Origin of the sequence: Pseudalkalibacillus sp. R45 (assembly GCF_052246725.1) — a bacterium.
Taxonomy (GTDB): Bacteria; Bacillota; Bacilli; order Bacillales; family Fictibacillaceae; genus Pseudalkalibacillus.
On the sequence record NZ_JBQQCL010000011.1, the window covers coordinates 1 to 115,343 of the forward strand.

General features: G+C 43.3%; 107 protein-coding genes, 1 pseudogene and 1 riboswitch (1 of these 109 running past the window's edge). Of the genes and pseudogenes, 37 read left to right on the top strand and 71 right to left on the bottom strand.

Going from position 1 to position 115,343, the window contains the following annotated elements; genetic code table 11:
- Positions 1–266 precede the first annotated feature (266 nt).
- From rpmE to ACTWQL_RS17115, 7 genes are all read right to left on the bottom strand, one after another.
- Positions 267–467: a 50S ribosomal protein L31 gene (rpmE, locus tag ACTWQL_RS17085; RefSeq protein ID WP_221567318.1), complete on the bottom strand. Its 201-nt coding sequence runs from the start codon at positions 465–467 to the stop codon at positions 267–269.
- 93 nt (positions 468–560) lie between these two features.
- A complete protein-coding gene (rho, locus tag ACTWQL_RS17090; protein ID WP_443143641.1) occupies positions 561–1,841 on the bottom strand; it encodes a transcription termination factor Rho in 1,281 nt (426 codons plus the stop codon).
- A gap of 392 nt (positions 1,842–2,233) precedes the next feature.
- Positions 2,234–3,202 (bottom strand): class II fructose-bisphosphatase, encoded by a 969-nt coding sequence (glpX, locus tag ACTWQL_RS17095; RefSeq protein ID WP_443143642.1) that lies wholly within the window; start codon positions 3,200–3,202, stop codon positions 2,234–2,236.
- 491 nt (positions 3,203–3,693) lie between these two features.
- Positions 3,694–4,980, bottom strand: a complete 1,287-nt coding sequence (locus ACTWQL_RS17100) for a UDP-N-acetylglucosamine 1-carboxyvinyltransferase (protein ID WP_443143643.1) — start codon at positions 4,978–4,980, stop codon at positions 3,694–3,696.
- A 128-nt stretch (positions 4,981–5,108) separates the two neighbouring features.
- Positions 5,109–5,759: a fructose-6-phosphate aldolase gene (fsa, locus tag ACTWQL_RS17105; RefSeq protein ID WP_443143644.1), complete on the bottom strand. Its 651-nt coding sequence runs from the start codon at positions 5,757–5,759 to the stop codon at positions 5,109–5,111.
- Positions 5,760–6,058: 299 nt separating this feature from the next.
- The gene (fba, locus tag ACTWQL_RS17110; protein ID WP_443143645.1) at positions 6,059–6,922 is read right to left on the bottom strand and encodes a class II fructose-1,6-bisphosphate aldolase; all 864 of its coding nucleotides are present in this window, start codon (positions 6,920–6,922) and stop codon (positions 6,059–6,061) included.
- Positions 6,923–7,431: 509 nt separating this feature from the next.
- Positions 7,432–7,800: a response regulator gene (locus ACTWQL_RS17115; protein ID WP_261131107.1), complete on the bottom strand. Its 369-nt coding sequence runs from the start codon at positions 7,798–7,800 to the stop codon at positions 7,432–7,434.
- Positions 7,801–8,193: 393 nt separating this feature from the next.
- Between ACTWQL_RS17115 and ACTWQL_RS17120 the strand changes: the two genes are divergently transcribed.
- Positions 8,194–8,709, top strand: coding sequence for a DUF2529 family protein (locus ACTWQL_RS17120; RefSeq protein ID WP_443143646.1), 516 nt, complete (start codon positions 8,194–8,196; stop codon positions 8,707–8,709).
- Positions 8,710–9,421: 712 nt separating this feature from the next.
- On the opposite strand, the gene ACTWQL_RS17125 is transcribed toward ACTWQL_RS17120, so the two are convergent.
- The 3 genes from ACTWQL_RS17125 to icmF all read right to left on the bottom strand — a co-directional run bounded on the left by ACTWQL_RS17125 (position 9,422) and on the right by icmF (position 15,576).
- Complete coding sequence (locus ACTWQL_RS17125; RefSeq protein ID WP_443143647.1) at positions 9,422–11,026, bottom strand: CTP synthase; 1,605 nt, start codon at positions 11,024–11,026, stop codon at positions 9,422–9,424.
- Positions 11,027–11,367: 341 nt separating this feature from the next.
- Complete coding sequence (gene rpoE, locus ACTWQL_RS17130) at positions 11,368–11,880, bottom strand: DNA-directed RNA polymerase subunit delta (RefSeq protein WP_443143648.1); 513 nt, start codon at positions 11,878–11,880, stop codon at positions 11,368–11,370.
- Between the two features lie 435 nt (positions 11,881–12,315).
- Positions 12,316–15,576, bottom strand: a complete 3,261-nt coding sequence (icmF, locus tag ACTWQL_RS17135) for a fused isobutyryl-CoA mutase/GTPase IcmF (RefSeq protein WP_443143649.1) — start codon at positions 15,574–15,576, stop codon at positions 12,316–12,318.
- Positions 15,577–15,891: 315 nt separating this feature from the next.
- On the opposite strand from icmF, the gene ACTWQL_RS17140 reads away from it, so the two are divergent.
- Positions 15,892–16,053, top strand: a complete 162-nt coding sequence (locus tag ACTWQL_RS17140; protein WP_443143650.1) for a hypothetical protein — start codon at positions 15,892–15,894, stop codon at positions 16,051–16,053.
- Between the two features lie 158 nt (positions 16,054–16,211).
- Here ACTWQL_RS17140 and ACTWQL_RS17145 read toward each other — a convergent pair whose 3' ends face one another.
- From ACTWQL_RS17145 to ACTWQL_RS17170, 6 genes are all read right to left on the bottom strand, one after another.
- Positions 16,212–16,853 carry a TetR/AcrR family transcriptional regulator gene (locus ACTWQL_RS17145; protein ID WP_443143651.1) on the bottom strand — a complete coding sequence of 214 codons (642 nt, stop codon included), beginning with the start codon at positions 16,851–16,853 and terminating at the stop codon, positions 16,212–16,214.
- A 65-nt stretch (positions 16,854–16,918) separates the two neighbouring features.
- Positions 16,919–17,863: a methylmalonyl Co-A mutase-associated GTPase MeaB gene (meaB, locus tag ACTWQL_RS17150; RefSeq protein ID WP_443143652.1), complete on the bottom strand. Its 945-nt coding sequence runs from the start codon at positions 17,861–17,863 to the stop codon at positions 16,919–16,921.
- A 31-nt stretch (positions 17,864–17,894) separates the two neighbouring features.
- Positions 17,895–19,037, bottom strand: coding sequence for an acyl-CoA dehydrogenase (locus tag ACTWQL_RS17155; RefSeq protein WP_443143653.1), 1,143 nt, complete (start codon positions 19,035–19,037; stop codon positions 17,895–17,897).
- A 442-nt stretch (positions 19,038–19,479) separates the two neighbouring features.
- Positions 19,480–20,622 carry an acyl-CoA dehydrogenase gene (locus tag ACTWQL_RS17160; RefSeq protein WP_443143654.1) on the bottom strand — a complete coding sequence of 381 codons (1,143 nt, stop codon included), beginning with the start codon at positions 20,620–20,622 and terminating at the stop codon, positions 19,480–19,482.
- Between the two features lie 27 nt (positions 20,623–20,649).
- Positions 20,650–21,501, bottom strand: coding sequence for a 3-hydroxybutyryl-CoA dehydrogenase (locus ACTWQL_RS17165; RefSeq protein WP_443143655.1), 852 nt, complete (start codon positions 21,499–21,501; stop codon positions 20,650–20,652).
- Between the two features lie 16 nt (positions 21,502–21,517).
- Positions 21,518–22,705 (bottom strand): acetyl-CoA C-acetyltransferase, encoded by a 1,188-nt coding sequence (locus ACTWQL_RS17170; RefSeq protein WP_443143656.1) that lies wholly within the window; start codon positions 22,703–22,705, stop codon positions 21,518–21,520.
- Positions 22,706–22,933: 228 nt separating this feature from the next.
- Here ACTWQL_RS17170 and ACTWQL_RS17175 point away from each other — a divergent pair, with 228 nt between their 5' ends.
- On the top strand, positions 22,934–23,059 hold the full coding sequence (locus ACTWQL_RS17175; protein WP_443143657.1) for a hypothetical protein: 126 nt from the start codon (positions 22,934–22,936) through the stop codon (positions 23,057–23,059).
- Positions 23,060–23,190: 131 nt separating this feature from the next.
- Here ACTWQL_RS17175 and ACTWQL_RS17180 read toward each other — a convergent pair whose 3' ends face one another.
- On the bottom strand, positions 23,191–25,329 hold the full coding sequence (locus tag ACTWQL_RS17180) for a (Fe-S)-binding protein (protein ID WP_443143658.1): 2,139 nt from the start codon (positions 25,327–25,329) through the stop codon (positions 23,191–23,193).
- Positions 25,330–26,013: 684 nt separating this feature from the next.
- On the opposite strand from ACTWQL_RS17180, the gene cls reads away from it, so the two are divergent.
- A complete protein-coding gene (cls, locus tag ACTWQL_RS17185) occupies positions 26,014–27,204 on the top strand; it encodes a cardiolipin synthase (protein WP_443143659.1) in 1,191 nt (396 codons plus the stop codon).
- Positions 27,205–27,564: 360 nt separating this feature from the next.
- Positions 27,565–28,293, top strand: coding sequence for a ZIP family metal transporter (locus ACTWQL_RS17190; protein ID WP_443143660.1), 729 nt, complete (start codon positions 27,565–27,567; stop codon positions 28,291–28,293).
- On the opposite strand, the gene ACTWQL_RS17195 is transcribed toward ACTWQL_RS17190, so the two are convergent.
- The 8 genes from ACTWQL_RS17195 to speE all read right to left on the bottom strand — a co-directional run bounded on the left by ACTWQL_RS17195 (position 28,294) and on the right by speE (position 36,786).
- Positions 28,294–28,764, bottom strand: coding sequence for an RDD family protein (locus ACTWQL_RS17195; protein ID WP_443143661.1), 471 nt, complete (start codon positions 28,762–28,764; stop codon positions 28,294–28,296).
- 66 nt (positions 28,765–28,830) lie between these two features.
- A complete protein-coding gene (locus ACTWQL_RS17200; RefSeq protein WP_443143662.1) occupies positions 28,831–29,595 on the bottom strand; it encodes an alpha/beta fold hydrolase in 765 nt (254 codons plus the stop codon).
- A gap of 88 nt (positions 29,596–29,683) precedes the next feature.
- The gene (locus tag ACTWQL_RS17205) at positions 29,684–29,857 is read right to left on the bottom strand and encodes a XapX domain-containing protein (protein ID WP_261131135.1); all 174 of its coding nucleotides are present in this window, start codon (positions 29,855–29,857) and stop codon (positions 29,684–29,686) included.
- 267 nt (positions 29,858–30,124) lie between these two features.
- Entirely contained in the window at positions 30,125–31,795 is a 1,671-nt protein-coding gene (gene argS, locus ACTWQL_RS17210) for an arginine--tRNA ligase (RefSeq protein WP_443143663.1), read from the bottom strand.
- Positions 31,792–32,226 (bottom strand): DUF1934 domain-containing protein, encoded by a 435-nt coding sequence (locus ACTWQL_RS17215; protein WP_443143664.1) that lies wholly within the window; start codon positions 32,224–32,226, stop codon positions 31,792–31,794. The genes argS and ACTWQL_RS17215 overlap by 4 nt, the downstream gene beginning before the upstream one ends.
- A gap of 205 nt (positions 32,227–32,431) precedes the next feature.
- Positions 32,432–34,600 carry a PAS domain S-box protein gene (locus ACTWQL_RS17220; protein WP_443143665.1) on the bottom strand — a complete coding sequence of 723 codons (2,169 nt, stop codon included), beginning with the start codon at positions 34,598–34,600 and terminating at the stop codon, positions 32,432–32,434.
- A 476-nt stretch (positions 34,601–35,076) separates the two neighbouring features.
- Entirely contained in the window at positions 35,077–35,949 is an 873-nt protein-coding gene (gene speB / locus ACTWQL_RS17225; RefSeq protein WP_443143666.1) for an agmatinase, read from the bottom strand.
- 9 nt (positions 35,950–35,958) lie between these two features.
- On the bottom strand, positions 35,959–36,786 hold the full coding sequence (gene speE, locus ACTWQL_RS17230; RefSeq protein WP_443143667.1) for a polyamine aminopropyltransferase: 828 nt from the start codon (positions 36,784–36,786) through the stop codon (positions 35,959–35,961).
- A 409-nt stretch (positions 36,787–37,195) separates the two neighbouring features.
- Between speE and ACTWQL_RS17235 the strand changes: the two genes are divergently transcribed.
- Positions 37,196–39,265: a transglycosylase domain-containing protein gene (locus ACTWQL_RS17235; protein WP_443143668.1), complete on the top strand. Its 2,070-nt coding sequence runs from the start codon at positions 37,196–37,198 to the stop codon at positions 39,263–39,265.
- A gap of 456 nt (positions 39,266–39,721) precedes the next feature.
- The gene (locus ACTWQL_RS17240) at positions 39,722–39,868 is read left to right on the top strand and encodes a hypothetical protein (RefSeq protein WP_443143669.1); all 147 of its coding nucleotides are present in this window, start codon (positions 39,722–39,724) and stop codon (positions 39,866–39,868) included.
- Here ACTWQL_RS17240 and ACTWQL_RS17245 read toward each other — a convergent pair.
- A complete protein-coding gene (locus ACTWQL_RS17245) occupies positions 39,865–40,407 on the bottom strand; it encodes a YwhD family protein (RefSeq protein WP_443143670.1) in 543 nt (180 codons plus the stop codon). The two genes, ACTWQL_RS17240 and ACTWQL_RS17245, sit on opposite strands and share 4 nt — an antisense overlap.
- 189 nt (positions 40,408–40,596) lie before the next feature.
- On the opposite strand from ACTWQL_RS17245, the gene ACTWQL_RS17250 reads away from it, so the two are divergent.
- Positions 40,597–41,907: an NCS2 family permease gene (locus ACTWQL_RS17250; protein ID WP_443143671.1), complete on the top strand. Its 1,311-nt coding sequence runs from the start codon at positions 40,597–40,599 to the stop codon at positions 41,905–41,907.
- A 234-nt stretch (positions 41,908–42,141) separates the two neighbouring features.
- Positions 42,142–42,987: a glycerophosphodiester phosphodiesterase gene (locus tag ACTWQL_RS17255; protein ID WP_443143672.1), complete on the top strand. Its 846-nt coding sequence runs from the start codon at positions 42,142–42,144 to the stop codon at positions 42,985–42,987.
- 297 nt (positions 42,988–43,284) lie between these two features.
- Here the strand turns inward: ACTWQL_RS17255 and ACTWQL_RS17260 are convergent, their stop codons facing one another.
- The 6 genes from ACTWQL_RS17260 to ACTWQL_RS17285 form a co-directional block, all read right to left on the bottom strand.
- Positions 43,285–43,680 (bottom strand): DnaJ family domain-containing protein, encoded by a 396-nt coding sequence (locus tag ACTWQL_RS17260; protein ID WP_443143673.1) that lies wholly within the window; start codon positions 43,678–43,680, stop codon positions 43,285–43,287.
- A 167-nt stretch (positions 43,681–43,847) separates the two neighbouring features.
- A complete protein-coding gene (locus ACTWQL_RS17265; RefSeq protein ID WP_443143674.1) occupies positions 43,848–44,897 on the bottom strand; it encodes a ribonucleotide-diphosphate reductase subunit beta in 1,050 nt (349 codons plus the stop codon).
- The gene (locus ACTWQL_RS17270; protein WP_443143675.1) at positions 44,887–47,124 is read right to left on the bottom strand and encodes a ribonucleoside-diphosphate reductase subunit alpha; all 2,238 of its coding nucleotides are present in this window, start codon (positions 47,122–47,124) and stop codon (positions 44,887–44,889) included. The genes ACTWQL_RS17265 and ACTWQL_RS17270 overlap by 11 nt, the downstream gene beginning before the upstream one ends.
- 245 nt (positions 47,125–47,369) lie before the next feature.
- A riboswitch (cobalamin riboswitch) is annotated at positions 47,370–47,571 on the bottom strand.
- Between the two features lie 77 nt (positions 47,572–47,648).
- Entirely contained in the window at positions 47,649–47,870 is a 222-nt protein-coding gene (locus ACTWQL_RS17275) for a hypothetical protein (RefSeq protein ID WP_443143676.1), read from the bottom strand.
- 188 nt (positions 47,871–48,058) lie between these two features.
- Complete coding sequence (locus tag ACTWQL_RS17280; protein ID WP_443143677.1) at positions 48,059–48,568, bottom strand: YwgA family protein; 510 nt, start codon at positions 48,566–48,568, stop codon at positions 48,059–48,061.
- A 13-nt stretch (positions 48,569–48,581) separates the two neighbouring features.
- Positions 48,582–49,874 (bottom strand): HD domain-containing protein, encoded by a 1,293-nt coding sequence (locus ACTWQL_RS17285; RefSeq protein WP_443143751.1) that lies wholly within the window; start codon positions 49,872–49,874, stop codon positions 48,582–48,584.
- A 259-nt stretch (positions 49,875–50,133) separates the two neighbouring features.
- On the opposite strand from ACTWQL_RS17285, the gene ACTWQL_RS17290 reads away from it, so the two are divergent.
- Positions 50,134–50,334 carry a hypothetical protein gene (locus ACTWQL_RS17290; protein WP_443143678.1) on the top strand — a complete coding sequence of 67 codons (201 nt, stop codon included), beginning with the start codon at positions 50,134–50,136 and terminating at the stop codon, positions 50,332–50,334.
- Here the strand turns inward: ACTWQL_RS17290 and ACTWQL_RS17295 are convergent.
- The 4 genes from ACTWQL_RS17295 to ACTWQL_RS17310 form a co-directional block, all read right to left on the bottom strand.
- A complete protein-coding gene (locus ACTWQL_RS17295; protein ID WP_443143679.1) occupies positions 50,318–51,424 on the bottom strand; it encodes a GerAB/ArcD/ProY family transporter in 1,107 nt (368 codons plus the stop codon). The genes ACTWQL_RS17290 and ACTWQL_RS17295 overlap by 17 nt on opposite strands.
- Before the next feature lie 31 nt (positions 51,425–51,455).
- Positions 51,456–52,646 (bottom strand): Ger(x)C family spore germination protein, encoded by a 1,191-nt coding sequence (locus ACTWQL_RS17300; protein WP_443143680.1) that lies wholly within the window; start codon positions 52,644–52,646, stop codon positions 51,456–51,458.
- A gap of 29 nt (positions 52,647–52,675) precedes the next feature.
- Entirely contained in the window at positions 52,676–54,229 is a 1,554-nt protein-coding gene (locus ACTWQL_RS17305; protein ID WP_443143681.1) for a spore germination protein, read from the bottom strand.
- A 441-nt stretch (positions 54,230–54,670) separates the two neighbouring features.
- Positions 54,671–55,915, bottom strand: a complete 1,245-nt coding sequence (locus ACTWQL_RS17310) for a dicarboxylate/amino acid:cation symporter (protein WP_443143682.1) — start codon at positions 55,913–55,915, stop codon at positions 54,671–54,673.
- Positions 55,916–56,278: 363 nt separating this feature from the next.
- Here ACTWQL_RS17310 and ACTWQL_RS17315 point away from each other — a divergent pair, with 363 nt between their 5' ends.
- Positions 56,279–57,112, top strand: a complete 834-nt coding sequence (locus ACTWQL_RS17315; RefSeq protein WP_443143752.1) for a lipoate--protein ligase family protein — start codon at positions 56,279–56,281, stop codon at positions 57,110–57,112.
- Between the two features lie 79 nt (positions 57,113–57,191).
- Here ACTWQL_RS17315 and pta read toward each other — a convergent pair whose 3' ends face one another.
- A complete protein-coding gene (pta, locus tag ACTWQL_RS17320; protein ID WP_443143683.1) occupies positions 57,192–58,169 on the bottom strand; it encodes a phosphate acetyltransferase in 978 nt (325 codons plus the stop codon).
- 316 nt (positions 58,170–58,485) lie between these two features.
- Here pta and hemQ point away from each other — a divergent pair, with 316 nt between their 5' ends.
- The 3 genes from hemQ (at position 58,486) to gerQ (ending at position 60,435) form a co-directional block, all read left to right on the top strand.
- A complete protein-coding gene (gene hemQ / locus ACTWQL_RS17325) occupies positions 58,486–59,232 on the top strand; it encodes a hydrogen peroxide-dependent heme synthase (protein WP_443143753.1) in 747 nt (248 codons plus the stop codon).
- Positions 59,233–59,468: 236 nt separating this feature from the next.
- The gene (locus ACTWQL_RS17330) at positions 59,469–59,900 is read left to right on the top strand and encodes a cell wall hydrolase (RefSeq protein ID WP_443143684.1); all 432 of its coding nucleotides are present in this window, start codon (positions 59,469–59,471) and stop codon (positions 59,898–59,900) included.
- 73 nt (positions 59,901–59,973) lie between these two features.
- Complete coding sequence (gene gerQ / locus ACTWQL_RS17335; protein ID WP_443143685.1) at positions 59,974–60,435, top strand: spore coat protein GerQ; 462 nt, start codon at positions 59,974–59,976, stop codon at positions 60,433–60,435.
- Positions 60,436–60,875: 440 nt separating this feature from the next.
- Here gerQ and ACTWQL_RS17340 read toward each other — a convergent pair whose 3' ends face one another.
- From ACTWQL_RS17340 to ACTWQL_RS17360, 5 genes are all read right to left on the bottom strand, one after another.
- Positions 60,876–61,247 carry a DUF423 domain-containing protein gene (locus tag ACTWQL_RS17340; protein WP_443143686.1) on the bottom strand — a complete coding sequence of 124 codons (372 nt, stop codon included), beginning with the start codon at positions 61,245–61,247 and terminating at the stop codon, positions 60,876–60,878.
- A 94-nt stretch (positions 61,248–61,341) separates the two neighbouring features.
- Positions 61,342–61,623, bottom strand: coding sequence for a helix-turn-helix domain-containing protein (locus ACTWQL_RS17345; RefSeq protein WP_443143687.1), 282 nt, complete (start codon positions 61,621–61,623; stop codon positions 61,342–61,344).
- Positions 61,568–61,780 (bottom strand): YvrJ family protein, encoded by a 213-nt coding sequence (locus ACTWQL_RS17350; RefSeq protein WP_443143688.1) that lies wholly within the window; start codon positions 61,778–61,780, stop codon positions 61,568–61,570. The genes ACTWQL_RS17345 and ACTWQL_RS17350 overlap by 56 nt, the downstream gene beginning before the upstream one ends.
- Positions 61,773–62,297 (bottom strand): sigma-70 family RNA polymerase sigma factor, encoded by a 525-nt coding sequence (locus tag ACTWQL_RS17355; protein WP_443143689.1) that lies wholly within the window; start codon positions 62,295–62,297, stop codon positions 61,773–61,775. The genes ACTWQL_RS17350 and ACTWQL_RS17355 overlap by 8 nt, the downstream gene beginning before the upstream one ends.
- A gap of 257 nt (positions 62,298–62,554) precedes the next feature.
- Entirely contained in the window at positions 62,555–63,745 is a 1,191-nt protein-coding gene (locus ACTWQL_RS17360) for an MFS transporter (protein ID WP_443143690.1), read from the bottom strand.
- A 413-nt stretch (positions 63,746–64,158) separates the two neighbouring features.
- On the opposite strand from ACTWQL_RS17360, the gene ACTWQL_RS17365 reads away from it, so the two are divergent.
- On the top strand, positions 64,159–64,356 hold the full coding sequence (locus ACTWQL_RS17365; RefSeq protein WP_443143691.1) for a hypothetical protein: 198 nt from the start codon (positions 64,159–64,161) through the stop codon (positions 64,354–64,356).
- A gap of 48 nt (positions 64,357–64,404) precedes the next feature.
- Positions 64,405–66,048, top strand: a complete 1,644-nt coding sequence (locus tag ACTWQL_RS17370; RefSeq protein WP_443143692.1) for a glycoside hydrolase family 13 protein — start codon at positions 64,405–64,407, stop codon at positions 66,046–66,048.
- A 342-nt stretch (positions 66,049–66,390) separates the two neighbouring features.
- On the opposite strand, the gene ACTWQL_RS17375 is transcribed toward ACTWQL_RS17370, so the two are convergent.
- From ACTWQL_RS17375 to ACTWQL_RS17385, 3 genes are all read right to left on the bottom strand, one after another.
- On the bottom strand, positions 66,391–66,669 hold the full coding sequence (locus ACTWQL_RS17375; RefSeq protein WP_443143693.1) for a YwdI family protein: 279 nt from the start codon (positions 66,667–66,669) through the stop codon (positions 66,391–66,393).
- Between the two features lie 98 nt (positions 66,670–66,767).
- Positions 66,768–66,983, bottom strand: a complete 216-nt coding sequence (locus tag ACTWQL_RS17380; RefSeq protein WP_443143694.1) for a hypothetical protein — start codon at positions 66,981–66,983, stop codon at positions 66,768–66,770.
- A 589-nt stretch (positions 66,984–67,572) separates the two neighbouring features.
- Positions 67,573–67,938, bottom strand: coding sequence for a DUF1499 domain-containing protein (locus ACTWQL_RS17385; protein WP_443143695.1), 366 nt, complete (start codon positions 67,936–67,938; stop codon positions 67,573–67,575).
- A gap of 192 nt (positions 67,939–68,130) precedes the next feature.
- Between ACTWQL_RS17385 and ACTWQL_RS17390 the strand changes: the two genes are divergently transcribed.
- Positions 68,131–68,481: a general stress protein gene (locus ACTWQL_RS17390; protein ID WP_443143696.1), complete on the top strand. Its 351-nt coding sequence runs from the start codon at positions 68,131–68,133 to the stop codon at positions 68,479–68,481.
- A gap of 248 nt (positions 68,482–68,729) precedes the next feature.
- Positions 68,730–68,933 (top strand): hypothetical protein, encoded by a 204-nt coding sequence (locus tag ACTWQL_RS17395; protein WP_443143697.1) that lies wholly within the window; start codon positions 68,730–68,732, stop codon positions 68,931–68,933.
- Here ACTWQL_RS17395 and ACTWQL_RS17400 read toward each other — a convergent pair.
- From ACTWQL_RS17400 to ACTWQL_RS17435, 8 genes are all read right to left on the bottom strand, one after another.
- Positions 68,880–69,335, bottom strand: coding sequence for a chemotaxis protein CheX (locus tag ACTWQL_RS17400; RefSeq protein WP_443143698.1), 456 nt, complete (start codon positions 69,333–69,335; stop codon positions 68,880–68,882). The two genes, ACTWQL_RS17395 and ACTWQL_RS17400, sit on opposite strands and share 54 nt — an antisense overlap.
- Before the next feature lie 203 nt (positions 69,336–69,538).
- Entirely contained in the window at positions 69,539–70,180 is a 642-nt protein-coding gene (locus ACTWQL_RS17405) for a DsbA family oxidoreductase (protein WP_443143699.1), read from the bottom strand.
- Between the two features lie 164 nt (positions 70,181–70,344).
- Positions 70,345–70,974 (bottom strand): NAD(P)H:quinone oxidoreductase, encoded by a 630-nt coding sequence (wrbA, locus tag ACTWQL_RS17410; RefSeq protein ID WP_443143700.1) that lies wholly within the window; start codon positions 70,972–70,974, stop codon positions 70,345–70,347.
- Between the two features lie 149 nt (positions 70,975–71,123).
- On the bottom strand, positions 71,124–71,555 hold the full coding sequence (locus ACTWQL_RS17415) for a MarR family winged helix-turn-helix transcriptional regulator (protein ID WP_443143701.1): 432 nt from the start codon (positions 71,553–71,555) through the stop codon (positions 71,124–71,126).
- 212 nt (positions 71,556–71,767) lie between these two features.
- Complete coding sequence (locus ACTWQL_RS17420) at positions 71,768–73,702, bottom strand: TRAP transporter permease (protein WP_443143754.1); 1,935 nt, start codon at positions 73,700–73,702, stop codon at positions 71,768–71,770.
- Positions 73,703–73,751: 49 nt separating this feature from the next.
- Positions 73,752–74,270 (bottom strand): DUF1850 domain-containing protein, encoded by a 519-nt coding sequence (locus ACTWQL_RS17425; protein ID WP_443143702.1) that lies wholly within the window; start codon positions 74,268–74,270, stop codon positions 73,752–73,754.
- Positions 74,271–74,401: 131 nt separating this feature from the next.
- Entirely contained in the window at positions 74,402–75,367 is a 966-nt protein-coding gene (locus ACTWQL_RS17430; protein WP_443143703.1) for a TAXI family TRAP transporter solute-binding subunit, read from the bottom strand.
- Positions 75,368–75,452: 85 nt separating this feature from the next.
- Positions 75,453–75,848 (bottom strand): SLAP domain-containing protein, encoded by a 396-nt coding sequence (locus tag ACTWQL_RS17435; protein ID WP_443143704.1) that lies wholly within the window; start codon positions 75,846–75,848, stop codon positions 75,453–75,455.
- 306 nt (positions 75,849–76,154) lie between these two features.
- Here ACTWQL_RS17435 and ACTWQL_RS17440 point away from each other — a divergent pair, with 306 nt between their 5' ends.
- The gene (locus tag ACTWQL_RS17440; RefSeq protein ID WP_443143705.1) at positions 76,155–76,355 is read left to right on the top strand and encodes a hypothetical protein; all 201 of its coding nucleotides are present in this window, start codon (positions 76,155–76,157) and stop codon (positions 76,353–76,355) included.
- 126 nt (positions 76,356–76,481) lie between these two features.
- Here the strand turns inward: ACTWQL_RS17440 and ACTWQL_RS17445 are convergent, their stop codons facing one another.
- Positions 76,482–78,833 carry an FdhF/YdeP family oxidoreductase gene (locus ACTWQL_RS17445; protein ID WP_443143706.1) on the bottom strand — a complete coding sequence of 784 codons (2,352 nt, stop codon included), beginning with the start codon at positions 78,831–78,833 and terminating at the stop codon, positions 76,482–76,484.
- A gap of 224 nt (positions 78,834–79,057) precedes the next feature.
- Between ACTWQL_RS17445 and ACTWQL_RS17450 the strand changes: the two genes are divergently transcribed.
- The gene (locus tag ACTWQL_RS17450) at positions 79,058–80,533 is read left to right on the top strand and encodes an amidase family protein (protein ID WP_443143707.1); all 1,476 of its coding nucleotides are present in this window, start codon (positions 79,058–79,060) and stop codon (positions 80,531–80,533) included.
- A gap of 42 nt (positions 80,534–80,575) precedes the next feature.
- On the opposite strand, the gene ACTWQL_RS17455 is transcribed toward ACTWQL_RS17450, so the two are convergent.
- From ACTWQL_RS17455 to ACTWQL_RS17485, 7 genes are all read right to left on the bottom strand, one after another.
- Complete coding sequence (locus tag ACTWQL_RS17455; protein ID WP_443143708.1) at positions 80,576–81,274, bottom strand: MOSC domain-containing protein; 699 nt, start codon at positions 81,272–81,274, stop codon at positions 80,576–80,578.
- 107 nt (positions 81,275–81,381) lie between these two features.
- Positions 81,382–81,993, bottom strand: coding sequence for a YczE/YyaS/YitT family protein (locus ACTWQL_RS17460; protein WP_443143709.1), 612 nt, complete (start codon positions 81,991–81,993; stop codon positions 81,382–81,384).
- Positions 81,994–82,055: 62 nt separating this feature from the next.
- A complete protein-coding gene (locus ACTWQL_RS17465) occupies positions 82,056–82,562 on the bottom strand; it encodes a DUF6886 family protein (protein ID WP_443143710.1) in 507 nt (168 codons plus the stop codon).
- The gene (locus ACTWQL_RS17470; protein ID WP_443143711.1) at positions 82,559–83,428 is read right to left on the bottom strand and encodes a histidine phosphatase family protein; all 870 of its coding nucleotides are present in this window, start codon (positions 83,426–83,428) and stop codon (positions 82,559–82,561) included. The genes ACTWQL_RS17465 and ACTWQL_RS17470 overlap by 4 nt, the downstream gene beginning before the upstream one ends.
- 354 nt (positions 83,429–83,782) lie before the next feature.
- Positions 83,783–84,856, bottom strand: a complete 1,074-nt coding sequence (locus ACTWQL_RS17475) for a GGDEF domain-containing protein (protein ID WP_443143712.1) — start codon at positions 84,854–84,856, stop codon at positions 83,783–83,785.
- Positions 84,857–85,040: 184 nt separating this feature from the next.
- Positions 85,041–85,583 carry a DUF420 domain-containing protein gene (locus tag ACTWQL_RS17480; RefSeq protein WP_443143713.1) on the bottom strand — a complete coding sequence of 181 codons (543 nt, stop codon included), beginning with the start codon at positions 85,581–85,583 and terminating at the stop codon, positions 85,041–85,043.
- Between the two features lie 114 nt (positions 85,584–85,697).
- Positions 85,698–86,717, bottom strand: a complete 1,020-nt coding sequence (locus ACTWQL_RS17485) for an FUSC family protein (protein WP_443143714.1) — start codon at positions 86,715–86,717, stop codon at positions 85,698–85,700.
- Positions 86,718–86,915: 198 nt separating this feature from the next.
- Here ACTWQL_RS17485 and ACTWQL_RS17490 point away from each other — a divergent pair, with 198 nt between their 5' ends.
- The 4 genes from ACTWQL_RS17490 to ACTWQL_RS17505 all read left to right on the top strand — a co-directional run bounded on the left by ACTWQL_RS17490 (position 86,916) and on the right by ACTWQL_RS17505 (position 91,366).
- On the top strand, positions 86,916–88,055 hold the full coding sequence (locus ACTWQL_RS17490; RefSeq protein ID WP_443143715.1) for a hypothetical protein: 1,140 nt from the start codon (positions 86,916–86,918) through the stop codon (positions 88,053–88,055).
- Positions 88,056–88,191: 136 nt separating this feature from the next.
- A complete protein-coding gene (locus tag ACTWQL_RS17495) occupies positions 88,192–89,346 on the top strand; it encodes a S1C family serine protease (protein ID WP_443143716.1) in 1,155 nt (384 codons plus the stop codon).
- Between the two features lie 545 nt (positions 89,347–89,891).
- Entirely contained in the window at positions 89,892–90,440 is a 549-nt protein-coding gene (locus ACTWQL_RS17500) for a 5' nucleotidase, NT5C type (protein WP_443143717.1), read from the top strand.
- The gene (locus tag ACTWQL_RS17505; protein ID WP_443143718.1) at positions 90,437–91,366 is read left to right on the top strand and encodes an NAD(P)/FAD-dependent oxidoreductase; all 930 of its coding nucleotides are present in this window, start codon (positions 90,437–90,439) and stop codon (positions 91,364–91,366) included. The genes ACTWQL_RS17500 and ACTWQL_RS17505 overlap by 4 nt, the downstream gene beginning before the upstream one ends.
- Before the next feature lie 118 nt (positions 91,367–91,484).
- Here the strand turns inward: ACTWQL_RS17505 and ACTWQL_RS17510 are convergent, their stop codons facing one another.
- Positions 91,485–92,324: a DUF4037 domain-containing protein gene (locus ACTWQL_RS17510; RefSeq protein ID WP_443143719.1), complete on the bottom strand. Its 840-nt coding sequence runs from the start codon at positions 92,322–92,324 to the stop codon at positions 91,485–91,487.
- 400 nt (positions 92,325–92,724) lie between these two features.
- Here ACTWQL_RS17510 and ACTWQL_RS17515 point away from each other — a divergent pair, with 400 nt between their 5' ends.
- Entirely contained in the window at positions 92,725–93,918 is a 1,194-nt protein-coding gene (locus tag ACTWQL_RS17515) for a mechanosensitive ion channel family protein (RefSeq protein WP_443143720.1), read from the top strand.
- 121 nt (positions 93,919–94,039) lie between these two features.
- Here the strand turns inward: ACTWQL_RS17515 and ACTWQL_RS17520 are convergent, their stop codons facing one another.
- Positions 94,040–94,258, bottom strand: a complete 219-nt coding sequence (locus ACTWQL_RS17520; RefSeq protein ID WP_443143721.1) for a DUF2188 domain-containing protein — start codon at positions 94,256–94,258, stop codon at positions 94,040–94,042.
- A gap of 119 nt (positions 94,259–94,377) precedes the next feature.
- Between ACTWQL_RS17520 and ACTWQL_RS17525 the strand changes: the two genes are divergently transcribed.
- Positions 94,378–94,500: a YuzL family protein gene (locus ACTWQL_RS17525; RefSeq protein WP_261131241.1), complete on the top strand. Its 123-nt coding sequence runs from the start codon at positions 94,378–94,380 to the stop codon at positions 94,498–94,500.
- A 31-nt stretch (positions 94,501–94,531) separates the two neighbouring features.
- On the opposite strand, the gene ACTWQL_RS17530 is transcribed toward ACTWQL_RS17525, so the two are convergent.
- From ACTWQL_RS17530 to ACTWQL_RS17540, 3 genes are all read right to left on the bottom strand, one after another.
- Positions 94,532–94,720 (bottom strand): DUF5370 family protein, encoded by a 189-nt coding sequence (locus tag ACTWQL_RS17530; RefSeq protein ID WP_443143722.1) that lies wholly within the window; start codon positions 94,718–94,720, stop codon positions 94,532–94,534.
- Between the two features lie 39 nt (positions 94,721–94,759).
- Positions 94,760–95,446: a uracil-DNA glycosylase gene (locus tag ACTWQL_RS17535; RefSeq protein WP_443143723.1), complete on the bottom strand. Its 687-nt coding sequence runs from the start codon at positions 95,444–95,446 to the stop codon at positions 94,760–94,762.
- 335 nt (positions 95,447–95,781) lie between these two features.
- Positions 95,782–96,399, bottom strand: coding sequence for a flavin reductase family protein (locus tag ACTWQL_RS17540; protein WP_443143724.1), 618 nt, complete (start codon positions 96,397–96,399; stop codon positions 95,782–95,784).
- 57 nt (positions 96,400–96,456) lie between these two features.
- On the opposite strand from ACTWQL_RS17540, the gene ACTWQL_RS17545 reads away from it, so the two are divergent.
- From ACTWQL_RS17545 to ACTWQL_RS17570, 6 genes and pseudogenes are all read left to right on the top strand, one after another.
- Positions 96,457–97,707: a GNAT family N-acetyltransferase gene (locus ACTWQL_RS17545; RefSeq protein WP_443143725.1), complete on the top strand. Its 1,251-nt coding sequence runs from the start codon at positions 96,457–96,459 to the stop codon at positions 97,705–97,707.
- Between the two features lie 99 nt (positions 97,708–97,806).
- A pseudogene (locus tag ACTWQL_RS17550) lies at positions 97,807–99,020 on the top strand (aminopeptidase).
- Between the two features lie 27 nt (positions 99,021–99,047).
- The gene (locus ACTWQL_RS17555) at positions 99,048–99,608 is read left to right on the top strand and encodes a GNAT family N-acetyltransferase (protein ID WP_443143726.1); all 561 of its coding nucleotides are present in this window, start codon (positions 99,048–99,050) and stop codon (positions 99,606–99,608) included.
- A gap of 188 nt (positions 99,609–99,796) precedes the next feature.
- A complete protein-coding gene (locus ACTWQL_RS17560) occupies positions 99,797–100,144 on the top strand; it encodes a YojF family protein (protein ID WP_443143727.1) in 348 nt (115 codons plus the stop codon).
- Between the two features lie 15 nt (positions 100,145–100,159).
- Positions 100,160–100,822: a bacillithiol biosynthesis deacetylase BshB2 gene (gene bshB2, locus ACTWQL_RS17565; RefSeq protein ID WP_443143728.1), complete on the top strand. Its 663-nt coding sequence runs from the start codon at positions 100,160–100,162 to the stop codon at positions 100,820–100,822.
- Between the two features lie 331 nt (positions 100,823–101,153).
- On the top strand, positions 101,154–101,294 hold the full coding sequence (locus ACTWQL_RS17570) for a hypothetical protein (protein ID WP_443143729.1): 141 nt from the start codon (positions 101,154–101,156) through the stop codon (positions 101,292–101,294).
- A gap of 63 nt (positions 101,295–101,357) precedes the next feature.
- Here ACTWQL_RS17570 and ACTWQL_RS17575 read toward each other — a convergent pair whose 3' ends face one another.
- Both ACTWQL_RS17575 and ACTWQL_RS17580 read right to left on the bottom strand, forming a co-directional pair.
- Positions 101,358–102,836 carry a potassium/proton antiporter gene (locus tag ACTWQL_RS17575; RefSeq protein WP_443143730.1) on the bottom strand — a complete coding sequence of 493 codons (1,479 nt, stop codon included), beginning with the start codon at positions 102,834–102,836 and terminating at the stop codon, positions 101,358–101,360.
- A 105-nt stretch (positions 102,837–102,941) separates the two neighbouring features.
- Positions 102,942–103,406, bottom strand: coding sequence for an Rrf2 family transcriptional regulator (locus tag ACTWQL_RS17580; RefSeq protein WP_443143731.1), 465 nt, complete (start codon positions 103,404–103,406; stop codon positions 102,942–102,944).
- A 277-nt stretch (positions 103,407–103,683) separates the two neighbouring features.
- Between ACTWQL_RS17580 and hmpA the strand changes: the two genes are divergently transcribed.
- Positions 103,684–104,898 (top strand): NO-inducible flavohemoprotein, encoded by a 1,215-nt coding sequence (gene hmpA, locus ACTWQL_RS17585; protein ID WP_443143732.1) that lies wholly within the window; start codon positions 103,684–103,686, stop codon positions 104,896–104,898.
- Positions 104,899–104,947: 49 nt separating this feature from the next.
- Here the strand turns inward: hmpA and msrB are convergent, their stop codons facing one another.
- A complete protein-coding gene (gene msrB, locus ACTWQL_RS17590) occupies positions 104,948–105,913 on the bottom strand; it encodes a peptide-methionine (R)-S-oxide reductase MsrB (protein WP_443143733.1) in 966 nt (321 codons plus the stop codon).
- A 548-nt stretch (positions 105,914–106,461) separates the two neighbouring features.
- Between msrB and ACTWQL_RS17595 the strand changes: the two genes are divergently transcribed.
- Genes ACTWQL_RS17595 through ACTWQL_RS17610 form a run of 4 tightly spaced genes read left to right on the top strand, consistent with a single transcriptional unit; the run spans position 106,462 to position 109,324 of the window.
- Positions 106,462–107,073 carry a TetR/AcrR family transcriptional regulator gene (locus ACTWQL_RS17595; protein WP_443143734.1) on the top strand — a complete coding sequence of 204 codons (612 nt, stop codon included), beginning with the start codon at positions 106,462–106,464 and terminating at the stop codon, positions 107,071–107,073.
- Positions 107,066–107,917 carry an ABC transporter ATP-binding protein gene (locus tag ACTWQL_RS17600; protein ID WP_443143735.1) on the top strand — a complete coding sequence of 284 codons (852 nt, stop codon included), beginning with the start codon at positions 107,066–107,068 and terminating at the stop codon, positions 107,915–107,917. Before ACTWQL_RS17595 ends, ACTWQL_RS17600 begins: the two co-directional genes overlap by 8 nt.
- Complete coding sequence (locus tag ACTWQL_RS17605; RefSeq protein WP_443143736.1) at positions 107,914–108,600, top strand: fluoroquinolone export ABC transporter permease subunit; 687 nt, start codon at positions 107,914–107,916, stop codon at positions 108,598–108,600. The genes ACTWQL_RS17600 and ACTWQL_RS17605 overlap by 4 nt, the downstream gene beginning before the upstream one ends.
- Before the next feature lies 1 nt (position 108,601).
- Positions 108,602–109,324: a hypothetical protein gene (locus ACTWQL_RS17610; protein WP_443143737.1), complete on the top strand. Its 723-nt coding sequence runs from the start codon at positions 108,602–108,604 to the stop codon at positions 109,322–109,324.
- A 297-nt stretch (positions 109,325–109,621) separates the two neighbouring features.
- On the opposite strand, the gene ACTWQL_RS17615 is transcribed toward ACTWQL_RS17610, so the two are convergent.
- Entirely contained in the window at positions 109,622–110,806 is a 1,185-nt protein-coding gene (locus ACTWQL_RS17615) for a class I SAM-dependent methyltransferase (protein WP_443143738.1), read from the bottom strand.
- A 107-nt stretch (positions 110,807–110,913) separates the two neighbouring features.
- A protein-coding gene (locus ACTWQL_RS17620; RefSeq protein ID WP_443143739.1) for a carboxypeptidase regulatory-like domain-containing protein crosses the window boundary here: on the bottom strand, positions 110,914–115,343 show its end. It continues 4,972 nt past the right edge of the window; the window shows 4,430 of its 9,402 coding nt (coding positions 4,973–9,402); its start codon lies beyond the right edge, outside the window; its stop codon occupies positions 110,914–110,916.

The following is a 115,343-nucleotide window of genomic DNA, read 5'->3' on the forward strand; positions in this document are numbered from 1 at the left end:
AAATGCACGTACACACAACTCCTATCCCCACTCTTGTTTCTCGTCAATTCAAGTGTACAGGTTATAGGAGCTTGTGTGTTTTTTTACGTGAATTTTTCTCATACCCCAACAAATATTGTAGAGCCATAAAAAAAGAAAGCTTAGCGAAGCCAAGCCTTTGGCCCAGGCTGAGCTTTAGCTGCACTTATATTGAAGAAAAAGATGTATTTTCTTCATATAGAAGTAAAAAACAGGCAGAAGGGCGTTCCCCTGCCTGTTTTAAGACCTTATTTAAGGTTGTATTTTTTCTTAAAGCGATCAACACGTCCACCTGCGTCAGCAAACTTCTGACGACCTGTGTAGAACGGATGACATTCAGAACAAATTTCAACGCGAATATCTTCTTTTACTGAACCTGTTTCAAATTCATTTCCACAAGCACAAGAAACTTTCGCTGTTTTGTAATTTGGATGGATTGCTTGTTTCATCCTATTCATCTCCTTCTGCCCTGAACCCTTGGGGAACAGAGTTATTTGCACACATGAGGTAGTATACCAATTTTTTAAACAGATTTCAACAATCTATTTGACGGTCATTTTCTTACCCTGGCCGGACCGCTCTTTCTCGAACATGTGGAAAAACTCCTCGTTCGTCTTCGTTTTCTTGATGCGTCTCATGAAATGTTCGACGAAATCATAGGAATCGTCCATCGTTTTCCGGATTGCCCAAAGGTGCTCAAGATGCTCTTTGGCAATAAGCATTTCTTCTTTTCTTGTACCGGAACGGCGGATATCGATTGCAGGGAAGATCCGGCGTTCTGCAAGCTTCCGATCGAGATGGAGCTCCATGTTACCAGTCCCTTTGAACTCTTCATAAATGACGTCGTCCATACGAGAACCTGTTTCGACAAGTGCAGTTGCCAAGATTGTCAGGCTTCCGCCATCCTCGATGTTACGCGCGGCACCGAAAAATCGCTTCGGTTTATGGAAAGCGGCTGGATCGATACCACCAGACAACGTCCTTCCGCTTGGCGGGATGACGAGGTTGTAAGCACGCGCAAGTCGAGTGATACTGTCCATCAAAATGACGACATCCTTCTTATGTTCAACAAGTCTCATCGCCCGTTCGAGCACAAGCTCAGCAACCTTGATATGGTTTTCAGGGACTTCATCGAACGTTGAACTGACGACATCTCCTTGAACAGAGCGTTCGATGTCCGTCACTTCTTCCGGACGTTCATCAATCAATAGGACGATCAATTCAGCATCAGGATGATTCGTCGTCACGCTATGCGCAATCTCTTTTAAAAGGGTCGTCTTACCAGCTTTAGGTGGTGCGACAATCAAACCACGCTGCCCGAAACCGACTGGAGAAATCATATCCATGACCCGAGTCGAAATATTTCTGGATGAAGTTTCCAGCGTCATCTTATCTTCAGGATACAAAGGCGTCAATGCTGGAAAATGGACACGTTCCTTCGCTGTATCTGGATCTTCACCATTTACAGCCGCAACGTGCAACAGCCCGTAGTAACGCTCATTTTCTTTTGGTGGACGGACCTTCCCAGAAACCTTGTCCCCATTTCTTAAATCGAACCGACGGATTTGAGATGCTGAAATGTAGATATCTTCAGAACTTGGAGAGTAATTGATCGGTCGTAAAAATCCAAAACCTTCTGTTGGTATGACTTCTAAAATACCTTCCATGAACGAAAGATCTTCTTTTTCAGCTTGCGCTTTCAGAATCGCAAAAATCAATTCCCTTTTGGTCAACTTGCTATAGTATGAAATCTTCAGCTCTTTGGCTCTTTCATACAAATCCTTGAGTTTCATATTTTCTAATTGTGCTAAATTTAATGTCATAGTACACCACTCTTCACGCTTATTTAAATGATATAGATCAAGGCAGGAATAAGGCCATTATATATTAGGCACTGTTAAAGTCCATTGTTTATGTTTGCGGAATTTATCCCTTTCCGCAGGCAATCCGCAAGCCTCGTCACTAGGCTCGCTTTTCTCGCAGGAGTGTCGCGAATTTCGCTAAAACAATGTTAACAACGCTAAAGATCAAAAAGTTTGTTTTGGAACGTTCTCTAATGTCATGGAAGGAAAGAAACGTTTTACAGAAGTGTTGTAAAAGAAGTATGTTGATGAAGCAAAAAATCAATAGATACATATATTCTACCCAAATATGACCACAATAATCAAGAGAATCACAATGCTGTCAGGTTAAACAGCATTGTGTCTTGAAAATGTCAGGGCCTGATTACTAGATTCGGCTTCTTTTTCAAGCTGTGCTTTCCATCGATAAAACGGACTGTTCCAGACTTCGCTCTCATGACCACAGACTGTGTCGTACCAACAGTGCCCTTGAACCGGACACCTTTCAGCAACTCACCGTCTGTCACACCTGTCGCAGCAAAAATCGCATCATCACCCTTTACGATATCCTCCATACGGAGAACGCGGTGGATGTCTTCAATCCCCATCTTTTTACAACGGGCAAGCTCTTCGTCTGTATGTGGAAGGAGTTTCCCTTGAAGCTCTCCTCCAAGGCATTTAAGCGCGACAGCTGCCAGCACACCTTCTGGCGCACCCCCGCTGCCTAGCAAAATATCAACACCTGTATCATCAAAAGCGGTATTGATCGCTGCAGCAACATCTCCATCCTGGATAAGCTTGATCCGAGCTCCGGCATCACGAACTTCTTGAATCAGCTTTTCGTGGCGTTCCCGATTCAAAATGACCGCAACGATATCCTCGATGTCTTTATTTTTCGCCTTGGCAACCGCTTGAAGGTTGTCCGAAACCGAAGCATCGATATCAACCATACCAACCGCTTCAGGGCCGACAGCGATTTTATCCATATACATATCTGGTGCATGCAGCAAATTCCCATGATCAGCAATCGCAAGGACTGCTAATGCATTCCAGGTTCCATTCGCAACAATATTCGTTCCTTCCAGGGGGTCAACTGCCACATCGACACGCGGTCCGTAACCCGTACCCAGCTTTTCTCCGATATAAAGCATAGGCGCTTCGTCCATTTCTCCCTCTCCAATGACGACCGTACCTTTCATTGGAACCGTATCGAACACATCACGCATTGCCGAAGTCGCAGCATCGTCAGCTTCTTCTTTCCGACCTCTTCCCATCCAACGGGCAGATGCAAGTGCAGCTGCTTCCGTCACACGGACAAGTTCCATGGATAAACTTCTCTCCATAACCTTTCTCCCCCTATAAAAGCTATTTGAAAAGGCTCTATCATACTTGAAAATAGTTTTTTACGAAATTCAAAGCCTTTGAAAAACAGTTCAATCTTAAGTTGATGAGTAACGATCACTGCCTAAAATTGTCACGTTCTATGACAAAGGCAGTTCTAGAACATCCTATTCGTCGAAAATCCGACGTTTATCATCCTTCGTTATATCAACGAATTAGAAACAAGGAGTTTGAGGCACGATGGTTTTGAGGAAGGCTACTGATTTAAAAAACATCATTGCTGCCTTGTACCGAGGAAGCTTTCCTCGGTAGGCTCACTTGCAGACGCAGGTACACAATGTTTTTCTTCACAGGTATCGTAGCCTCTTTGTCCTACATGAGGACCGGAAAAACCAAGTAACGACCACTCCCTAAAACCGTCACGTCCTGTGACAACGGCAGTACTAGAACATCCTATTCGTCGAAAATCCTACGTTTATCATTCGTTGATCGTTTAAGATTGATTAACCTCATCCAACTCTTCAATATCAAAATTCTCACGCCATACTTTTGCACCTAGTCCTTTGAGCTTTTCGACCAGATTCTCATACCCTCGGTCGACATGCTCGAGGTTCGAGATTTCTGTAACACCTTTTGCCATCAGACCAGCTACAATGAGCGATGCCCCAGCGCGTAGGTCAGAAGCTTTCACTTTTGCGCCTTCGAGCGGTGTCGGTCCGTTGATGATCGCCGACCGACCTTCAACTTTTACGTTGGCACCCATCCGTCTCAGCTCGTCGATATGTTTAAAACGCGAGCTATATATTGTATCGGTTACAATACTCGTCCCTTCAGTGCTTGTTAATAATGCAGTAAAAGGCTGTTGCAAATCCGTAGCAAAGCCCGGATAGACAAGTGTCTTGATATCTACGCTGTTCAGTTTTCTGCCGCGGCGGACGAAAACCGTGTCATCAGCTTGTTCAATATGGACACCCATTTCACGCAGCTTCGCAATCAATGACTCCAGGTGGAGCGGGATTACGTTATCAATTGTGACTCCGTTCCCCATCGCAGCTGCCAGGATCATATAAGTCCCAGCTTCGATTCTGTCAGGGATGATCGAATGACGACAGCCGTGCAAGGAGTCAACACCATCGATCCGAATGACATCCGTCCCGGCACCTTTGATCTTTGCACCCATGCTGGAAAGTAGTGTAGCGACATCAATGATTTCAGGTTCTTTAGCTGCATTTTCAATGATTGTCCTGCCTTTTGCACGAACTGCCGCAAGCATGATGTTAATCGTCGCACCGACACTTACAACATCAAGATAGATTCGGGCGCCGACGAGTTCATCTGCACGCAAATAGATCGCACCCTGTTCGTTCGTTACTCTTGCGCCGAGTGCTTGAAAACCTTTTATATGTTGATCAATTGGACGAGGGCCCAGGTTACACCCACCAGGGAGTCCGATGACTGCTTTTTTGAATCGTCCAAGCATGGCACCCATCAAATAATAGGATGCTCTCAGCTTTTTCACTTTCCCATTCGGAAGTGGCATGGAAATCATGTTTTCTGGATGTACAGTAAGGGTGTTATCTTCTAAGTGCACTTCCCCACCGATGTCTTCTAGTAAGTCGCGTAAGATGCCCACATCCGAGATGCTTGGGAGATGGTCGATCGTAACAGTCGAATCAGCTAGAATGGCAGCCGGTATCAATGCAACCGCACTGTTCTTCGCGCCGCTGATCTGAACCGTACCTTCTAGGGGATGTCCTCCCTCGATCATTAATTTCTCCATTGCTTTCTCCCTTCTTCGCCTTCTGAAAAATAAAATCAAGAAGTCAAAAACTGTTATCGTTAGTGTAAGCAAAAAATCTATTTTTATCCAATATTTTCCGTATTGGTTTATGTTCGAATTGTTAAAATTCAGCTTTTATTTTGACTATTGTTCCAATCTGCCAAAAACTTTTCAATCCCCTGGTCCGTCAATGGATGATTCATCAATTGGGATAAGACCTTTGATGGGATGGTAGCGATATGAGCGCCTCTAAGTGCCGCTTCCGTCACATGAATCGGATTGCGGATAGAAGCAGCTATGATTTGGGATTCGATTTTATGGACATTGAAAATTTCCGCGATTTCCGAAATCAGTGATAAACCGTCCTGTCCAATGTCATCCAATCTTCCTAAAAACGGAGACACATAAGTCGCACCAGCACGCGCTGCCAACAATGCCTGATTTGCTGAGAAAATCAATGTGACGTTTGTTTTGATACCCAACTCTGTGAATGTTTTAACCGCTTTCAATCCATCTTTTGTCATTGGGACTTTGACTGTGATGTTAGGTGCGATCGCTGCTAGCTCTTTTCCCTCTTCAACCATTTCATCATAAGTCAATCCGATTACTTCAGCACTGACAGATTCCGATACGATCGATGTGATTTCCTTCAAGCGTTCGTGAAAATCGACACCTTCTTTAGCGACTAATGATGGATTCGTCGTCACACCGCCCAGGATTCCAAGCTCATGTACTTCGCGAATTTCATCAATATTCGCAGTATCAATAAAGAATTTCATAGGATGTATCACTCCTTATGTCTATAAAACTTTCGTTCATGCATCTAAAAATTAGTGGGTTTTGTTTCTAGTGAGGGAAGGTCCAACTAATGTTTTAAGAGGTTGACTCATGGATGTCTGATCCCGCCATCCCTTTACAACCAAGCTTCAATGAATCAGACTCCTCCATTTTAACATCAATTTTGTTGAAGATGTTGGTTTTGGAGGTTTCTGACTATTTGTGAAGCCGTTGGGCTGGAGGTGCCTGACATTTGTTATGTGAGTCAACCCCTTAGTCATCAGTCTATCGTCATTTCAATTTATGCTTTGTTTGAAGAACCGAATTCACGCATTTTACCTTTTACCGTGTCCTTGATTGCATCGCGTGCAGGTCCTAGGTATTTACGAGGGTCATACAATTCTGGTTTTTCAGCAAGTACTTCACGTACTGCTTTTGATGCTGAGAGTTGGCTTTCAGTGTTGACGTTGATCTTTGCGTGTCCAAATGAAATAGCCTTCTTGACATCAGCTGTCGGGATACCTGTTCCACCGTGAAGAACAAGTGGTACTCCTGTCAATTCACTGATTTCCTTCATACGATCGAATCCAAGGTTAGGCTCTCCTTTATAAGGGCCGTGGACCGATCCTAATGCTGGTGCGAAACAATCTACTCCTGTTTCACGTATAAGCTGATCGCATTCAGCTGGGATTGCGTATGCTGCTTCAGCATCGTCAACGATCAAGTCATCTTCCTGTCCGCCGATACGTCCAAGTTCTGCTTCTACAGAAACACCAACAGCGTGGGCAACTTCAACGACTTTTTTCGTTAGAGCGATGTTTTCTTCAAGGGGATGGTGAGATCCGTCGATCATGACAGAAGTGAATCCTGCATGAATTGCTTCCACACACTTTTCGAAGCTTGAACCGTGGTCAAGATGTATAGCTACGGGAACAGTTACATTGTATTCTTCCATCAAGGATTCAACTAGATTGACAACCGTCTTGAATCCACCCATGTAACGGGCAGCACCTTCTGAAACTCCACAGATAAGAGGAGATTTTTCCTCTTCAGCAGCCTGAAGAATCGCTTGTGTAAACTCCAGGTTGTTCAGGTTGTATTGTCCTACTGCATATCCTTCTGCTTTTGCTTTTTCGAGCATTTCCTTCATTGAAACTAAAGGCATAAACAATTTCCTCCTTGTAGGTATCGAGCACCATAATTTTCAGTATAAGTATTCGTTCAAACAGCAGGCTGAATGCCCTTTGAACTTCATTTAAATAGGCTTTGTTAATATTTTTGGGTTGATTTTTGCGAAATTCACTCCCTTTCCGCGGGCGATCCGCAAGCTCCTCGCGAGTTCCTCGCTGTGGGGTCTCGCCAGGCTCGCTTTTCCCGCAGGAGGGTCGCAATTTCGCTTCAATCAAACTCAGCCAATAATCTACATCACTATTAACAAAGCCTTTAAAATAAAGCCGCTTACGACTCCATTACATATAACCTCAATAAAAACAATTATAGCATATCAATTTTAAACGGAATCCGCAATCGATAAAGCAAATAGGGTTGTCCGAAAGTTCTTTTTCTCCGGCAAAAATACATACCATTCCTTAAGACGGTGTTATGTACGAATGCTGTGCTGGAGGTTTGATACCTTTCAAAGACAACCCTTATTATTTGCTTATGTTTTATCGATTATGAACGTATTGGTAAATGTTTCTTAACGACCTCGCGGATTTCGTCGATGTCGAAAGGTTTCGCGAAATGAGTGATAGCTCCTAAATCCATAGCTTCATGAATCATATCGAGCTCGCCATAAGCTGTCATGATGATGACACCTACACTCTGGTCGACTTTCTTTACACGACGTAAGATTTCCAGCCCATCCATACCCGGGATTTTCATATCAAGGATTAAGAGATCAGGCTTTTCATTTTCAACGATGGACAGTGCTTGAACACCATTTGCCGCTTGAAAGGTCTGATATCCTTCTTTTTTGAAAATCTCATTTAACAGGATTCGGATTCCATACTGGTCATCAACAATAAGTATTTTGCCTTTCATACCTTATCCCACCCTAGTTTCCATGTTGTTGTAAATTTCCCATACCACTATCTCTTAACATATTTCGATTAATATTTTAAAATTCCTTCTCCCTCGTCAAAATCTACCATTTAATTTAATATCTAAATTTAATTTCATATTTTATTTTTGAATCATAGCGATTTGCGAAATTCACTCCCTTTCCGCGGACGATCCGCAAGCCACCTCGTTTTTCCCGCAGGAGTGTCGTGAATTTCGCTTACAGAAATTTTTTTTATGAAATTAAACATTAGCACTAAGCATGTAATTATTAGAATAACGTATAAAAACCTACTAAAATAACTTTAATAGAGCCAAAAGAATGAATTCGCTATACTGAGGGTATGAATACTAACGTTTAGAGAGGTGATTTGGATGCTGAAAATATTCACGACACAGCTGTCCGGTGTTTTTAAAAAGATAGATGAACAAGAAGACGATACGCTGGAAGATTGCTCCCGGTTGTTGGCCCAGACCATTACCGGAAATGGCACAATCCACATAAAAGGGTTTGGTGAACTTGAGGGTATCGCTTCTGCTATTACAGGAAGCAGCGAAAGTCTCCCAGCATGTGTTCCATATGGCGAGAATGTCGTTGAAGCTGGCGATTGCATCCTGGCGTTTGCCAATAAAGCACGGGACATAGAGATGGAAAAATTGGTCGCGCAGGCAGAATCAGAGGGTATATCTGTGGTGAGTGTCGCTGCAGTCGAAAAAGGAGATGAACCGATTCCAAATGAAGAATTTCATATCGACACAAAATTATTGAAACCTTTAGTCCCAGGTGATGATGGAGAACGGATCGGCTATCCTGTCTTTATGTTAGCCTTATATATCTACTATGCCCTGTACTTTAATACGAATGAAATGCTTGCGGAATACGACGAATAATTTTAATCTTATTAAATTTTTTTATTTTTTTTAATATTTTAGAAGGGAATTTGTAAAATGATGGAGAAATATATGTTAAAGCATGACAAAAGTCACGCTTTTCAGCCTTCTCCTTTTCTACAGCCTAATCTTAATCCCCTCGTCTTTCATAGTCCCCACCCTACTCCCCAAAGCTATGAATAAGACAAAAACGACCCGTTTTGATACTTCACCTAAGGCTGTAGATCGGGCCACATACATAATAGTGGATAGTAAGGACCATTCAAGTTACGTTCATTTCGGAAACCAGCGACGAAATGATCGTGACTTGTTTTGGTTTGGCTCTGTTAAAAAATGATGGGTTGTTCTGTGAAGTTCACTGGCGAACCGTGAGCCTCCTCACGAACTTGGAGAGTTCGTTGCGGGTTCTCACCTGGCTCGCTGTCCCTGTAGGAGGCTCGTGAATTTCGTTGCAAAGCCGAGCCTTTGGCGCAGGCTGAGTCTTAGTTGACCTGAAGAAAGTATTTAATACTTTCTTTAAGTGTCAAAAATACAACTGTCCAAAACTCTTGGAACTTTACAACTTTTTGAGAAAAAATTGTGAAAAGCAATTCCTTTTCCTTCGTGCGGTGTATTGCTTCCGAAGCCGCCAGCTTGTGCACTTATATTGAAGAAAGTTCTTTATATGTAAAAAAGCTGACCAAAGTATAAACTCTGATCAGCACTCTTATCTTTACTTTTTCAAATTAGTAGCTGCATTCACGAATTCTCTGAATAACGGCTGTGGTTTTGTCGGTCTTGAGATGAATTCAGGATGGAACTGTGAAGCTACGAACCATGGATGATCCTTCAACTCGATGATTTCGACAAGACGACCGTCCGGGCTTGTCCCTGAGAATAAGAAACCAGCATTCTCCATTTGTTCACGGTACTCATTATTGAACTCAAAACGATGGCGGTGACGTTCATAGACGACCTCATCGTTATAAGCCGCAAACGCATTGGTGCCTTTTCTAAGCTTACAAGGATATAGGCCTAAACGTAATGTTCCACCTAGATCTTCAACATCCTTCTGCTCAGGCAGCAAGTCAATCACTGGGTGCGTTGATGCTGGATCGATTTCAGCAGAATGCGCATCTTCATATCCTAAAACATTACGTGCGAACTCTACTGATGCGAGTTGCATACCAAGACAGATTCCGAACATTGGTACGTTGTTTTCACGCGCATAGCGGATCGCTGAAATTTTCCCTTCGATTCCACGATCTCCAAAACCTCCTGGCACAAGGATTCCGTCAGCGTCTTCTAGGAGTTCCTTCACGTTTTCATCTGTCACTTCTTCTGAATTGACCCAATGGATATCAATGTCTGTATCAAACTCGTAACCCGCATGACGAAGGGATTCTACAACAGAAATATATGCATCCGGTAATGCGACATATTTTCCGACGATTGCGATTTTCGTCTTGTTTTTCAAGTTCGTAACGCGGTTGACGAGCTCTTTCCAATCGTCCATATCCGCTTCTTTACAGTTCAGCTTCAAATGATTACATGTAATTTGGTCAAGCTTTTGTGCTTGTAAGGCAAGAGGAACTTCATACAACGTATCGGCATCCATCGCTTCAATAACCGCGTTAGGGTTGATATCACAGAATAACGCGATCTTGTCTTTCATCTCCTGCGGAAGCGGCATTTCGTTCCGAACAACGATGACATTCGGCTGGATCCCAAGACTGCGCAGTTCTTTTACACTGTGCTGAGTTGGCTTCGTCTTCATTTCACCTGCAGCTTTTATATAAGGGACAAGCGTACAGTGGATGTACATGACATTTTCAACACCGATATCACTCTTGATCTGGCGGATCGCCTCGAGGTATGGAAGACTTTCAATATCACCGACTGTACCACCGATTTCAGTGATGACCACATCGGCATTCGTTTCACGTCCAGCACGGAAAACACGTTCTTTGATTTCGTTCGTGATGTGCGGAATGACTTGAACTGTTCCGCCAAGGTAATCCCCGCGACGCTCTTTTTTCAAGACTGTCGAATAAATTTTCCCTGTCGTAACGTTGCTATATTTATTTAGATTTATATCGATAAAACGCTCATAGTGACCTAAATCAAGGTCTGTTTCAGCTCCATCATCCGTAACGAATACTTCCCCATGCTGATATGGACTCATCGTTCCCGGATCAACATTGATGTATGGATCGAACTTTTGAATTGTCACATTCACTCCACGGTTTTTCAGAAGACGTCCCAGCGAGGCTGCCGTAATGCCTTTTCCAAGAGATGAAACTACCCCACCGGTTACAAAGATATACTTTTTCGTCATGTTGGTTCCCCCTTTGAGATCAATATGTTTGATTGGTTCTTTTGCCTATTCAAAATGTACCTGTAATGAAAACGGGAGTGCTTTATCTGTTCAACTCTGTTAGATAGTATTCTCATCCATGTAAAACTTAACAGCTTCAAATCGATGTGTTGGTGTTGATTACGGAAACCAACAAGAAAACTCTAACCAAAAATAAAAAAACAAAAGCGACACCTGCCCTGTATGGGGGGCGCTTTTGTTTAAGATTCGTAAAATAAACTATTAAATTCGCCATTAATTTAAGACTATAAGTAAAGCCCAAAAATGATTCTATCTACTTTCTTGTCAATTGTCAAGATTATTTATTTTTCTTTCTCTTTTTCCTCTTCTTCCTCATCTGCAATGTCTTCATCTGAATCATCGTCATCATCAGAAAGATCTTCATCCTCAAAGTCCACATAGTCTTCTTCGTCTTCATCGTCATCAAAATCGTCGTCAAGATCGTCGAAGTCTTCTTCTAAATCCTCTTCAAAGTCTTCGAGATCCTCGTCATCATCCAATTTCGCTTTCGCTTTTTTACGTTTCTTAGGTTTGATCGTTGTTGCCAGCTCTTCATCGCTGCTTTCAACTGGGTACCATACTTTCAATCCCCATTGGTTATCCCCGACACAAACGAAACGACCATCGATATTGATGTCCGTGTAGAATTGAGCAACCCGTTGTTTTTGCTCTTCTGGGCTCAAATTTCGCATTTTAGAAACTTGCCCCATCAATTCAGTAAAAGGAGTCGGTTTCTTGTTATCTTTTAAAATATGAAATGCGATTTCAAGCATTGAAACTTCCTTTAGTTCTTCCTTAGAATACGTATCCAGCATCTACAGGCACGTCCTTTCTCTCGTTAATCAGTCGTTAGAGACTAATCTATAAACAAGGCTCACTTTACGAAATCGGCTGCCGACAGCAAAATCTTTCCTTACCGATTTATTCTAAGCTCACCTAGCCATAACTAACGTAATCATACCATCCATTATAAACAAATTCTCTAAAGATATGCTATAGCTCTGCACAATTTTTTCAAATTATTCAGGTGAAAATTCCTATATTGAGGGTAGCAATCATCCCGAACTACAAAAAAATGAAGATTTCTTCAAAAATTTTAAAATAACTACAAAAGTGAGGAAATAACAACAAAAACGAGTGGATTAACTACAAAAATGAAAAAAAGCAAGTAACAACATCACAGAAAAAGAACCACCTCGAAGAAGAATCGTTCGAGATGGTTCCTTACTATATCATTTTTCGTCAACGTTTTACATATTCCGTCGGTATTTTCCACCAACTTCATAAAGTGCACGTGTAATCTGTCCAAGGCTTGCATGACGGACCGTTGTCATCAACTCTTCAAACAGGTTGCCGCCTGACAATGCTGTCTGCTTCAAGCGATGTAGAGCCTCAGTCGTTTTATCCGCATGCTTTTCCTGGAAGGAACGCAAACTAGCGATTTGCTTTTCCTTTTCTTCTTTCGTGGCACGTGCCAATTGAAGGTTGAAGTCGTCCTCCGATGGTGGGTTCGGATTCAGGTACGTATTCACTCCGATGATCGGCAATGATCCATCGTGCTTCTTCATCTCGTAATACATCGACTCTTCCTGAATCTTACCACGCTGGTATTGTGTTTCCATCGCACCGAGTACGCCGCCTCGGGAATTGATGCGTTCAAATTCCTGAAGCACTGCTTCCTCGACGAGATCCGTCAACTCTTCGATGATGAATGAACCTTGCAGCGAGTTTTCATTTTTCGCTAGACCGAGTTCCTTTGTGATGATCATTTGGATCGCCATTGCACGTCGTACGGATTCTTCCGTCGGTGTCGTGATCGCTTCATCATAGGAATTCGTATGCAGCGAATTACAGTTATCATAGATCGCCATCAACGCTTGTAACGTCGTACGGATATCATTGAAGTCGATTTCCTGCGCGTGCAGAGAGCGTCCTGAGGTTTGGATATGGTACTTCAGCTTCTGGCTTCGCTCATTGGCTTTATATTTATTTTTCATGACCGCTGCCCAGATCCTTCTCGCTACGCGGCCGATAACGGTATATTCCGGATCGAGACCGTTACTGAAGAAGAAGGACAGATTCGGTGCAAATGTATCGATGTCCATCCCACGGCTCAAATAGTACTCTACATACGTGAAGCCGTTTGCGAGCGTGAGGGCAAGCTGCGTGATCGGGTTCGCACCTGCTTCAGCAATATGATATCCAGAGATCGATACAGAATAGTAGTTACGGACTTTGTTGTCGATGAAATACTCTTGAATATCCCCCATCAAACGAAGCGCAAATTCAGTTGAGAAGATACATGTGTTCTGTCCCTGGTCTTCCTTCAGGATATCCGCCTGGACCGTTCCACGAACAACCGACAATGTCTTCGCTTTGATGTCATCCGCTTCTGCTTCTGTCGGCTTCCGGCCATTTTCTTCTTCAAAACGAGCAAGCTGTTGATCGACCGCCGTATTCATATACATCGCAAGGATGATCGGCGCTGGTCCATTGATCGTCATTGAAACGGATGTTGACGGTGCAGTCAGATCGAAACCTGCATAAAGCTTCTTCATGTCTTCGAGTGTACAGATGCTGACGCCGCTTTCCCCGACTTTTCCGTAAATGTCCGGGCGGTAATCTGGGTCTTCGCCATATAATGTCACTGAGTCGAAAGCTGTACTGAGACGCTTTGCCTCGTCATCCTTCGAAAGATAGTGGAATCTGCGGTTCGTGCGCTCAGGAGTCCCCTCACCAGCAAATTGGCGCTTCGGATCCTCCCCTTTTCGTTTAAAAGGAAATACGCCAGCTGTGAACGGGTAGCGTCCCGGAACGTTTTCGAGCATTGACCAGCGGATGATTTCACCCCAGTCCTTGTATTTCGGTAGTGCGACTTTAGGGATATCAAGTCCAGAAAGACTTCGTGTCTTGAGCTCTGTCACGATTTCCTTATCACGGATCTTCGTCACGAACTCATCTTTGCTGTATTGTTCTTTTAACGTATTCCATCCATCTAGAATTTCCTTCGCTTCAGGATGGAGCTTCTTCTCGTAACCTTTTTTCACATCGGTCAACGTACGGATGGTCACTTCGCCGTCCGCATTCGTTTCTTCGATTGCTTCAAGTGTTCCTTCGATCTGGAACATTTTACGAGCTGTTTCGGATTGTTCCTTCACATATTCATGATAACCGCGTACGGATTGCACGATTTCATTCAGATAGCCGACACGGTCCGGCGGGATGATCATGTTCTGTTTTTCGACTTTCCCTTTTGTATCGAAAGACGTTTCCCACCCTAGATTGAATTTTTCATTCAAAACATTCACAAGTGCGCTGAAAAGGATGTTCGTGCCAAGGTCATTGAACTGGCTTGCGATCGTACCGAACACCGGCATGTCATCAAGATCTTTATCGAAAAGCATACGGCTCCGCTGGTATTGCTTTTTCACATCGCGTAATGCGTCCTCTGAACCTTTACGATCGAATTTGTTGATCGCGATCAAGTCTGCATAGTCGATCATATCGATTTTTTCAAGCTGGGATGGTGCACCGAATTCGCTTGTCATCACGTACATCGATGCGTCCGAGATTTCCACGATTTCAGCGTTCCCTTGCCCGATTCCGCTCGTTTCAACGATGATCAGGTCATAGCCCGCAGCTTTTACGACCGAAAGCGCGTCGGTGATCGCTTCAGACAGCTCAGTTTTCGAACCACGTGTTGCAAGGCTTCTCATATAAACACGTGGTGAGTGGATCGCGTTCATACGGATCCGGTCTCCAAGCAGCGCTCCTCCTGTTTTTTGTTTCGTCGGATCAACGGACAGAATTGCGACTGTCTTATCCTCGAATTCATTCAAATAACGGCGGACGAGTTCATCTGTCAAAGAACTTTTACCCGCACCACCTGTTCCTGTGATCCCGAGGACAGGGACTTTATTCGCCATTTCCTTCATTTGCGTGATCGCTTTTTCAGCAGTCGCAGCCATTTCCTTCTGTGTTTTTCCGAAGTTCTCAGCAACCGTGATCAATCGCGCAACTGCTCTCGGTTCTTTCGCCTTGAGATGCTCCATTTCATCGGTTAGATCTGAGAACGTTGGGAAATCACAATCCTTGACCATCTGGTTGATCATGCCCTGCAGGCCGAGCGTCCGACCGTCTTCAGGTGAGAAGATACGGGCAACGCCGTACTCATGCAGTTCCTTGATTTCCTTCGGGATGATGACGCCTCCGCCACCTCCGTATACACGAATATGGGAAGCTCCATTTTCTTTTAAAAGATCGATCATGTATTTGAAATATTCAACATGCCCGCCCTGGTAGGAGGAGATGGCGATTCCCTGGACATCCTCCTGGATGGCAGCCTGCACGACTTCATCGACGGAACGGTTATGTCCTAGATGAATGACTTCCGCTCCACTAGCTTGGATGATTCGACGCATGATGTTGATGGAAGCGTCATGGCCATCGAAAAGACTTGCGGCTGTAACAAAACGAACATGGTTCTTCGGTTTGTATACTTCTTTTTCCATTTTAGGCTTGCTCCTTTCGTCGGTTGGTTCATTTTTCTGTGTTGGCTGTTTTCGCAAACTTTGTTGCTCTTGCACTTAAAGAAAGTATAAAATACTTTCTTCAGTATAAGGGCAACTAAGGCTCGACCTACAAAAGGCTTGGTCTGGCCAAGTTTTCTTTAAAAGTCGTTGATTTCCGCTCCAGGATGCTCGCTTTCCGCGGGGCGTGCCGTGAGCCCACTCGTCGCCTTGCGACCTCAGGAGTCTCCTTTTCAAGGAAGCATTTGTGCTCCTGCGTCTACAAGAAAGTCCTGTCGAAGCTAGCTTCCTCGTCGCATGCCTTGCGAGGAGATTATTCAAGTAGAAGGCACGCTGATCCCGCAGGACAAGGAAAGCTTCGGCAGCGTTACATCGCACGAAGAAAATGCGATTTTCATTTTCGAGGAGTCTCGCACCTTGCTCTCCAATCAACTCGCACAAGGTGATTTTTTAAAATGACTCAAAAGCAACAATCTTTTAGAAAAGAGCCTATGTTTTATATATATCAACGGGGGCGAGCGTTTTATCGGCGATTTTGATAAAATATCAGCGATTCCTAGAATATATCAGCGGTCCGAGATCATTCGCCATTTTTCCGACACCCTCGCTTTCAAACTCTAAACCTTACTTGCCGGCCTGCCCATTTCGATTCCGTTCAATAAAAGCTGGATTTGGAATTTTGTGTACGCTTCCAAATCATAGTTCTTCTGCAGCGCCCATCGTCTGAACGTCCACATCTGTCCTTGAATCAGAATGGTATGTGCAAGCAGACTGACTTCCTCTTCCGATAAAGAGAGGTTACCTGCATCGACCGAGCGCTGGATCAGCCTTTCGAATATTGCTGTCATCTCGATTTCTTTACGTAAGACGTACGGAAGTGCCTCATCTGATAAGGATTTCGCTTCCTGATACATGACAAGGACCTCATCCTGCATTTCATCCATTACTTTAAAATACGCAGCGATCGCTTCCTTGAGCCTGTTTATCCCTGGCTGATCCATGACGATCTCACTTTGCAGGCGAGTCCGCACCTCATCGTAGATGGAATCACAGACAAGATACAGCACATCTTCCTTCGATCGGATGTACTCGTAAAGGGTGCCGATGCTGAATCCAGCTGCTTTTGCGATTTCTCTTGTGGTCGTCCGATGGAATCCCTTGTCCTTGAAAAGCGTTACGGCTGCTTTCACCATTTCTTCACGACGCTTTTGTATGAGCTTCTCGTCTTTGACTAGTGAAGGTACTTTCTTCTTCCCCAACGTCATCCCTCTCTCTTAGTCGATATCGTTTATACGCTTTGTAGTCTCACATCTGGTGGATTCGTCTAGCGTTCTTTTTTACCTAAGTTAAGCTCCAACAATATGTTCGCTGCAGCAGTGTAAGGATCGATTTCTCTCCGTTCGATCTGTTCTCTCCAGTCTCCATCCTGTTGATCCTGCTCTATCTTTTTCATGAGTTCATAATGAACGACTTCCAGCACTTCATCTTGTAAAATACGCGTCTTTTTACGTTCGCCTTCTCCGCTTTCCTCAAGGTACTGCAAATGCTTTCGGACCAGGTCCCAGACGTCTTCAAGACCTTTGTTCTGTGTGGAAATCGTTTTGGCGATCGGGGGACGGTAATCCGCGTCATGCTTGACAAGATCGAGCAGCCCTTCGATTTCCGTCATCAATTTTGATACTCCCGGAAGGTCTGCTTTATTGATGATGAACAGGTCCGCAATCTCCATGATCCCAGCCTTGAAAACCTGCACCACATCTCCGCTTCCAGGGTTCAGGACCACCGCTGTCGTGTCCGCCACTTTCATGATATCCAGCTCCGATTGACCGACTCCGACCGTCTCCACGAGGATGACGTCAAACCCATAGGCATCCATCATCCGGACCGTCTCTTTGGTGGTCCGCGCAAGTCCGCCAAGACTTCCACGGGTCCCCATACTGCGGATATACACCCCTGGATCTGTGAAATGCTCTGCCATTCGTACCCGGTCCCCAAGCAATGCCCCACCGCTGAAAGGACTTGTCGGATCGACAGCGACAATCCCGACAGTCAATTTTTTCGCTCGCAAGTACTGAATGAAGCGATTGACGAGCGAGCTTTTCCCCGCGCCCGGAGAACCTGTGATTCCGATGATATGTGCGCCTTTGCCCTGGTCATGCAGTTCTTTTAAAATCGTGAGCTTATCTGGATGATCGTTCTCAAGGAAGCTGATTCCTCTCGCTAACGCTCTCACGTCTTTTTCAACTATTTTCTTGGCGAGGTCATGCATGGGTGGTCCTCCTCGTTCGTCAATACTGCTATCAATCTGCCAGAAGCATTCTCGAAATGACGAGTCGCTGGATTTCGTTTGTTCCTTCGTAGATTTGAGTGATTTTCGCATCACGCATGTAACGTTCTACCGGATAGTCCTTCGTATAGCCATAACCGCCATACACTTGCACCGCTTCTGTCGTCACTTCCATCGCGATATCACCGGCAAACAGCTTCGACATCGCGGACTCTTTACCATATGGCATACCTTCGCTCTCTTTCCAAGCCGCTTGATAGGTTAAAAGTCTTGCAGCTTCAACCTTCGTCGCCATGTCCGCTAATTTAAACCCGATTCCCTGCTGCAAACCGATCGGTTTACCGAACTGCTGACGCTCTTTCGCGTAGCTGGTTGACGCATCCAGTGCACCCTGCGCGATTCCGACTGCTTGTGCTGCGATCCCGTTACGACCGCCGTCCAGTGTCTGCATCGCGATTTTAAAACCTTCGCCTTCTTCACCTAAGCGGTTTTCAACTGGAACGCGGCAATCTTCAAAAATGATCTCCAATGTCGGGGAGGAACGGATGCCGAGTTTCTTTTCCTTTTTACCGAAAGAGAATCCAGGCGTTCCTTTTTCCACGATGAATGCGGAGATCCCTTTGTGCTTCTTCTCAGCGTCGGTTACTGCGAACACGACATAGATTTCAGCGTCTCCACCATTCGTGATGAAAATTTTCGAACCGTTCAACACGTACTCATCACCGTCAAGGCGTGCTGTCGTTTTCATTTTAGCCGCGTCAGATCCGGATCCCGGTTCAGTCAGACCGTATGCACCAAGCTTTTTCCCTTCAGCCATAGGACGCAGGAATTTCTGCTTCTGCTCTTCTGTACCGAATTTATAGACCGGCCAGCCTGCAAGTGACGTATGTGCAGATAGGGTTACCCCTGTTGACGCACAGACACGTGATAATTCTTCCACTGCAATGACGTAGCTCAGGTAATCCGAACCGATTCCGCCGTACTCTTCCGGCCAAGGAATACCTGTAAGACCGAGTTCTGCCATCTGATCGAATAGCGAACGGTCGAAGCGTTCTTCCTCATCACGTTCTGCAGCTGTCGGTTCCACCTCGTTCTTCGCAAAATCACGGACCATCTTCCTAAGCATTTCATGTTCTTCTGAAAGTTGAAATTGCATGCTTCCCTCTCCCTTATCCACTAAGTTTATTTATTTGGTCACATTCTGGGTAATCTGTTCAGTTTTCGGGTTATTCTGTTCAGTTTTCAAGATATTCTGTTCACTTCTCGCGTTATTCTGTTCACTTTTGTGATTAATCTGTTCACTTCTCAGATAATTTGTTCACTTTTCCATTTTTTCTGTTCACTTTCCCGAATAATTTGTTCACTTCTCAAGATAATCTGTTCAGTTCTCATCTCAGAGATCATCTTCGCCGTTTATCACCTCTGAAAATCAGCGAATTAGAGACAAGAAGTTCAAGGCACGATGGTTTTGACGACCGGATAATGAAACCGGCTAAAACCGTCACGTCCTTTGACAACGCCGGTCCTAGTACATCCTGTACGTCGAAGGACCGGAAAAACCAAGTAACGCGGAAATTCGCAGTTTATCATTCGCTGATTCAGCTGTTCATCAAATGCTTGCTTATAACTAACCGCTGTATCTCGCTCGTGCCTTCATAGATTTCACAAACTTTCGCATCTCGGAAAAGCCGTTCGACAGGGTATTCCTTTGTATAGCCATACCCGCCGTGTACTTGGACTGCTTCAATTGCTGCTTTGGTCGCAATAGTCGATGCGAAGAGCTTCGCCATGGAAGCATCCTTTCCACAAGGTTTTCCGAGTGATTTCAGATTCGCAGCTTTATAGGTCAGTAACTTCGCACCTTCAACCTGGGTAGCCATGTCAGCAAGCTTAAATCCGACGCCTTGCTGTAAGCCGATCGGCTTACCAAACTGCTGACGTTCTTTTGCATAGGCTGTGGAGTACTCAAGAGCCGCTTCAGCGATTCCCATTGCCTGAGCCGCGATTCCGATCCGTCCGATATCAAGGTTTGCCATTGCAATTTTAAAGCCCATTCCTTCTTCACCCAGACGGTTTTCCGCCGGTACACGGCAGTCCTCGAAGATGAGCTGGCTTGTGTTTGAACCGTTCAGCCCCATCTTTTTCTCTTTCTTACCGACTACAAAGCCTGGTGTATCTTTTTCAACGATAAAAGCTGTAATACCACGGCTTCCTTCACCTGGATCCGTCGATGCAAAAACGATATAGACATCCGCTTCACCAGCGTTTGTGATGAAAACCTTCGATCCGTTCAGAATGTAATGATCCCCATCTCGGACAGCTCTTGTCTTCAATCCGCCTGCATCGGACCCAGCGCTCGGTTCTGTCAGCCCGAATGCCCCAAGGTATTGGCCGCTCGCGAGCTTCGGCACATATTTTTTCTTCTGTTCCTCCGTACCGAAGTAATAAATCGGATTCGTCCCTACAGACGTATGCACCGATAAAATGACGCCGACTGTTGCACTGACCCTTGAAAGTTCGTTGATCGCAATGATATAGGATGTAAAATCCATCCCTGCTCCGCCGTATTCTTCAGGGACCGGAATACCCATCAACCCGAGCTCACCCATTTTATCAATGACCGCTCTTGGGAATTTGTCCTTTTCATCCATATCCTCTAAAATCGGGCGGATTTCCGCTTCAGCAAAATCGCGGACCATCTTACGCATCATTTCTTGTTCTTCTGTAAAACGAAGATTCATCGTCCTCCCCCTTTCGATGCACAACGGCTAGTTGTACTCATAAAATCCTTTGCCGGTTTTCTTACCTAGCCAGCCTGCTTTCACATATTTACGCAGCAATGGACATGGGCGGTATTTATCGTCACCGAATCCTTCGTAAAGCGTTTCCATAATATACAGGCACGTATCCAGACCGATGAAATCAGCGAGTGTCAATGGTCCCATTGGGTGGTTCATACCGAGTTTCATCACTTCATCAATCGCTTCAGGCTCAGCCACACCTTCATACACTGTGTAGATTGCTTCGTTGATCATCGGCATCAGGATACGGTTTGACACGAAACCAGGGAAGTCATTCACTTCAACAGGTACTTTATTGAGTGCTTTCGTCGTATCTTCGATCACTTTATAGGTTTCATCCGTTGTAGCGAGCCCGCGGATGATTTCAACAAGTTTCATGACCGGAACCGGATTCATGAAGTGCATGCCAATCACTTTTTCTGGACGATTTGTCGACGCCGCGATTTCTGTAATCGGTAAAGATGATGTATTCGTCGCAAGAATGGCATGTTCGGGAGCAATTTCATCAAGGTGCGTGAAGAGCTTGCTTTTGATATCAATATTTTCGACCACTGCTTCGACGACAAGGTCGACATCCGATGCGTTATTCAGGTCAGTGGAAAGGACCAAACGGCTTATTACCGCATCCGCCTGTTCTCTTGTCATCCGCTCTTTTTCCACTTGGCGGTTCATGTTCTTCGTGATATAAGCCATTCCTTTTTGTACAATATCTTCTTTCAAGTCATGTAAAACCACGCTAAAATCCGCTTGAGCGAAGACCTGTGCGATTCCTGCTCCCATCTGTCCTGCTCCGACTACCATTACTTTTTTGATTTGCATGTGGATCCTCCTCGTTTTATTGCTTCTCTACTTCGACCATGACAGCATCGCCTTGACCACCGCCACTGCAAATGGCTGCGATTCCGATTCCACCGCCGCGACGCTTCAATTCATGGATCAACGTGATGATGATTCTTGCTCCGCTTGCCCCGATCGGGTGTCCGAGTGCGACCGCGCCGCCGTTGACGTTCACTTTTTCCGGATCAAGCTCTGCGATTTGCGAGCTGACAAGAGCTACTGCAGCAAATGCTTCGTTCACTTCGAACAGATCGATTTCATCTAATGATTTTTCTGTCTTCTTTAAAAGTTCGTTGATTACGACACCCGGTGTTTGCGGGAAGTTTTCAGGTTCCATCGCGATCGCTGTATGACCAAGGATCGTTGCCATCACTTGTTTGCCTTCTATTTTCGCACGTTCTTCTGACATGAGAACGAGCGCTCCTGCACCATCGTTGACACCAGGTGCATTGCCGGCTGTAATCGAGCCTTGTGGGTCGAAAACCGGCTTCAGGCTTCCGAGTCGTTCGACTGTCGTGTCTTTTCGCGGTGCTTCATCTTGTTCAACGACGAGCGGGTCACCTTTACGCTGCGGCACTTCCACCGCTACGATCTCTTCTGACAGCCTTCCTTCTTCAATTGCTGATACAGCACGTTGATGGCTGTGGTAAGCCCACTCATCCTGCTTTTCTCTCGTGAGACCGTATTCGTTTGCTGTCGAGTTCCCGTAATTCCCCATGTGGACACCTTTGAAGGAACATGTGAGGCCGTCAGATACCATGGAATCGACGACTTTCGCATCACCCATCCGTAATCCCCAACGTGCTTTCGGCATCATATACGGAGCATTGCTCATCGACTCCATACCCCCTGCAACGATCACTTCTTCATCACCAGCACGAATGATCTGGTCTGCAAGCGTCACGCTTCGCATACCAGAAGCACACACTTTGTTGATCGTTTCCGTTTTGACTTCCCACGGGATATCCGCGTAGTTCGCTGCTTGACGAGACGGGATTTGCCCCTGGCCCGCCTGTAGGACGGACCCCATGATCACCTCATCGACATCCTTTGGTGAAATGCCAGCGCGTACCAGTGCTTCCTTGATTGCAACTCCTCCAAGTTGTGAAGCGGTAAGTGAACTGAGTGCTCCGCCGAACTTGCCGAATGGCGTTCTCACGCCGCTAACGATTACTGTCTTCCCCATGTGTAATTCCTCCTTTTTTTCATCAAACCAGGTGGATATTTTTAAAAACGCTGCGTAATTTTAGAAGGCTGTATTCGCAAACTTTGTTGCTCTTGAAAGTCGTTGATTTCCGCGGGGCGTGCGGTGAGCCCACTCGTCCCCTTGTGACCTCAGGAGTCTCCTTTTCAAGGAAGCATTTGTGCTCCTGCGTCTACAAGAAAGTCCTGTCGAAGCGAGCTTCCTCGTCGCATGCCTTGCGAGGAGATTATTCAGGTAGTAGGCACGCTGATCCCGCAGGAGTCCCGCACCTTGCTCTCCAATCAACTTGCACAAGGTGATTATTTAAAAATAACTCAAAAATCAATAATCTTTTAGAAAAGAGCCTTTTAGAAAATGAAACTTTTTACAACACAAAACTTTCGAGCGAACGCTCAATCGGACCGTTGTCATTAGAAAGAGATCAGGAGACGATCCACACCGTCTCTGATCTTCTTCTCCTAATCCGGTTATTGCGCGATACGCTGTTTTTCATCACCCAGTACGGATTTCTCTAAAATTTCCACGACGTCTAGCGTCTGGACATTATCTTCGACTTCCTTCGCTTTCGTTCCGTCACTCAACATCGTCAAGCAGTAAGGACATCCGCTTCCGATCATGGTCGGATTCACTTCAAGTGCCTGCTCTGTACGTGCGACATTGACACGGTTGCCAGCGTCCTCTTCCATCCACATCATACCGCCACCAGCACCACAGCACATTCCGTTTTGGCGGCTGCGGTTCATCTCGACGACCTTGACACCCGGAATCGCTTTCAAAATGTCACGAGGTGGTTCATAAACCTCGTTGTAACGTCCGAGGTAGCAAGAATCGTGATAGGTGATCGTCTCATCGACTTCATGCGTCGGCTTCAAGCGACCTTCTCGAATCCATTCTGCCAACAGCTCTGTATGGTGATAGACTTTAACGTCTTCAAGACCGAAGTCAGGGTATTCATTTTTAAACGTGTTATAGGCATGCGGATCGATCGTGATGATCTTCTCCACATCATGCTTTTTGAACAGCTCGATATTTTTCGTCGCGATTTCCTGGAACAAGAACTCGTTTCCGATACGGCGTGGCGTGTCACCAGAGTTCTTTTCTTTGTTACCGAGGATCGCGAACTTGATGCCAGCCGAGTTCAACATGCGAGCTAGTGACAGCGCGATTTTTTGACTACGGTTGTCATAAGAGCCCATTGAGCTGACCCAGAAGAGGTACTCGAACTCTTCTCCTGCTTTTTCAACTTCTTTTACAGTCGGGATATGGACATCTTCATGTCCGTCGCGCCAATCTTCACGTTCCTTACGGCTGAGTCCCCAAGGATTTCCTTGACGTTCGATGTTCTGGATCGCGCGCTGTCCATCTGCATCCATCTTTCCTTCTGTCAATACGAGGTAACGTCTCATATCGATGATCTTGTCGACGTGTTCATTCATGACAGGGCATTGGTCTTCACAGTTACGACAAGTCGTACAAGCCCAGATTTCTTCTTCAGTGATGACATCGCCAATCAAGTCGATCGTATATTCAAACCCACGGCTGCCTTCTTCTACGGCTGCAGCTGTTTCTTGATTTCCTTTCCCTTGCGCAGCGATCGCGAGCTGGTTACCGGTCGTATTATTGAATGCGACCGCCGGAACCCATGGTGTACGTGAAGTGATCGCTGCACCCTTTTCCGTTAGATGGTCACGTATTTTTATGATCAAATCCATCGGCGAAAGCATTTTTCCGGTACCTGTCGCAGGACAGACGTTGGTACAGCGTCCACATTCGACACATGCATACAAGTCCACGAGCTGTTTCTGGTTGAATTCCTCAACCTTACCGACACCGAATGTTTCTTGTGATTCATCTTCAAAGTCAATTGCCGCCAGTCTTCCCACCTTATGTGTACGACCAAGGAATACGTTGATCGGTCCTGCAATCAAATGAGCATGCTTCGATTGCGGTACGTAGACTAAGAATGTGAGCAAAATCAACAGATGGACCCACCAGGACACATAGAACAAAACGACTGCACCAGTCTTTCCAACCCATCCGAATAAAAAGGCGATCGTACTTGCCACTGGTGCTGTCCAAGAGAGCTCAAGGTCATGCCAGATGATCTCCATACCGTTTCCGAACAAGACGGAAAGCATCAACCCTCCGATGAATAATAGGACTAGTCCAGCTTTAAATCCGCGCTTCAAACGGACGAGCTTTTCAATATAACGGCGGTAAAATGCCCAAAGCACCGCTACAAGGATCATCAGCGTCACAAACTCCTGGAACAACGTGAACGCTGGATATAACGGACCAAACGGCAGGTGCGATTCCGGCTTCAGCCCTTTCCAAATCATATCAATGGCACCGAACTGCACCATGATGAACCCATAGAACATCATGACATGGATGATGCCGCTTTTCTTATCCTTCAATAGCTTTTTTTGACCAAATACGTTCACTAAAATCGATTGAAGACGTTCTTTCATCGTATGGTCGAATTCAGCTTTCTTCCCTAGCTTGATATACTCATATCGCGTTCTCACAACATAAGCGAACAAATAAATTCCGTAAGCGGTTACAAAAAGGAATGCAAGCCAGTTGATGATCAATAATGTATCCATGATTTCGTATAGCCCCCTTCAGTTTCTCATGTGGTTACAATAGTAATGATTATTAGGACCTCAATTCAGAATGAAACTAATTTTCTGACATTATTATAGCATAAATTTTAATGAATGAGCATTCAGTCGACGAATTTTTTCCGAAAAATTTCAAATCTCTATTGTATCCCTTCTTCCTTATTTTTTGATAGACACCTTTTTTGTAAAGGCTGTATTCGTAAACTTTGTTGATTTTGCACTTAAAGAAGTATAAAATACTTTCTTCAGTATAAGGGCAACTAAGGCTCGACCTACAAAAGGCATGGTCTCGCCAAGTTTTCTTTAAAAGTTGTTGATTTCCGCTCCAGGATGCTCGCTATCCGCGGGGAGTGCGGTGAGCCCGCTCGTCGCCTTGCGACCTCAGGAGTCTCCTTTTCAAGGAAGCATTTGTGCTCCTGCGTCTACAAGAAAGTCCTGTCGAAGCGAGCTTCCTCGTCGCATGCCTTACGAGGAGATTATTCAGGTAGTAGGCACGCTGATCCCACAGAAGTCTCGCACCTTACTCTCCAATCAACTTGCACATGGTGGTTCATTACCAAAATGACCCAAAAGCAACAATCTTTTAGAAAACAGCCATGATAGATAAGGCTTTGATTGGGAATAGTAAGAGCACAAATCGTCTGTCATTTGAGGTGTGCTGAGAAAATGTTCATGACTATCGTTGTAATCATCGCATGGCTCATTCTTTGGGCTTCGATCGACTTTTATCTAGGATGGAAAAATCACTCAAAAGAAACGAATCAGCTCTACCTCCCCCCTGAACGAGGAAAAGCCGAGTTGATCTCTGAGGGCGTCCCTTTCTTTTCAAAATTATTTGCCGACTTGAAGGAAGCAAAGTCTTTCATATACGTTCAGTTTTATATCATCCGGAATGATCCGCTTGGGCAAGAATTGTTCCAAATCGTGAAAAAGAAAGCTTCTGATGGTGTGACTGTTTATTTAGTGTTTGATGCAATCGGAAGTTACCAGTTGCCTAAAAAAACACTTGAGAACCTCAAATCCTACGGGATCAAAATATTGCAGACCGAACCGCCTCAACTTCCTTTTCTTTTTTATACATTCAACCGCCGGAACCATCGGAAAATCACAGTGGTCGATGGAACGATCGCTTATATTGGCGGTTATAACATCGGCGAAGAATACATCGGAAAAAATCCAAAGCTTGGCCATTGGCGGGACTATCATTTGAGATTGACCGGAAAGGTGGTCGAGCAATTCGTTAAATTGATCCAATGGGATTGGAAGAAATCGACTGGAGCATCTCTCGAAATCACACCTCTCGCCACTGAGGATACTGGCGATGAAGCCTTCGCATTGCTTGCGACCAACGGTGAACAAATGGAAGAGTTCTTTTTGAACAAAATCGAGGAAGCGGAAAAATCGATTTTCATCGGTTCACCATATTTTATCCCCGGGAAGAGACTTGTCCAGGCATTGAAAAAAGCAAGCAAAAAGGGGATCAGAGTGACGATCTTGATTCCAATGCGATCGGATCACGCTTTCGTGAAGGAAGCAGCGATCCCCTATCTTCTTCCGCTCCTTGCAGCTGGTGTTGAAGTGTACCGCTATTACCCGGGCTTCTACCATTCCAAAGTCTTCTTGATCGATCGGAAGTTCTGCGATCTCGGGACAGCGAATTTCGATAAACGGAGCTTTTATTTGAACAATGAAGTGAACTGTCTCTTCACTTCAACTTCACTGATCCAAAAGATCGAAAGGGTACTCGAGTTTGATCTTCAACAATCCGAACGTTTGACACTGCCGGATCTACGTAAACGCTCAATTTTGGAAAAAGGCAAAGGATTACTTGCGCTTTCAATCTCCCGTTTTCTTTAGATAAGGTTATGCTAAATCATGTTGTTGATTTACTTCAAAATTTACTCCCTTTCCGCGGGCGAACCGAGAGCCTCCTCACTTGCACAGGATGTCAACACAAAAATGAAATCATTTTCGTGTCTGCGATGGGGATTCTAAGAAGCTTTCCTTATGCTGGCTTCGACGTTCACCGCAGGACGTGGTGGTTTTTAGTCGAAGATCCTTTTAAAACTTTGGGGTCTCTCCTGGCTCGTTTTTCCCGCAGGAGTGTCGTAAATTTCGTTTAAAATCAACAGGAGTTCTCAAAGACGTGACCAAAACACTAACGATCGTAAAGACTTGAAAGTTTCTTTGAAATTCAAACAAAAAGGATGAAGTGTGATGTGGCTCGCCTTATTTGTGGGAGCGATTGCTGGTTCGTCAGTTTTCCTTGGTGCATTGACTGGCCTCAGAGTCAAGTTTCGCGAAAAGTATATTGCGATGATCATGGCTTTCGGTGCAGGAATCTTACTTGGTGCTGCTGCCTTTGAGCTTTTGACTGAATCTGTTGAAAGAGGCGGAATCATAGCCACCACAATTGGATTTTTATGCGGAAGCATCGCGTTCACAAGCTTCAATCTCTATTTATACAAAAAAGGTGGACACAAGCGGAAAAGCTCTGATCGGAATCCACAGGACCATTCAGGGTTAGCGATCTTTTTCGGAACGTTGTTGGATGCAATACCGGAATCAATCATCATTGGGGTCAATATTTTACAAGAGGGTAAAATCGGCTGGTTGTTTTTCATTGCTGTTTTCATCAGCAATTTCCCTGAAGGACTTTCCAGCACGGTCGGATTAAAAAAGAACGGTTACTCACACACGAAGATTCTCAGTATGTGGGCAACCGTCTTTGTCTTGACAGGATTAAGCGCTCTTGCCGGCTATTTATTTCTAAAGAATGCGATGCCTGAAACAATTTCGATCATCAATGCCTTTGCAGCTGGCGGAATCATCGCGATGGTCGTTGATACGATGGTGCCCGAGGCATTCAAGAAAGGCGGGCCGCTCGTGGGTTTCATCACTTCACTAGGTCTTCTGATCTCGCTTGTTCTCATTCAGCTTCAATGATTATGCGGATACTTTCGTGTTCTGTTGTATATATTTCGGAACGGAGTCCTTCACAACAACTGTATTCGCGATGAGGTCATGCAATGATTTTCGATCAGGACGTATCATCATCATTCCTATACTGACGAGAAGCAACGCCCCAAATGAAATCACGTAAAAGAATGGGACTACTCCATATCTTAGGACCATACATAAAATTCCTGGATCGGTCCCTTTACGCATTTCGATACGGATCCCTGCCATCCATTTTCCAATCGTGTACCCACCGGTCAAAACCGGAATGATCAACCAATAAAAGATTTCTACAGCTACCGTGAACCAGTCCCCTCTCCAAGTCCCGAAAACGAGAAAACTGATTGCACTTAAAGGAGCCGTTACGACAACAAGATCTACAATCATAGCCAATGCACGCTGCGATAAAGATGCATATACTTGGACACTAGGGCGTCGATGCTTCTTCACTTCGTCCATCCGCTTCTCCTCCTTGAAGTACAGCTTGTATAACTACTGTATGCGATTGACTGGAAAGATATATCGTCATCTTATTTCTGCACTGATGAATTCATGGACTAGATGGTTGAAGATGTTCCATTTACGGATCGGCACTTCGTGGAATGCATTCTTGACGATGGCGATGTGCGGCTGCTGCAAATGGTGTCTGTACACTTCTTCAAAGTTTTTGATATGCACGACACGATCTCCATAAATGACGAGTACCGGAACTGAAATGCTCGTTAATTGATTCAGGCAGGAATAGTTGTATGAGGCTTGATAGAAGTTGTACCAATTTTTCTGATTTGTCTTTCTCACTGTTTTCCACAGGCGCTCTTGTTCTTCCTTCTTTTTCCCATGACTTATCACTAGAATTTTCGAAAGAAGTGCAGGTGAAAATTGCAATAGCTTCATCCCTGCAAGAAACTCGGCTTTCAAGAATGTTTTCACATAAGGAAAACCTCCGCTTAAAATGAGTCCGAGAACCCGATCTGGATATGTGATCGCAAAATACTGCGCGACCGATCCACCTGCAGAATACCCGCAAATGACCGCTTTTTCCACTTGCAATTCATCTAGCAATCGAAGCAATTCCTCAGCCAGACTTTCGATGGTGACTTGTCCATTTGCAGGGTCACTGAATCCGTGTCCACACATATCATAGGTGATGATCCGATAAGAAGTGGATAAATGTGACTGATACATGAATACACTTTTCCCAAGTCCAGGAGGATGAAGGAAAACGATCGGAATCCCTTCCCCCTTATCCTCTACGCTTATATTACGGCCTAGTACCAATTTAACAGACATCTCGTTTAAGCCCCTTTTCATCTGGCTTTGCCACAACGTTTTGGTGGTTGCATATCAATTTCAAAAACGCGAACGTTGATGGCAGTGGTTATCCATTTAATAGCAGAGGCATTACCGTTATGACGAACTTATAGCCGAGGTAGATTCCAACAATCCCAAGGATGCCTGCAAGCGCTGGCGGAGCAGGAATCGGAAGCTTGAATGCGGCGAATACGACTCCAACGATGAAGCCGCACAATATTGATAATAATGCAATTTTCATATGAAAAATCCTCCAGTGTATTTCATCCACTTTGTTATGTAATTGTTGATTCTGCGAAATTCACTCCCTTTCTGCAGGCGATCCGCGAGCCTCCTTTCGAGTTACTCGCTGTGGGGTCTCGCTAGGCTCGCTTTTCCCGCTGGAGTGTCGCGAATTTTACTTAAGAAATTTTCTCGATTGATCAACATTACAATTTTACAAAGTCTTTCTTTAAAAGATAATGCTCTCTGCTAATTAGTATGACAGAGAGCATTACGAAATATGTCCTTACATTTTTTCTGGTGCGGAAACACCAATCAATTCTGTTCCGTTCTTGATCGTTTGCTGAACTGCTTTCATCAATGCATATCTTGCCTTGCTTTGTTCAGGGTTTTCATCATCAAGAACCCGTTCTGCGTTATAAAAGCTATGGAGTGTCGAGGCAAGCTCAAACAAGTAGTTCGTCATCCGTTGCGTCGACAAGGACAATGCAGCCTCTTCGACCGCTTCAGGAAACTCCCCTAGCTTTTTCAACAGATCATATTCTTTTTCCGAACGAATCGTGGAAAAGTCCACTTGTTCCTCGAATGAATAACCTTTTTCTTTTCCTTGGCGAAGCATGCTGCACACGCGGGCATGCGCGTATTGGATGTAATAAACCGGGTTTTCGTTTGAACGGGATACAGCAAGATCCATATCGAAATCTAGATGGGAATCTGCGCTGCGCATTGCGAAGAAATACCGCATTGCATCGACACCGACTTCATCCATCAGTTCCCGTAACGTGACGGCTTTACCAGTCCGTTTACTCATCTTCACTTTTTCACCGTTTTGGAAAAGACTGACGAGCTGGATGATCTGGACTTCAAGCTGATCACGCTCATAGCCAAGCGCCTCAACTGCAGCCTTCATACGCGGGATATAACCGTGATGGTCTGCACCCCAGATGTTGATGACTGTTTCAAAACCTCGCTTGAACTTATCGAAGTGATACGCCAGGTCAGGTGTCAAATACGTATAAGTTCCGTCATTCTTGATCAGCACCCGATCTTTGTCGTCTCCATAATCGGTTGTTCTGAACCATGTCGCGCCATCTTTCTCATAGGTGACACCTTTTTCCTTCAGCAATTCAAGTGCTTCATCGATTTTGCCAGATGTATAGAGAGATGTTTCTGAATACCATTGATCGAAAAGGACACGGAACGCTGCCAGATCTTCCTTGATTTTATCAAGCTGTTTTTCAAGTCCATATTCCCTGAAGAATCGTAAGCGTTCTTCCTGGTTCAAGGTGACATATTTGTCGCCTTCCTTTTCTGCTACCTCTTCTGCGAACTTGATGATATCTTTGCCGTAGTATCCGTCTGCCGGCATCTCGCCTTCATGGCCGAGTGCCTCTAGATAACGGGCTTCAAGGGATAATGCCAGATTGTGAATTTGATTCCCTGCATCATTGATATAATATTCCCGAGAAACATCATAACCTGCTTTATCGAGTATGTTACAAAGTGTATCTCCTACGGCTGCACCGCGTGCATGACCGAGATGCAGGCTTCCTGTCGGGTTGGCGGAAACGAATTCGATCTGGACCTTCTTGTTCTGTCCTGTTTCAGTATCCCCGTATTTATCACCTGCTTCGATTATTGCAGGGATCAGGTTGGTCAAGTAGTGGTTGTCAAGGTAAAAATTGATGAAACCAGGTCCTGCGATTTCGATTTTTTCAATCGAGGCTTTCGTCTGATCGAAGTTCGCAACCATTTCCTCAGCGATTTGACGTGGTGCTTTTTTTGCAATACGCGCGAGCTGCATCGCCATGTTCGTCGCGAAATCTCCATGATCTTTGTTCTTCGGAAGCTCAAGAACGACTTCTGGGAGTTGATCTTCTGTTGTTAAACCTGCTTTTACGACCGAATCAGCGATTTCTTGTTTCAGTTGTTCCTTCACCTGTTCTACAATCGTCATCTTTCTTCCCCTCTCAGCTTGATAAGCATTTGATGGTAGCCGGCCTCTTCACCCTGGAAGAGCACCTGATAATCCAGTAATAAATAACCCTTCTGTTCTGCATCGTTCCAATTGAAATCTACCTTCTCCGTCCGGGTTGCGATCTGGATTGGACCATAAGGACTTTCATAGGTACCTTCCATCTCGATTCCAGGAGTGAACCGTTGTCGCATCGACACTGCTCCCTGGCGGATGATGGTGATATCATCGCTTTGAATTTTTATCGTCGTATTCACTTTGTCCGTTTCATTGATTACTTCTACATAACGAAGGTAGACAGCATCATTTTTCCTGTATAACGTTCCACTAGAAGATAATGAAGTATCTTCTGTTGTACCTGACTCGGTGATTTTTGTATGTAGATCCACTTCGATAGGTATCGTTATATCCACACTGTTCACACCCTTCTCTTCATTAACTTACCCATTATAATAAAAAAGCGCCTCCTCTTTCAAGGTTCAGCGCTAAGACGTTTCATCGGAAAATTTTTCTATAAAGTATGTTTTGTTATACGTAATTGCTGTTTTTTGCTCCGTATCGGGGGGCGATACGCGGGAAATCACTCCCGTATCGGGTAGCGATACGCAGGAATATCCATTAACCATCAATTGGAAGCGGCAGGATTACCTCGACTGTGGTACCTTCTTCTTCACTGCTGGAAAAATGGATTGTTCCATTATGATCCTTGATGATTTTGAAACTGACCATCAATCCCAGGCCTGTGCCTTTTTCTTTTGTCGTGTAAAAAGGTTCCCCAAGTCTCGACATGCGGTCCTTTGGAATGCCCGGACCCTGGTCTTTGATTCTGATAAAAAGTTTCCCATCCTTTCTGATTCTTGACGAGATGAAAATCTTCCCTCCATCCGGCATGACTTCGATGGCATTTTTGATCAAATTGATGAAAACTTGCTTTAATTGATTCTCTTCACAATCTATCATTGCAGCATCCGCTTCCAGATCTGTGATGAATTGGATGTTATAAAGGTTTGCCTGTCCTTCTAACAGCTTCAAAACATGACGGATTAGGTTGCCTGCCTTCTTTTTCTCGAAGCAGATGCTTTGTGGTTTCGCCAGCAAAAGCAATTCGCTGATGATCTGTTCGATCCGGTCCAGCTCGGATAGGACGATCTGATAATAAAGCTCTTTCTCCTCAAGCCCGTTCTCCATCATCTGGACAAACCCTTTGATTGAAGTCAACGGATTCCTGATTTCGTGGGCGATTGCTGCAGCCAGTTCCCCTACAACGGTCAGTTTTTCTGATCGCCGGAGCAATTCCTGTGATTTTTTCTCATCAGATATATCCCTTAGAATCCCGTACATACCGATGATTTCATCGTCGACGATCATCGGGAATCCAACAACACGTACTGTGATCGTTTCGCCATCCTTCCGTGTCATATGTTTCTCGAATTTCATCGTTTCGCCTCGGAAAATCTTTTCGTAATTAGCGACGACTTCCTCTTTTTCATCAGCCAGCAGGAAATCTGTATATTGCCTTCCAATCTGCTCTTCCTCCGTAAATCCTGTTATGGTAACGATCGCTGGATTTATGCTTGTCAATTCTCCGTTAAGATTGATTGAATAGATGCCGTCTGGATTATGCTGAAAGAGGGATCGGTAACGACGTTCACTATGGAGAAGCGATTTTTTCGCTGAATTTTTCTCGGTGACATCCCTGAACACAGCGAGAACGTAAGTGTTCCCATTCTCTTTGATCGGGATTGATTTCCCTTCAGCTTCTAGAATCTGTCCATCTGGCCGTACGAATTTGATCGGAAATAATTGCGTATATCGTTTTCCTTGCATCACGTTTCGGACACGTGCTTCTGACTCTTCCTGATACTTCGGATGAATGAATTGGGCAGGGTCTTTCCCGATGATTTCGGATTTGTCCTCGATTCCGAGCATCTCGACAGCCACATCATTTACATATAAAACTCTTTCAGAATCATGCAAACAAACCGGATCAGGAGAGTGCTCGACAAGCTGTCTGTAACGATATTCAGATTCAAGCAATGCTTGCTGCGCCTGATGCAGAGCCGTATTATTCATCGCAATACAAAAAGCGCCTGAAACCTTTTGGTCGGTATAGATCGGCAAATGGGAGAATTGGAAATCGACCACTTCCCCATTGTTTGTTTTAAGCGATAAGTCCGTGGTTATACGTTTTCCTTGCAGGACATTTTCGAGACAGGTTTCCACATCCCCATCATGGCTGGCAATAAGTGCGGTGAAGACGTCTTTTCCAACAAGCTCCTCTTTTTTGAATCCAAGGACATTTTGGACAGCAGGATTAGCATTTGTGATTAGTCCCTCCAAATTTATTGAAAAGATCGGCACAATATTCTGATGAAAAAGAGACTCATATGGCTCTTTATTCAACGAGTGCAAAACACAATCATGATGAGGAGTCTGTTGTTCATCTTCCGGCTCGACTTCTGGAGTTTCTTTTTTGCGCACAAGCAGATCGATCCGTCCGTTCAAATTTTTTGAGAAGTAGAGTTCAGCAGTGCGCTCATGTCGATCAAGCCCGACTGCCTCCATCTCGAACCAGATGTCCTCATAAAAATGGCTGATCTCCAGGCTCGGGAAGAATTGAAGGATATTTTTCCCGATCAGTTCTTCGTTTTCTATGCCTATCCAGCTACTGATCGTTTGGTTGGCATATAGGATTGAACCATCTGGCTTGATCTGTAAAAAGCCGTCCGAAAGTTGATCGATGAATGTTTGGTTGAACTCCAGTAATGCGGAAGGTGTCCTTTGCACGGTACTTGCTCCTTTATCTCACTTAAGTCATTTATACAATCTTATGGAAGATGTAATCGTGGCATAGCACAAGCCACCATATTTATCGCCACCTAACTAATTAGACTTTTGCAATGAATCTCCTCCCCACACTTCCTATTTGTCATAAAGCGATAATATTGTCGAAATATCCATGGTATCGGGCACTTGTTTGCCTGCGTCATAAAATTAGAGGACAACTGTTCCGCTATTTGCGAAATTACCGACCATTTTCTGATGATTTCAGCCGAATAAGGTCTCTGGTGTCCTCCATTTTTTCGGCTACCCTTTCCAGCATGACATGATATGTAAAGAAAACTTGGCTCAGCCAAGCCTTATGCGTTGGCTGAACCTAAGTTACACTTATATTGAAAAAAGTATTTTATACTTTCTTTAAATGTAAAAAACCCTTTTAGAAAGCGTTCATCTTTCTAAAAGGGCTATAAACTCAAGGTAACTTATTTCACCCAGCCTAGGAGCATTTCTCTAATGAATTTGCTTGCTGCGATTGGCGTTTGTTCGGAATGGTCATATACCGGGGCGACTTCGACTAGATCTGCACCGATAACTTTCACATCTGACTTTGCAATGAGCACGATCGCTTCGAGAAGTTCTTTCGAAGTGATGCCGCCTGCTTCCGCTGTTCCTGTGCCTGGTGCATGCGCAGGGTCGAGCACATCGATATCGATAGTCACATATACATTGCGACCGGCAAGCTTCGGCAGTACCGTCTTCAACGGTTCTGCCACATCGAATTTCGCCAGATACATGCCTGACTCTTTCGCATACTGGAATTCCTCTTTCATTCCAGAACGGATTCCAAACGAATAGACATTCTCCGGTCCGATGAGCTCACATGCTTTACGAATCGGTGTCGAATGGGATAAAGGCTCCCCTTCATAGTCTTCGCGCAGATCCGTATGGGCGTCGATATGGATGACTGCAAAATCCTCATACTTTTTATGAAGTGCTTTAAAGATCGGCCATGAAACGAGGTGCTCCCCGCCGATTCCGAGCGGAAACTTCCCCACATCTAAAATTTTCCCTACATATTCCTCGATCATATCGATACTGCGCTGCGGATTTCCAAAAGGCAGCGGCATGTCCCCTGCATCGTAAAACCGTACTTCCTCAAGTTCACGATCCATGTACGGACTATATTCTTCGAGGCCGAGTGAGACTTCACGGATTTTAGCAGGACCGAATCGTGAACCAGGACGGAAGCTGACCGTCCAGTCCATCGGCATCCCGTAAATGACCGCTTCACTGTCTTCGAAACTAGGATGACTCTTTATGAACACATTTCCTGAATAAGCTTCTTCGAATCGCATGGCTGCCTCCTACTCGACTAAGTCCCGGACGAATTTAGGGAGTGCGAATGCTGCTGTATGCAATTCTTTTGTATAGTACTTCGTGTCGATCTCATGAAAACGATCTTCAACCACTTTTAATGGATCGTGTTTTTTCGAACCAATCGTAAACGTCCACAAACCGCTTGGATATGTCGGGATGTTCGCGATATAAAGCCGCGTTACAGGGAAAATCTCTTTCACATCTCGGTGCACTTGAGAAATGAGATCCGCTTTAAACCAAGGGTTGTCGGTCTGCGCAACGAATACACCATCCTCTTTCAAGGCTTTTGAAATTCCCTCATAGAAGCCTTTTTCAAATAATTTAGCTGCCGGACCGACCGGCTCAGTCGAATCGACCATGATGACATCGTACTCGTTTTCACTTTTCGCGATGTGCATGAATCCGTCATCCACTTGAACGTCAACACGTGGATCCTCCAGATCCCCAGCGATCTCAGGCAAGTACTTTTTCGAATACTCGATGACTTTTCCATCGATCTCGACAAGTACTGCTTTTTCCACTGAAGGATGCTTCAACACTTCGCGGATGACACCGCCATCGCCACCGCCGACAACAAGGACGTGTTTCGGATTCGGGTGTGTAAAAAGAGGAACGTGAGCGACCATTTCGTGATAAACGAATTCATCCTTCTGGGTCGTCATGACCATCCCATCAAGGACAAGCATGTTACCAAACTCTTCTGTTTCGATCATGTCCAAACGCTGAAAATCCGTTTGTTCCGTATGTAATGTCTGCTTGATTTTCGCAGTGATGCCGAATTTCTCTGTCTGCTTTTCGGTATACCATAATTCCATTCCATTCACCTCATCTTTATTTCTTAAGCTTTGCTAAATTTTATTTTTGATTAGGAAATTTCTTAGAAATCAACAATTAAGTTCTGTTCCCATAATCGATCATCTATTGTCCGTTTCCCTCAGTCATCCATTTGAAACTTCCAAATTCATAATGTGCAAGAAAAGTATACTCGATTGCCCTATTTTTGCAAGGGAATTTTTATAGCTAAATTTTAACAAACTCCTTCATGTCAACGTTTAGAATCGTTGAAACCCTCCCATACTAGTAAAGAAAACTTGGCAAAGCCTAGCCCTAGCGTAGGCTGAGCCATTGTTTACCATATACGTGGTTCTTAAACTTTTCTACTGCATTTGGTTCGTCATCTGCTGAACCAAACGTGTAAAAAACTCGAGTAAGGGGGGACATGTCGTGGAAGTCATAACTGTGGATCGTTTGATGAGAACATGGAAAATCGTTTGGCTCTGGCTTCGTACATTATTGATATTTTCATTACCTGTTGTATTGCTAGGTTCCATATTTCTTATCACAATCAATCTCATTGGTCCTCCACCCTTGAAAGTCCCCCAGACGACGGTCTTTTATGGATCAGATGATTCGATCATTGGTGAGTATGAACCCCTTGGTCAAAATCGTTTCTGGGTAAAAGTTGACGATATTTCCCCCTATATGACAGAAGCGACGGTGGCTGTTGAGGACAGGAGATTCTATAGCCATCACGGCTTTGATTATAAACGGATCGCGGCTGCCATCCTAGCGGATATCCGGGCAGGTTCGAAAGTGCAGGGCGCGAGCACGATCACGCAGCAGTACTCTCGGAATCTATTCCTGGCGCCAGATAAAACCTGGGAACGGAAGCTGAAAGAGGCGATTTACGCAGCAAGGATCGAAGCCAATTATACGAAAGATGAAATCCTTCAAGGTTATTTGAACACCATCTATTACGGCCATGGGAATTACGGAATCGAAGCAGCATCTCAATATTACTACGGGAAGTCTGCAAAAGATTTGAACCTGGCTGAATCAAGCATGCTGGCTGGTATTCCTAAAGGACCGTCTTATTATAGTCCAATCGTCAATATGGATCGTGCAAAAAAACGGCAAAAGATTGTGCTGGATGCAATGGTCGCAACAGGAGCAGCAAGTGCAAAAGAAGCAGTCCAAGCCTATGAAGAACCTTTAAAAATCGTGGGGAAAGCAAACTTGCCGATTGATAAAGCATCTTACTTTCAGGATGAAGTCGAATACCTTTTGAAAAACAAAATCGGATTAGATGCTGATGAAGTAGAGCTTGGCGGTTACCACGTCTATACAACCTTGGATCCGGAATTACAGGATAAAGCAGAGCACTGGGTTGAAAAATCGATCCCAAGAACCTCGAGTATACAAGTTGGCATGGTTGCACTCGATCCGAGGTCAGGCGATGTCAAAGCAATGGTCGGCGGAAGGAATTATTTGGAGAGCGCCTATAATCGCGCAACCCAGGCACGGCGTGCACCTGGATCCACATTCAAACCATTTCTTTATACGGCTGCCTTGAAGAATGGATTTACACCTTCTAGTCTGTTGATGAGTGAGCGGACGACGTTCTTTGAAGGAGAAGAAAATCAGTATACACCAGAAAATTTCGGCAACCATTATGCCAATGACAATATTACTTTAGCTCAAGCGGTTGCTGTTTCTGACAACGTTTATGCCGTAAAGACCAACATCTTCATCGGACCTGAACAGCTCGTTGAAACGGCCAAGGATTTTGGTATAAAGAGCGACCTGGCTTCAATCCCTTCGTTGGCACTCGGTACTAAGCCTGTCGGGGTCCTTGAGATGACATCCGCATACAGTGTATTTGCCAATAATGGTTTAAAAACTGAACCAAGATTCATCAAAAAAGTCGTCGACTATAAAGGAGACGTGGTGTACGAGCAAGATGTCGAAAAAAAGCGAGTCGTCGAGCCGGAATACGCATATGTGATGACGGACATGATGAAAGGCGTTTTCGATGAACGCCTTAATGACTATACACGAGTCACCGGTGCTTCCATCAACAGTCTGATCGATCGCCCGACAGCTGGGAAAACGGGCTCTACCAACTATGATAACTGGATCATCGGTTATACGCCTCAGCTCGTAACCGGCGTATGGACGGGATATGATAAAGGTAAAACATTACACCCGTTCAATGATGTCCTCTACTCAAAAAACATTTGGGGGCACTTCATGAAGGATGCGATGGCAGGTCGTCCGGTCGCACAATTCCCTAAGCCGAAGGATGTGGTCGGCGTGTATGTCAATCCAGATACAGGGTTGCTCGCGAGTGACAGCTGTCCCGGAAAGAAGCTTTCGTATTATGTTGAAGGGACAGAGCCTACGAAGTATTGTACAGGCGATGCTAGCGATCAGGAAAAAACAATGCCCGTTTCTCCAAAATCGACAGAGGAAAAAGGCTTTTTCAAGAAGATTTGGAACTGGATAAGAGGTTAAAAAGCGGATTGTTGCACTCATTGGAAAAAGGGACTGACTCATGATGAGCCAATCCCTTTTTCTGTCCTAGTAAATATGTGTGTAAAACTAGTTTTTATTTTACTCGATTTCAAGTCCAACGCACAGGTTTTTCACATTTTGTTCAAAAACTGTTCAAAGAAATTTCCGTTACAACGTTTTGGCAGAAAGCTGTTTTCGCAAACTTTGTTGCTCTTGCACTTAAAGAAAGTATAAAATACTTTCTTCAGTATAAGGGCAACTAAGGCTCGACCTACAAAAGGCTTGGTCTCGCCAAGTTTTCTTTAAAAGTCGATGATTTCCGCTCCAGGATACTCGCTTTCCGCGGGGCGTGTGGTGAGTCGCCTTACTACCTCAGGAGTCTCCTTTTCAAGGAAGCATTTGTGCTCCTGCGTCTACAAGAAAGTCCTGTCGAAGTGAGCTTCCTCGTCGCATGCCTTGCGAGGAGATTATTCAGGTAGTAGGCACGCTGATCCCGCAGGAGTTGCTCTCCAATCAACTTGCACAAGGTGGTTTTTAAAACTGACTCAAAAGCAACAATCTTTTAGAAAAGAGCCTTGCAGAAAGGCTGTACCCGGGAGTTAAAGGGCGTTCTTTACTTCCTCACTCGCCCGTTCCCAGAATTCCTCGTTATACTCGATTAAAAACTTCTTCAACAATGCTTTCGATTTTTCGTCCATATGGTCGGTGACGACTTTTTTCTTAAGTGCTTTATCCATATTGTTCACGTGTTCAGGCATGCTTTTATAGCCTCGTCTTGCTTTTGCATCGACCTGGAGTTCACAGGCTCCTAATCCAGCGTAAAATGGTCCTTCACTTGAAGAATCAACCATCACCCATACGAGCCAGTACAGTTTCGGATTCGGCGCATCTTCACGTTTCGCCGTAAATTTGATTCGTTTCTCGACCGAGCTTCTAGCATGCAATGCTCCCATATCGACGAACACTTCTTCATCTGCAGGGTCGACAAAGATCGGCGTCAGGTTGTTGAGATTGATCGTTCCGACACCGTAACCGCCGTGACCATCCGTAGAATCTCCGCTTAATATTGTAAATCCTTGTTTTTTCTTCGGCTTTTTATTACCATCGTTATTATTATTATTGTTATCAAAGAGATCTTTCACGTCCAAAACCTCCTATTATCCTCTATAAGTATATGTTTTAATACGAACATCCTCTTAAATGTATGGTTTTATCTTATCATACTATTCAATTCTTATGAATGATTACGGATTACCTCTTGCATTCTCAATTAAAAACGAATATTATTATGGATGGTTATTATAATTGTTCGTATTTCGGGGGTATTTCTTATGTTTACCAACTTTTTTAAGCTACAAGAAAACCAAACTAACGTTAAAACCGAATTAATTGCTGGTTTGACGACATTTTTGACAATGGTTTATATCGTCGTCGTCAATCCGGGTATTTTAAGTGAGGCCGGTGCACCTTTCGATGCTGTTTTCATGGCGACAATCATTGCGACTGTCGTGGGAACACTCTGGATGGGGCTGTTCGCCAACTATCCGATCGCGATCGCGCCTGGAATGGGGTTGAACGCCTACTTTGCGTATTCTGTCGTCGGTGGTATGGGTGTCTCTTATGAAGTAGCGTTCGGGGCTGTATTCATTGCCGGTATTTTGTTCGTGATCCTATCGCTGACACCTTTCCGTGAAAAACTGATTGAGGCGATCCCTTCGAACCTGAAGTACGGAATCACTGCAGGAATCGGATTATTCATCGCTTTCATTGGGTTAAGGCTTACCGGTCTTGTCGTTTCCCATCCACAGAACCTTGTCGGATTAGGGGATCTCCACTCGCCGCAGGTCATTTTAACTTTAGTTGGGTTAGCTGTAACACTGATCCTGATGGCGTTGAATGTGAACGGTGCCCTGTTCTTGGGGATGGTTGTCACTGGAACGATTGCGTATTTCACTGGACAGCTTGAATTTAAGGATGGCGTCGTTGGTTTACCATCGATGCCGGATGCTTTCATTTTCGGAAGCCCGATTACTGCTATAGGGGATATGTTCACCTTTGGTCTTTATGCAGTCGTATTTTCATTCCTGCTCGTTACCATCTTCGATACGACTGGTACGATGATCGGGGTAGCTGAACAAGCTGGCTTGATGAAAGGAAACAAGATGCCGCGTGCACGTCAAGCGCTGCTGGCGGATTCTGTCGCTACTTCTGTTGGAGCGATTTTCGGAACAAGTCCAACAAGTGCATATATCGAATCGTCTTCAGGTGTTGCTGCGGGCGGTCGTACCGGAATGACCAACATGGTCGTCGCTTTCCTATTCATCGTTGCGATGTTTTTCGCTCCACTCGTAGGGGCGATTTCAGGACTCGCTGCAATCACTGCTCCAACTTTGATCATCGTTGGTAGCTTCATGCTGTCAAGTCTTTCGAAAATCGATTGGAACACCTTTGACGAATCATTCCCGGCATTCCTGATCATATTGACGATGCCACTTACATCAAGCATTGCAACAGGAATCGCACTCGGATTCATCTCTTATCCGCTTTTGAAAATTGTACGAGGCAAATGGCGTGAAGTCCATCCTCTCGTCATGTTGTTCGCCGTCTTATTCTTCATCCAATTGGCTTATGTGCCACATTAATAGAGTTGATCTAAGGAATCGCTTATGGGCGATTCCTTTCCTTTTGCCTATTTTATGAAACTTGTCTTTTTGCGTTATTGCCACGAATTGCCTACAGTCAACATCCCCTTAACAAACTCTCGGCCTTTGTACCCCTTTTCATCCATAAAAATTATATTCAGGTTCATACCATGTTAAAAGAGCCCCGTTAGTGTAGGTACTGTATTCAAAACTTAACTGAATGGGGATGAGCGTATGTTTACTTTTACAGGAAAAAGGCTCGTAATGGCATTGTTCACTTTATCTATCGTTGCAGTTTTTCTAGCATTACCGATCGAACGCGCAGCTGCTGTAAGTCATGGGCATGTTGAAAATGTGGCACATCGCGGAGCTGCAGGCTATGCGCCGGAAAATACGATGGCTGCTTTCCGGAAAGCGTTTGAGATGAAAGCAGATTACGTTGAATTGGATGTACAAATGAGCAAGGATGGGGAACTCGTCGTCATTCATGATACTACTGTAGACCGGACTACAAACGGCACAGGAAAAGTAAGTGACCTTACATACGAAGAGCTTCGCGCTCTTGATGCAGGAAGCTGGTTTGCACCTGAATTTGAAGGTGAGCCGATTCCAACTTTTGAAGATGTGTTGGATGGAATGCGTGGTAAAACAAAACTCTTGATTGAACTGAAGGCCCCTTCTAACTACCCTGGAATTGAAGAAAAAGTGGCTGAAGTATTGAAGGAACGGAATATGGATAAGCCAGAAAACAATTCCGTCATTGTACAGTCTTTTGATTTCGATTCGATGAAGACCTTCCACAACCTTTTACCTGAAGTTCCGATCGGTGTGCTTACTTCCAACTATCTCGATCTTACAGATGATTCCTTGAATGAATTCAAGTCGTATGCCGATTACGTGAATCCGCACAAAAATCAAATCGATCGTGCTTTAGTCGATCGTATCCATTCTCTCTACATGGGAGTCATGCCCTGGACAGTTCGGGCAAAAGAAGACGTCCAGCCGCTTCTTGATGCAGGTGTCGACGGCATCATCAGTGATTATCCTGATTATGTACCGAGGAATTACAAAAAGCAGTAGATATACCATTTCATTGCTGACCTGGAGTTAAAAGACGAAAGACCTGATGGAAGGAAATGTTTCCATTCAGGTCTTTTTGATTGAAAATAGATAATTTCTATTTTGAATTCACGAAATCCGCTGTACTTTTAGGAAAAAATGAGCATTTCGAGATCTCAAAGTGAGGATGCTTCCGGTCACCTATGTGAAAACCATTTGTTATCTACAAAAATCGAGGGTAAATGCAAAAAATATGAAATTATCTACAAAAATGGGGGTGTCATCTACAAAAATGAAAAATTATCTACATAACGCATTTTATTCCGCTGGCAAGTAATCCTCCATCTTCAATTTTCGTTTCTGTGCAGGTGGAGGACAAGTCAGGTTGTAATTGAAAATCTTCTTGTTGATTTCCTCGACAGACTTCCGGATGTTATATTCACTTGAGTAGGACGCCAATTCTTCTTTCATCCGCTCAATTTCCTTTTCCATCTGGATCCATGGCGGTAGGATATTATTGTCCTTCATCACCTTATTCAACAGACGGTCAGGATTATACGAATGGTCCCCATCCAACTTCAGGGGTTTACCTTTCCCTTTCAAGTTCTCAAAAGCACCTTCCTGTTCAGCGCGTTTGATGATATCACCAATCAGATCGGAATACTGGATCTCATCAACTTCCGACTTTTTCTTCCCTTCATTTTCCTTACTCACGTCGACCCCTCCCTGCTAATAATTATGCTTATTATTAGTAATACGGGATTGATCACGAAACTCCTTATCCTATTTTTGGCAATCTAGTGAATTTTTCGCTTCTCTCGCTGGAATGTCGCGAATTTCACTATAAAGATTCCTATAAGCAATCATAATAAAGCCTTCTATTAAAGATCGTCAAAACCGTTATCATCCGAAACCTTCGTATATTGGCGGGATTTTTGTTCGAAAAAGTCACTTTTCCCTTCATTCACCGATTCATAGGCTTTGATCCATGGCATCGGATTTTTGCGATGTTCAGGATAAGGTCGCTCAGCTCCAAGCTGATTCACCCGCTTGTTTGCGATGAATTTGATATAGGAATCAAGTTCGGATGACGTGATGCCAGGGAACCGATCTCCTAAAATGTAATTCCCCCACTGAATTTCAAGCTCTGTCGCTTTTTCGAATGTTTTCCTGACAAAATGCTGTGCTTCTATCGGATCTAAAGAAAATTCCTCTATGACAGCGTGATAGATTTTCGTGAACAAATGGACGTGGAGCTGTTCATCCCGGTTGATGTAATTGATCATCGTCGAAGTGGACACCATTTTTTGGTTCCTTGCAAGGTTATAGAAGAAACTGAAGCCTGAGTAAAAGTTCAACCCTTCTAGTACGACGTCATAGACGATTGACTCTAAGAACGTTTCCGGTGTCGGGTTTTTCACGAATGATTCATAGCCTTCGATAATAAATTCATTCCGCTCCCGTAAGACTGAATCATGCTTCCAATACTCGAAAATCTCATCCTGCTTCCTTTTATCGACAAGACTTGAAAGAACGTAAGAATATGACTGATTGTGGACGACCTCCTGAAAGGCAAGGACCGTCATCAATGCCGTCAAACTCGAATCTGTCAAATAACCGGCCACCCTGTTCGCATAATCTGTCTGGATGCTGTCGAGAAATGCGAGCAAACCGATGATTTTGTTGAAGGCTTCTTTTTCGTCTGCTGAAAGCTCTTCGTATTGCTTGCGATCACCTGACATATTGATCTCGAACGGTGTCCAAAAGTTTGAAAGCATCTGTTTATACAACGGGTAAGCCCATGTATAGCGAACATCGTCCCAGTTCAAGACATTCGAGCTTTGACCATTCAAGATTCCCGTGGAGGCGTTCGGGGCTTCTGGCACATAAAGTTCTCTCAGATTCAAGGTTTCAGTCGCATCAGCTTTCACAAGAATCACACCCTTCTACATCTTCGTGGGAAGTGGACCGGACATAGTATGTCGTCTTCAATCCAGATTTCCAGGCTGATAAATGCAGGTCTAGAAGTTCTTTCGCTTTTACTGTATTCCGTACATAAAGATTGAACGATATCGATTGATCCACATGACGCTGCCTCACCGCATTTTGGCGGATGCTCCATTTTTGGTCGATATCATACGCACTCTTGTAGAACCAGGTCGTTTCAGGTGACAAGTCTGGAGCCGTCACAGGGATTTTCGAGTTTTTCTTTTCTTCTGCATATTGCTTTTTAAAAATCGGATCGATACTCGCAGTGGAGCCTGCAATGATACTTGTCGAGGCATTCGGTGCAACTGCAAGAAGCCAACCGTTCCGGACGCCATCTTGTTGGATGTTTTCAGCTAGATTGCACCACTCCGCACTTTCATACCCTCTCTTTTTAAAATAATCGCCTGTACTCCAGTCGCTGCCTTCAAATGTCGGATAAGCCCCTTTTTCTTTTGCAAGGGCATGGCTTGCCTGGATCGTTAGGAAATTGATTTTTTCATAGAGCTGATCCGCGAATGCCACCGCCTCTTCCGACTCCCAGCGGATCCCTTCCTGTGCGAGAAGATGATGCCAGCCGAACGTCCCTAATCCGATCGCTCGGTATTTGTCATTAGTCAAGATCGCTTGCTTCACTTCGATTTTATTTTTGTTGAGCTCGATGACGTTATCAAGCATCCTCACCTGGATCGGAATGACCCGCTCCAGCACCTCTTCCTTCACGACTTTCGCAAGAGAGAGACTTGATAGGTTACAGACAACGAAATCACCAGGTGTTTTTGTGATGATGATTTTTCCATCTGTAGTCGTTTCCTCTTCAACAGTTGTTGCTGATTGGTTTTGCGTAATTTCCGTACAAAGGTTGGTGCAATAGATGATGCCTTCATGATGATTGTTATTAAGGCGGTTCACCGTATCCTTGTAAAACATGAACGGCCCGCCAGTTTCAAGCTGACTGATCATGATCCGTTTCATGATATCGATCGCCGGAACTGTTTCCCGTGAAAGCAACGGATGATTGACGCATTGTTCGTACTTTTCCCGGAAGCTCCCTTCACCTTCTTTTTCATCGTAAAAATCATCAAGCTCGAATCCCATCTGTTTCTTAACCTCGTGTGGATCAAACAGATGCCATTCTTCACGGTTTTCTACTTTTTCCATGAAGAGATCTGGGATGACAACGCCCGTGAACAAATCATGCGTCCTCTGCCGTTCATCACCATTGTTCAACTTGGCATCGAGGAATGCGAAAATGTCTTTTCCGAACACAGGATAGTAGACTGCCACAGCACCATTCCGCTGACCGAGCTGATCGACGTTCACGGCTGTCGTGTTCAGTTGTTTCATCCAGGCGATCACCCCGGATGAAGTGTTTTTATAACCTTTTATGTCAGACCCTTTGCTACGGATCTTACCAAGGTAGACTCCGATACCTCCACCTGCTTTACTGAGCATCGCGATATCTGTATTTGAGTCATAAATTCCACGTAAACTGTCATCGACTGTATCAATGAAACACGAGCTGAGCTGCCCATGAGCTTTCCCGGCATTTGCAAGCGTTGGTGTAGCGACTGTCATGTAGAGATTGGACAGCACCCAGTACGCTTCTTTTACAAGTTGAAGCCGATTTTCCTTCGGTTCAGGCATCATCAATGTCATCGCGATGACCATCCAGCGTTCCTGAGGCAGTTCGTACAAATGACGATCATGATCCCTTGCTAGATAACGGTCGGCTAACATTCGAATCCCTGCATATGTGAACAACTCATCCCGCTCAGGTACAAGGGCGGCATCAAGCTCATCCACTTCCTCTTTTGTATAATTTTTGAGAAGTTCCTTATCAAACAGCCCTTTCTTGATGAGAGATTGCAGCAGCCCATGGAAGTTTCCGTAACCCGGTGCTTGTTCACGGTTATGTGCCGCTTCCTCATAAAGAGAGTGGAGATGGATTTTGGAGCAGACATACGTCCAATCCGGTTCTTCTTGTGTGATTCGTGCCATCCCTTCGAGCAGCAACAGGTTGACCAGGGCTTTTTTATCTGTCTCATCCCATTGCAGTGCAGTTTTCTCGGTGAAATCCGCTATATCCAGTTGTGGAAATCGATCTGCTAGCTTTTCAGTAAGATCGATGATACGTTTCGGCAAGCGCTTTTTATTCAGTAAAGTCGACATATCCATTCCTCCATTTCTATGAATCCATTAAAGAAAACTTGGCAAAGCCAAGCCTTGGCGCTGCTGATCCTTAGTAGCGCTTATACTAAAGAAAGTATTTTTATACTTTCTTTAAGTGTAAAAAAACCACCCGGATATCGAGTGGTTGAAACGGAGACGATATGACATTGAGAGGGACCTTAAAAAAAAGATCCACGCCCGAACTGAATAGCCGTCCACGCTTCAACCCTCAATCCCCGAAGAATTGAAACACTCAAGCTCAGGCAGGTCTACTGACTCTTGCTTCATCCTACTAGGAACCTTCCCATATAAGCACCTATTGCTAGACTCTCTTATACAGTGGCATATTCCGTTCGTCGACAATTACAGTTGCGGGGACAGTTCTGGATTCTCACCAGATTCCCTATCAAGTCTCCTAACGAGACACCTGTCGCTTGAATAATATCAATATATTGTGTTGTTAATCTTACATTCTCACTAAATGTAGTGTTTGTCAATATGATTTTTAATATTTCTGCTCCTATTTAACAAACCATATTAAAAGGCACTCGGCGATAGAAAACGTCGCCGATATGCCTATTTAATTTTTGCTCTTTTCTAAAAGATTGTTGCGTTTGAGTCAATTTTAAAAACTCACCTTGTCCAAGTTGATTGAAGAGCAAGGTGCGAGACTCCTCGAAAATGAAAATCGCATTTTCTTCGTGTGATGTAACGCTCCAGAAGCTTTCCTTGTCCTGCGGGCTCACCGCACGCCCCGCGGAAAGCGAGCATCCTGGAGCGGAAATCAACGACTTTTAAAGAAAACTTGGCGAGACCAAGCCTTTTATAGGTCGAGCCTTAGTTGCCCTTATACTGAAGAAAGTATTTTATACTTTCTTTAAGTGCAAGAGCAACAACGTTTGCGAAAACAGCCTTGTTTTTTCAAATGTTCGCCTTACGATACAACCGTTTGGCTTTTCAAATCCTCGATATATCGGAATGCCTCTTCGATTTCTTCTTCCGTATATTTCTGTTTTTGTTTGACGACTTGTACTTTTTCAACTACCTCTTCTTTCGGAAGGTGATTGAAATAAAGGATGGTTGAAATAAGCTCAAGGATGCGTGAAGGCTGTTCATTCATCGATGTAACACACTCCTTCAACGGCTCCAGATCCAGGTCATAATGCTTTAAGAACTGTTCACCCTCACCTGTCAGTGTATAGCGATACTGATAATAGCCTGATACCTTTTCTCTCGTCTCTTCGATAAACCCAAGATTACAAAGTTCTTCGACGCGCAAGGTCAATTCCTCTGAATATGGCCCATAAAAATGAAACTGATATTTTTCTCCAAAAGGAAAGTTCAACTTTTTAGCGATATATACCATTTTCTGAAGCTTCTTCCGTCCTACGACCTCTCTGGCATAATCGAACAATGCAACCAACCGCGCATGATGCTCAAGCACGAAGAATCCCCTCCTAAAATTCTAATATTTCACTGATTTTTCTCTTTAGATCCTCATCGTCTATTTTTTCTACTAGATCTGATGGATAATACAACTTGTGATCGGTCCGTTTTTTACCTGAAATCGCTTCGACCACGGTAGACTCTCTAGACAGTTCCCGGTATTCCCCGCTCTTCATCAAAAGGTGGATCGGCAGGCGTTCTTCTTCCTCACCTGGACGATAAAAGTCATAAGGAAGATCGGATGACGAATCAACGATCAAATAATAATCCGGGTCGATTCCAGCTTTGACGAAATACGTATAAAGCCTATGCCAATGTTCCATATGGACGTTTGGGTTGAATTCCATATACTTGAACAGACGTCGATTCAAAAAGCGCTCACAAAGATCGCTGAGAATCACATCCTCTTCATCCTGCCAGGCCTGGAAATAGAACTGGATGATCCCTTCGTCGAGCTTGAAATAGTCATCGAGATCGACGTTGTCGTTGAATAACGAAACAAAATGGATCGGCTCTAATTTAAACGTATAGCCTTCCTTGTAAAGTGCTTTTGCACGATGGAGGATTTTCGACAGGATGACCTCCGCACTTCGCGTCACTGGATGGAAATAGACTTGCCAATACATTTGATAACGGCTCATTATGTAGTCCTCTACAGCATGCATGCCACTATGTTTGATGACGACCTGGTCTTCTTTCGGTCGCATGACCCTCAAAATCCGTTCGATATCGAATTGACCATAACTGACTCCCGTGAAATAAGCATCACGAAGCAAGTAGTCCATCCGGTCTGCATCGATCTGACTTGAGATCATGCTGACGACAAGCTTGTTTTCATAGGTTTTTGCGATGACCTCGGAAACCTTACGCGGAAAGTCATCCTCGACCCTCTTTAAGACGCTGTTTACTTCTGTATCCCCTAGAATGATCGATTGTGTAAAATCCTCGTGGTCAAGATTGAATACTTTTTCAAAGGAATGTGAATAGGGGCCATGTCCGACATCGTGTAAAAGTGCTGCTGCTAAACAGAGGATGCGCTCATCATCGTCCCAATGAGGTCGCCCTTGAAAAATTTCAATGATCCGACGAACGATTTCATACACCCCGAGCGAATGGCTGAACCGGCTGTGTTCAGCGCCATGGAACGTCAAAAACGTGGTGCCGAGTTGACGGATCCTTCTCAAACGCTGGAACTCCTTCGTTCCGATCAAATCCCAAATGATACGATCACGTACGTGGATGTATCTGTGTACAGGATCTTTAAATACTTTTTCTTCGTCTAATTGTTGCAGCATATAGCTCATCGCCTGGCTTGATACCCCTTTCTCCTTACACATGAAGAAACTGCGTCTCTATATTGATGGGAGAACTGACTCAAAAAGGTCAGCCTCTCTCATGTTGTTTTTTCGACAATATTACAATTATATATTCTCTAAAATGAAATGAAAACCTCTTCGAAAAAAGTGAAAAAGCTTACTTTCGTTCCACTGTAAGTCGTAAGGTCATAGAAAAATTTTTTTTGAAGAAAATAAAGATGGACAGTTTCGGACGGAGGGTTTCGAGATGAAAATCATCGGTATTACGTTTCTTCTATTGGTCGCCATCATCACCCTGATATCTATTTTGGATTACCACCTGGGTACTTATTTTGAATTTACAGATCAATTGAACCCATTTACAGTTCCTGATGAATTCGAGTTCTTGTTGCTATTCATTCTTTGTTTATCTTTAATTGTTCAATTTTATTTCATTGTACGCCGTTAATACGTTTACGATATTTTACAGATAGGATGAGCAAGACTAGAAAAGGTATTCCGAGCTGTAAAGGTAAATGGATATAGAAAGGTACTAATTGCATTCCTTCTTCTAAATGTTCAGAAAAGTTCGAGGTGATTGTAAGTGCTGCAAACAAAATCACCAAGCTGACGGGGTAAAAGAGCAGCTTGAATTTGGTCACATTGAAGACGGACGCCGTACATGCTACAGCCACGTAGTAGAAAAGCGAAACTTTGAAAAACATGCCGATGATCAAAATGAAGACCCCGATGGCATCCAATCGTTGGATAAAATCCCCTATCTCGATCCGACTGATCGTCATCAATAACGGAAAAGTCGTCCGTGCAGCAGAGTCTGCGCCAAGAACTGCAACGTCCATAATGGCAGTCACCGCAAGGATAATACCACTTGTCAAAATAGCAAATATTCCAGTAGTTCTAACTCTATTAGTCTTATTTACATACTTGAAAAGCATCAAAAAGGCAATCAATTCACCAAATGGAAAGGTCAGTGTCATTGGAAAAGCCGTTTGCAATATCAGTCCCCAACCCTCACCAGTGTATGGCTGTAAATTTTTCAACTGAACAGCTTTAGAAGCGAATAGTAATCCTATACCAAGTACAACCAATCCCGAAAGGATAGGAAAATAAAATTCGCTGGTCCTTGCTAGTACTTCGATCCCTTTCGAAATGACATAAAGGGATGCAAGAATCATGATCGTCAAAATAACGAACATTGGTGTTTCCACTAGGGTTGCAGAAAGCAATAATTCACCAAAATCACGAAGGACTCGGGCAGCTAGATAAATGAAATAAAGGATGTATAGGAATCCGACCACCTTGCCGAAAACGTTCCCAAATGATTCTTGGAGCATATTTACGAAATTGTTTTCTGGCTGATAAAGGTGGATTTGGGTATACATCCAAAAAAGCACAAGACCTGCTCCCATTCCTATCAGTATCGCAATCCAAGCTCCCTGTTTTGCTTGTAGACCGAGTCCAACAACAACAGCACTGCCAAGCTGGAAGAACACCATCAATACATATAATTGTAAGGTACTTATTTTCACCTGTTCCACAATTATTCCTGCTCCTTGCCAATCGATTTACTCATTCAGTGTCAGATGGATAGATTGTTTTCGTGCGTAGTCCCGCTCGTCGGATCTGAACATTCGTGTTAACGGTCACTTCAGCTTCAGAAAAGAGATTTCCCCAATCTTTTTCAAACTCTTTCCAAACCTTTGGTTGTTTCCGATAAAGTTCCTCGCCGAATCCGAAAACATCCAATTGCTTTTCTTGTGCCGAACGAATCGCTTTTTCAATTTCTTTTTTCAATTCTTTTTCAGTTTTCTGTTCCAGGTGATGAACGACTTCAGAGGTTTCAATTGCTAATGGACAGTTCACCTCGGCAATATTCCCTTCCAAATCCAGGTCCACTTTTAACTGAGGGAGATCTTGTTCCATGTTGACTTTGAGAGATGTTTTCGACCGGATGACTTCGATCGCGATTTTATCCTCTTCTTGCCTACAAGAAAGATTGATGATGGTACTTTTTATTTTCCCCATTGTTAAAAGAACTCCTCTCGCGTCTCGATCTGTCACCCACTCTTGTAAACGGTCTCCTTTAAAAATACCTAAACCATCAATGACCAAATTGGGGTCCCCCGCAAGATCCTCCTCTATAGAAGGATGCATATCTGACTTGATTCCACTGATGATCGGCTGTCTCTTTTTACTGATGATCGTTTGTATGAATTCATCAACGGTCGTCGTCACGCCAGTACCGATCATATTTTCTGTATTCTTCAGACTACCTGTGATCTTGCGGGCAGGTATTTCTTCAAGTGGTGTCAGTTGCCGCAAAAGTTTCTCTGCACTGTTCTCTCGAGCAATCAATATATAGATTTGTGTTCTGAACTCCGGATCTCGATCAAGGAGATCAAGCATGTCACTCAAGCCTCTCCGGGCGATTTCTTCACTTACGATGATCGTGCTCGTATGGGAAAAAAACATTCTTCTAGGAACAGAGTTTGCACCTCTTCTCAAAGCCTCGAAAATGGTATCACCCGTCGCAGTGAAAACAATTACGGGTGGATTTTTGTCAGATCCTCCAGAGAACCTCGAAGTGGAACTATTAGGTCCTGCAACCTGAAATGAGACTTTATATTGTCCTTCTTCTGTCAGGTCGAAGCCCATCCCCATCACAAGAGCCAGATCCGTCAATTGCCGGCTGTTCCAGCACCCGGTCAAAAAAGGAAGTATCAAGATCAATAGAGTGACTTGCAACAGGATGCGTTTCATACTTCGTTTCCTTTCTTTTTCATTAGAATCTATTCATCAGCTGAGTTACGTTCCAAAGCGCTCTTTTGTGATGTTTCATGTGGTCTGGTCATCATCGACCATAACGGAAAACGGATGAATGTGTCTTTTTGATCACTTGCATTAAAAGGGGCAACAGAGGTCAAATAAGGAATACCCAACGATCTTAAACTGCTTAAATGAGCAATCATCATGATCAATACGATCGTAATCCCATAAAACCCAAAAGTAGCCGCTGAAATCATCAATACAAATCGAATCAGGCGAGCTGAAATTGCAATGTTGAATCTTGGTGTCGCAAAGCTTGATATTGCTGTCAATGCAACTACAATTACCATGACTGGTGAAACAAGACCAGCTTGAACGGCTGCTTCACCAAGAATAACTGCACCTACGATCGATATAGCCTGTCCAATGGCTCTCGGCATCCGGATCCCCGCTTCTCGTAGGATTTCGAACGTGATTTCCATGATCATCGCTTCCACGAAAGCGGGAAACGGGACTCCCTCTTGTTGAGCCGCGAGCCCTAACAATAAGACCGTGGGAATCATTTCTTGATGGAATGTAGTAATTGCGATATAAAGCGATGGTGCCAGTAACGAAACAAAGAATACGAATATCCGTAACAGTCTTAGAAAGGTAGCGATGTCGGCTCGCAAATAATAATCTTCGGGAGATGTGAAAAATTGAAAAAATGAGACAGGAAGAATCAATCCGAATGGGGTTCCTTCCACAAGGACAGCAATCCGACCTTCTAAAAGATTGCCTGTCACCACATCTGGACGTTCTGTGTTCATCACCTGTGGAAAAGGTGTGAAGGTTTGATCCTGTATAAATTCTTCTAAATAACCTGATTCAAGCACCCCATCGATCTTGATTTTCGATAACCGATCCTTCAATTCTTTTATCAGGCTCTCTTTTGCAATCCCATCTAGATACAGGATATTGATTTCGGTTTTCGTCACCTCGCCAATATGCATGGATTTTATACGTAAAGCTGGATTTCTGATCCGCTGCCTGATTAAAGACGTGTTCGTCCGAAGTGATTCCGTAAAGCTATCTTTAGGGCCTCTTACTACAAGTTCTGAAGAAGGTTCGGTGATATCCCTTGTTTTCCCGCCCTTACAATAGCATCCAATACCTTGATCTGAGCCTTGAATCAAAATTACTGCATCACCAGAAAGTAATACGGAAACAGTATCATTCCACTTATTCAGTCTCATCGTTTTGGAAGTCGATAATACCGATTCAGTAAAATAATCGACTGCCTTAATATCATCTGGCACCTCAATCATTTTCAGGTCCATCAATGCACTAGTGATAGAATGTGTCAGGATATGTTGATCGACCATTCCTTCCATATAGATTAGAGCAAGTTCTACTCCATTTCCAGATTGAAACCGTTGTATATGTAAATCGATGCTATCCCCCATTAGAGTCGTAATACGTTCGATATTTTCATTAAGATCGGCGCTAAGGGGTTCGTTCTTTTTCAATGTTGTTTGTTCGGTCAAGCGTTCTTTATTCCGAATTTTTTTAGAGGATCTCCCGATTAGTTTTTTCATGAAAAATAGACCCCGTTTCAATAAATGCTTACTAACCCCATTGTTCACATATAAAGAGGGATGTATACGTTATAGAACGAGGTGGGTGTTCACTTCTAATTGTGAGGATTTTGGTGGTATTTAGTCGAAATTCATTCTCGAAGATTTTAATTCAATGCGAAGGCTAAATAACTGAGGTGCCATCTATCAAAGTATTTTCCAGGAGGTCAATGATTTTTTTAATGAAGCCTGGATTTGGATGTGATTCCGTTCTCCTCTTGTGCCTGAATACAATCTGGATTGGGAGAGGATACACTCTAAAAAAGATGCTCATCAAAATAATTTATATCCATAACAAAAACTATAACTGCTGTAGAGCCAAATTTTATCTTTTTTATCTTTGAAAAAAAGCTGACCGGAGGATCATCCTCTCGGTCAGCTTTCGTTCTATTTATAAATAGATTAGATATCAAGATCTGGTGTTTTCTGTGGCGCACCGCCATGTTTTTCTTCTGATTTTGCAACGATTACCGCACAAGATGCATCACCAGCGATGTTAACTGCTGTACGGGTCATATCCAATAGACGGTCAACCCCTAATACGAGACCGATCGCTTCAACCGGCAGACCAACTTGCTTGAGAACCATCGCCAGCATGATCAATCCTACACCAGGCACCCCTGCTGTACCGATACTCGCAAGAACTGCAGTGAGTACTACTGTGATAAGCTGCGTCAACGATAGGTCGACCGCATATACTTGAGCGATGAATACAGTTGCTACCCCCTGCATGATCGCTGTACCATCCATATTGATCGTCGCTCCGAGCGGCTGCACGAAGCTGCTGACCTGTTTCGGTACCTTCAAGTTTTCTTGAGCGGTCTTCATCGATACTGGAAGTGTACCACTACTGCTGGATGTACTGAATGCAACCGTCATTGCAGGTGCAAAGTTTTTGAAAAAGTGTATCGGGTTCATTTTTCCAAGTGTCGAAATAGCTGTGCCATATGTGATCATTGCGTGTAATAGTAATGCAAGCAACACCGTTCCGAAATAAAGTCCCATCGCTTGCAACGCATCTAGACCGAAGTTTCCGATTGCAGACGCGATCAATGCAAATGCACCATATGGGGCAAGGACCATGACGATATTAACGAGATACATCAATATGTCGTTACCTTCTTCAAGCAAGCGGCGTACGCCTTTCGTCTTCTCTCCTAACATCGCAACTGCAAATCCTACAAAGATTGAAAAGGCGATGATTTGAAGCATTTCTCCCTTTGCCATTGCATCAATTGGATTAGTTGGAATAATGTTCAACAAAGTTTCCACAACAGGTGGGGCTTCTTCTGCCTCAAATTTAGCCTCCCCTGTGTCAAAACCTCCACCTGCACCTGGTTGGATCATATAAGCTAATCCAAGTCCGATTACGATTGCAACTGTGGTAGTGATAAGAAAGTAACCAATCGTTTTTCCGCCGATTCGTCCGAGCTTTTTCGGATCTCCGATTCCTGCTGCACCAAGAGCAATCGAGAAAAAGACAATCGGTACGACTAGCATTTTGATTAGATTCAAGAAGATCGTTCCGACCGGGCCGAAAACGTATTTGTCTAGTACTGAGAATAAATCGGCGGCAAAAAGGTTAAGAACAATACCAATGATTATACCTAATATGAGACCGATTATGATTTGTACGCTTAACTTCATATTTTCTCCTCCTACCTAATAATGTTACGCTATGGGATATTTTCTTATGGTTTCAGGATGTTGTCAAATGGCAATATAAAACATTTCGCATGTTTATACAGAAACGAGCTTATTAAAGTATTGATATGTAAGCGTTTGTAATATTATTCCTTACTAGAAAATAGCAATAAACTCTCTTTTTCTCCTCCTTTTCTGTATGTATAAAATGCCCTGTTTACATACATTTACACTCCTATTTTCCCTGTTTTTCCTAATGTTAAGCATAAAAAAATCGAAAAACCTAGCGAGTGAGATACCGATTTTTACAGGACATGCTATAATAGAACGGTTGAGGTTATTAAAGGAGCTTTAGCAATGGAAGAAATGATTAAACGTATATTATCCCAGCCTGAATGGCGTATCATAGACCAGACAACACTCGGAGATTCATTCCATGCTCTTCAATCTTTTGCAATGGATGACACCCTATGCAGTTCAATCGGTTCTGAAGATTCTCCACCAACAGTCCGTACCTGGGTCCATCCTAAAACAGTCGTATTAGGGATTCAGGACAGCCGGCTTCCAAACCTTTCAGATGGTGTCAATTACTTACAAGAACAAGGCTATGAAGTCATCGTACGGAATTCCGGTGGACTAGCTGTCGTACTTGATGCTGGAGTTTTGAATATATCTTTAGTGCTTTCTGAAAAAGACCAGAAAATCGATATCGATCTTGGATATGATGCAATGGTCTACCTTACTGAGCAACTGTTGAAACCGTATGGATTAACATTCGAACAAAAAGAAATCAGCACATCCTACTGTCCGGGAAAATATGATTTGAGCATTGATGGAAAGAAGTTTGCGGGCATCTCCCAACGGCGCCTGCGCGGTGGGATTGCAGTGCAAATCTACTTATGTGTGAACGGTTCTGGTTCCGAGCGTGCTGAGTTGATCAGAGGATTTTATGAACGAGCAAAAGGTGATCACGAGACAAAATTCACTTATCCCTTGGTTGACCCAGACGTCATGGCCTCCTTAACAGAGCTTGGGGGAAAGCCAGTCAATGTGAGTGACCTAATGAAGGATTTATTACTTTATTTAAAGAAGCAAGATTCAGACCTGCTTTCAGCACAATTATCCATATCCGAAATCAATCAATATGATTATTATCTCAAACGTGTCGTCGAACGAAATAAAAAAGCACTGGAACGGTGAAAGAGATACAGAAAATAAAAATCGAGTCTGAACCATTTCATTTAGTGGTTTCACACTCGATTTTTTTCTTCTTATGGTTTTATCCTTGCAATGCTTGCATCGCCGTAATTAAGGATAACTTGTAGACATCCTCACTGTTACATCCTCTGGAAAGGTCGTTCACTGGCTTGTTCAACCCTTGGAGTACTGGTCCGATCGCTTCAAATCCACCTAAACGCTGAACCATTTTATAGCCGATGTTCCCTGCCTCCAGTCCAGGAAAGACGAATACATTCGCTCTTCCTTCAAGAGGAGAATCGGGTGCTTTCTTAGCGGCTACTTCCGGTACGAACGCTGCATCGAATTGAAGTTCACCATCTATAGGGAAATCAGTCCCTACTTCGTTCAACAGGGTAACCGCATCGATTACTTTTTGTGTCTCAGCCGATTTGGCTGACCCTTTTGTAGAAAAGCTGAGCATCGCAACTCTTGGGTTGATACCGAATACCCGCGCAGTTTCGGCACTAGTTGCTGCAATTTCAGCTAAATCCGTAGCGGATGGCTCGATATTGATTGCACAATCTGCAAAGATATATCGCTCATCTTCTTTTACCATCAAGAAAGCGCCTGAAGTCCGTTTGATGCCTTCCTTCGTCTTTATGATCTGTAGAGCGGGACGCACAGTATTTGCAGTTGAATGGGCTGCACCACTTACTAGCCCAGAAGCCTTATCCATATAAACGAGCATTGTACCGAAGTAATTGACATCCTGGAGAATTTCCCTCGATTCAGCTTCATTGACTTTCCCTTTCCGACGATTTACAAACAGGTCAACCATTTCATCAAAACCTTCATAATCAGCTGGTGAAAGAATATCGACAAGGTCAAGGTCAAGTCCTTTCTGTTCCAAAGTCGTTCTGATGAATGCCTGGTCCCCGATCAAAAGCGGCTTCAAAATCTTCTCCTCAGCCAAACGAAGAGCTGCATCTATGATACGAGGATCATTTCCTTCAGGAAAAACAATTGAAGGATAGATCGCTTTAAGTCTCTGTTCCATTACCGCAAACATATTACTCATGTTAACGCCTCCTCTTTCTATTTCTTACAGAGTTTTATTTTACTGTTTCAAAAATGATTCTATCTTTTTCATGTCCTACAATACTCCTTTTTATCCCTGTATGAAACCAAAAGAGTATGATGTAATCGCTTCACCCAAAAAGTTTTTACTTTCACAATTCTCTTAACCTTTCTATCCGTTAATCAAACTTTTACAACAATCTTTACTAAAGAGACTTCATAAAAATGTCAGACCCCTCTTTTTTTGTTTGCAGGGATTTGTGATATGATGGTTACGGGAAAAACCTTGATAGTAATGAGATAAAGGAGTGTCTATGATGAACGAAGCGGCTAAAACCTTAGATGGCTGGTATTGTTTACATGATTTTCGTACGATGAATTGGGCAGCATGGAAATCCATCTCAAGTGACGAGCGTGAGCATGCAATCCAAGAACTACTCACCTTTCTTGAAAAATGGGAAGTGACTGAGGCACAACAACAAGGAAGTCACGCATTCTACTCAATTGTAGGACAAAAAGCTGATTTCATGATGATGCTTCTCCGTCCGACAATGCAAGAGCTTAATGAAATTGAAACAGCATTCAACAAAACGACTTTTGCAGAGTACACAATTCCTGTTTATTCATATGTATCAGTCGTAGAGCTGAGCAACTATATGGCTTCTAAAGATGTAGATCCAGAAACAGATCCAATGATTCAGGGACGCTTGAAGCCAACCCTTCCGAAGTGGGAACATGTTTGCTTCTATCCGATGGACAAACGCCGCGAAGGTAACGACAACTGGTACATGCTTTCGATGGACGAGCGTCGTGACATGATGCGCAGTCACGGCATGATCGGCCGAGGCTATGCAGGTAAAGTGAAGCAAATCATCACCGGTTCAGTCGGTTTCGACGATTGGGAATGGGGCGTCACCCTATTTGCAAACGACGTGCTCCAGTTCAAAAAGCTTGTATATGAAATGCGTTTTGACGAAGTAAGTGCACGTTTTGGTGAATTCGGATCATTCTACGTAGGAAACATTTTGCCGAAAGAAAAAGTCAGCTCTTTCTTAGCTGTATAAACATATTGGATTAACTGACAGCCTTCATCTGAAGGCTGTTTTTTGTTTTTCCGAAAGGCTTTCTTCACAAAAATCGTAGGATGTGTCGTATCTTTCAACCCCCAATATTTCATCAAATCAATGGCAACTAGCTTTTAGCCTTATTTAAAAATGGATTTTAACGTTGTCCGCGTACATTTTCTGATTGCTCAATCATACGTATAGTAAGTGAAAGCCTACTTCATGGGGGTGACATCATGGCAGTAGTAAGAGCGAATCAAAACGATATCGAGACGCTTGCAAGATTGATGCGAGCAGAAGCAGAGAGTGAAGGAAAGCTCGGAATGCTCATGGTCGGGAATGTCGGCGTCAATCGGGTAAGGGTCCGTTGTCTTGATTTCAAGGACATCAATACCATTCAAAGAATGGTTTTCCAATCTCCTGGAGGATTCGAAGCGACTCAGAAAGGTTATTTTTATCAGGGGGCTCGGCAAAGTGAAATAAAATTAGCTAAAAAAGTGATCGCAGGACAGAGATTCAACCCAGCAGAATTTGCATTATGGTTCTTCAAGCCACCTGGAGGCTGCCCGGCACAATGGTACAATCAAGCAAATTCAGGTCGTTTCAAATCCCACTGTTTCTATCAGCCTAGTGAAGCAGATTGCTCTGAGGTCTATTCCACCTTTTAACAGTCATAACTTATCCAAGGACCGAGTATACCTGTTTAATAGGGGAGTATTATTGAAGATGGGGAGGTTTGTTATGAACTATCCAAATTATCGACAGAATCAGAACGGAATGCAAGGAATGCAAGGGATGCAAGGGATGCAGGGAATGCAGGGCAATCAAGGAATGCAAGGGATGCAGGCTGTACCTGGTCAATTCCCATCAGGATTTCCTGGTGCAGCGCAAATGAATGGCCAACTCCCAGTTGAACAGTCATACATCGAGAATATTCTTCGCTTGAATCGGGGTAAAGTCGGAACGTTCTATATGACATTTGATGGAAATCCGAAATGGCCTGCGAAAATTTTCAAAGGCGTCATAGAAGCTGCAGGCCGCGATCACATCATCATCAGTGATCCTGAATCAGGTAAACGCTATTTATTATTGATGGTCTACTTAGATTATGTAACATTTGATGAAGAAATCGAATACAGCTATCCTTTTAACAATCAAAGTGCTCAAAACACTGGACAAATGACGACTTACTCTCCAAGGTAGGTGTTGAAAAAGGGCGGATCACGCATCCTTTGATGTGATGGCGCCCTTTTTTATTTTGCTGGTGTCTGGCACCGTTTTGAAAGTCTTGCTACGACTGGGTTCCCAATCGGTGCCAGGTACACACTTTGGTATGCACTTTAACGGACATGAGCGCCGCTATTTGTGACAAAGAGCGGTGATGTAAAAAATTAGCGGACATGAGAGCCTTTATTTGTGGTTAATAGGGCTGATTTGGGCTCATTTTTCCAAAATAACGTCTCTGGTGTCCGTTAAGTCTTCAAAAAAGAGGTTTTGTTCACAAATAAGAGCTCTGGTGTCCGTTAAGTAAAACTGGCAAAGCCAAGTCAACCCTTTGGCGCTGGCTGAGCCTTCGTTTCCCCTCGTTTATACATTCTTTATACTTGAAAGCTGAAACGCAAACTCGACTGACTGCGTGAAATCTATACTTTCAACATTGCGATGATGATCAGCACCCAGCTGATGATGAATGCTAGTCCGCCAAATGGCGTGATGATCCCTAATTTTGAAATTCCGGTCACACTCAATACATACAAACTTCCGGAGAATAGAAGAATCCCTAACAACATGATCCATCCTGCTGCTCCAAGCATTGAGGAGTTCGGAAATTTATCAGCTAAAAATGCGACCACAAAAAGTCCGAGCGCATGAAAAATGTGATATTGTACGCCTGTTTTGAACACTTCCATCATCTTGGAAGAGAGCTTTGATTCAAGACCATGAGCTCCGAAAGCGCCGAGAACCACGGATAGTCCCGCATTTAATGTCCCTAAAAGAATAAATAATTTAAACATGATCCTTCTCCTTTTGGCAAATTGGATTATCGTTACAATGCTTCTTCAAGTGTAATGAAAACTGATCCGCTTGCCAACCGTTTAAAAAAGTCGTCTAACAATTGTCATCTTTCATCTTCTCAAGAACAGCTTGTCCCCCCTTGGTCTTTCCTAACAATTCCTTCAAAGTCGGTAGATGATCCGTGTCATAACCTCGGACCGCTTCCATGATCCGAAGTTTGACCTCCTGTTCGACATCTTCCTGATAGCGTCTTTCCATTGAAACGACCGTCTGTTTGATTTTTGGTTCTAGACGTTCGAGTATATGTTGGATTGATGATCTATCTTTGTTTTTCTTTGCTTTTTGCACGCTTCCGTATAAATCCATGTCTTTCATTCCTCTCTTCTAAATGTTCTCCAATTTCTTGAATGGAGCTTTCTAGATTGACCAGCCTTTTTTCAAATTGAAATAAGAGATAAAGCGCCACTACTGTAGGAAAGCCGATGTTTGAAATCAAGTTGAACCAGCCGACGACATTCGTTCCTTCAAGCATATTTTTCACCTTCCATCGATTTTTTCAAATGATCTAATGCACGCCGATGGGTTTTCGAAATCGATTGCGGGCTCACATCCAGGGACTGAGCAATTTCCCTCAACTTCCAGTCTCTCTGATAATGAAGGTGGATGATTTTTCTTTGATGCTCCGTTAATCTTAAAATGGCTTGGGTTAATATAGGACACTCGAATTCTGTCTGGATATACTCTTTCAGTGTGTCATCTTCTGTAAAAATTCTTTCCACAGCCGCCTCTTCAATTGTAGGAAACTGATTTTTCCGAAGCTTGCGTATATAGTTAATCGCTTGGTAATAAATGAATTTCGACATGTAATGGATGAATCGGCATTCAAAACAAAATTGTTGGAAGCGATGATTCAATTCCTTATAGTGATCGACCGATGGTGAATTGATGAATTGCAGCATTTCAATCCGATTATCCTGATGGTTTACAAATGCTGATAAGAGATCTCCCTGTCTCTCTATTTGACGTAATATACGCTCTGCATCTCTCATTCTACATCCCTCCCTTTATCAATAAAGCAAACTTGGCTCACCCAAGCCTTAGCGCAGGTTGAGCCTTAGTTGCCCTTATATTGAAGAAAGTATTTATACTTTCTTTAAATGTAAAGCAATACAAACGACCAAAAAAACAAACAAAATGCGAACGTTTGTTCTTATTTTAAGTATAAAAAAGAGAACACCCTTTGACCATAAGGCTTTTCGGGTGTTCTATGTTCGTGTCTATCGTCCCACTTAAGCGAACACTATTATCAAGCTGTCGCATTTCCTTCTGATGATTCGGATGTGCTTGGTTTACGGATGAAAAACGATAAAACCAATAAAATCGCTAAGAAGACGATCGGCAGGTTGAACCCGGCATCCGAACCATACGCCTCAGACACGACCCCTACGATCCAACCAGCGAATGCACCGCCGATCCCTGCTGCTACATAGACCAAGCCCAGCGCCGAACCACCTGTCCTGCTTAATTTCGTTCCGATTGCGGTCGCAGTCGGAAACAGAACAGAGAAAAACAATCCGGCAACACCAAACAAGTATACCCAGTCATCTACAAACACTTTACTGATGGTGACAAACACAAGACTAAGTGCTGAAAAAGACAACAGCAGCATTCTTTCACCAAGCTTATTGATCAACCAGCCGCCTGCAAGACGACCCACTGTGAAGCAGAGTGAGAATACGGAGATGATCGTCGCTACCATGCTGTTCTTTGCAGCTTCTGATGCACCGCCTAGAGTCAGGTCTTTTAAATATGTCGGGAAAAAGTTCAAAAAGGAAACTTCTGCTGACACATAGAAAACCAAAAAGATCATGACGAGGATGAATTGGTATTGGCCAAGCATTTCTTTGAAAGCTGATAGATTGACCTTATCCACTTCCCCTTCAGGCAATTTCACGCTAAACACGTAAAAAATCAAAGCGATCAACAATATAGCGATCCCGATATAAAAATAACGCCAGGAAATGTCGTTTGAAAACATCATTTTCAACACAATTGGAAATAAAAACATCCCAAAACCGTAAATTCCCATCGCGATGTTGAACATGGTCCCTTGTTTTTCAGGATAGACGGCGGGAACAATTGCATTGGAGGCGACTGTCATCGCTCCAAGACCAAACCCGACGATAAGGTAAAACCCCAGGAAGAAGGCGATTGTCTGTGCAAGTCCAGTACCGAGAAGCCCTGCTCCCATGATGATACTTCCGATCACCATCATAACTTTCACACCGCGTTTATCTGTAAAATAACCGATGATTACACTAGCCAATACAAAGCCCCATTGGAAGATGAAAACCACCAGTCCAAATTCACTTAAATCAAGCCCGATATCTTTCTCGACTTCATCGAGTACAATTCCTTTCGTACTTGATAATCCACCCAATAAGAACATGGTAAAAAACATGATGACAAGGGCTGATAGACTTTTTATTTTAGACATGACACTCTCTCCAATCCTACCTGCTGAATCTTCTCCTATATTGATTCCCGCAGTCACCAGACTTTACACTTCCAATCATACATTGGATAATGGCGATAGGAGAAAACTTGCCTATACATGTGATTTTTTCCGATTTTGGCTTGTTAAAGAAGGCTGTTTTCTCAAGCTTTGTTGCTCTTGCACTTAAAGAAAGTATAAAAAACTTTCTTCAGTATAAGGGCAACTAAGGCTCGACCTACAAAAGGCTTGGTCTCGCCAAGTTTTCTTTAAAAGTCGTTGATTTCCGCTCCAGGATGCTCGCTTTGGCGGTGAGCCTACTCGTCTCCTTGCTACCTCAGGAGTCTCCTTTTCAAGGAAGCATTTGTGCTCCTGCGTCTACAAGAAAGTCCTGTCATAGCGAGCTTCCTCGTCGCATGGCTTGCGAGGAGATTATTCAGGTAGTAGGCATGCTGATCCCGCAGGACAAGGAAAGCTTCGGCAGCGTTACATCGCACGAAGAAAATGCGATTTTCATTTTCGAGGAGTCTCGCACCTTGCTCTCCAATCAACTTGCACAAGGTGGGTTTTTAAAAATGACTCAAAAGCAACAAACTTTTAGAAAAGAGCCTTAAAGAATGATGTCAAATTTTTTCGAAATTCACTTCAAGGAGGTCTGTACGTTGAATCGAAGATGGTGGAAAGAAGCAGTCGTCTATCAAGTGTATTGGAGAAGCTTTTATGATACAGACGGAGATGGATATGGAGATATTAACGGTGTCATCAAGAAACTGGATTACATTAAAAAGCTGGGTGTGGATGTCATCTGGTTGAACCCTGTATATGAATCACCAGATAAGGATAACGGGTACGACATTTCAGACTATCAATCCATTATGAAGAAGGCTGGAACGATAGAAGATTGGGAGAAACTTTTAAGAGAGGTCCATAAACGTGATATGAAATTGATCATGGATCTTGTTGTCAATCATACCTCCGATCAACATCATTGGTTCCAGGAATCCCGTTCGTCCAAGGATAATCCTAAACGTGATTGGTATATCTGGAGAGACCCAAAACCAGATGGAAGCCCACCGAACAATTGGCGATCTTATTTCACACCATCTACGTGGGAATTTGATGGAAAAACCGGACAATTTTACTTCCATTCGTTTGCTGTCGAACAGCCTGATCTGAATTGGCGGAATCCCGATGTGAGAGAAGCCATTTTCGAAATGATGAAATTTTGGCTGGATAAAGGGATTGATGGGTTCAGAATGGATGTCATCAATTTGCTTGCGAAAATTGAAGGATTTCCAGACGCACAAACGCCTGAAAAAATAAATTATCTGGGAAATAATCCTGGTATACATGAGTATTTACAGGAAATGAACAAGAATGTATTGCGTCATTACGATATCATGACCGTAGGTGAGATTCCTTTTGTCACACCAGAAGACGGATTGAAATATGTTGGAGAGGACCGAAATGAGCTGGATACCCTCTTCCATTTCCAAGTAGCCGACGATATGCCGGACTGGGATATGCTTCAATACAAAGATATCCAGAAGAAATGGTTTGAAGGAATGTTCGGCAGAGGCTGGAACTCGCAATTCCTGAACAATCATGATCACACAAGACAGGTGACAAGGTATGGAGACGATGGCGAGTATCGTGTTGAATCAGCAAAACTGCTTGCAACAATGGTCCATACGCTGCCTGGAACGCCTTACATTTTCCAGGGGGAAGAGATTGGTATGACTGGTGTAGATTTCGATTCTATTGATGATTACCAGGATATCGCTATGAGAAATAAATATGAAGAGGAAGTCGGGAAAGGAAGAAATCCCGATGAAGTATTAGAAGAATTGAAGCCGTTAAGCCGGGATAATTCCAGGACTCCTGTCCAATGGGACGCAACAGAAAATGCGGGCTTTACAGATGGAGAGCCTTGGATTCCTGTCAATCCGAATTACAAAAAAATCAATGTAGAGAATGCATTGGAGGATCCTGATTCGATCTTTTACTATTACCAGAAGTTGATCGAACTTCGAAAAAACAATGATGTCATGGTATATGGTGATTATGAAGATTTGTCAGAAGGCGATGAACATCTTTATATGTATACCAGGAGATTCGATGGTGTCACCTGGCTTGTAGTATTGAATCATTCGGATGAAAATTACAGAATGACCTTACCTGAGGAAAGTTTGAATGCAGAGCTTAAGATCACGAACTACAAGGATGTGTCCGCGGAAATAACGGACCGCGATACGCTCCTTCGACCACATGAAGCAAGGATCTATCAATATCAATCAACAAAATAATCCAACTTCAATAAGGGAGTGACTCTTAAGCAATGCTTGATCTTCCGCACTTCAACAAATCAGCAATTAAACAATGCTGATCACAGGTTTTTTTGCGGAGATGGGAAGCATTGTGGAATCCTCCCTTTTTCCTTATGTTGGATGTTCAAATTGCCTCACAAATGAGTGAAACTTTTAAACATGCTTATTTTAACTATTGGATTTCAGCTAAATTCCCTCCCTTTCCGCAAGTTTCTCGCTGCCGGGGTCTTGCCTGGCTCGCTTTTCCTGCAGAGGTGTCGTGAATTTCGCTTTAAGCAATTTTCAGTAAACAATCACATTAAAGTTAACTAAGGTTTTTATTTAAAAATCGAATATTGAATCCCCGTTCACATCTTCATCTTCTTTCAAACGCTTAGAGGACACGTCTTGGATAGGCTGTGGACTCGGTTTATCAACTTTCACCGTTCTAGGCGCTGACGGCTTTTGGTCCGCAGACTCCAACAACAAGTCACAATATGCTTTGATAGCACTCAGTTCACTCCGAACCTGACTTGAAGATGAATTCTCATCAACCTCTCCCTTAATAGATTCAAGGCGGTCAATCATTTTCTGGACAACTAAACTAGATTGTATACTCAAGAGAATCCCTCTTTCTTCACATCATTCTTTCCTCATTATAAAGGGCTTCTCCTGTCTAGCACAACATAAGTGGAAAATATCATTCAACTTCTGCTATTTTATGATGTATCCCATAGCACATGTCTCTTCAGTCGGTAAAACACATACACACTTCGGTTGAGAATGACTGCTTCAAGCTTTCTGACTCCAACAAACGGTACACGATCGGGAAGAGATCCATTTTGCTTATCGTTCAAATCGTGGTGTTTAATACGTACAATACTCATAAGTGCAAGCCATACTACTAAACAATACGTAACGATTTCGCTCATCATGAAAGCTATACCCCTTTCTCCCTCATCAATTGATTGGGTTCCGAAACAAACATCCACCTCCTTATTCCCGGAACTTATCATCTTATTCTTTTATGAATCCAAGTATACGTAAAGGTTGTCTCAATGTTTGTCACAATCTGAAAGCCAGAACAAAGAATTTATCTACAAAAAACTTTGAGATTTGCCAATGCAGGTCAAAGTCTTCTATCAATCTTCATTTCTGCTATTAGAATTCAATCGGATTAACACAAGTTAAGACGTAATATCGGTTATGAAACTTTTGAAAAAGGTTTTGGTTCGTTTTTATGTGGATTTCTACGAAATACACTCCCTTTCCGCGGGCGAACCGTAAGCCTCCTCGCTCACTTGCACAGGATGTCAGCAAAAAATGAAATCATTTTCGTGTCTGTGATGAAAATTCTAAGAAGCTTTTCTTATGCTGGCTTCGACGTTCACCACAAGACCACGGAGTTAAAAAATCTGCATCTGAATTTTTAGCGAATGGTATCCTCTGATTTTTGCAAAAAAAGAATGGAAGTTACAACGGGAGTCTTTCATGAACCCATTGTCGCTTCCATTTTCTAGACGTTTAAACCTTTTGGATGAATTTTTGTCTGATATATTCTACTCTTTTTCGATTTACACCTAAATCTGTATATCCAACTCGGGAGGCTGCCCGGACATCGATGATCTTTTTGCTCTCATCAAGTAAAAATTCCAAATCGGAAACGACCTTCAGCCACTTCGACTTGCACTCAGCTCGTATATAATCCTTCGCTTCTTCTACCACCTTCGTGCCGCTCATGTTGTTAAGGACTTTCAATATTGTTTCATAGGCATGATCAGAAGAACTGTTGTATGAGATAGGCGAGATATTATGTTTTTCACTAGCACTTTGGGATGACACACAATTTAGAGAGGATGGACAAGCTTCCAAGCTTTTTTTATCGGTCATTCTATCTCCTCCTTCACACACCCCTATTTCCCTCCTCATCACTTTACTAATCTCTTACGAAAAGAATTTAATCTTCGCAACAATCGTTAAATTGATGTAACGGAGCGTTAATCGATATTTACATGAAAAGAGGTTTAAACAACCTGTTATTGTGAAATTGAGATAATACATTGACAAAGGAGGTTTTACAAAATGGCAAAACCTATTGTAAGAGAATATGTTAATGATGAAGAGTTGAAGAATGATGTGAAAGACTTGCAAAACCGAGGATTAAATAAAGACGATGTGTATGTAATCTCCCATGATGATGACCGAACAAACAGGGTAGCTGGCAGTGCAGATGCCAACACGGTCGGAGTTAAAGAAATGGGGCTCGATACTGCTGTCGGAAATATATTTAATAAGAAGGGTGACGAGTTGCGAGCGAAGTTCAAAGAAATGGGCTTATCACAACAAGAGGCTGATGAATATGAGGAAAGACTTGATGAAGGAAAAATCCTCATGTTAGTGACAGATCACGAAAAGGTACAAGATTGGGTTTAAGTTACGTTTATAGTTAAGAGGCTGCTCCGAAATGGACAGCTTCTTTTTCTTTGCTCTATTTTTTGAGGCTGTTTTCGCAATCTTTGTTGCTCTTGAAAGTCGTTGATTTCCGCTCCAGGATGCTCGCTTTCCGCGGGGCGTGCGGTGAGCCCACTCGTCGCCTTGCGACCTAGGAGTCTCCTTTTCAAGGAAGCATTTGTGCTCCTGCGACTACAAAAAAGTCCTGTCGAAGCGAGCTTCCTCGTCGCATGCCTTGCGAGGAGATTATTCATGTAGTGGGCACGCTGATCCCGCAGGAGTCTCGCACCTTGCTCTCCAATCAACTTGCACAAGGTGAGTTTTTAAAAATAACTCAAAAGCAACAATCTTTTAGAAAAGAGTCTTTAAAATTCATCCCTTTAATATATTGCAAAAACGATGGTCAGTTCTTCTGTATCAAACTTCAATGGTAACAATATGAGTTTCGCAGCATCCGTAATAGAAACTTCGTTTACCATTCGAGGGGTTGTGATGTCGACCGTAATGTCTGCACTCGCTAACTGTGTGGCAATATTGCCTGCGAGGATATTACCCAACTCCCCGATGAAAGAATCAAGCATCTCGCCTTCAAATGGCATCCCATACATCTGATTCCCGCATTCTCCAAAAAACGTTTTTGATGCAAGGAAAAGGAGTGAACCATTGATCTCTTTTTCAAGACCTATGATGACACCTGCTTGTTGTGGGTCCTTATGTTCGAATTTGATTTCGCTTTGAGGCTTCCCCATTTCGTATTCCATAGGTACGACCGTCTTTATGACCTCGATTGCCCCATTCAGTAAATTCGTGATATGTTGTGTTGTTGCCAGCGTCATCTGCCCAAACCCCCAAAGCGAATGATTTCCCTTTATATCGGCTTTTTTCTTTTAAGTTAAAGGAAATTGATTGAATCTCTGTAAAGAAAACTCGGGCTTTGCCAAGCCTTAGCGCAGGCTGAGCCTTAGTTGCCTTTATATTGAAGAAAGTATTTTTACTTTCTTTAAATGCAATAAAAAACTACTGAACGAGTCAGTAGTTTTCAACAGCCATCAACGTCACAGGATGTTCCTTCAAATGCATCGGAGTTGCTGTTCAAGTTATTCAGTTCTTCCTCTATGATTTCTGAAAGTCGCTCTGCAGGATATAACCCTTGGAGTTTCCGGTCACCAATGAAAAATGTGGGGACTGCTCTGATATCCTTCTTTACTGCTGTCCTTAACGCTTCCTGATGCTTTTCCTTATATTTTCTCGATTCAAGCGATTTGCGATATTCCGTACCATCCAAGCCAACTTCTTCAGCAAGATCGACCAGGACATCTATCTGACCAATATCTTTTCCTTCCACAAAAAATGCCTTTAAAATTCTATGATTGTACTCGTTTGCTTTTCCCTGTTCCTTCGCATATTGAAATCCCTCAAATGGCAAGTGAGTTCTTGGTTGAACTGGCGGAAGGTTCATCTTTACGCCTAATTTTTGAGAAAGTGGTTTGACCGATTGATGCCAGGCATTTCGAATATAGTCCGAATCGGGATCAAGCGTTGGTGCCGGGTCTGGCCGCAGCTCGAACGGCATCCACTCTACTTCAACATCCTTACCTTCCATCGCTTCTGCTAGCGGAACCTCCGCTAAATAACAGAACGGTCATACATAATCAGAATAAATTTCTATTTTTAACGTCATAATGGTCCTCCTTGCATGATGATAACTTTACCTCTAAAGAAAACTCGGGCTTTGCCAAGCTTTAGCACAGGCTGAGCCTTAGTTACCCTTATATTGAAGAAAGTATTTATACTTTCCTTAGGTGAGAAGAAGGATTGACCTCCACTCGGTCAATCCTTCCCAAATTATCGTAGTGGTTTTAGCGCTTTTGAAACTTTAGCCACTCGTTCCCCAAGACGTCCTGCCATGACAAGGTCAACTTCCTTCGGCTGTTCTCCACCTTGTGGTCCCGCAATCGTCGATGCAGAATAAGGGGATCCCCCATTTGCCTCTGCAGTCAACTGTTCTGGGTTTTCACCATATGGTAACCCAACATAGATTAACCCGAAATGCATGAATGGCACGAAAGATGTGAGGGCTGTCGCTTCTTGACCACCATGGACGGACCCTGTGCTAGTGAACACAGCCGTCGCCTTACCCTCAAGTTCACCGTTCATCCACAATCCACCAGCTGAATCGAGATATTGTTTCATTTGTGCAGGCATCGATCCATAACGTGTCGGGATTCCCCAAATGATTCCGTCAGCCCACCGCAAGTCGTCATGAGTCGCTTCTGGTACGTCAGACTGAATTTCTTGCGCCTTCACGTAATACTCTTGGGAAGACATCGCATCCTTCACTTCCGCAAATTCCTTCACCCGAACAAGCTTCACTTCAGTATCCTCTACTCGACTTGCTCCTTCTGCTACCGCTTGAGCCATTTGGTAGATATGTCCGTAAGCACTGTAATAAGGAATCAAAATTTTCGTTGCCATTTAAACATCACTCCTCTAAAATTTCGTCTGTTTATAAATTCCCATACCTGATTGAATTTAATCGTATTTCGATAAAAATGTACTAGTTTCATATATCTTGAATTCGAGATATAGGTCGTAAAGAAAACCTGGCAAAGCCAAGCTAAAAATCAATTCCTTCCCGCTGCGTACTTCCCTAGCTCTTTCAACAACCGGATCGCCTCTGTTTTTTCGTCCTCCGTAATACCGCTTAAAGCTTGCTTTAACACTTCTTCATGTGAAGGGAAAATGTCTTCCATCAACGTCTTTCCTTTTTCCGTCAAAAAAGCGTATGTGATTCGTCGATCCTTTTCACATGCTTTTCTTTCTAAGTATCCTTTTTCCTCTAACTTATCGACGACGTACGTAATACTTCCACTTGCTAATAAAATTTTTCCGCCGATTTTTTGTAAAGGATGTGGTCCTTTATGGTAAAGAAGTTCAAGTACACCGAATTCAGTCAAGTTCAGACCAAACCTTTGTATATCTTTTCGAGCCACCTCCATAATTGATTGATATGCGCGGGAAAGTACAACGAATAATTCCAATGATGAATCTTTCATATGTGCTAGATCTCCTTTTGAGAAATTATCTCGAATTCGAGATAATTATAACGTTCTTCTTTTTGTCCTGTCAAAATATATGACACTTTTTTTACCCTCGGTCAGGTAAAGTATTTTATTGGTTTGAAAAATTTTTAACAGATACGAATAATAGATACGAGTCTCTTAAATAAAGAGGGAGAGCTTTAATTAAGCCCCTCCCTATTTTAAACTTATGCACCTGCTGATTGTGGTTTCTGCTCAGATTCATTGAACTTGATAAAATACTGCAATGCGAAAAGTCCAAGGAAGACTGCAAGTCCAAGCAAATCTGTAAAGCCTTCAGGATAAATCAGCATGATACCTGCACCAAGAGAGAGGATGCGTTCAACCCAATGTGTTTTCCTCATCCAATAACCGATCATCGCTGCTCCAATCGCAATCATACCTAAAACGGATGTGAAGACGATCCATAGGGTCTGATCCCACGTCGTATCGATCATCATCAACTCAGGGGAGTAGACGAATATATATGGAATAATGAATGCGGCGATGGCCAGTTTTGCCGAATTCACCCCGGTCCTGAGCGGCTCTCCGCCAGAGACCCCCGCAGCTGCGAAGGCAGCCAGAGCTACCGGTGGTGTAATGTCCGCTATGATACCAAAGTAGAAGACGAACATGTGGGCAGACAATTCAGGAATATTCAGGGCTAACAATGCTGGTGCAGCAATTGTCGCCGTAATAACATAGTTTGCGGTCGTCGGTGATCCCATACCCAGGATGATCGAGGCTACCATCGTAAAGAATAGGGTAAAGAACAGGATACCGTTCGACAGGTCGATCAGACCACCTGCCATTTTAAGCCCCAGACCTGTCAGGGTTACGACCCCGACAATGATCCCGGCACAGGCTGTTGCGGTCGCGACGCCGATCGCAGTACGGGCACCGTTGATCAATGCTTCTGCATAATCCTTCGGTCCCATCCTGGTATCCTTATTGATCGCTCCGACCACGATACACGAGACGATCGACCAGAGAGCTGCACTTGTGACGCTCCTCCCTGACATCAGTAAAATGACAACGACGAAAATAGGTGCTAAAAGGTAGATCTTTTTCAATACTTCTTTCCTGTCAGGCATTTCCTCTTTACTCAGACCCCTCAAACCGATTTTCTTCGCCTGGAAATGGGTCATGATCCAAATTCCCGTAAAATAGAGCAAAGCTGGGATCGCAGCTGCTTTCGCAATTTCCCAGTACGTGATACCTCCACCGATGAATTCGACCATCAGAAATGCTGCAGCTCCCATGATCGGTGGCATCAATTGTCCTCCGGTAGATGCAGCGGCTTCTACAGCTCCAGCGAAATCCTTCCGATAACCGAGCTTTTTCATCATCGGGATTGTAAATGATCCTGAAGTTACGACATTTGCGACAGAGCTTCCAGAAATCGTCCCTTGAAGCGCACTCGAGAAAATTGCAACCTTCGCTGGTCCTCCGGTACGTCTCCCCGTCAAAGCAACTGCCAGATCATTGAAGTATTGACCCACACCGGTTTTCATTAAAAACGCTCCGAATAGTAAGAACAGGAAGATGAACGTGGATGAAACTTTCAAAGGTGTTCCAAGAATTCCTTCGGTCGTAAAGAACATTGTACGGATGATCCGTTCGATTCCGATCCCCCGATGTTGTAAGAAACCTGGCATGATCGGTCCTAAATAAGCATAAGACAAAAAGACCACCGCAATAATCGTAATCGGAAGCCCGACTACCCTACGTGTCGCTTCTAGTACGAGTACAATCGCAAGGACTCCTACTAGGAGGTCCATCGTTTCAAGTCGTCCGACCCGCTGGACGAGTTCATTGATATTGAATGGCCAATAGAGCCCTACAACTACACTCAATGAGGCCAGCAATCCATCTAGCCATGTGATCTGGAATTTCCGTTTCGCATCCTTCGCCTTTTTCTTTTTAGACGCGGGAAACAGTAAGAAAGCTAGAGACAGAGCAAACCCTAAGTGGATGGAACGGTGTACCTGTGGTGAAAAGCGATCAAGGGTAGACGTATATAATTGGTATAAAGAAAAACTTAATAGAAGTATCGTGACAATCCAGCCCAGAATTCCTGTCAATCTACGAAAACCGGCTTCAGGATCGTATTTCGCCATCATTTGCTCTAATTCTTCATCTGTAACCTGCTGGTCTTTTTTCAGACCTTTTTCATCCAAAAATCTCATCTCCTTTCAGCCGTTGCCATAAATTCATAGGTTGAACCTTCAAACGGATCCAGCTGCCTGGTTCAACAACCAGATCCAAAGGGAACTCATCATTGTTTAAGATTAATGTATGATTTGCAATGATTTGACCGATTCGAACGTCGATATAAGGAAAAATCCTATTCATATTAGTAATGTAATAGGTCCCGTCCTTTTCAACGAACTTTTCCTCACCCGTAGCATTAGAAGGCATGCCGATGGCAAAGTTTTCATAGGCTAGTTCTGTTTGGACGATTTCTTCGTTTTCATTGATTTTATAAGTTTCCTTTACGGGTGTATGATGGACTGAGTGTGTGTATTGAATGTGAAAACGAGCATTCTCGTCCACCTTCACATACGCAATGACCTTCCCGCTATTTTCAAAAGATATGGCTAATACTTTTCCATAAGGTATAAACACTATTAAAATAAGCCCGATCACAATAATCAAGCTGCTCAAAATCTTCATATATTTTTTCATCATCCAACACATCCGGACAGAGCCAATGATATAAGGAAGGCTGACTCAATTCGTATGTGACGTTTTCCAACTAAACAAGAGATGGAAAGGTGTCACTTCAGTTTTTGAGCCAGCCTCATTCACTCATTAGGTTCTTATTTCAAGCCTTCTTCTTTAAAGTATTTCTCTGCACCAGGGTGAAGATCGATTCCGACACCATTAAGGGCTTTTTCTGGGCTGATCAATTCGCCTTTTGCATGCTTGACACCATCAACGTTGTCAAAGAATGCTTTTGTCAAATTATAAACTGCATCCTCACTCAAATCTGCACGAGCTACAAGCATCGCCAATACAGCTACTGTCTCTACATCTTCTTCAAGGCCGTATGTCCCTGCAGGGATCGTGTCCTCAGCATAGAACGGATACTTATCGCTAAGTTCTTTTGCTTTGTCAGCAGCAACTGGCACAATACGAACCGGTTTTTGAGCTGAAAGTCCTTCAACTGCACCTGTCGGTGCTCCAGATGTGATGAATGCAGCATCAATATCGCCATCCTGTATGAGTTCTGTTGATTCATCAAAAGCCAGGTTTTCGACTTCGATGTCATCAAGAGTCAGTCCATGGATTTCAAGGATCTGTTTTGCATTTTCTGCTGTTCCACTTCCGACATCTCCGATCGAGACCCTTTTCCCTTTAAGATCTTCCACAGACTCGATGTCACTATCTTTCAAAACCACGATTTGAATCGTTTCAGGGTACAATGTACCAATAGCTTGTACATTATCAGTTGCAGCATCTTCGAACATCAACTTCCCATCGACTGCATAACTAGCAATGTCCGTTTGAGTGAATGCTAGATCTGCTTCCCCATCTTGAAGCGTTTGCATATTTTCTACTGAAGCACCAGAAGCCTGTGCTGATACTGTTTTCTCTGTGTTGTCAGACATGATGGTTGCGATTTCCCCGCCAAGTGGATAATATGTACCACCCGTACCACCTGTCAGCATGCTGATTTCTTCTGGATCAGCGTCTGCTCCGCCGCCAAGTGAACCGCACCCTGTCATTACCATTGCAATAGCTAGTAAGCTAGCAATAACAAGTGAGAGTTTTCTAAACTTCATATATAAAATCCCCCTTTTCGAATGTATAATCATACTTATTTTACCATAGTAAATAGTACAAGAGTAGGAAAAATTTTAATATTTTTCAATCCTTTGAATTTTTAGATAGTTTTAAATTCCAATCAATTAGCAGAGGGCGTTGCCGTATGGTTACTTTTGGAAAAACAAATGTCCAGGGCATTGAAGCATTGGAAGGGACGACAACCTGAGAGAACTCAAAACGGGATGAAGCGACAACTCCTCTTTCTTTTTCATAATAATCGATGAGGATGCCGTCCGCTTCAAACGTTTCTGTTGTACCATTTTGGATGAGGACCATTGCTAACAATGATCCATGATGATTCATTGCAGCTCGGATTGGTGTCCATGTCAGTTTCCCTTCCTGTATGGGTGATTTCTTATGTAACTGTTCGATTTTATTTCGGTCTTGGATTGCAATCGCCTTTTCCCAAGATGGTTCGAAAATCAATTTATCCGCCATATCCTGTCTGTCCTTTCTATTCGTGAAATTTAATGGCTGTTTTCGCAAACTTTGTTGCTCTTGCACTTAAAGAAAGTATAAAATACTTTCTTCAGTATAAGGGCAACTAAGGCTCGACCTACAAAAGGCTTGGTCTCGCCAAGTTTTCTTTAAAAGTCGTTGATTTCCGCTCCAGGATGCTCGCTTTCCGCGGGGCTTGCGGTGAACCCACTCGTCGCCTTGCGACCTCAGGAGTCTCCTTATCAAGGAAGCATTTGTGCTCCTGCGTCTACAAGAAAGTCCTGTCGATGCGAGCTTCCTCGTCGCATGCCTTGCGAGGAGATTATTCAGGTAGTAGGTACGCTGATCCCGCAGGACAAGGAAAGCTTCGGAAGCGTTACATCGCACGAAGAAAATGCGATTTTCATTTTCGAGGAGTCTCGCACCTTGCTCTTCAATCAACTTGCACAAGATGATTTATTAAAAATAACTCAAAAGCAACAATCTTTTAGAAAAGAGCCAATTTAATTGAAAGTCTCTGTTAATGATAATTATTTTTTGCGAATTTATATTGAAGAAAGTATTTATACTTTCTTTAAATGACATTGAAAAAGAAAGGGGAATTGAAAAAGTTCACCCTTTCTCTTCTTGATCTCATCCGACTTCCATTTCTAGTTCTTCAATCCGTTTTTCAAGGTATTTCGTATCTTTTTGCGCATGGAAGGTTTCTGATTTTTCGACAATAACAGCTGTATTATACTCAGGGATTCCTGCGTATTGCTCATAAACCCCTTTTGGAATGAGGACATTTCCTTCCGGCCAGTGTACCTGGATGTTGCCAGGTTTGACATCGACAAATCGCGCTTTCCCATGGAATAATCCATGCTTGTTATAAACAACGATTGCATCCCCTTGCTCGATGCCGTATTTTTTCCCGTCTTTTTTATTCATCAAAACATCATAACGTTCCGCCTGATTGAACGGGTCCTGATCGGAATAGATCATGGAATTGAATTGCTTGCCTCGTCGCGTGGTCACATAAAAGTGTCCTTCTGCTTTACGGAGCTCCGGAAGATCCATCGTGATCAGATTGCCTTTCCCATCAGGTGTCGGGCATACACCATCCTCACAAAGCCAGGCTCCGCCCCATTGAAATACATCACCTTTCTCTTTCAAATGCTGGATTCCATCATAATTCGGAGCCGCTTCAGCAATTTCTTCGCGGATTTCCTGCGCATCTTTGAAATCAATAAGGTGTGCTTGTTCAGGATTTACGCGCTTTGCCAAATCCACGTAGATTTCCCACTCTGAGCGCGCTTCTTCTATTCGAGGACCTTTGATTTCCGGCGAAAAGTATACCATTCGTTCCGTAGAAGTTGAGGTTCCTCCTCCAGGCTGCTCATATCGCGTCATTGCTGGGAGTACGACCACTGCTTCTTTCGCATCAACGAAGGTGGATGTATTGAAAATGATATCCTGATGTACACGTATATCAACACTTTCTAAGCACTGCTTGACAAAATCAGGGTTCGGCATCGTCTCGAGGAAATTCCCCCCCGACATGTAATAAAGCTTCAATTTTCGTTCATGCTCTTCTGGAAGCAAAGCATTTTCAAGGGAAACACCGACAATATCACCTTGCCATCTTGGTATATCAAATCCCCATACCTTTTCAACACGATCAACGTTTTGATCAGTGAATCCACCGCCAGGAAGAACGAAAGGATCAGCACCCATCTCTCCAGACCCCTGGACTCCGGAATGCCCGCGAATCGGCATGACACCGCAATGTTCTCTTCCTAAAAATCCTTGTAACAGTGCGAGATTGGCAACTTGCGAGACATTATCGGTTCCGAAGCGATGCTGCGTCAAGCCCATCGACCAGACGAATACAGCAGAATTTGATTTTGCCAATACGATTGCAAGCTCTTCGATTCGCTCTTTTGATAGTCCGGCCGATTTTTCAAGCGTCTCCCAATCATAGGACTGGACTTTTTCTTTCAGTTCAGCGAGTCCATTGACATGCTCGCGTATGAAATCATGATTGATTGCAGAGCCTGGTGCTTTCTCTTCCATCTCAAACCAGTGCTTCATGATCCCATGCATGAATGCAATGTCACCGCCAATGTTGACCTGGTAGACGTCATCAGCAATTTTCGTACCAAATAAAGCTGACTCAGCAATCGAAGGTATCCAATATTTCTCCATCGATGGTTCGTAGTAAGGGTTGATGATAATGATTTTTGTCCCTTTGCGTTTCGCTGCATACATATATTTTGTTGAAACCGGCTGGTTATTGGCTGCAACCGAGCCCCAGAACACTAGAACATCAGTTCCGATCCAATCTTTATAATTACAGCTGGAAGCACCAATCCCTAGTGACCTGGTCAATGCAGTTTTTGAAGGTGAGTGACAGATTCGTGAGGCATTGTCGATGTTATTCGTACCTAAGAAACGTGCAACCTTCGCTGCCGTGTAATACGATTCATTGGTTATGCCGCGTGACGTCAAATAAAATCCGTACTGTTTCGGGTCAATTTTCTTCATTTTCTCTGCGATGAGGTCAAGAGCGTTATCCCAGGAAAGGCGGCTGAACTTCTTTTCACCCGGCTTTCGAATCAATGGATAGGGAATCCTTCCTAGTTTCCGTAATTCTGTACTGCTCTTTTTCCTTAGCTCATCAATGTCTGCGTGAATGACTTCATGCTTCATTTCAGGCATCGTATTCAAACGTAAAACATTCAACCTTGTCGTACACAAATGTGGTCCTTGTAACGTTTGGTCCTGTAAACCAGCAACTCCAAGGGCACAGCCATCGCATACGCCTTGAGTCAAAATTCGTGTTGCATAAGGAAGATTGTCTTTGTTTTCCCATGCAACTTTTACTGTATCTCGTATATGATGCGGCTTTATTTTACCCAATCCGAATGGAACCTTGCTCACCCATAAGGATGGATCGGGATTCTTTTTCAGTTTCATTGGACCAGTGTGTTTCGTCTTCCCCATTAATTTCACCTTCCCCCAATCAGCCAAAGATGACCAATTTTATAGTTTAATAGTAGTATGAAAGCGGATACAATTCAACATTGTCCCTCTGCTATTAATTAATCGCTTGTTTATCGTATCAGATTCTCGGAGAAAATTGTCAGTATATGTCCCTTCTTATAAAAGGAGTTCGGTTCAATACTGTTGAAAGTAGTTATTAGATTACATAAAAGGAGTCTAGAGGAATGAGGGAAAGTTATAAACTGCGCAATGAGGATTGGTTGGAACGTGCCACGATCCTTGAAATCCAAAAAGCGATGAACAATGGTGAGCTGTCTTCACTGCAGCTTGTCAGCCGTTGTCTGGAATATATCGCAAAAAACAACCATGCCGGAGCGAACTTAGATGCTGTACTTGAAGTGAATCCAGAGGCATTGCAAATTGCGGAAACACTTGATGCAGAACGGAATCTGAAAGGGATGAGAGGTCTTCTGCACGGGGTCCCGGTCCTTTTAAAAGATAATATCGGAACAGCAGACTTGATGCATACAAGCGCCGGATCACTTGCACTCGCTGACCACTATGCCGAAGAAGATGCAACAGTTGCAATGAAACTACGTGAAGCGGGTGCAGTCATTTTAGGTAAGTCGAATATGACTGAGTGGGCGAATTTCATGAGCATGTCGATGAAAAATGGGTACAGCTCTAGAGGCGGGCAAGTGCTCAATCCGTATGGAAGTCATTTTGATGTCGGCGGTTCAAGCTCTGGCTCGGCAGTGGCCGTTTCAGCGCATTTCTCTACACTTGCCATCGGTACCGAAACTTCTGGCTCTATCCTTAGCCCTGCCAGTCAGAACAACGTTATCGGAATCAAACCGACAGTCGGGCTTATCAGCCGTGCAGGAATCATCCCGCTGTCACACAGTCAAGATACGGCTGGTCCGATTGCGCGTTCTGTAACAGATGCAGCAATCTTGTTAGGGGCATTAACAGGGCAGGATCAGAAAGATAGGATCACCCAAACAAGCATGGAGCGAAGTTATCGCGACTATACGTCTTTCTTGAATGCAAATGCGCTTCATGGCACAAGAATCGGGGTAGCCCGTTCCCTCTATATCGATATTCTCCCTGAGCCGCAACGGAAGGTGATGGACAATGCGATTGAGGATATTCGGGAAGCAGGGGCTACCATCATCGAACTTGAATCGATTTCACCGATGGAGGCGGATCATACGTGGGATTACAACGTCCTGAAGTATGAATTCAAATCTGATCTGAATGCGTATTTGAGTAAATTACCATCCACCTCTCCTGTCCACTCTTTATCAGATGTGATCCGGTTTAATGAGGAGCATCAAGATCGTGTATTGAAATATGGCCAAGATATCCTGATTGAATCAGATAAGACATCAGGTACATTGACAGAACCGGAGTATATTGAGAGTCGATTGCGTGACCTGCAACTTTCCCGGACAAGGGGGATCGATGTGGTAATGGCAGAACATCAACTGGATGCCCTTCTGTTCGCTAATTCAAACGGCGCAGGGGTAGCCGCTAAAGCAGGCTACCCATCCATTACTGTACCTGGAGGTTTTACAGAAGAGGGACAGCCTGTAGGCGTAGTATTCTCAGGCCTTGCATTCAGTGAACCTTCCCTGATTGGTCTTGCATATGCGTATGAACAAGCAACGAAACATCGTAAACCGCCGGAGCTGACATGAGGAGACTTCTTTTTTGAAGTCTCCTATTTTTGTAGGTTCACTTCATAGTACTTCAATCGTATCATCAACATTGATCGTCCCTGTCTTTTTTACAGATGCATAAACGCCGAAGATCTGTTTGTTTTCTTTGACGACAGTCTTGAGGACGTTCGTATCGACTTCCTGGGTATTGGCGTCTACATTGATATAGGCACAGCGCTCACAGCCTTTTTCAACATGGAGGATTACATCGTTTATCTTGATGTCTTTACCGATCCATGACTCTTCTACAAAAGGCTTTTCCTCCTCAAGATCCATTACCAGGTTCGGTCGGAAACGCAGCATATCCATTTCTTCCCGATCACATAACTTTTTCAGTTCTTTCAACGATTCTTTGCTCGTAAGTAATAAAGGCGAATCCCAATAGGAGGGCCCTGTACCTTCTGGGTCTGTATGGACCAAAGAGATCCTCCTCCCTGCTTTATCTTCGAATTCTTTTTGGACTTTCTGGTTATCCTGCTCAAAACGCTCACCCTCTTTTATGAATACGAGTGTGCCCTCTTCTTCAAGTTTCACATCATACTCCAATAGGAATGGTGAATCTGGGATGGTCAGATGTTCTCCCGGCTTATCGTTCTTTTCCCATGCAAATACCCTGTCCCCTTCCACCCCGTAATCATGGACTCGGATTGCTGATAAAAATTCCCCCTGCATGGATTTTACGGGATAACGGATCAATTCTCTCACTGTTCCTGCATTCATTTGGATAACCTCCATTTCTTTCTTTATTGTTTACTATACTGAACAACTTTACAAATTCCTTCTATACTGAAAAAGGACCACCTCATTGGAAAAGGTGATCCTCGTCATTACGATTGTAAACGTTGCTGAAATTTTTGAACAGGTGGTGCGAACAATTGGACAAGTGGACCGATCGTGAATGTGACAATCAATGTTCCTAATCCTATAGGGCCGCTAAAAAGAAAAGCGACAACAAGGGCAGATAATTCACCGATCGTTTTTGCAACTCCCATACTGACACCCAGTCGTTCCTGGATAGCCAACATAAGTTTATCAATCGGGATAAGCGGGAACTTCGCTTGCAAATAAACAGAAATTCCAAAAGCTATAATCAACATCCCGACTGCGAATATGATGATTTGTTGAACCAATCCACTCGTAGTGAATTGATCAAAAACCACGAGCAGCCAGCTGTCAATGAATACTCCTGCTAAAAAGATCGTAATGACAGCAAGAACGTCAGGACGTGTTCGCAAGAGGATTGCATTCAATATTATCAACACGACGCCCACAATGAACACCCAGCTTCCGACGGTCAAACCAATCGTTTTCGAGAGACCGACATTGAGTGCATCCCAGGCACCTGTTCCTAATTCTGCTTTTATCGTTAAACTGACTCCAAGTGATATTAAACTTAGTCCAAGCACAAAACTTATCAAACGTATGATGAATGATTTCATGATGTCTCCTCCAACTTGAAAATTCATTAATCCATCATACCACGTTTGACTTGAAGAAGGAATTACTCTATTGCATTCCTCATCCTGATCATCGAAAAGCTTAACGTCGATCTCGGAATTTCATATCGTAACGATTTCAAAGTCGGTAGACACCGTATTTCGGTACCTTCTTTTTCAAGCAGCTGAGGCAACCCTTCCAGCCTTTGGACAGAGGTAGGAACCACATTTGAACGGGAGGTGTAATACCCTGCGTTACGATCAAAGCATTTGAAGGAGTCCCCATCAAACGTATATTGATAGAGAACCCCGCTCTTCAACCGCTCTACCCAGCTATTTTCAATTACGATGACCATCTTTGTATTAACGCTGTACGTTAGAATATCTTGAGTTGTAGTGCAGTCGTTTTTCCAAAATGCGATACGCGGACAGTTTCTCGGGAACAGATAGAGAGGGCTGTGCGCTTTGTCTATCGCCCAAACATAAGGGGGCTCCTCCGGAAAAGAGGGCGATTTTCGCGGTTGGAACTCCTTGATTTGCCCTTCTTCACTGAAGTGATAATATTCGCTCAAGCTTCTCTTTCCTCAATCGTCGAAAGATGTTCAGAACAATTGAGAAGCTGAATTTCCCACTTTTTATCAACAAATTTGAAAATCGATACGGATGTATTACCAAAACGGCATCTTTCAAAATCATTTTTCAAGTGCGTGAACAAATGATTGAGTAGAGCGCCATGGCTGACGACGATGATCCGCTCGTCAGGATGTTTATGCTGCACCTCATCTATGAAGGACTGAATTCTTGTTACTATGCTTTCTTCTTTTTCAAATTTAAGGTCAAGATCCTTCCAGTTCTCACCCCAACGTTCAATCCGCTCCTCCTCATTCGTGCCTTCCATTTCTCCCCAATGCAGTTCCCTAAGTCTTTCATCCGTTTGCACTGGAAGGTTCAGAACCTCCCCGACCGCTACTGCTGTCGTTTTTGCACGGCTCAGGTCACTCGAGTAGATCATATCCCATTCTTCTCCTTCAAACCGACGACCTAATGCTTTCGCTTGCATTATTCCTTCTTCATTAAGAGGAATATCCGATTGCCCTTGAGCTCTTGCTTCTAGATTCCAATTCGTAACCCCATGTCTAATGAATGCAATTGTTGTCATATTGAACCCTCCCTGAAAAATTAGCAGAATCGTTATATTCTCGATTGAATAGCCAATCCCTTTTATTTTTTGCAAAGGCTTTGTTAACACTTTGTGTAGTTGCTCCAAAGTATCTCTTTTACCATTGAATGGGGTGAGGTGAAACCCATCATCGGACGCGGTTTCGCTTTTGGGGCATTTTGGTAATGAACCACCTTGTACAAGTTGATTGGAGAGCAAGGTGCGAGACTCCTGCGGGATCAGCGTGCCTACTACCTGAATAATCTCCTCGCAAGGCATGCGACGAGGAAGCTCGCTTCGACAGGACTTTCTTGTAGACGCAGGAGCACAAATGCTTCCTTGAAAAGGAGACTCCTGAGGTAGCAAGGCGACGAGTGGGCTCACCGCACGCCCCGCGGAAAGCGAGCATCCTGGAGCGGAAACCAACGACTTTTAAAGAAAACTTGACGAGACCAAGCCTTTTGTAGGTCGAGCCTTAGTTGCCCTTATACTGAAGAAAGTATTTTATACTTTCTTTAAGTGCAAGAGCAACAAAGTTTTGCGAAAACATCTTTGAACAATTATTCGGATAGGCTACCGTCTTTCTCTCTCACAAAACCAAAAAGAAAAAACCTGCGCATACCGAGGTTCTTTCTAGCCTGTCTTCACTTGATTTTTACCATTTCGCTTTGCAGAGTACAGGAGTTTGTCCGCTTTTTCAAAGAATGCTTCTTTTCCCATGCCTGCTTCGTATTCGTTAACCCCTATGCTAACAGTCACCCGTGATCCTTCCAATACGCGGAATGAAATACGTTCGATTTTACTTCGGATTCCTTCAATCAACTCAATCGTTCTTTCCATCGGTTTTCCGACAAAGAGCACAATGAATTCCTCTCCACCATAACGTGCAGCAAAATCATCACTGGTGATCTCTTTCTGGATCAATTCCGCGATTTGTTTCAACACCTCATCACCAGCACGATGGCCATACGTGTCATTGACCTGTTTGAAATTGTCGAGGTCAAAGATCGCCATTTGGATTGAAAAATGATATTGCGAATGGTGCGCAAGCAGTTCGTTCAAGTATTGATGGAATGAGATCTGGTTATACATACCCGTCAAGGAATCGGTTTTCGATAACTTTTCCATCAGTGTATTTTTCACAAGAAGATCCTGTTGGTCCTCTATTGACTGGCGATAATGCTCTGTCAGCTCTAACCCTCTTTCAGTGATTCCGATAACAGCAAGGGCAGCAATTGATAGCATCGCCAGTAATGTGAAATGTTCGATGACACCGATACTACTCCTCAGCATAGGATCAATGCCCGAAAGTATGGAATAGCTGACAATGGTCAATGCAGTCGTGTATAGGATGATCTTCTTTTTGAAATAAGCGCCAGATGTAAGAATAGGCAAAAACAAAGCCGCTTTCACTATGATCAAGTCGGGCCGGCTGTAAATGAAATTAAGCGCAATCAAAAGCCCAGCCGTGATGACGATAAAATCTTTTATAGGATTGTCCAACCGGACAGCAATCTCTGAACCCATGACGATTAAAGCCCCGATTACGCCTGGAATAGCTACAAAATAGATCAGGTACTCTCCTAATGGTGCATCGGAGAAATTATAATTGATGAGCTTGATGATGATCGCTAAAGAAATGATCAACCAGTAGACATTGAGAATTTTCCGATTCAATTTTCGAGTATCAAGTTCCATCCGGCTCATGGGCCACCCCGCTTTGAGTAAAAGGCTCTGTTATACTTTCTAAAATCCTCCCGGTGATTCGCAAGCCTCCTAGCTTGCTTCTCGGTGTGAACTCTCACTTGGCTTGCTTTCTGCAGGAGTGTCGTGAATTTCAATTAAAGTCTTCCCCATATTAAATCAACATGAATTTAGCAAAGCCTAGTAACTAGTAATAAGGAGATATCAGAATATAGACCAATACTCCTGTCAAGCTGACATAAAGCCATAAAGGCATTGTCCACCTTGCAATTTTACGATGTTTTTCAACTTGCATGGTCAAACCACGGACCAGGGACAATAGTGCTAATGGAACGATGACTGCTGCTAAAATGATGTGTGTAATCAAAATGAAATAGTAGATGTATTTTAATGGTCCTTCTCCGCCATATGAAGTTGATTCAGCTAAGTAATGATACGAAACGTAAGAGATTAAAAACAATGTTGTTGATGTGAATGCCGCAAATATGAAGCGGCGGTGCAGCTTGATGTTTTTACGCAGGATAAACCAAAGCGCTGCTAGCAAAAACACAAACGTAAAACTATTGAAAATTGCATTCAATAATGGCAATACTGTGATGTCAAAGCCCGTTTCCCCCTCATACTCAGGTAAAAAGAAAAGGACGACGACCAATGCATTTATTAAAATCGATAGGAACACGACGAGTCCCGTGTAGCTTTTCTTATTTGTAGCAGATGAATTCTGATTCATGGTTTCTCTCCTATTCAACAAAAGTTCTCCTTCAAGAATAAAAGATGTGTGAGCTGCGAGGCAACTTTTTGTCCATGAATCCACAAAAGGTTCAAATCTCACCCAAAAATAAATTCATCTTTTCTTACTGATTCTTTCCAAATCTTCTAATACATCTTCTAAAGCGAGTAACTCATATATGATTGTCAGACGTTGTGAGATATGTCGTTTCGTACTGGAAGCTTCCGTATCATTACGGCGATCCCTCTCAGAAATGAATAAAGAATCAAGCTCTTCTATCAGCTTGTCATGCTGTTGACTTACGTTGTGTTCGGGATCTTTTAAGATAGCGGCAATTGATGCGGCGGAATTAATGATGGTCTGAGATTGGTCTGGAGGTAATTTTGCCTTCTCTATATTAAGATATAACAAATTCCCGAAATGATAAAGAATCTTTTGGAAATATTCCAATTTTTTGACAACCACACCGAATTTCTGGATATCCTTCAAATTGTGTCTTCTGTATTTCCACTCCTCCCGTTGATATTGGGCAAGCGAAAATGTACGTTCTAAATCCTTGCTTAAGCGTTGATATTCGAGCAGCAGGACTTTCGAGTTATTTCTTTCAATAAACTTTGTCAATAGTTGACCCGAGCCCTCGTATAGTTCGTCTACTTTCTTGATGACCATTTCGTTATATTGCGGGGGAAGAATAATGAAATTGATGATGGTCGAAACAACGAGCCCGATCAGCGTTGTGCTGAGTCTCACAAAAAAAGAGTTCACAAATTGGTCTTCCGTTTCTGCAATCATAGCAACAGCTGTCAACGTAGCAACCAACATCCCAGCATCGAGCCGTAATTTGTGACAGACCGCCAGTGTAAGCGTTGCGGCTAAGGCATAAGCGAGTGAAGACTGCCCAAGCATCGATTCGAAAAGCATCGCAAAACCAGCACCAATCATTGCCGCTGGAAAACGGATCATTCCTTTTTTTATTGAGTCGGACGCTGTCGGTTCAACTGTAACGATTGCTGTGATGACTGCAAATAGAGCTGGAAGATTGAAAATGTTACAGATCAGTGCTGTGACGAAGGCTGCAAGACCTGTCTTGAGCACCCGACCTCCAATCCATTTATTTATAGCGAATTTTTTCACTTTTCATCCATCCCGATACACAATTTGTTATCTATTGTACCAATACTGACGGCACGGCTCCACCTATCCATTAAGGAAATTGATGTAACCATTTGTGGCATTTTTAAAAAACTTGAAATATTTTCATTTTAATAGTTCCAAAGAATCCTAATATATGACAAAATAAATACAGGAGTCTGCTAAAAGTGAGGGAAGAAAATGTTTTGTTCGAATTGTGGAAATAAATTGCACACGTATGACCAATATTGTGAAACATGCGGAGCAAAACGCCTGGAAACGGTAGAGCCTACAAGAAAAGACATAAAACGTTGGCACTGGCTGACACCGCTCATAGCCCTCGTCATTACAGCAATCTGCCTATCAGGCTATTTTTATAGTGAACATAATAAGACGAATGCCGCGATGGAATCTTTTAAAAAAGGGGAAACAGCAGCACTCGAAAGTGAGTATAAGGATGCTCGTGAACATTTCGAGGAAGCACTTACAATACGCTCAGAATTTCCTGCGGCAACGGAAAATAAAAAGCTTGTCAATTCCGCAATCGAAGCAAAGGAACGTCTACATATTGCCAAAAAACATCAAGAGGAAAAAGAATTCAGCAAGTCCTTTGAACAGATCGAGAAGGCTTCGGAAATCGTCTCAGGATACTCGGGGAAAGTAGCTGATACGATCCAACTAGATATAAAGAATACAAGAATGAATGTTAATGTTGCAGAGATCAGATACGAAATGAACGGTAAGTCAACGCTTGAAGAGCTGGAACCGATCCTCATAAAAGCAGAAAAGCTAGATGTTGAAGAAGCTAAAGAAATTGCCGAAGACCTCCGCAACCGGATTGCAAACATCGCCTATGCCCAAGCGAATGCACTACTGACAGACCATCAGTTCTCTGCTGCACTTGCCTCTGTAAAAAAAGGTTTATACCACGAACCGAAGAATGAGAAGCTCATCAACTTGAAATCGACCATCCAGAATGAACAAGCCGCTTTCGAAAAGGCGGAGGAACATCGACTTGAACAAGCCCTCATTGCAGCTGCAGAAGAAAAAGAACGTAATTTGAATGATGCTCTAGAGATCATCTCCCTCAAAACGTCGTTGAATGAATTGGGAGACCTTGTCGTTAAAGGGACTGTCAAAAGCAAAGCTACAGTTCCAATCAACTCTATTCGTGTTTCTTATTCCCTGGTTGATAAGAAGAAAGTTTTTGATGAAAATGAAGTCTATATCTATCCTGATCTTCTATATCCTGGCGAAAAAGGAACATTTGAATACACCCATTTTATGATCGATAAAAAGCTTGACGTTGAATTTAATGAAGCGAATTGGTATTTAAAATAATGGCATTAGTAAAGAAAACTCGGGCTTTGCCAAGCCTTTGGCGCAGGCTGAGCTTTAGTTGCGCTTATATTGAAGAAAGTATTTTATACTTTCTTTAAATGAAATAAAACTAAAATAATTGAAAGGGAGGATAAGAGTGAAACGTCCTGCCATTCTCTCCATTTTCATAACCTCCCTGATTCTGATCGCCGGTGTTGTTGGAGGTTACTTCTTACATGATCATTATAGCAGTGTAAAAGTTCTGGCTACCTCATCGCTAGGACACGAAAACAGCGAACATGAAAAAGTGGAATCTCCTATAGAGAAGGACCTGAAAACAATCATTCATGAGAGTCAAAAAAGCGTCGTCCAACTGGAAGTCACTCATGATGATAGTGAAAGCGTAGGATCAGGGTTCCTTTATAATGAATACGGGGATGTTGTCACAAACGCCCATGTGGTCAAAGGCGGAAAGAGAATCATGGTCCGTACAGCAAATGCTCAGCAATACGAAGGGCAATTGATTGGTATCGGAGAATCAACTGATATCGCTGTCGTCCGAGTTCCAGAGCTTGCAGGGGAACAGTTCCTTGAAATCGCAACAGACTTTGAAGCCGAGATTGGTGATGAAGTAGTAGCTTTGGGCAGCCCCCTTGGGTTACAGAACACCGTGACCACTGGAATCATCAGCGGTCTGAACCGGGAATTCAAGATTGATGGTTATACCTATTCGAATGTCTATCAAATTTCTGCCCCTATCGCCAAAGGGAACAGTGGCGGTCCACTGATTGATAAACAAACAGGGTTGGTCCTCGCACTTAACTCAGCTGGAACAGAAGAAGGGTCAATCGGGTTCAGCATCCCTCTTTCAGATGTGCACAATAAAATTTCAGTGTGGTCCGAAGATCCTGTTGAATATACAAATGAATCTGGTGATAACATCGAACTCCCTTCTTCTGAAATGACAATAGACGAAGAAAAGAGTAAATACCTGGTCAACTATTTCTTCAACAGTCTAGCAATTGGAGATTATGTCACAGCGTATTCCCTGCTTGGAAGCAAATGGCAGACGGACACGCCTTATAAAAAGTTCCGGGAAGGATATATCCATACGATAGACATTACTAAAAACAAAATCAGCAGTGAACCAGTCGAAGATGGGGATAAATATAAGGTGACGATCATTATAGAAGCCCTCGAGCGTAAGAAAGACAAAAGTACGAAAACCGTATTATATAAATGCAATTATGAGGTCGGTCTTGAAAATAATCAGCCTAAAATTTTAAGTGGAAAAGCTGAAGAAATTGAATAGGGAATAATGACAAAATGGTGCATCATGTCGTCTGGTAGGAAAAAGCCAGATGGGAATGCATCATTTTTCTGTTTTTCCTTGGCTGTTTTTTTGTTGCTCTTGAAAGTCGTTGATTTCCGCTCCAGGATGCTCGCTTTCCGCGGGCGTGCGGTGAGCCCACTCGTCGCCTTGCGGCCTCAGGAGTCTCCTTTTCAAGGAAGCATTTGTGCTCCTGCGTCTACAAGAAAGTCCTGTCGAAGCGAGCTTCCTCGTCGCATGCCTTGCGAGGAGATTATTCAGGTAGTAGGCACGCTGATCCCGTAGGACAAGGAAAGCTTCGGCAGCGTTACATCGTACGAAGAAAATGCGATTTTCATTTTCGAGGAGTCTCGCACCTTGCTCTCCAATCAACTTGCACAAGGTGAGTTTTTTAAAATGACTCAAAAGCAACAATCTTTTAAAAAAGAGTCTTTTTCTTAGACAATCCCCTTTGGTGAGTGATTTATCTTTTCAATAAGTCTTGCTATACTTTAAACCATAATGCGGGACACAAAAGGAGCAGAAAAATGATTACCCTCTTGATCGACATGGATTCGGTGATCTGCGATTTGATGAGCGAATGGCATCGCCGATATAACGAAAAATATGACGATAACCTTAGTGTAGAAGATCTTGACTGCTGGCAAAGTGAAAAATATGTCAAAACGGAATGCGGCACTAAAATCTATGATTTTTTAGATGAGCCAGGTCTGTTTATCCGGCTGGAGCCATTGCCGAATGCAATAGATGTATTGAGGAGGCTTTCTGAACGCCATGACATCCTCATCGTTACAAGCAGCCGTACCTACGCATACACCGAAAAGGAAAAATGGGTTGAAAAGTACCTTCCATTCATCGGGGCAAGAAATCTGATTTTCACACACCGCAAGGATATGGTCCGAGGAGATATTCTTTTTGACGATGCACCACACAATTTAATCGCTTTCGAAGAGTCTGGACGAAAAGCAGTCGCAATGGATTATCGATACAATCGCAATATAGATGTTGAACGGGTCCAAAATTGGCTTGAGTTTGAGCAATGGGTTGAAAAATGTGAAATGGGTGAACAATCGTGAAAAAAACGGATATACTTATCATCGGCGGTGGTCCAGCAGGCATATCTGCGGCAATCTGGTGTCAACGTCTTGGCTTGAATTATCTACTAATTGAAGAACAGGCAGAGTTAGGTGGGCAATTGAAGGATATCTATAACCGTATCGTGGACTACCCTGGATATATCTATGAAAATGGACAAACTCTTAAACAACAATTGACCAAACATATCGATGAAGTGGATGCCCGTTATCATGTAAAGATGAAAATCCATCGCCTTGACCATACCAATCGAATCACTTCACTAATACAAAATGAAAAAGAATCGAAACTCAATTATCACTATTTGATTCTTGCAACCGGTACTACAGTAAGACGACTCGACATACCAGGTGAGCAGGAAATGATCGATCGTGGTGAAATATATTCTGCCACAAAGGACCGACATCGTTTTGAAGGGAAAAAAGTGGTTGTAGTTGGGGGTGGCGATCGCGCATTCGAAGGTGCCCTGTTATTGGCAGAAAGCGGTGCTAGCGTTTATTTGATCCATCGTTCCAAAGAATTCCGGGCACGTGAAGAATTTAAGAAGCCTGTGACGGATCATTCTAAAATCAACATTTTATGTGACACGGTTGTCAAAAACATTCAACACGCAGAAAACGGAATCGTCGGAGTCGATTTACGAAACCGCTTGACCAACTCAGTCACTCATTTGTCCGTTGAAGGTGTCTTCATCCGGATCGGCGTCCAACCGAACATCCGATACGTAAAAGAATACGTCAGCCTCGATGAAGGGAATTATGTGCAGGTTGATTCTTGTCAACGCACAAGCGACCCGTACATCTACGCAATTGGTGATGTATGTACACACCCTGTTTTTTCGAGCATATCCAATGCAACGGCACAGGGAATGATCGCCGCAAAGCATCTTTCTCTGAAGCTGTGTTGAGGGAATGATAAAACCATGCACATCCCTAATTTGCATAAATCAGAGGGCTGTCATCAAGTGCTAAACAATTACGGGACAGCCCCCTCCCTCTTATTAAAACGGTCTAACTAACAACTTATCACTTGTCAGATGCTCCTGGCCGAGCAGATTGCGCTCTCTTCAACTGGTCCTCAATGCTCACCTCAGGACAATGTAGTTGAATGAGTTGTGCGGTTTCTCTGATTAACTCCTCCAATTGAGTGATACTAACCCTTAATGACGCATTTGTAAGTATCTGATGAATCCTATCTGAAAAAAACTCCGGTTTCACTTCCATCCTTTCACTCGTTTCATGCAGCCATTTCAATCCTGGATGATGGATATACATTTCATTCAATGCACTCAATGTGACGAGTAATTTTTTTGAAACATCCACGAGTATTGAATGAAGGAAAAGTGAATCTTTTCGTTGAGCAAGAGCTTCACGGCTTTGCCAACTACCATCGAAGTCAAACGAATGGAGAATAAGCTTTTCTTTTAAAGGTTTTGGATAGGAAAAAATAGATTCAAGGTAACCTTCAAATATTGCCGTTCCTTTGAAGGGAACGCCATCTGAAATCGCCCCGATCAGACATTGTTTTTCTAGGGAGATGTCCCCATCCTTCATCGATTGGATATACCCCTCAACTGTCGATCCTAGGAAACTGCTGATTTCAAATTTTGTCCCATTTGCCAAAAAGGACTCCGACCATTCCTGATCTTCATAAGGATGAAAATTCAGGATCACCCCTTTCGCCTGGTTGATTGGATGCAAGCGATCCTGATCCTCAGGTGGTTCATTCCATATCAAAAAAAGTTCAACATCAGAAAACTGATCTTCCCATCCTCTCGAAACCGATCCTCCTAAAAAAATCATTTCAAGCTTTGGATTTGTCTTATAAACTTCTGCTATTTTTCTAGCTTGTTCGAATAAAGTCATTTGCTGCTCCCCTGTCATGGTAATCAGTTCCAATTATAGCAAAACAAAAACATATTTCAGTGGTGAATTTTGATAAAATAGATTTTGTATACTTTATTGTTGATTTTTGCGAAATTCACTTCTATCCTGCAGCTAGGAACGAGCGTTTTTGTAATGTCGTGGTACAGCAGAATTTTGGGTCCTGAACGTGAAAAAGCTTCCAGTTGATTGTTGGTTACTTCAAAGCGTTGAAGTAAGACCCGACCGAACCTATGAAAATAAATGAATAACGTTTGTGCACCCCCATTTCTGACTAACATAGAAAGAATGTTTATGTACATCGTATTGAATATTTTACCTTCCTACTCGTTTTTGATAGATTTAAGTTTATAGCCTACATAGAAGGGGTGCAGTTAACGTCATGGCGGATTGGTACAATACAACGGTCGATTACGTAACCGATTTCAACCTTTGGATTGATGTCGGTATTGCTATAGCGATTTTCATTGCATTTGTCATCTTTAGAAAACTATTTACAAAATATATTTTCAGATTGATTTCTAGATTGACTGATAAATCATCAACTAAGGTCCTTCATAAAATATTAATGGCTTTTGAAAAACCTTTGAATGCGTTTTTCATTTTTTTAGGACTCTATCTTGCTTATGAATCACTGGACATGCGTACAGAGGATGTTCACTTGCCTCTTAGGCTGTTCCGGACTTCGGTCATCATTCTCGTAACATGGGGATTGATTAACCTTTCGTCATCGTCTTCCATCCTTTTCAGGAGCATCCACAGGCGGTTGGATCTGCAAATGGACCAGATCCTGATTCCTTTTTTCTCCAGGGTATTGAAGGTCGTGATTGGTGCAATTGCAATCAGTGTGTTGGCACAGGAATGGGGATATAACGTCAATGGATTCGTTGCCGGTCTGGGGATCGGGGGACTAGCATTTGCTTTTGCGGCGAAGGAAGCCTTGGGAAATCTATTTGGCGGAGTCGTCATCATTATGGAACGACCGTTTTCTATTGGTGACTGGATACAAACACCGTCTGTCGAAGGCATTGTCGAAGATATCGGATTCCGGAGCACGCAAGTCCGAACTTTTGCTGATGCTCATGTCACAGTACCTAACGCTAATATCGCCAATGAGCCGATAACGAACTGGACACGGATGAGAAAGCGTAGGATTTCTTTCAACCTGGGAGTCGAATACACGACACCGAAGGAAAAACTTGAAAAAGTTGTTGAAAGAATCAGGAATTTGCTGAAAGAGCATGAAGAAGTCCACCCAGAATTGATCATCGTCAACTTCGATAACTACAACAGTAGCAGTCTTGACATCATGATCTATTTCTTTACAAAAACGACTGCATGGATCAACTTCCTGGATGTAAAGCAGGATATCAACCTCCGTATCATGGAAATTCTTGATGAAGAAGGTGTCTCTGTCGCATTTCCTAGCAGAAGCATCTATATGGAAAATACACACCAGCAGATGCATCCTGTTCGTGACGAACCACAAGACCCTGGCTCTACTACTGCACCTGGTGGTAATATCGATAAAAGAGCAGACGGTAGTCGAGGACATGGGAATGAGGATGGAGAATGAACCCTACGCAAGAAACCTCCAGAACTCTGAATTATTAAAAGAACTTCCTTTCAAACCTATCACGGGTCATTGAAGTCATGAAAAGAGGCTGACCGAAACGGCAGCCTCTTTTTCTATGTCTTCAACCATTTGTCGAATATTTGCTTACATCTTCTACTTCACCATTTTGGCGATGTATGACCACCTGACTCGGCCTTGATGCATCAGCGAGGTCCTGCGCCTCCTGGTAGGCGGTTTCTTTCGTATCAAACGTTTTCTCCGGCCGGTCACGTCCCTCGACTTTTATTTCCCAACGATTGTTATCTTCATTCGGTAAAATGTGATAGATTTTATCTCCCATCCTTATTCCCTCCTTTGGACTTATTTTGTACAAACACTTCCCCTTCTCTTAAGTTTTTACACATTGAAACTGATTAAGTCAGGCATTCTGGGAAAACTAAGGAGACGGAGGTGATCATATTGAAGAAAAAGAAAAAGGATCCGACGACGATTGGGCTTCCTTCCTCCCAGCCTGAAGGACAAGGAACTGGCTATGAAAAAGGACCATCTGTCGATTCATCAAGAAAGAAAACAAAGAAATAAAGAAAGCTTGGCTTTGCCAAGCTTTCTTTATTTATGTCAGATTGTCATAATACTGGTCGATCATTTTTTCGATTTCATCTTCATTGGGCTTATCCCCTGTGAAATCAAAGGGAAGCTCTTGCTTGAACGTTCCGCCTTCATACACATGGACCGCGCCGTTTTGATGAGACACACTATACTCGATTTCAAATGTATAAGCACCTCGTTGAATGGCACCCATAGAATCAACCTCCTCTGTTCTCATCTAGTATGGACAGATTCAGTCGGTTTCATTTATGTGAGGAATTTGCCAATCGATGTCCTCGATTCCATTTTCACGCAGAAAATTGTTGATTCTTGAAAATGGACGGCTTCCGAAAAATCCCTTATTTGCTGAAAAAGGACTCGGATGGGGTGACTTGATAATCAAATGATGATCATTCGTTATGAGCTCTTCTTTTTGCTGAGCGTGTTTTCCCCACAATAAGAACACCAAAGGTTTTTCCCGTTCATTCAATGTACGGATGACAGCGTTTGTGAAATGCTCCCAGCCAAGCCCTTTATGGGAGTTCGGTTGCTTGTGCCGGACAGTAAGAACGGTATTCAACATCAATACCCCTTGTTCAGCCCAGTGGATTAGCGACCCATGATTCGGTGGTTCACAGCCGATGTCTTGTTTCAACTCTTTATAGATATTTTGCAGTGATGGCGGTTGTCGGACACCAGGTTGAACTGAAAAACTCAATCCATGGGCTTGCCCTGGTCCATGATAAGGATCCTGTCCGATTAAAACGACCTTCGCTTTATCATAAGGAGTAAAATGGAGGGCATTGAAAATATCATACATGTCCGGATAAACGTGACCGGATGCGTATTCTGTCTTCAGTCGATCGCGCAGCTCCAAATAATAGTCTTTTTGAAATTCCTCTTCAAGTACGTCAGACCAATCGTTCTTCAGAATTTCCATTTGTTATTCACCCATTTTTATAAGATTGCTAGATAAAAAAAGTATAGCACACGAAAAACGTCTCTTTCGAATAGGAAACTCTTTTGAAAATACTTCCTTTCCAAGTACGTTGGTTACCGCAGCTCTTTGTTGTTTTAAGGAGGAACTGGTTCGGACAGTGATTTGCTATTTCCTCTTCTTCCTGACCAAAGTTGCCTTGAGTTCGGACAGAATTTCATCTTTTTCTCCTTCTCCAGTTCATTTTGTCTAAAGATATTTTCAATTCGCGGTTTTATGACACGGTTCTAATTATTTCCCCGAGAATAGTTGACAGATATTGACGACAAATTTCACTTCTAGACCATGAACTTTTTGATCAGACTGCTTGCATCAGCACGTAAATATCGCGATCGCCCTAGGTAGAGGGGGATTTCCAGCTTCTCAAAATCAGGAAGCCCCTTTTCATTGAACAGTGCGTCGTCCCTATAAAATTGTGTGATATCAGCGACAAACCAGTCATGATCGCCGTAGCGGTTCACATCAATGGTCTCACACTCATACGCAACATATGCATCTTTCAAAATCGGTGCATCCGTTGTCCTCCCACGGTCGAATGCCATACTTCCCAGCTCAAACTTATTCTTTTCGCTTCCCGAATAGGTTCCTGATTGCTGGATGAATTCAGCTTTTTCAAAGGGTAAAAAGTTGATCGCAAATGATCCGGCACCTTTTACAAGATGGTATGTATGCCTTTCCCTTCCGATTGCAACGCCATACATGGGTGGATCATAAGATATGTATGAGTGCCAACCGGCAGCCATCACATTATCTTCCTCCTCAAACGATACGGTTACGATGGCGACCATCCCCGGGTAGCTATGCATAACCATTTTGTCTGTCGGTTTTCTCAAAAAATCAGCCCCTAGCTCGACATTTTTTCCTCCATTATCCCATGAATCCGTTTTCTTTGTCATATTCAAGTTTGCTATAATAAAAGACAGTCGTATTGGAAGAATCAGGAGGATGAAGAAATGGAAATCAAAAAAATACCTATAGAAGATATTGCGCAATTCATCTCAATCGTCAGCCGTGCTTATACAGGAATGAAACTAGTTTCGGGAGACGATCTCGAAAAAACAACAGATAGATTCATAGACATTCAAGAAAATGATGATTCAGCTTCCTTGTATGGGGCTTATCAATCTGGGAAACTCGTCGGTGGCATGCAGTTTCATGATTTCGAAATGTTGTTTCATGAGCAAAAAATCCCTGTCGGTGGAATCGGTATGGTAGCTGTCGATCTATTACATAAAAAAGAGGGCGTAGCAAAGGCTCTCCTCGAACATTTCCACCAGCACTACCAGGATCGCGGAACATATTTTACTGCACTCTACCCATTCCGGCCGGACTTTTATAAGCAAATGGGGTATGGATATGGAACGAAAATGAACCGCTATCGTGTCCAACCGGATCACCTGCCGAAAGGACCCTCAAAAGTGCACATCGCCTACCTTACACAGGGTGATACAGAGAGAATTATAGATTTCTATAATAAAATAGCTATTCGTACACATGGCCTGATGATGAGGACTGTTAAAGGTTTCTCACGACCAATGAAACAGCCGGGTAACTACACGATCGGTTATGTAAAAGATGGTGAGGTAAAGGGGTATGCGGGATTTTCCTTCAAATCCAACCCTGACGACACCTTCTTACAAAATGACATCATCGTTCATGAAATGCTATACGAGGATCAGGAAGTCCTTTCAGAAATGCTTACCTTCTTCCATTCACAACAGGATCAGATCCGCTCGATTTATTTTGATACACAGGATGAGCATTTCCATCATGTATTAACAGATCCAAGTAACGGTACAGGTCACCTCATCCCGCATATTTACCATGAAAGCAATACACAAGGGGTCGGGTTGATGTATAGGATCCTTGATACTGAAGCCTTTTTGAAACAAGTGTCAGATCACAACTTCAACAACGTAACAATATCCTTGAACGTCACAGTCCAGGATTCGTTTGTGCCAGGCAATGCGCGTAAGGTCCATCTTCATGCCCAAAATGGCAGTCTCACGTTCACTGATGAGAAGAAAGCCGACGTAGAAATCAAACTGGATATTTCTGATTTTTCATCGGTTGTGATGGGTGTTGTTCCATTCGAAGCTTTATATACCTATGGGAAAGCTTCCATTTCTAATACAGAATATCTACACACCGTCACCGATCTTTTCAGTGCACGGAAAAAACCAATCTGCCTCAATCGTTTTTAAAAATTTCCTTGCCAAAAAGCCCAAATCTTGGTGGAGTTAAGCCTTGCGCTGTGGAATAAAGGAGGAATCGTCATGAACAGGACATACGTAACAAAACTAATGAACCTTGCTGAAGTCACGCTGAAGACCGGTCTAAACCTGCAAAAAAATCAGATCCTTCATATCAATGCCGATTTGGACGCTGCACCTTTCGTCCGGAAAGTGACAGAAGCTGCCTACAAAAAGGGGGCACGACATGTTTATATCAATTGGATTGATCAGGAAACCTCAAAGCTGAAAATTCAGTATGCGCCTGAAGAAAGTCTGACTGAATTCCCAGAATGGAGTACGAAACGTTCAGAAGAGCTGATTCGACAGAAAGCGGCATTCCTATCCATCCGCAGTCCCCAACCGGAGGCGTTCTCAGATCTTGATCCTGACCGGGTCAGTGCAGTCATGAAAGCGTCTGCTCTCGAGATGAAACAAATCCATCAGCAAGAAAAACCGGAATAATCACATTTTGTATTGTCTGCGTTCCCAATGAAAAATGGGCTGGGAAAGTTTATCCGGATCGAAGTCCAGAAGAAGCCCTGGGCATGCTTTGGAAAGCGGTTTTTGATATGACTCGTGTGGATTGTGATGACCCGATCGAGCAATGGAAAGGGCATATCGGCTTCTTACTTTCAAAAGTGGATGAACTGAACACGATGCGGTTCCAGAAGCTCCATTTAGAGGCTCCGGGTACAGATCTAATCATTGAACTACCGGATAGACATTTATGGGTAGGTGGTGGTGCTACAACACAAGAAGGCCTTTTCTTCACACCGAACCTTCCGACCTAAGAGGTATTCACAGCACCTAAAAGAGATGGTGTGAATGGTACAGTGAGAAGCACGATGCCGCTGGTTTATGGCAGTACAGCTATTGAAGACATTATACTTACTTTTAAAGATGGCAAAATCATCGAAATGAGTGCCTCAAAGGGTCTGGAAACGCTGAAACGTCTGATCGATAGTGATGACGGTTCACACTATCTAGGGGAGGTTGCACTTGTTCCGGAGGACTCTCCGATTGCGGAAGAAGATACGATCTTTTACAATACATTGTTCGATGAAAATGCTTCATGTCACTTGGCGATCGGGGCAGCGTATCCTCTCTGTGTAGAGGACGGGACGAACATGACAAGTGAAGAGCTGAATCAGGCTGGGTTGAACACGAGTATAACGCATATCGATTTCATGATCGGTTCGTCTGAAATGAACATTGACGGAATCCATTGGGATGGACGGCGTGAACCAGTGTTCCAAAACGGCTGTTGGGTCAAGAAAGAATAATTGCATTTTTCATTAGGGGGTAAAACGATGATTGCAAAGTCAATCCGTAAAGGAGAACGTGTCTATTTAGGGCGTTTTAAAGAAGAAGATCTGGATAAGGTGTCCGATTGGTACCATGACGATGAATATATGCGCTGCATGGATGCTACACCAAGCTTTCCATTGCTGCAACGTGATTTCAAGGAATGGGTCGAGCTTAAGCCGCGGGACCAGAAATCATTCCTATTCGCTATCCGTATGATAGAAGATGATAGGGTCGTCGGCTGGGTCGATTTAGACGGGATCCTTTGGGCACATCGGAATACCTGGCTCGCGATCGGCATAGGCGATAAGGAGGTTTGGAATCAAGGGCTTGGATATGAAACGATGGAGCTTGTATTGAATTTTGCGTTTTATGAATTGAACCTGCATCGTGTCCAATTGACTGTCTTCAGTTATAACAAACGTGCGATCAAGTTGTACGAACGCCTCGGTTTCAAATATGAAGGCGCTCAACGCGAGTTCCTGCAGCGTGACGGGGAACGGCATGACATGTTAATGTATGGCATATTAAGTCACGAATGGACCGACAAACGTAAAAACCAATGAATGCTTAAAGAAAACCGGTAAAGCCAAGCCTTTGCGCAGGCTAAGCCTTATACTTTCTTTAAATGCCAGAAAAAACGCCTCTCATAGGCGTTTCTTCTTCGTTTCTTGATGATAAGTTGTTATAATCGTAAAAAGTAATCCTATCGGAATGGATAGATGAGATTCGGGAATCGTAGGAGGGTTTTGCTTTGGATCCAATTGATACTTCAAAGGTACAGCCAATTATCGAGCGTTTTGTCGGAGAAGATGTATACATACATCTAGAAACGACCAACGGTGCTTATGCGTCGCATTTCAACGAAAAGGTATTTTCAGCTGGTGCTTATATCCGCAACGGGAAGATCAACTACACTCGAGGAAAAATAACCGGAGAAGGCCCTTACCGTGTCGGACTGAAAATGGACCTCGGATGGGTCTATGCTGAAGGGCTTACCCATTGGGAGCTTGACGCCAAAAACCGCCTGTTGATGGCGGGCCATGATATGGACGGGAAACTCGCCGTAGCACTTCAAATCAGCGAGACACCGTTTGAATAGAAAGGAGCCGGACCTATGGAAAAACAAGTACTTGTGATCTTCCCTCACCCGGATGATGAAGCTTTCGGCGTTTCTGGGTCGATTGCGATGCATATCGAAAATGGAACACCTGTCACGTATATGTGCTTAACACTGGGTGAAATGGGAAGGAATATGGGTAACCCTCCATTTGCAAATCGGGAATCCTTATCCGAATTTCGGAAGATGGAACTCCAAGAAGCCTGCAATGTTCTTGGGATACGCGATTTACGTATGATGGGCTTACGAGATAAGACGATTGAGTTTGAAGATCCTGAATGGCTTGCGGTTGAATTCACGGAGGTCATAGATGAGCTCGATCCTTCACTCATCATCACTTTCTATCCTGGGTTCAGTGTCCATCCTGATCATGAAGCCTGTGGAGAGGCTGTCACCAAAGCAGTAAAACGGCTGCCTGCATCGAAACGCCCTCGCGTCGAATGTGTCGCTTTTTCTAATGATTGTGTCGAAAAGCTCGGCGAACCTGATGTCATCAGGGATGTAAGCAGCGTTCAAGATAAAAAGATCGCGACGATTGAAGCACACAAAAGTCAAACAGCTGGCCTCATGGCTGGTATGAAAAAAAGACTTCAAGCCAATGAAGAAGAACTGATGAACTGGATCAAGTATGAACGGTTCTGGACATACAAATTTGATTAAGAAAAGAGGTGACACGGACGTCACCTCTTTGTTCGTTTGGTAGAAAAGTCTTTTGATAATGCTGTTTTCGCAAACTTTATTGCTCTTGCACTTAAAGAAAGTATAAAATACTTTCTTCAGTATAAGGGCAACTAGGCTCGACCTACAAAAGGCTTGGTCTCGCCAAGTTTTCTTTAAAAGTCGTTGAGTTCCGCTCCAGGAGGCTCGCTTTCCCGCGGGGCGTGCGGTGATCCCACTCGTCGCCTTGCGACCTCAGGAGACTCCTTTTCAAGGAAGCATTTGTGCTCCTGCGTCTACAAGAAAGTCCTGTCGAAGCGAGCTTTCTCGTCGCATGCCTTGCGAGGAGATTATTCAGGTAGTAGGCACGCTGATCAGGGAAAGCTTCGGCAGCGTTACATCGCACGAAGAAAATGCGATTTTCATTTTCGAGGAGTCTCGCACCTTGCTCTCCTATCAACTTTCACAGTTTTAAAAATGACTCAAAAGCAACAATCTTTTAGAAAAGAGTCTTTGATAAAGAGTTTTCTTCCTTCATTCAACTCTTTTCCTGTTCGTTTTCAGCTTCACTTTCTTCTTTTTGGCGTATGATTTTCTTAATTTCCTCACGTTTCGCCTTGTGAACCAGGATATAAAGCGTATCCCCTGCTCGCAGGATTGTATCTCCTGTTGGTGTAATCAACGAATCTTTTCGGATGACCGCAGATATCAATGTATCATCAGGAAGCGGCAGATCTTTTATTTCTTCACCGATAATCGATGCTTCATCTTCAATTTGGATCTCCATCATTTCGTTCTTTGTTTTTCCGATTGAAATGAGCTCTAAACTATGAGGCACTTCCGCTTTGGCACCTTTCGAAAACTTAAAGTATTTTGCGAGCGGTGCGATGGTCGCTCCCTGTATCAATGCTGAAGTGAAGACGACAAAGAAAACGACATTGAAAATCAGCCCACTGTCTTTCAACCCTGCGACCATCGGATAAGTCGCTAAAACAATCGGAACTGCTCCTTTCAATCCAGCCCATGAAATGAATAATTTCTCTTTAACGTTATATTTTGCAAACATCAAGCTGAGAAAAACACCGACCGGTCTTGCCACAATCATGAGGATAATTGATAACAGGATTCCCTCCCAAATGACGTCCAGCAACTGATTTGGAAATACAAGCAAGCCCAATAGGATGAACATAAGCATCTGCATCATCCATGCAAACCCCTCATTGAACCTAACGATAGAATGGCGGTAAGTCATGTCGTGATTCCCGAGGAGTACAGCCATGATATAAACTGCCAGTAATCCACTAGCTTCAAATAAGCTCGTAATTCCAAATGTGAAAACCGCCAACGCTATCGATAATACGGGATAAAGACCTGAAGAATCCAAGTTGATGTTATTGATCACCCAAACAGCGGTTTTTCCAAAGAGTAAACCTAACAGAAGACCGATACCCATCTGCCAGAAAAAGTCGAAAACCAATACATCCGGGTTAGTTTCTGGATTTTGAATCAATTGTAATAATGAAACGGTCAAGAAGATCGCCATCGGATCATTGGTCCCAGATTCCGCTTCCAACGTAGAGGTGAGCTTTCGTTTGATATTCTTATTCCCGAGAGCGGCAAAGACTGCAGCTGCATCCGTCGAACCGACAATGGCACCGAAAAGAAATCCTTCGAGCCAGCTTACTCCGAGTATGTATTTTGCAGCCACACCTATGACGATCGTCGTTGCCAGCACCCCAAGAGTAGCTAGCGACAGGGACGGTTTATAAACCTTCTTGATATCTGGCCACTTTGTTTGGAGACCACCCTCAAATAGAATGACGATCAACGCAAACGTACCGATCAATTGGGTAAGCATGGCGTTATCATAATAAATATACTGGCTAAGGACCATTCCGACCACGATGAACAATACTAAAGAAGGCAAGCCCAATCTGGATGAGAACTTTGCTGTAATTACACCTATGATCAATAAAAATGACACAAGTAAGATGGTACCGTCTACACTGAATTCCATGCCCGTCCTCCCTATCTATATCAATTATATAAAATAGTCATTATCAAAAACAAACATCCCACCCATAAAAAGAAAAAAGCTCAGTGATGACATTCAGAGTCAACACTAAGCTTTCGGACGGATACGGTCTGATCCCTGTATTGAAAAAAGCTGTTGTAGTTGGTGGGGATTGGTGGTCAAGTCAGCTAAAGTATATTGATCCAATACCTTGAAGTACGCCTCCATCGCTTCGTTCAATACCCCTTTCAGTTTGCAAACCGGACTGATGATGCAGGAGTTGTTTGAAGCATCGAAGCATTCGACGAGATAGAAGTCTTCTTCTGTCTTTCGAATAAGTTTTCCCACATTGATATCCTCAGGATCCTTTGCGAGCTTGATCCCGCCATTTCTCCCTCGAATCGTTTTGATGACACCAAGTTTACCTAATTCATGAATCACTTTCATTAAATGGTTTTTAGAAATCCCATAGACCTCTGCAATTTCTTTAATATTAACTAGTTGATCTTCTTTTTGTGCTGTCAAATATATGAGAACCCTCAAGGAAAAATCCGTATATTGGGTTAGTCGCATTTTGCTGTCCCCTCTCATTAAGGAGTTTTATACCTTTAATCCTACCATTGTCATACATGAAGTTAAAGAACCTTTCTTTTATGTGTCTATTTATTGAACACAAATATGTCCGAATTTTGAATGATGCATTAGAGATGTATCTTTTATCCGTTCATCTTTTTATAATAAAGATGTAAACAAGATACATCTTTTACTTAATTGTTGATTAGTAAAACCTTTCCGAGGGCAATCAACAATAACAAAGCCAAATTTTCAAAAAATGAAGGAGCTGGTTTAGATGCTAGATCAAAAGACCATTCAAACTATCAAAGCGACTGTTCCTGTACTTAAAGAACATGGGACTACAATTACGTCCCGTTTTTATGAATTGCTTTTCAAAAATCATCCTGAACTATTGAACCTATTCAACCATTCCAATCAACATAAAGGGCGTCAACAAGGCGCACTTGCAAATGCAGTCTATGCAGCTGCTGTCCATATCGATCGTCTCGAAGAAATCCTTCCAGCCGTAAAGCAGATCGCCCATAAACACCGTAGTTTAGGGGTAAAACCTGAGCAATATCCTGTTGTTGGTGAAAACCTTCTGAAAGCGATAAAAGATGTCCTGGGGGATGCAGCAACAGATGAAATTCTCGATGCGTGGGCAAAAGCTTATGGAGTGATCGCAGATGTGTTCATCCAGGTAGAGGATGAGATGTATAAAGAAGCGGCCGAACAACGTGGAGGATGGGATGACTTCCGTGAATTCGAATTGGTAAGGAAAGAAACTGAAAGTAAAGTCATCACTTCATTCTACTTAAAGCCTGTGGACGGCGGGGAGATTGCCGATTTCACTCCAGGACAATATGTAAGTGTAAAAGTACAGATTCCGAATGATCCACACACACATATTCGCCAATACAGCTTGTCTGATACACCTGACAAGGATCATTACCGTCTTTCCATCAAACGTGAAGGTCGTGTTTCTCTGCACCTTCATGACAATTTGAAGGAAGGTGATCGTGTTCTCTTGAGTGCTCCAGCAGGAGACTTCACGCTCAATACAGAAACAAAGCGCCCACTTGTACTGATCGGTGCTGGTGTCGGCCTTACGCCTCTTGTAAGCATGCTGGAAACAACATTGATCCAGACACCAGATCGTGAGGTTCATTACATCCATGCTTCGATCGATGGGGAATATCAAGCAATGGGCAGCCGGATCCTTAAATTAGTTGAAAGCCATGAACAGCTGAAAGCATACTTCTGTTTTGAAAAACCATCTGAAGACGATAAGCAAAATCAATGCTTTGCAAAGGAAGGTTACATTGATTTGCCGTGGTTAGAAACAATCATACCGGACGATGCTGATTACTACATTTGCGGACCTGAAGGCTTCATGAAAATGGCCATCAATGGATTGAAAAAACTTGAAGTGCCTGAAGAACAAATCAACTATGAATTCTTCGGACCAGCTATCGACCTCAGCGAAGATAAGGTTACTGTAAAAAATTAAGAGTTTATGAAAAAAAGGAGGTGGACCCAGTCCGCCTCCTTTGTCTCATTCAATCAAACAATTGTCTGTATTCGCCATAGCCTTCATTTTCAAGTTCTTCTTTTGGGATGAAACGAAGTGCTGAAGAGTTGATACAATATCTCAACCCATTTTCATCTGGACCATCATTGAATACATGCCCCAAATGGGAGTCACCGAATTTACTTCGAACCTCTGTCCGGATCATGAAATGGCTTAAATCTTTCTTTTCTTTGATCCGTGTCGAGTGGAGTGGTTTTGTAAAACTTGGCCAACCACAACCCGCATCATATTGGTCTTTCGAACTGAATAACGGTTCTCCAGATACGATATCGACATAAATTCCTTCTCGTTCATTATTCCAGTATTCATTTTTGAACGGTGGCTCTGTCCCATTTTTCTGCGTTACATTGTATTGCAAATCATCCAATTCTTTTCGGAGCTTGTCGTCATCCTTTTCCATCACCCAAGTTTTCTCGATGAAACCTTTTCGTCCCGACCCTTTATAATAGCGGTCATAATGATCGGGGTTCTTTTTGTAATACTTCTGATGTTGGCTTTCTGCAGGATAAAAGGTTGAAGCCGGTAGAATATCTGTCACAATCGGTTTTGAGAACCGTCCGCTTTGCTCCAGGATTTTCTTTGATGCTTCCGCAAGCTCTTTTTGTTGTTCATTATGATAATAGATGGCCGTTTTATAAGTTTCCCCGCGATCATGGAATTGGCCTCCAGGATCTGTCGGATCGATTTGCTGCCAGTAAAGCGTAAGGAGTTTTTCATACGGAAAAACGTCGGGGTCAAATGTGATTTGCACCGCCTCACGATGCCCGGTTGTATTCGTAACCACTTCCATATATGTCGGATTTTCTGTATGGCCGCCTGTATAGCCCGATACGACTTTTTTGATTCCTGGCATTTCCTCGAACGGTTTTACCATGCACCAGAAGCAACCACCAGCGAATGTCGCAAGCTCTAGAAATTGATTGTTTTCTGCCATGTTGAAGCCCCCTATCTATAATAGACTATATCTTGTATTTTCTTATTTGCTGAAAAAATTTTCTTATTTCTAATCATATCGATTTGTATAAGTTTGGCAAGCGAAAAGGTTTATAAAATACAGGTATTTCTAAACGTTGCGGTGATGTAAAGTCGAAGTTCCATTTAAGCGTGATGGTGCGGGGTTCTCCTAGTTTGTTTATTATTCCCGCTGGAGTGTTATCAATACGGCTCGTTTTCGGACAATATTGCACTCCTTCTTCCTCTCCCTGTCCGAAGTTGACCCACGTTCGGACAGCTTATCGCTTTTTTCTTCTCTTCCTGTCTGAAGGTGGCCCTTGTTCGGACAGTTTAACGCTCTTTCCTCCTCTTCCCAGCCGAAGTTGGCCCCTGTTCGGACAGCATTTCGCTTTTTTCCTCCTCTTCTTGTCCAAACTTAAGCTGGTTTCTGATACATTTTTCCGTATTGCTTTTTCGTGAATAATTTAATAAAATATTCATGAACAAAAATAAAATTTATTCATAATGACTGTGGAGGGACTGATCACCATGGCTAAAGGATTTGATACAAAGGAAAAAGCGAGAATACGTAGTTCCTTGCTCGAAGAAGGACGTAAAGCATTCGTGCAAAACGGTTTACGTAAAACGAACGTCGCCACCCTCACAGGTGCTGCAGGGATTGCCCAGGGCTCCTTCTACCTTTTCTTCCCTTCCAAAGAAGAGCTTTATTTTGAAGTAATTGAAGAAGAAGAGGCGAAAATCAAAAAAGCATTACAGGATGAATTTCTTGACCAGCCTTTGACGAAAGAAGTTTTCAAAACGTTCTTGATCCGTGGATTGGCCTTGATCAGTGAAAATTCAATCATCCAACAACTATTACAAGGGGATGACTTCCAGCGTCTCACCAAAAAACTCTCAACTGAAAAATTGAAGCAACACGCTGAAAATGATGTATTCGCACTGACGCCATTCTTGGAAAAGTGGAGAAAGCAAGGGAATCTGAAAGAAGAGCGGCCAGAAATCATCACTGCCATCTTGCGGTCCTTTTTCTTGATGACCCTTCATAAAAAAGAAATTGGCGTAGATGTTTTTGATGTGACAGTTGAACGAATAGCGGAGCTTTATGCAGACGGACTAGTGAAGGAAGAGACAAATGATTGAGGTCCATGATTTGTCATACACATACCCCGGCAAACGTGAATCGTCGATTAAAAACCTCAATTTTTCCATTCCGAAAGGTGAAATATTCGGTTTCCTCGGTCCATCTGGTGCAGGAAAAAGTACAACGCAAAACGTTTTGATCGGAATTTTAAAAGATTATGAGGGTTCTGTCCAATTATTTGGAAATGAGCTCCATAACACAGATAACCAACTCTACAATACGATTGGTGTGGCATTTGAAAGACCAAATTTCTATAGTAAATTCACCGCTTCAGAAAATCTGGTCTATTTCAGCAGGCTTTATGACAAACCTGTGAAAGAACCTGACAAACTTCTTACTAGACTGGGATTACAAGACGTGCTCCATACGAGGGTCAGTCATTTTTCAAAAGGGATGAAAATGAGGTTGAATCTCTGTCGCGCATTGTTGCATGAACCAGAAATTCTCTTCTTGGATGAACCAACATCTGGACTCGACCCAGTTAATACGAAAGTCGTCAAAGAACTTCTCCTCGAGCAAAAAAGTGCAGGAAAAACGATCATCATCTCCACTCACAACATGCATATTGCTGAAGAAATCTGTGATCGTGTCGCTTTCATCGTTGACGGTGAACTCAAACTTATCGATTCTCCAGAACGCTTAAAGCTCCAAAACATAAAGATTCTTTCGATTCGATACCAGGAGGGTGATCAGGTAAAAAAACTCGAACTTCCGCTGAAAGGTTTAGAACAAAACGAGCGTTTCCTGCACTTATTGAAACTTGACCTGATCCTTTCCATGCATACGACGGAACCCTCACTTGAAGATATTTTCATTAAAGTTACAGGGAGGCAGCTCCAATGAGGCTATTGACCTCTATCGCATTTGATGTCCGGTATCAGTTCCGACATGGCTTTTATGCGGCTTATGCGCTCATATCCCTTATCTATATTTTTATTTTGATCACGATTCCAGAACAGTGGATGGATCCCATATTCACACTTATCATCTTTTCGGATCCAAGCTTTTTGGGGGCTTTTTTTGTAGGTGGAATCGTCCTTCTTGAAAAAGGGGATCACATACTGGATAACTTGTTCGTCACCCCTTATACGATTCGTGAGTATTTGCTTTCAAAAGCTCTATCCCTTGCATTGTTGACCATTCTATCCACGTTGATTATCAAATGGACCGTATTCGGTTTCAGGTTGGACTGGTTCTTTTTATCAGGGATTGTATTGACGTCGATGTTTTTCACATTGCTTGGGATTGTAATCGGTGCGAAGGTGGACACATTGAACCAGTATTTACTTCTGTCATCTGTGTATGTCACTCCTTTCGCTTTGCCCATTCTCCTGTTTTTTGAAGTAGTTGATTGGGAATGGATAAAAATCATACCGAGTTATGCATCTCTGCTGCTGATTGACAGGCAGCTTTCAATTCCAGAAGCGCTGGTGGCATTGTTTTACCTCTGTTTATCAATTTTCTTGCTTTTGCCTTATGCCTATCGATGCTTTCATCATAATGTCGTTTTAAAAAAGAAGGGATAACATGCAATGGAATAAAATGTGGCTGCAGGTAAACTATGATTTGAAGAATATCAAAAGAGACCTCGTCCTTCTTATGTCTCTGTTTGCCCCATTGATCTTGGCTACTCTTCTCAAATTTGGTTTCCCACCTTTGGAAAGACTAGTTGTGACCAGTTTTCAGGTGTCATTGGCATCCTATTTCCCATTGATGGTGGTCACATGTTTACTTGTAACACCTTTTACAGTCGGGATGCTTAGTGGGTTTCTCATTCTCGATGAACGGGACGAACAAATACTGAGTTATTTATCCATTACACCTGTCTCTAAGTCACATTTTATTTTATACCGACTTCTCTTTCCTGTTGTGATCTGCATTTTGGCAGCTGGTTTATTGTTATATGTGAACGCCTGGGAGGTAATTTCTTTATGGGAATTGGCTGTTTTGCTTGTTCTGTCCTTGGAGGCGCCGATCGTAGCCCTTATGATGGCGGTATTCGCTGATAATAAAGTGGAAGGATTGGCACTCGGAAAAGTGATCAGTATCAGCGTTGCCGCACCGATTGTCGGTTTCTTCATCGACTCTGAATGGAAATGGATAGGGTTTGTTTTTCCACCATTCTGGATTGCAGAGGTGTTTTTCGCAACTTCCCCCAGTATGAAAGCAACCCTGCTTTGCGGAGCCTTGCTCTACCATGCTTTCATCATCTGGTGGTTGATCCGGAAACTGGAGAACAAAATTGGATAGTGTCGAAGAGGGGGTGCAATTGGCAAAGATTCAAGTAGTTTCGAATTCTAACGGACATCAGAGGCTATTTCTGTTTAAAAAGGGGATTTCATAGATCTAACGGACATACAGGACCTCAGGTTGTCGCTTTTCTCACTCCTTGCTGTCCCAATAAACCCGCTAAATTTTCAACACAGTGAAAAGTGCTCATAACAAAAGAGGGACTGTCCAAAGAAAGGTGTCAGAACCACGATTTTTCGCAAATTGTTGTTACGTTCGGAGAGACTCAGACACTTTTTGGACTGCCCCTTTACAATCTCATTCAGGTTTTTGAGCCACGAGTGTAAACAGTTTGGGAAGACCGATATCGTGGACCTTTTGATTTGGTTCTTCATCAAGTACTTTGACAATGAGGCCCGTTTTGGCAACTGCAGTAATCAATTCACCGAGCGTCCATTTCCGCTGCAGCACTTTCATCATTTCTTTTTTTTCGTCAGCAGAGTACTTGGAAAAAGCGACATTCCTGTTTTCAATCGTTGGATCAAAATAGTTCCCACTTACCTTATGCTTTTTCCCTTTCGAAGTAATCAGTTTGGTCGAAATCGGGTGGAACTCATGTAACACAAATGTCCCTCCCGGCTTTAATAAGCGATTTATCACCTCTACAAGTGGATCCAGACTGATATAGTAATGGAGCACCCCCAGTTCCATCAAGACGAAATCAAATGCATGATCTTCTTCCTCCTTATCTGTAAAAGAAAGTACATCTGAAACGACATACCGGATATCGACATCTGCTTGATCAGCAACCGCATCTGCAAAAGCTGCATTTTCCTTAGAGAAATCAACGACGGTCACATCCGCTCCTAATAATGATAAAGCGACTGCCTTAATGCCATTTGATCCCATCAGGTGGGCAATTCTTTTCTCTTCGACAGGCTTCATATGGCGATAGAAAGAGTTGCTCAACCTTCCTTCAGGGTTCTGTTTTATTTTTGCAGCAACATCACCAGGTTCACCGTGACGGTTGATCAATGCTTGAAAATTGTCTTGATTCCAGGCAGCTTGATTCTGTTCAGTCATCTGCATTTGCAACTCGAACAGATGGCTGTTGATCAACGCTTCGTATCGAGGGTCGGCCAAAATTGCATAAAGCGACTGGCACCAAAGATGCTGCCCGTTCATCTCAATTTGAATTCGGTAAGGATCCGTCCTTAAGGCTTTATTGTAGTTGCATTGCACACTAACCGGAACCTTCTCCATACTGAAATGAAAACTTCCCTGGTCTTTTGTCTTCTCAATGGCTGTCGGTGTATACGGCAAAAATGTCTCATGAACTGTTCCAAGAAGATCCCACTGCACTTCTACAGTAACTTCTGCTGGTTTCGAGAGAACGTCCTGTAAAAAAAGGGCTGCTTCCCCAACGAATTGATAGGGAATCGATTGTTGCTCGAAAACGGCAACGATATTGCCGATCGTCAATTCATAATCTGATGAATGCATTCTGTTTCCTCCGTCAACATGTGTATCTCATTATAAGATGACAGAATCAAACCCAAAATTCAATAAAACAGGCACCCCTTTCAAAAGAGGCGCCTGTTTGGCATGAATCAATTTGCTAATTGAAGTTCTTTTATCGTAATCGTGAGTGGATCATAGGAAATCTTATCGCCATCTCCCATTATTGCAGTGATCTGATAGGTGTATTCTTGGCCTGGTTCAACAGTTTCGTCCGTAAAGCTAACTTCTTTCACTTCTGAAATCTGTTCTCCATTCCGTTCGATAACATATCGTTCTGCATCTTGGGCTTTCCAGGTCAATTGAACATTCCCATCTTTCACTGTTGCCTCTGCTTCAGGCTGGGTATCCGGTTTACCTGCCACGATGACATGAAGTCGATTTTCAGACTCTGCCGTCCCAGCAAAGTTCTCAGCCTCAGCACGAAGGAAGTAGCTGCCGTTTCCGATCTCCAACTCGATTTCGAATGTACCATCAGGCTTCGTTTGAACTGAACCAAGTTCATTACGAGCATTTCCTCTCTCTGCATATACATGGACCGTTGTACCTGGATCAGCTTTTCCAGTCACGATCACCGGTTCATGCTTGAATTTCAATTCTTCATCATCCCATTCTGGGGCGTTTGGTGCTTGTTGTTCAGCATCCATCGCCCATTTCAGAGAGTTGGTGAAGAGTTGTTTCCCTTCTTCAGTCCAACCATATTCAGGACCGATGATGTTCGTCACAGCAAAGGAAGATAGCAGTAAGTGCATGTGACTTTCGCTTCTGAATTCATATGCGATTGAGGATCCTTTTTCAGTTTCATCTACTAACAATTCTGCCAATGTCATGCCTGGATAATCTTTGAACGTGGAATATGGACTCTTGGCTGCATGCACTTTGATCGGTGTATCTTCATTTCCTTCTTCCACAAGACCTTCAAATAATGGGTGGTCTTTCAGCGGTTGGATGTATACTGCTCCCTCATCATAACCATGCTGGTCTTTTTGAGGATATCCTTCTGCTGTTTCAAGGAGTTGAATCGAACCTTCGCCGACACCCCAAGTTCCAACAAACACGACGCTGACTTGTTTTTCATCTGATTCTTCAATCAATTGTTCCACTTGTTCTGTTGTACCTTCTTTAGTATTGACGAGTATGAGGCTGTAATCTTCTACTTGTCCAAGAAGATTCCAATCTCTAGACTCTGCGTAGACTTCTTGATCATTCAAGAAATTGACTAGCGCATCATTCACATCTCCGAGAACAGCCACTTGGTAAGCGTTCATCGACAGATTCGCCTCAACATCTTCTTCACCAACTGTAATGGTTTCTGTTGATGGCAAGTAACCGTCAACCTCCATCTTCAGCTCATAATTCCCTGGAAGAAGATTTTCGAATGCGTAGCCTCCTGAGACATCGGTTGTCGTTTCTTCCACAAATCCAGCTGGGTCCTCTGGCGTTAGTGTCAATTGGACTCCTTCAATACCATCTTCTGTTTCAGCATTGATGATTTGTCCAGATAACGACACGCCTTCGATTGCCTCCATTGTGAAATTCAACGTGACTGAATCTCCAAGCTCAGCTACATCAGCTTCCTTGACCTGTTCGACAAATCCTCGTGCCTGAACCTTCACCTCGTAATGACCTACGCCAACACCTAATCTGTAAGATCCATCATCAGTAGTCGTTACTTCGATTCCTTCTGATGGAATTGTAACTTTTGCGTTTGAAATTGGATTTCCGTCTGCATCGGTAACCGTACCTTTGATTTCACCAAGACTTGCTGTTGTCGCAAAATCAATCGCATTCAAGTAGATTTGTTTTGCTTCATCTGTCCAGCGACTTTCTGGTGAACCGTATCCGCCAGCTTGTAGTCCGGATAAAAGGACATGCACGTTGTTGGCAGTCGGATACTTGATGCCGATTCCTTCACCAAGTACACCTTCTTCATCATGCGTTAAAGAACCGATTGTCGTTCCTGAGAAGTTCTCGTAAACGGAATACTGCTGATTGCTGTTTCCATTGTTCAAAATTTCGATTTCATCTCCAACTTCAAAACCACTGAAAATCGGATGCAGCTGATCGACTTTAACATTGATAGACTGGCTCTCGAATGAAGATCTGACGCTTTCCGGATCTCCATAAGCATCAGCAAGACTCTTGATCGTTCCGCCGCCATACTGGCTGACAAAGATCATGCTAACTTCAAGCTCATTCGCTTCTTCCACAAATGCTCTGAACTGATCATTAGTCATCGAATAATCCTTATCGTTAAAGATGACCAATTGATAATCCGCAAGTGCTTGCTGTAGGGATTCATAATCATCTCTTTGATAGAAATCGACATCATACCCATTCGATTCAAGGAATGGAACCAATCTTGCTTCGTTCGGACTATAGCCAATGACCGCAAGTTTTTGAGATGTCTGCATCGAGAAGGTCAAATCGACTTCTTCTCCTGCGACTACTTGAACATTTGATTGTGTATTCGCACCGTATCCGGAAGCCAATACTTTAATATCATATTCCCCTTCAGGAGCCGATACGCTGAATTCACCATTTTCATCTGTGGAAGCCTCGATTGGCGTTCCTAAGAATGAAACAGAAGCATCGGCTATAGGATCACCTGTTTCTCCATCCTTGACGATTCCATTCACGACCCCTGCATTTTCTGCAGTAAGTTCAAACGTTTCCTCGAGTGTATCTCCGTTGGAAATGTTCACAGTGAATGTTTTTTCTTCATGTCCAAATGCATTGATTGTCAATTCGTAGCTGCCTTCTTCAAGCCCTGCGTAGAAACTTCCTTCTGAATCGGTTTCAATTGTTTTCCCATTCTCCGCAATTTCTACCGTCGCTTTTACAGCCATTCCTTGATCGTTGACTACTTGACCGTGGAGTTCTCCAACAAGCGCTTCTTCGTTATCAAGCGCCCAGAGGAGTGCGTTGTTCAAGATCTTTTCACGGACAGGATCGAAGGATTGATTGGTATTCCACACATGGCTGTATGTCATATTTGCTAGTAAAATCTCGACCGAATCATTTGTCCGTCCTTTATACGCGACCATACTGCCCTGGTCACCCGTGTTGTCATTCTTGAATTCAACTGCTGTATGACCGGAGTATCCATCAAAGCCATAGTAGTAATCAAAACGTGCTGGGATGTCGAAGGTTTCGTTCAAGTCTAATCCTTCTGTAAGCGGGTGTTCTTCAACGACAGTTCCCTGTGAACCTTCTTCACTACCTCCAAAAACAGTGGTTGGATCATTTAGATAATCCTGCAAGAATCTGATTGAACCTCTGCCGCCATCCTGTCCTGTCCAAATGACAGATGTCTTGGTTTCATCCAATGCTTTCAGGAAGGCTTTAAACTCGGATTCAGATGGCACTTGACTACCAGTGTAATCTGAATTTGCGAACACGAGATCCATTTCGGCCAAACGGTCTGTATCTTCATAACCGATATATTCGACAAGGTATCCGCGCTCTTCTAGATACTCTTTCAATGTTGTATATCCTGAAGCAGTAATATCGACGATGACACCGACAGTTGGAGATGGTTTCAAGTCAATCGGCAGTGTGACCTCTTCACTGTCTGTGATTTCCACCTCGATATCCTGACGCACATAGCCGTCTTTTTCTACACGTAACGTATACGTTCCCGGTTCAAGCCGTTCGATTGAATATTGTCCTTGTGTATTTGTCGTTGTTGCTCGTGGAACGTCCAGAACATCAATCGTCGCGCCTTCGACTGCGTTTCCATCCTTTTCACTTTCGATCACACCGGTAATTGATCCGACATTATCCTTTACATCCATATCGATCGTCAATGGTGTACTGTTTTCAGAAACATTGACTGTCATAGTCTCTGATTGATAACCGAAGGATTGAATTTCAACTTCATATTCACCATCCAGGATCGCAATTGAGAATGTGCCATCCTCAGGGTTCGTCTTATCAGAGAAATCCATTCCGTTGACTTTGACTTCGGCATCTAATGGATTCCCTGCCTCGTCCGTGATGGTTCCACTGATGGTTGAGTATTGTGCCTCTGCTGCCCATAATACAGTATTTACAAGCAGTTCTTTCGCTTCAGGTGTGTAGTCGTCTGCGTCATGTGAGAAATAGAACCCGTGTCCAGCCATGAGTACTTCCATACTGCCTGAAGTCCTTGGCTTATAGGCAAGACCGGTGCCGTATGGTTCAGAATCACCTTCATGTTTGATTTGTGCTAGAGGATAACCGCTATACCCATCAAAAGCACCGATGTCGCTGGCAGCTGGTATAAGGAGCTCAATAAAGTCCCCTACCTTTGCGCCATTGAAAATTGGATGCTCTTGCGTCACCTGATATCCTGCTGCAAGTGTCGATCCACTAAAAGTCTCTCTTGTTTCAGGATCACCTCTAAGGTCGACAAGTTGTTCGATACCAGAGCCGCTCCAATAATGTTCACCGAAAATCACGCTTGTTTCATGTTCATCTGCTGCTTTCATCATTGCGTCGAATTCGGATTTGTTGAAGTCGCCATCGTTAAAGAATACAA

Coding starts and splice junctions, on each gene's coding strand:
- rpmE (WP_221567318.1), bottom strand. CDS start 467: ATGAAACAAGCAATCCATCCAAATTACAAAACAGCGAAAGTTTCTTGT.
- rho (WP_443143641.1), bottom strand. CDS start 1,841: ATGACATTAAATTTAGCACAATTAGAAAATATGAAACTCAAGGATTTG.
- glpX (WP_443143642.1), bottom strand. CDS start 3,202: ATGGAGAGAAGTTTATCCATGGAACTTGTCCGTGTGACGGAAGCAGCT.
- ACTWQL_RS17100 (WP_443143643.1), bottom strand. CDS start 4,980: ATGGAGAAATTAATGATCGAGGGAGGACATCCCCTAGAAGGTACGGTT.
- fsa (WP_443143644.1), bottom strand. CDS start 5,759: ATGAAATTCTTTATTGATACTGCGAATATTGATGAAATTCGCGAAGTA.
- fba (WP_443143645.1), bottom strand. CDS start 6,922: ATGCCTTTAGTTTCAATGAAGGAAATGCTCGAAAAAGCAAAAGCAGAA.
- ACTWQL_RS17115 (WP_261131107.1), bottom strand. CDS start 7,800: ATGAAAGGCAAAATACTTATTGTTGATGACCAGTATGGAATCCGAATC.
- ACTWQL_RS17120 (WP_443143646.1), top strand. CDS start 8,194: ATGCTGAAAATATTCACGACACAGCTGTCCGGTGTTTTTAAAAAGATA.
- ACTWQL_RS17125 (WP_443143647.1), bottom strand. CDS start 11,026: ATGACGAAAAAGTATATCTTTGTAACCGGTGGGGTAGTTTCATCTCTT.
- rpoE (WP_443143648.1), bottom strand. CDS start 11,880: ATGCTGGATACGTATTCTAAGGAAGAACTAAAGGAAGTTTCAATGCTT.
- icmF (WP_443143649.1), bottom strand. CDS start 15,576: ATGGAAAAAGAAGTATACAAACCGAAGAACCATGTTCGTTTTGTTACA.
- ACTWQL_RS17140 (WP_443143650.1), top strand. CDS start 15,892: ATGCCTTGCGAGGAGATTATTCAAGTAGAAGGCACGCTGATCCCGCAG.
- meaB (WP_443143652.1), bottom strand. CDS start 17,863: ATGCATGACCTCGCCAAGAAAATAGTTGAAAAAGACGTGAGAGCGTTA.
- ACTWQL_RS17155 (WP_443143653.1), bottom strand. CDS start 19,037: ATGCAATTTCAACTTTCAGAAGAACATGAAATGCTTAGGAAGATGGTC.
- ACTWQL_RS17160 (WP_443143654.1), bottom strand. CDS start 20,622: ATGAATCTTCGTTTTACAGAAGAACAAGAAATGATGCGTAAGATGGTC.
- ACTWQL_RS17165 (WP_443143655.1), bottom strand. CDS start 21,501: ATGCAAATCAAAAAAGTAATGGTAGTCGGAGCAGGACAGATGGGAGCA.
- ACTWQL_RS17170 (WP_443143656.1), bottom strand. CDS start 22,705: ATGGGGAAGACAGTAATCGTTAGCGGCGTGAGAACGCCATTCGGCAAG.
- ACTWQL_RS17175 (WP_443143657.1), top strand. CDS start 22,934: ATGCCTTGCGAGGAGATTATTCAGGTAGTAGGCACGCTGATCCCGCAG.
- ACTWQL_RS17180 (WP_443143658.1), bottom strand. CDS start 25,329: ATGGATACATTATTGATCATCAACTGGCTTGCATTCCTTTTTGTAACC.
- cls (WP_443143659.1), top strand. CDS start 26,014: ATGTTCATGACTATCGTTGTAATCATCGCATGGCTCATTCTTTGGGCT.
- ACTWQL_RS17190 (WP_443143660.1), top strand. CDS start 27,565: ATGTGGCTCGCCTTATTTGTGGGAGCGATTGCTGGTTCGTCAGTTTTC.
- ACTWQL_RS17195 (WP_443143661.1), bottom strand. CDS start 28,764: ATGGACGAAGTGAAGAAGCATCGACGCCCTAGTGTCCAAGTATATGCA.
- ACTWQL_RS17200 (WP_443143662.1), bottom strand. CDS start 29,595: ATGTCTGTTAAATTGGTACTAGGCCGTAATATAAGCGTAGAGGATAAG.
- ACTWQL_RS17205 (WP_261131135.1), bottom strand. CDS start 29,857: ATGAAAATTGCATTATTATCAATATTGTGCGGCTTCATCGTTGGAGTC.
- argS (WP_443143663.1), bottom strand. CDS start 31,795: ATGACGATTGTAGAACAGGTGAAGGAACAACTGAAACAAGAAATCGCT.
- speB (WP_443143666.1), bottom strand. CDS start 35,949: ATGCGATTCGAAGAAGCTTATTCAGGAAATGTGTTCATAAAGAGTCAT.
- speE (WP_443143667.1), bottom strand. CDS start 36,786: ATGGAATTATGGTATACCGAAAAGCAGACAGAGAAATTCGGCATCACT.
- ACTWQL_RS17250 (WP_443143671.1), top strand. CDS start 40,597: ATGTTTACCAACTTTTTTAAGCTACAAGAAAACCAAACTAACGTTAAA.
- ACTWQL_RS17255 (WP_443143672.1), top strand. CDS start 42,142: ATGTTTACTTTTACAGGAAAAAGGCTCGTAATGGCATTGTTCACTTTA.
- ACTWQL_RS17270 (WP_443143675.1), bottom strand. CDS start 47,124: ATGTCGACTTTACTGAATAAAAAGCGCTTGCCGAAACGTATCATCGAT.
- ACTWQL_RS17285 (WP_443143751.1), bottom strand. CDS start 49,874: ATGAGCTATATGCTGCAACAATTAGACGAAGAAAAAGTATTTAAAGAT.
- ACTWQL_RS17290 (WP_443143678.1), top strand. CDS start 50,134: ATGAAAATCATCGGTATTACGTTTCTTCTATTGGTCGCCATCATCACC.
- ACTWQL_RS17300 (WP_443143680.1), bottom strand. CDS start 52,646: ATGAAACGCATCCTGTTGCAAGTCACTCTATTGATCTTGATACTTCCT.
- ACTWQL_RS17305 (WP_443143681.1), bottom strand. CDS start 54,229: ATGAAAAAACTAATCGGGAGATCCTCTAAAAAAATTCGGAATAAAGAA.
- ACTWQL_RS17310 (WP_443143682.1), bottom strand. CDS start 55,915: ATGAAGTTAAGCGTACAAATCATAATCGGTCTCATATTAGGTATAATC.
- ACTWQL_RS17315 (WP_443143752.1), top strand. CDS start 56,279: ATGATTAAACGTATATTATCCCAGCCTGAATGGCGTATCATAGACCAG.
- pta (WP_443143683.1), bottom strand. CDS start 58,169: ATGAGTAATATGTTTGCGGTAATGGAACAGAGACTTAAAGCGATCTAT.
- hemQ (WP_443143753.1), top strand. CDS start 58,486: ATGAACGAAGCGGCTAAAACCTTAGATGGCTGGTATTGTTTACATGAT.
- ACTWQL_RS17330 (WP_443143684.1), top strand. CDS start 59,469: ATGGCAGTAGTAAGAGCGAATCAAAACGATATCGAGACGCTTGCAAGA.
- gerQ (WP_443143685.1), top strand. CDS start 59,974: ATGAACTATCCAAATTATCGACAGAATCAGAACGGAATGCAAGGAATG.
- ACTWQL_RS17340 (WP_443143686.1), bottom strand. CDS start 61,247: ATGTTTAAATTATTTATTCTTTTAGGGACATTAAATGCGGGACTATCC.
- ACTWQL_RS17345 (WP_443143687.1), bottom strand. CDS start 61,623: ATGAAAGACATGGATTTATACGGAAGCGTGCAAAAAGCAAAGAAAAAC.
- ACTWQL_RS17350 (WP_443143688.1), bottom strand. CDS start 61,780: ATGCTTGAAGGAACGAATGTCGTCGGCTGGTTCAACTTGATTTCAAAC.
- ACTWQL_RS17355 (WP_443143689.1), bottom strand. CDS start 62,297: ATGAGAGATGCAGAGCGTATATTACGTCAAATAGAGAGACAGGGAGAT.
- ACTWQL_RS17360 (WP_443143690.1), bottom strand. CDS start 63,745: ATGTCTAAAATAAAAAGTCTATCAGCCCTTGTCATCATGTTTTTTACC.
- ACTWQL_RS17365 (WP_443143691.1), top strand. CDS start 64,159: ATGGCTTGCGAGGAGATTATTCAGGTAGTAGGCATGCTGATCCCGCAG.
- ACTWQL_RS17380 (WP_443143694.1), bottom strand. CDS start 66,983: ATGATGAGCGAAATCGTTACGTATTGTTTAGTAGTATGGCTTGCACTT.
- ACTWQL_RS17385 (WP_443143695.1), bottom strand. CDS start 67,938: ATGACCGATAAAAAAAGCTTGGAAGCTTGTCCATCCTCTCTAAATTGT.
- ACTWQL_RS17390 (WP_443143696.1), top strand. CDS start 68,131: ATGGCAAAACCTATTGTAAGAGAATATGTTAATGATGAAGAGTTGAAG.
- ACTWQL_RS17395 (WP_443143697.1), top strand. CDS start 68,730: ATGCCTTGCGAGGAGATTATTCATGTAGTGGGCACGCTGATCCCGCAG.
- ACTWQL_RS17400 (WP_443143698.1), bottom strand. CDS start 69,335: ATGACGCTGGCAACAACACAACATATCACGAATTTACTGAATGGGGCA.
- wrbA (WP_443143700.1), bottom strand. CDS start 70,974: ATGGCAACGAAAATTTTGATTCCTTATTACAGTGCTTACGGACATATC.
- ACTWQL_RS17415 (WP_443143701.1), bottom strand. CDS start 71,555: ATGAAAGATTCATCATTGGAATTATTCGTTGTACTTTCCCGCGCATAT.
- ACTWQL_RS17420 (WP_443143754.1), bottom strand. CDS start 73,702: ATGATGGCGAAATACGATCCTGAAGCCGGTTTTCGTAGATTGACAGGA.
- ACTWQL_RS17425 (WP_443143702.1), bottom strand. CDS start 74,270: ATGATGAAAAAATATATGAAGATTTTGAGCAGCTTGATTATTGTGATC.
- ACTWQL_RS17430 (WP_443143703.1), bottom strand. CDS start 75,367: ATGAAGTTTAGAAAACTCTCACTTGTTATTGCTAGCTTACTAGCTATT.
- ACTWQL_RS17435 (WP_443143704.1), bottom strand. CDS start 75,848: ATGGCGGATAAATTGATTTTCGAACCATCTTGGGAAAAGGCGATTGCA.
- ACTWQL_RS17440 (WP_443143705.1), top strand. CDS start 76,155: ATGCCTTGCGAGGAGATTATTCAGGTAGTAGGTACGCTGATCCCGCAG.
- ACTWQL_RS17445 (WP_443143706.1), bottom strand. CDS start 78,833: ATGGGGAAGACGAAACACACTGGTCCAATGAAACTGAAAAAGAATCCC.
- ACTWQL_RS17450 (WP_443143707.1), top strand. CDS start 79,058: ATGAGGGAAAGTTATAAACTGCGCAATGAGGATTGGTTGGAACGTGCC.
- ACTWQL_RS17455 (WP_443143708.1), bottom strand. CDS start 81,274: ATGAATGCAGGAACAGTGAGAGAATTGATCCGTTATCCCGTAAAATCC.
- ACTWQL_RS17460 (WP_443143709.1), bottom strand. CDS start 81,993: ATGAAATCATTCATCATACGTTTGATAAGTTTTGTGCTTGGACTAAGT.
- ACTWQL_RS17470 (WP_443143711.1), bottom strand. CDS start 83,428: ATGCCTTGCGAGGAGATTATTCAGGTAGTAGGCACGCTGATCCCGCAG.
- ACTWQL_RS17475 (WP_443143712.1), bottom strand. CDS start 84,856: ATGAGCCGGATGGAACTTGATACTCGAAAATTGAATCGGAAAATTCTC.
- ACTWQL_RS17480 (WP_443143713.1), bottom strand. CDS start 85,583: ATGAATCAGAATTCATCTGCTACAAATAAGAAAAGCTACACGGGACTC.
- ACTWQL_RS17490 (WP_443143715.1), top strand. CDS start 86,916: ATGTTTTGTTCGAATTGTGGAAATAAATTGCACACGTATGACCAATAT.
- ACTWQL_RS17500 (WP_443143717.1), top strand. CDS start 89,892: ATGATTACCCTCTTGATCGACATGGATTCGGTGATCTGCGATTTGATG.
- ACTWQL_RS17510 (WP_443143719.1), bottom strand. CDS start 92,324: ATGACTTTATTCGAACAAGCTAGAAAAATAGCAGAAGTTTATAAGACA.
- ACTWQL_RS17515 (WP_443143720.1), top strand. CDS start 92,725: ATGGCGGATTGGTACAATACAACGGTCGATTACGTAACCGATTTCAAC.
- ACTWQL_RS17520 (WP_443143721.1), bottom strand. CDS start 94,258: ATGGGAGATAAAATCTATCACATTTTACCGAATGAAGATAACAATCGT.
- ACTWQL_RS17530 (WP_443143722.1), bottom strand. CDS start 94,720: ATGGGTGCCATTCAACGAGGTGCTTATACATTTGAAATCGAGTATAGT.
- ACTWQL_RS17535 (WP_443143723.1), bottom strand. CDS start 95,446: ATGGAAATTCTGAAGAACGATTGGTCTGACGTACTTGAAGAGGAATTT.
- ACTWQL_RS17540 (WP_443143724.1), bottom strand. CDS start 96,399: ATGACAAAGAAAACGGATTCATGGGATAATGGAGGAAAAAATGTCGAG.
- ACTWQL_RS17545 (WP_443143725.1), top strand. CDS start 96,457: ATGGAAATCAAAAAAATACCTATAGAAGATATTGCGCAATTCATCTCA.
- ACTWQL_RS17555 (WP_443143726.1), top strand. CDS start 99,048: ATGATTGCAAAGTCAATCCGTAAAGGAGAACGTGTCTATTTAGGGCGT.
- bshB2 (WP_443143728.1), top strand. CDS start 100,160: ATGGAAAAACAAGTACTTGTGATCTTCCCTCACCCGGATGATGAAGCT.
- ACTWQL_RS17570 (WP_443143729.1), top strand. CDS start 101,154: ATGCCTTGCGAGGAGATTATTCAGGTAGTAGGCACGCTGATCAGGGAA.
- ACTWQL_RS17575 (WP_443143730.1), bottom strand. CDS start 102,836: ATGGAATTCAGTGTAGACGGTACCATCTTACTTGTGTCATTTTTATTG.
- ACTWQL_RS17580 (WP_443143731.1), bottom strand. CDS start 103,406: ATGCGACTAACCCAATATACGGATTTTTCCTTGAGGGTTCTCATATAT.
- hmpA (WP_443143732.1), top strand. CDS start 103,684: ATGCTAGATCAAAAGACCATTCAAACTATCAAAGCGACTGTTCCTGTA.
- msrB (WP_443143733.1), bottom strand. CDS start 105,913: ATGGCAGAAAACAATCAATTTCTAGAGCTTGCGACATTCGCTGGTGGT.
- ACTWQL_RS17595 (WP_443143734.1), top strand. CDS start 106,462: ATGGCTAAAGGATTTGATACAAAGGAAAAAGCGAGAATACGTAGTTCC.
- ACTWQL_RS17600 (WP_443143735.1), top strand. CDS start 107,066: ATGATTGAGGTCCATGATTTGTCATACACATACCCCGGCAAACGTGAA.
- ACTWQL_RS17605 (WP_443143736.1), top strand. CDS start 107,914: ATGAGGCTATTGACCTCTATCGCATTTGATGTCCGGTATCAGTTCCGA.
- ACTWQL_RS17610 (WP_443143737.1), top strand. CDS start 108,602: ATGCAATGGAATAAAATGTGGCTGCAGGTAAACTATGATTTGAAGAAT.
- ACTWQL_RS17615 (WP_443143738.1), bottom strand. CDS start 110,806: ATGCATTCATCAGATTATGAATTGACGATCGGCAATATCGTTGCCGTT.